The sequence below is a fragment of the Rhodobacter sp. NSM genome (genome assembly GCF_052244495.1).
Classification (GTDB): Bacteria; Pseudomonadota; Alphaproteobacteria; order Rhodobacterales; family Rhodobacteraceae; genus Cereibacter_A.
The window spans coordinates 110,266-198,807 of sequence record NZ_JBQPXH010000007.1; the positions used below are offsets into that span (position 1 = coordinate 110,266).

General features: G+C 68.1%; 82 protein-coding genes (1 of these 82 only partly in view). 45 read left to right on the forward strand and 37 right to left on the reverse strand.

Annotated features, from left to right (window positions below):
* The 3 genes from ACTVZP_RS14755 to ACTVZP_RS14765 form a co-directional block, all read right to left on the reverse strand.
* A protein-coding gene (locus tag ACTVZP_RS14755; protein ID WP_443212918.1) for a PAS domain-containing protein crosses the window boundary here: on the reverse strand, positions 1-450 show its start. 1,953 nt of this gene lie to the left of the window's left edge; the window shows 450 of its 2,403 coding nt (coding positions 1-450); its start codon is at positions 448-450; its stop codon lies off the left edge, out of view.
* Between the two features lie 378 nt (positions 451-828).
* Positions 829-2,139: an ABC transporter permease gene (locus ACTVZP_RS14760; RefSeq protein ID WP_443212919.1), complete on the reverse strand. Its 1,311-nt coding sequence runs from the start codon at positions 2,137-2,139 to the stop codon at positions 829-831.
* Positions 2,136-2,864: an ABC transporter ATP-binding protein gene (locus tag ACTVZP_RS14765; protein WP_443212920.1), complete on the reverse strand. Its 729-nt coding sequence runs from the start codon at positions 2,862-2,864 to the stop codon at positions 2,136-2,138. Before ACTVZP_RS14765 ends, ACTVZP_RS14760 begins: the two co-directional genes overlap by 4 nt.
* 261 nt (positions 2,865-3,125) lie before the next feature.
* Between ACTVZP_RS14765 and ACTVZP_RS14770 the strand changes: the two genes are divergently transcribed.
* From ACTVZP_RS14770 to ACTVZP_RS14835, 14 genes are all read left to right on the forward strand, one after another.
* Positions 3,126-4,619 (forward strand): alkaline phosphatase, encoded by a 1,494-nt coding sequence (locus ACTVZP_RS14770; RefSeq protein WP_443212921.1) that lies wholly within the window; start codon positions 3,126-3,128, stop codon positions 4,617-4,619.
* A gap of 69 nt (positions 4,620-4,688) precedes the next feature.
* Positions 4,689-5,117: a hypothetical protein gene (locus ACTVZP_RS14775; RefSeq protein WP_443212922.1), complete on the forward strand. Its 429-nt coding sequence runs from the start codon at positions 4,689-4,691 to the stop codon at positions 5,115-5,117.
* A 155-nt stretch (positions 5,118-5,272) separates the two neighbouring features.
* Positions 5,273-5,854 carry an ANTAR domain-containing response regulator gene (locus ACTVZP_RS14780; protein WP_443212923.1) on the forward strand — a complete coding sequence of 194 codons (582 nt, stop codon included), beginning with the start codon at positions 5,273-5,275 and terminating at the stop codon, positions 5,852-5,854.
* Positions 5,851-7,023, forward strand: coding sequence for an ABC transporter substrate-binding protein (locus ACTVZP_RS14785; RefSeq protein ID WP_443212924.1), 1,173 nt, complete (start codon positions 5,851-5,853; stop codon positions 7,021-7,023). The genes ACTVZP_RS14780 and ACTVZP_RS14785 overlap by 4 nt, the downstream gene beginning before the upstream one ends.
* Positions 7,024-7,277: 254 nt before the next feature.
* Positions 7,278-8,636 carry a CmpA/NrtA family ABC transporter substrate-binding protein gene (locus ACTVZP_RS14790; protein ID WP_443212925.1) on the forward strand — a complete coding sequence of 453 codons (1,359 nt, stop codon included), beginning with the start codon at positions 7,278-7,280 and terminating at the stop codon, positions 8,634-8,636.
* A 158-nt stretch (positions 8,637-8,794) separates the two neighbouring features.
* On the forward strand, positions 8,795-9,877 hold the full coding sequence (locus ACTVZP_RS14795) for an ABC transporter permease (RefSeq protein ID WP_443212926.1): 1,083 nt from the start codon (positions 8,795-8,797) through the stop codon (positions 9,875-9,877).
* A gap of 5 nt (positions 9,878-9,882) precedes the next feature.
* Positions 9,883-11,526 carry an ABC transporter ATP-binding protein gene (locus ACTVZP_RS14800; protein ID WP_443212927.1) on the forward strand — a complete coding sequence of 548 codons (1,644 nt, stop codon included), beginning with the start codon at positions 9,883-9,885 and terminating at the stop codon, positions 11,524-11,526.
* A complete protein-coding gene (gene nirB, locus ACTVZP_RS14805; RefSeq protein WP_443212928.1) occupies positions 11,523-13,955 on the forward strand; it encodes a nitrite reductase large subunit NirB in 2,433 nt (810 codons plus the stop codon). Before ACTVZP_RS14800 ends, nirB begins: the two co-directional genes overlap by 4 nt.
* Positions 13,952-14,284: a nitrite reductase small subunit NirD gene (gene nirD, locus ACTVZP_RS14810; RefSeq protein WP_443212930.1), complete on the forward strand. Its 333-nt coding sequence runs from the start codon at positions 13,952-13,954 to the stop codon at positions 14,282-14,284. The genes nirB and nirD overlap by 4 nt, the downstream gene beginning before the upstream one ends.
* Positions 14,281-16,902, forward strand: coding sequence for a molybdopterin-dependent oxidoreductase (locus ACTVZP_RS14815; RefSeq protein ID WP_443212931.1), 2,622 nt, complete (start codon positions 14,281-14,283; stop codon positions 16,900-16,902). Before nirD ends, ACTVZP_RS14815 begins: the two co-directional genes overlap by 4 nt.
* 9 nt (positions 16,903-16,911) lie before the next feature.
* Positions 16,912-17,778 (forward strand): uroporphyrinogen-III C-methyltransferase, encoded by an 867-nt coding sequence (gene cobA, locus ACTVZP_RS14820; protein WP_443212932.1) that lies wholly within the window; start codon positions 16,912-16,914, stop codon positions 17,776-17,778.
* A 221-nt stretch (positions 17,779-17,999) separates the two neighbouring features.
* Positions 18,000-18,236: a type II toxin-antitoxin system CcdA family antitoxin gene (locus ACTVZP_RS14825; protein WP_443212933.1), complete on the forward strand. Its 237-nt coding sequence runs from the start codon at positions 18,000-18,002 to the stop codon at positions 18,234-18,236.
* A complete protein-coding gene (locus ACTVZP_RS14830; protein WP_443212934.1) occupies positions 18,236-18,535 on the forward strand; it encodes a CcdB family protein in 300 nt (99 codons plus the stop codon). The genes ACTVZP_RS14825 and ACTVZP_RS14830 overlap by 1 nt, the downstream gene beginning before the upstream one ends.
* A 177-nt stretch (positions 18,536-18,712) precedes the next feature.
* Complete coding sequence (locus ACTVZP_RS14835; RefSeq protein ID WP_443212935.1) at positions 18,713-21,058, forward strand: putative bifunctional diguanylate cyclase/phosphodiesterase; 2,346 nt, start codon at positions 18,713-18,715, stop codon at positions 21,056-21,058.
* Positions 21,059-21,164: 106 nt separating this feature from the next.
* Here the strand turns inward: ACTVZP_RS14835 and ACTVZP_RS14840 are convergent, their stop codons facing one another.
* Positions 21,165-22,106: a cation diffusion facilitator family transporter gene (locus ACTVZP_RS14840; protein WP_443212936.1), complete on the reverse strand. Its 942-nt coding sequence runs from the start codon at positions 22,104-22,106 to the stop codon at positions 21,165-21,167.
* 629 nt (positions 22,107-22,735) lie between these two features.
* On the opposite strand from ACTVZP_RS14840, the gene ACTVZP_RS14845 reads away from it, so the two are divergent.
* Together ACTVZP_RS14845 and ACTVZP_RS14850 are read left to right on the forward strand one after the other, a co-directional pair.
* Positions 22,736-23,134, forward strand: coding sequence for a hypothetical protein (locus ACTVZP_RS14845; protein WP_443212937.1), 399 nt, complete (start codon positions 22,736-22,738; stop codon positions 23,132-23,134).
* A 136-nt stretch (positions 23,135-23,270) separates the two neighbouring features.
* Complete coding sequence (locus ACTVZP_RS14850) at positions 23,271-23,465, forward strand: hypothetical protein (protein ID WP_443212938.1); 195 nt, start codon at positions 23,271-23,273, stop codon at positions 23,463-23,465.
* A gap of 442 nt (positions 23,466-23,907) precedes the next feature.
* On the opposite strand, the gene ACTVZP_RS14855 is transcribed toward ACTVZP_RS14850, so the two are convergent.
* From ACTVZP_RS14855 to ACTVZP_RS14910, 12 genes are all read right to left on the reverse strand, one after another.
* Entirely contained in the window at positions 23,908-24,495 is a 588-nt protein-coding gene (locus tag ACTVZP_RS14855) for a YdeI/OmpD-associated family protein (RefSeq protein WP_443212939.1), read from the reverse strand.
* A gap of 231 nt (positions 24,496-24,726) precedes the next feature.
* Entirely contained in the window at positions 24,727-26,523 is a 1,797-nt protein-coding gene (locus ACTVZP_RS14860) for an IlvD/Edd family dehydratase (RefSeq protein ID WP_443212940.1), read from the reverse strand.
* A gap of 103 nt (positions 26,524-26,626) precedes the next feature.
* On the reverse strand, positions 26,627-27,898 hold the full coding sequence (locus tag ACTVZP_RS14865; RefSeq protein WP_443212941.1) for a TRAP transporter large permease: 1,272 nt from the start codon (positions 27,896-27,898) through the stop codon (positions 26,627-26,629).
* Positions 27,895-28,395, reverse strand: a complete 501-nt coding sequence (locus ACTVZP_RS14870; RefSeq protein ID WP_443212942.1) for a TRAP transporter small permease — start codon at positions 28,393-28,395, stop codon at positions 27,895-27,897. Before ACTVZP_RS14870 ends, ACTVZP_RS14865 begins: the two co-directional genes overlap by 4 nt.
* 49 nt (positions 28,396-28,444) lie before the next feature.
* Entirely contained in the window at positions 28,445-29,464 is a 1,020-nt protein-coding gene (locus tag ACTVZP_RS14875) for a DctP family TRAP transporter solute-binding subunit (RefSeq protein ID WP_443212943.1), read from the reverse strand.
* Positions 29,461-30,399: an NAD(P)-dependent oxidoreductase gene (locus ACTVZP_RS14880; protein WP_443212944.1), complete on the reverse strand. Its 939-nt coding sequence runs from the start codon at positions 30,397-30,399 to the stop codon at positions 29,461-29,463. The genes ACTVZP_RS14875 and ACTVZP_RS14880 overlap by 4 nt, the downstream gene beginning before the upstream one ends.
* Positions 30,396-30,689, reverse strand: coding sequence for a putative quinol monooxygenase (locus tag ACTVZP_RS14885; protein ID WP_443212945.1), 294 nt, complete (start codon positions 30,687-30,689; stop codon positions 30,396-30,398). The genes ACTVZP_RS14880 and ACTVZP_RS14885 overlap by 4 nt, the downstream gene beginning before the upstream one ends.
* Positions 30,686-32,050, reverse strand: coding sequence for an NAD(P)H-dependent oxidoreductase (locus ACTVZP_RS14890; RefSeq protein ID WP_443212946.1), 1,365 nt, complete (start codon positions 32,048-32,050; stop codon positions 30,686-30,688). Before ACTVZP_RS14890 ends, ACTVZP_RS14885 begins: the two co-directional genes overlap by 4 nt.
* 204 nt (positions 32,051-32,254) lie before the next feature.
* On the reverse strand, positions 32,255-33,157 hold the full coding sequence (locus ACTVZP_RS14895; RefSeq protein WP_443212947.1) for a LysR substrate-binding domain-containing protein: 903 nt from the start codon (positions 33,155-33,157) through the stop codon (positions 32,255-32,257).
* 106 nt (positions 33,158-33,263) lie between these two features.
* Positions 33,264-33,665: a hypothetical protein gene (locus tag ACTVZP_RS14900; protein WP_443212948.1), complete on the reverse strand. Its 402-nt coding sequence runs from the start codon at positions 33,663-33,665 to the stop codon at positions 33,264-33,266.
* 94 nt (positions 33,666-33,759) lie between these two features.
* Positions 33,760-37,113, reverse strand: a complete 3,354-nt coding sequence (locus ACTVZP_RS14905) for a M10 family metallopeptidase C-terminal domain-containing protein (protein WP_443212949.1) — start codon at positions 37,111-37,113, stop codon at positions 33,760-33,762.
* Positions 37,114-37,139: 26 nt separating this feature from the next.
* On the reverse strand, positions 37,140-37,382 hold the full coding sequence (locus ACTVZP_RS14910) for a hypothetical protein (protein WP_443212950.1): 243 nt from the start codon (positions 37,380-37,382) through the stop codon (positions 37,140-37,142).
* 490 nt (positions 37,383-37,872) lie between these two features.
* Between ACTVZP_RS14910 and ACTVZP_RS14915 the strand changes: the two genes are divergently transcribed.
* On the forward strand, positions 37,873-39,516 hold the full coding sequence (locus ACTVZP_RS14915) for a methyl-accepting chemotaxis protein (RefSeq protein WP_443212951.1): 1,644 nt from the start codon (positions 37,873-37,875) through the stop codon (positions 39,514-39,516).
* A 53-nt stretch (positions 39,517-39,569) separates the two neighbouring features.
* Here ACTVZP_RS14915 and ACTVZP_RS14920 read toward each other — a convergent pair whose 3' ends face one another.
* On the reverse strand, positions 39,570-40,097 hold the full coding sequence (locus tag ACTVZP_RS14920) for a BLUF domain-containing protein (protein ID WP_443212952.1): 528 nt from the start codon (positions 40,095-40,097) through the stop codon (positions 39,570-39,572).
* A gap of 285 nt (positions 40,098-40,382) precedes the next feature.
* On the opposite strand from ACTVZP_RS14920, the gene ACTVZP_RS14925 reads away from it, so the two are divergent.
* The 4 genes from ACTVZP_RS14925 to ACTVZP_RS14940 all read left to right on the forward strand — a co-directional run bounded on the left by ACTVZP_RS14925 (position 40,383) and on the right by ACTVZP_RS14940 (position 44,138).
* On the forward strand, positions 40,383-41,570 hold the full coding sequence (locus tag ACTVZP_RS14925; protein WP_443213002.1) for an AI-2E family transporter: 1,188 nt from the start codon (positions 40,383-40,385) through the stop codon (positions 41,568-41,570).
* A gap of 57 nt (positions 41,571-41,627) precedes the next feature.
* Entirely contained in the window at positions 41,628-41,882 is a 255-nt protein-coding gene (locus ACTVZP_RS14930; protein ID WP_443212953.1) for a GlsB/YeaQ/YmgE family stress response membrane protein, read from the forward strand.
* A 58-nt stretch (positions 41,883-41,940) separates the two neighbouring features.
* Entirely contained in the window at positions 41,941-42,888 is a 948-nt protein-coding gene (locus tag ACTVZP_RS14935) for a hydroxyacid dehydrogenase (RefSeq protein ID WP_443212954.1), read from the forward strand.
* Positions 42,889-43,136: 248 nt separating this feature from the next.
* The gene (locus ACTVZP_RS14940) at positions 43,137-44,138 is read left to right on the forward strand and encodes a zinc-binding metallopeptidase family protein (protein WP_443212955.1); all 1,002 of its coding nucleotides are present in this window, start codon (positions 43,137-43,139) and stop codon (positions 44,136-44,138) included.
* Here ACTVZP_RS14940 and ACTVZP_RS14945 read toward each other — a convergent pair.
* On the reverse strand, positions 44,126-44,644 hold the full coding sequence (locus ACTVZP_RS14945) for a MarR family winged helix-turn-helix transcriptional regulator (protein ID WP_443212956.1): 519 nt from the start codon (positions 44,642-44,644) through the stop codon (positions 44,126-44,128). The two genes, ACTVZP_RS14940 and ACTVZP_RS14945, sit on opposite strands and share 13 nt — an antisense overlap.
* 108 nt (positions 44,645-44,752) lie before the next feature.
* Here ACTVZP_RS14945 and ACTVZP_RS14950 point away from each other — a divergent pair, with 108 nt between their 5' ends.
* A complete protein-coding gene (locus ACTVZP_RS14950; RefSeq protein WP_443212957.1) occupies positions 44,753-45,409 on the forward strand; it encodes a glutathione S-transferase family protein in 657 nt (218 codons plus the stop codon).
* 17 nt (positions 45,410-45,426) lie between these two features.
* Positions 45,427-46,125, forward strand: a complete 699-nt coding sequence (locus ACTVZP_RS14955) for a glutathione S-transferase family protein (RefSeq protein ID WP_443212958.1) — start codon at positions 45,427-45,429, stop codon at positions 46,123-46,125.
* A 132-nt stretch (positions 46,126-46,257) separates the two neighbouring features.
* Here ACTVZP_RS14955 and ACTVZP_RS14960 read toward each other — a convergent pair whose 3' ends face one another.
* Positions 46,258-46,617, reverse strand: coding sequence for an ABC transporter related protein (locus ACTVZP_RS14960; protein ID WP_443212959.1), 360 nt, complete (start codon positions 46,615-46,617; stop codon positions 46,258-46,260).
* Between the two features lie 261 nt (positions 46,618-46,878).
* Here ACTVZP_RS14960 and ACTVZP_RS14965 point away from each other — a divergent pair, with 261 nt between their 5' ends.
* Positions 46,879-48,384, forward strand: coding sequence for an L-lactate permease (locus ACTVZP_RS14965; RefSeq protein WP_443212960.1), 1,506 nt, complete (start codon positions 46,879-46,881; stop codon positions 48,382-48,384).
* 82 nt (positions 48,385-48,466) lie between these two features.
* Here ACTVZP_RS14965 and ACTVZP_RS14970 read toward each other — a convergent pair whose 3' ends face one another.
* Positions 48,467-50,638 carry a PAS domain-containing protein gene (locus ACTVZP_RS14970; protein ID WP_443212961.1) on the reverse strand — a complete coding sequence of 724 codons (2,172 nt, stop codon included), beginning with the start codon at positions 50,636-50,638 and terminating at the stop codon, positions 48,467-48,469.
* Between the two features lie 545 nt (positions 50,639-51,183).
* Here ACTVZP_RS14970 and ACTVZP_RS14975 point away from each other — a divergent pair.
* Positions 51,184-53,385, forward strand: coding sequence for a putative bifunctional diguanylate cyclase/phosphodiesterase (locus ACTVZP_RS14975; protein ID WP_443212962.1), 2,202 nt, complete (start codon positions 51,184-51,186; stop codon positions 53,383-53,385).
* Positions 53,386-53,544: 159 nt separating this feature from the next.
* Positions 53,545-54,057 carry a CopD family protein gene (locus tag ACTVZP_RS14980; protein ID WP_443213003.1) on the forward strand — a complete coding sequence of 171 codons (513 nt, stop codon included), beginning with the start codon at positions 53,545-53,547 and terminating at the stop codon, positions 54,055-54,057.
* Here the strand turns inward: ACTVZP_RS14980 and ACTVZP_RS14985 are convergent.
* Positions 54,027-54,542: a DUF2231 domain-containing protein gene (locus ACTVZP_RS14985; RefSeq protein ID WP_443212963.1), complete on the reverse strand. Its 516-nt coding sequence runs from the start codon at positions 54,540-54,542 to the stop codon at positions 54,027-54,029. The two genes, ACTVZP_RS14980 and ACTVZP_RS14985, sit on opposite strands and share 31 nt — an antisense overlap.
* 123 nt (positions 54,543-54,665) lie before the next feature.
* Between ACTVZP_RS14985 and ACTVZP_RS14990 the strand changes: the two genes are divergently transcribed.
* From ACTVZP_RS14990 to ACTVZP_RS15020, 7 genes are all read left to right on the forward strand, one after another.
* Positions 54,666-55,211 (forward strand): cytochrome c oxidase subunit II, encoded by a 546-nt coding sequence (locus ACTVZP_RS14990; RefSeq protein ID WP_443212964.1) that lies wholly within the window; start codon positions 54,666-54,668, stop codon positions 55,209-55,211.
* Positions 55,208-57,685 (forward strand): cytochrome c oxidase subunit I, encoded by a 2,478-nt coding sequence (gene ctaD, locus ACTVZP_RS14995; RefSeq protein ID WP_443212965.1) that lies wholly within the window; start codon positions 55,208-55,210, stop codon positions 57,683-57,685. Before ACTVZP_RS14990 ends, ctaD begins: the two co-directional genes overlap by 4 nt.
* Complete coding sequence (locus tag ACTVZP_RS15000; RefSeq protein WP_443212966.1) at positions 57,682-57,990, forward strand: hypothetical protein; 309 nt, start codon at positions 57,682-57,684, stop codon at positions 57,988-57,990. The genes ctaD and ACTVZP_RS15000 overlap by 4 nt, the downstream gene beginning before the upstream one ends.
* Before the next feature lie 64 nt (positions 57,991-58,054).
* Positions 58,055-58,585 carry a sigma-70 family RNA polymerase sigma factor gene (locus ACTVZP_RS15005; RefSeq protein WP_443212967.1) on the forward strand — a complete coding sequence of 177 codons (531 nt, stop codon included), beginning with the start codon at positions 58,055-58,057 and terminating at the stop codon, positions 58,583-58,585.
* A complete protein-coding gene (locus tag ACTVZP_RS15010) occupies positions 58,569-59,345 on the forward strand; it encodes an anti-sigma factor family protein (protein ID WP_443212968.1) in 777 nt (258 codons plus the stop codon). Before ACTVZP_RS15005 ends, ACTVZP_RS15010 begins: the two co-directional genes overlap by 17 nt.
* Before the next feature lie 33 nt (positions 59,346-59,378).
* On the forward strand, positions 59,379-60,092 hold the full coding sequence (locus ACTVZP_RS15015) for a Bax inhibitor-1/YccA family protein (protein ID WP_443212969.1): 714 nt from the start codon (positions 59,379-59,381) through the stop codon (positions 60,090-60,092).
* A gap of 24 nt (positions 60,093-60,116) precedes the next feature.
* Positions 60,117-60,614, forward strand: a complete 498-nt coding sequence (locus tag ACTVZP_RS15020; RefSeq protein WP_443212970.1) for a DUF2076 domain-containing protein — start codon at positions 60,117-60,119, stop codon at positions 60,612-60,614.
* 67 nt (positions 60,615-60,681) lie between these two features.
* On the opposite strand, the gene ACTVZP_RS15025 is transcribed toward ACTVZP_RS15020, so the two are convergent.
* The gene (locus tag ACTVZP_RS15025; protein ID WP_443212971.1) at positions 60,682-62,346 is read right to left on the reverse strand and encodes a cation acetate symporter; all 1,665 of its coding nucleotides are present in this window, start codon (positions 62,344-62,346) and stop codon (positions 60,682-60,684) included.
* The gene (locus tag ACTVZP_RS15030) at positions 62,343-62,651 is read right to left on the reverse strand and encodes a DUF485 domain-containing protein (protein ID WP_443212972.1); all 309 of its coding nucleotides are present in this window, start codon (positions 62,649-62,651) and stop codon (positions 62,343-62,345) included. The genes ACTVZP_RS15025 and ACTVZP_RS15030 overlap by 4 nt, the downstream gene beginning before the upstream one ends.
* A gap of 22 nt (positions 62,652-62,673) precedes the next feature.
* Between ACTVZP_RS15030 and ACTVZP_RS15035 the strand changes: the two genes are divergently transcribed.
* Both ACTVZP_RS15035 and ACTVZP_RS15040 read left to right on the forward strand, forming a co-directional pair.
* A complete protein-coding gene (locus tag ACTVZP_RS15035; RefSeq protein ID WP_443212973.1) occupies positions 62,674-62,874 on the forward strand; it encodes a hypothetical protein in 201 nt (66 codons plus the stop codon).
* 68 nt (positions 62,875-62,942) lie between these two features.
* On the forward strand, positions 62,943-63,464 hold the full coding sequence (locus ACTVZP_RS15040) for an eCIS core domain-containing protein (protein ID WP_443212974.1): 522 nt from the start codon (positions 62,943-62,945) through the stop codon (positions 63,462-63,464).
* Positions 63,465-63,468: 4 nt separating this feature from the next.
* Here the strand turns inward: ACTVZP_RS15040 and ACTVZP_RS15045 are convergent, their stop codons facing one another.
* The gene (locus ACTVZP_RS15045; protein WP_443212975.1) at positions 63,469-63,738 is read right to left on the reverse strand and encodes a hypothetical protein; all 270 of its coding nucleotides are present in this window, start codon (positions 63,736-63,738) and stop codon (positions 63,469-63,471) included.
* Between the two features lie 3 nt (positions 63,739-63,741).
* Positions 63,742-64,320, reverse strand: coding sequence for a cytochrome c oxidase subunit 3 (locus ACTVZP_RS15050; protein WP_443212976.1), 579 nt, complete (start codon positions 64,318-64,320; stop codon positions 63,742-63,744).
* A gap of 324 nt (positions 64,321-64,644) precedes the next feature.
* Here ACTVZP_RS15050 and ACTVZP_RS15055 point away from each other — a divergent pair, with 324 nt between their 5' ends.
* From ACTVZP_RS15055 to ACTVZP_RS15065, 3 genes are all read left to right on the forward strand, one after another.
* The gene (locus ACTVZP_RS15055) at positions 64,645-65,307 is read left to right on the forward strand and encodes a response regulator transcription factor (RefSeq protein ID WP_443212977.1); all 663 of its coding nucleotides are present in this window, start codon (positions 64,645-64,647) and stop codon (positions 65,305-65,307) included.
* Entirely contained in the window at positions 65,304-66,647 is a 1,344-nt protein-coding gene (locus ACTVZP_RS15060) for an ATP-binding protein (protein WP_443212978.1), read from the forward strand. The genes ACTVZP_RS15055 and ACTVZP_RS15060 overlap by 4 nt, the downstream gene beginning before the upstream one ends.
* Before the next feature lie 225 nt (positions 66,648-66,872).
* Positions 66,873-68,432, forward strand: coding sequence for a methyl-accepting chemotaxis protein (locus tag ACTVZP_RS15065; protein ID WP_443212979.1), 1,560 nt, complete (start codon positions 66,873-66,875; stop codon positions 68,430-68,432).
* A gap of 138 nt (positions 68,433-68,570) precedes the next feature.
* Here the strand turns inward: ACTVZP_RS15065 and ACTVZP_RS15070 are convergent, their stop codons facing one another.
* Positions 68,571-68,780, reverse strand: a complete 210-nt coding sequence (locus ACTVZP_RS15070; protein ID WP_443212980.1) for a hypothetical protein — start codon at positions 68,778-68,780, stop codon at positions 68,571-68,573.
* Positions 68,781-69,004: 224 nt separating this feature from the next.
* Between ACTVZP_RS15070 and ACTVZP_RS15075 the strand changes: the two genes are divergently transcribed.
* A complete protein-coding gene (locus tag ACTVZP_RS15075) occupies positions 69,005-69,337 on the forward strand; it encodes a DUF3140 domain-containing protein (protein ID WP_443212981.1) in 333 nt (110 codons plus the stop codon).
* Between the two features lie 172 nt (positions 69,338-69,509).
* Here the strand turns inward: ACTVZP_RS15075 and ACTVZP_RS15080 are convergent, their stop codons facing one another.
* The 5 genes from ACTVZP_RS15080 to ACTVZP_RS15100 all read right to left on the reverse strand — a co-directional run bounded on the left by ACTVZP_RS15080 (position 69,510) and on the right by ACTVZP_RS15100 (position 75,816).
* On the reverse strand, positions 69,510-70,292 hold the full coding sequence (locus ACTVZP_RS15080) for a 3-keto-5-aminohexanoate cleavage protein (protein WP_443212982.1): 783 nt from the start codon (positions 70,290-70,292) through the stop codon (positions 69,510-69,512).
* A gap of 55 nt (positions 70,293-70,347) precedes the next feature.
* Positions 70,348-71,676 carry an aspartate aminotransferase family protein gene (locus ACTVZP_RS15085; protein ID WP_443212983.1) on the reverse strand — a complete coding sequence of 443 codons (1,329 nt, stop codon included), beginning with the start codon at positions 71,674-71,676 and terminating at the stop codon, positions 70,348-70,350.
* Between the two features lie 5 nt (positions 71,677-71,681).
* Positions 71,682-72,107: a universal stress protein gene (locus ACTVZP_RS15090; protein WP_443212984.1), complete on the reverse strand. Its 426-nt coding sequence runs from the start codon at positions 72,105-72,107 to the stop codon at positions 71,682-71,684.
* Positions 72,108-72,127: 20 nt separating this feature from the next.
* Positions 72,128-74,764 (reverse strand): TRAP transporter permease, encoded by a 2,637-nt coding sequence (locus tag ACTVZP_RS15095; protein ID WP_443212985.1) that lies wholly within the window; start codon positions 74,762-74,764, stop codon positions 72,128-72,130.
* Positions 74,765-74,841: 77 nt separating this feature from the next.
* Complete coding sequence (locus ACTVZP_RS15100) at positions 74,842-75,816, reverse strand: TAXI family TRAP transporter solute-binding subunit (protein WP_443212986.1); 975 nt, start codon at positions 75,814-75,816, stop codon at positions 74,842-74,844.
* Between the two features lie 148 nt (positions 75,817-75,964).
* Here ACTVZP_RS15100 and ACTVZP_RS15105 point away from each other — a divergent pair, with 148 nt between their 5' ends.
* From ACTVZP_RS15105 to ACTVZP_RS15125, 5 genes are all read left to right on the forward strand, one after another.
* The gene (locus tag ACTVZP_RS15105) at positions 75,965-76,825 is read left to right on the forward strand and encodes a MurR/RpiR family transcriptional regulator (RefSeq protein ID WP_443212987.1); all 861 of its coding nucleotides are present in this window, start codon (positions 75,965-75,967) and stop codon (positions 76,823-76,825) included.
* 180 nt (positions 76,826-77,005) lie between these two features.
* A complete protein-coding gene (locus ACTVZP_RS15110) occupies positions 77,006-77,995 on the forward strand; it encodes an asparaginase (RefSeq protein ID WP_443212988.1) in 990 nt (329 codons plus the stop codon).
* Between the two features lie 59 nt (positions 77,996-78,054).
* Entirely contained in the window at positions 78,055-78,957 is a 903-nt protein-coding gene (locus tag ACTVZP_RS15115; protein WP_443212989.1) for a polysaccharide deacetylase family protein, read from the forward strand.
* A gap of 20 nt (positions 78,958-78,977) precedes the next feature.
* Positions 78,978-79,271, forward strand: coding sequence for a hypothetical protein (locus tag ACTVZP_RS15120; RefSeq protein ID WP_443212990.1), 294 nt, complete (start codon positions 78,978-78,980; stop codon positions 79,269-79,271).
* On the forward strand, positions 79,264-80,217 hold the full coding sequence (locus tag ACTVZP_RS15125) for a CobW family GTP-binding protein (protein WP_443212991.1): 954 nt from the start codon (positions 79,264-79,266) through the stop codon (positions 80,215-80,217). Before ACTVZP_RS15120 ends, ACTVZP_RS15125 begins: the two co-directional genes overlap by 8 nt.
* 44 nt (positions 80,218-80,261) lie before the next feature.
* Here ACTVZP_RS15125 and ACTVZP_RS15130 read toward each other — a convergent pair whose 3' ends face one another.
* The 6 genes from ACTVZP_RS15130 to ACTVZP_RS15155 form a co-directional block, all read right to left on the reverse strand.
* Complete coding sequence (locus tag ACTVZP_RS15130; protein ID WP_443212992.1) at positions 80,262-81,779, reverse strand: tripartite tricarboxylate transporter permease; 1,518 nt, start codon at positions 81,777-81,779, stop codon at positions 80,262-80,264.
* Positions 81,780-82,271, reverse strand: coding sequence for a tripartite tricarboxylate transporter TctB family protein (locus ACTVZP_RS15135; RefSeq protein ID WP_443212993.1), 492 nt, complete (start codon positions 82,269-82,271; stop codon positions 81,780-81,782).
* Positions 82,268-83,212 carry a Bug family tripartite tricarboxylate transporter substrate binding protein gene (locus ACTVZP_RS15140; protein ID WP_443212994.1) on the reverse strand — a complete coding sequence of 315 codons (945 nt, stop codon included), beginning with the start codon at positions 83,210-83,212 and terminating at the stop codon, positions 82,268-82,270. Before ACTVZP_RS15140 ends, ACTVZP_RS15135 begins: the two co-directional genes overlap by 4 nt.
* Before the next feature lie 288 nt (positions 83,213-83,500).
* A complete protein-coding gene (locus tag ACTVZP_RS15145) occupies positions 83,501-83,698 on the reverse strand; it encodes a YqaE/Pmp3 family membrane protein (RefSeq protein ID WP_443212995.1) in 198 nt (65 codons plus the stop codon).
* 388 nt (positions 83,699-84,086) lie between these two features.
* Positions 84,087-85,172 (reverse strand): ParB/RepB/Spo0J family partition protein, encoded by a 1,086-nt coding sequence (locus ACTVZP_RS15150; protein WP_443212996.1) that lies wholly within the window; start codon positions 85,170-85,172, stop codon positions 84,087-84,089.
* Positions 85,150-86,556, reverse strand: coding sequence for an AAA family ATPase (locus ACTVZP_RS15155; RefSeq protein ID WP_443212997.1), 1,407 nt, complete (start codon positions 86,554-86,556; stop codon positions 85,150-85,152). Before ACTVZP_RS15155 ends, ACTVZP_RS15150 begins: the two co-directional genes overlap by 23 nt.
* Positions 86,557-87,154: 598 nt before the next feature.
* On the opposite strand from ACTVZP_RS15155, the gene ACTVZP_RS15160 reads away from it, so the two are divergent.
* Positions 87,155-88,468: a replication initiation protein gene (locus tag ACTVZP_RS15160; protein ID WP_443212998.1), complete on the forward strand. Its 1,314-nt coding sequence runs from the start codon at positions 87,155-87,157 to the stop codon at positions 88,466-88,468.
* Positions 88,469-88,542: the final 74 nt, after the last annotated feature.

Sequence of the window (88,542 nt, forward strand, 5' to 3'; positions counted from 1 at the left end):
CTCCATCGTCGAGGCGAGGAAGCCGGCGACCACACCCGCCTCGTCGCGGACGGGCATCAGGGTAAAGGTGAACCAGCCGAACGGCTGCTCGATCCGCCAGGGCATCGGGAAGCGGACGTTCTCGAGCAGTTGCGGCCGGCCGGACATCACCTCGCTGCAAAGCGGCCCGAGATCGGGCCACAGCTCCGGGAAGGCCTCGCGCATGGGCTGGCCGAAGGCGGCGGGATGCCGGTCGGCGAGGAAGCGGCCGTAGGCATCGTTGTAGATGAAGATGAGGTCGTCGCAGAGCGCCAGATACATCGGATGGACGGCGTCAGCCACCAGCTCGATCTGCGCCTTGAGACGCGGCGACCAGCCGTCAGCCGCCCCAAGAGCGGTTCGGGACCAGTCATGGTCGCGGATTCGTGCGGCGGTCGCGTTTCCGGCCGCGGGCCAGCTGGCTGTGCTCATCCTCATCGCCGCTCATGTGACAGACAGGCGATGAAACGCGACAACTGCCTAACTGTTTCTGCCAAAGATCCAGCTCATGGACGCAAATCGCCGATGGACCCGCGGCGGCCGTCTCAAGGGACGGACGCGAAGGCGCAATGTGCCCGCATCCCGAGCCGCAAAAACAGCGAGAGCCCACTGGGCACGAGGACGACAGCCGTTCCCGCCGCCTCGATGGCGGTCGCCCCGAGCGCGGCCTGAAGCGTGACGTGAGCACCGCCGCCGCTCGTTGCAGAATGCGGCGATGCTTGTCCCCTTTCTGATGCGCGTGACCGGCGTGGCAGTGCCGCCGCGCCGCCGCGTGCGGCAAGCAGCAGGGCGACGGGGACTCCTTTCGGATCAGCCTCTCAGGTCGGCGATCACGGGACGGTTCATGGTCAGGTAGGCAGGGACCAGCGCCAGCAGCGCCGTGAGGCTGACGAAGCCCGCCACGAGATGCAGTTCGGGCCAGCCGAGGCTCGCCCGCACCAGGATGTCCGTCCTTGCGGTGATGGCCGCAGAGATCGCGGCCGTCGCACCGATCCCGAGGATGAGGCCCCCGGCCGCACCCGCCAGGATCAGCGTCACCGCGAAGCTCCAGGTCAGGGCGAAGACGAAGCGGCGCGGCGCTCCCAGCGCCCGCAGGAGCGCGAGCCTCCGCGCGATCAGCCGCGTCAGCATCATCAGGCCAGCGAGAACGCCCGCGGTGACAAGGACCTGCGTGATCACCGCAAGGACGGACATCGCCTGCCGGATGTCCCCCATCAGCGCGTGCAGCCGCGCGAGCACCGTGCCGGGAAAGAAGGCCATGGTGCGGTCGTCGGTAAACTCGGCCCGAAGCCCGTATGTGGCACCGAGCGATTGCGCACGCACCATCACCGCTGGCGTGCCGGGAAATCGCGAGGGGTCGAAGGGCGGGCCGACCGCGCCGGTCCAGTCGTCGCCGTGGCCGTTGGCGAGCCCATGGACCGACCAGACCGATTCAATCGGCACCAGAAGCGCTCGGTCCCAGGGCGTGCCTGTCAGCGGCATCCGCCCGACCACCTCGTAAGCCGCCTCCTCATGCGCGCCCTCCTCGGCTCCGTGGCCGGTTCCGTGGGCCGGCTCGAACCGGTCGCCGATCGCGATGGGCAGGCGCGCGCCCGCCACGGCCTCGCCTTCGGTCGAGAACATCCGCCCCTCGTCCAGCCCTCCCGACAGATGCCGGACAAAATCCGAGGTCGTGCCGACAACCGGCGCCCCGTTCCAGCTGTCGCCGAAGCCGATCGGGGCCACCAGACGCACGCCCGGGTGGCCCGCGATCCGGTCGTAGGTCTCTCCGTCCACCAGCGCCATGTCCGATGGCTGCAGATAGACCGCCGCCAGCATGGCCGTGATCTCGCTGCCCGGTGCCGCGATCACGAGGTCGAACCGATCCGCCGCCCGCGCCGTACCCTGACGCAGCCCGCGTTCCTGCGCGATGAGCCCGACACCCAGACCCACGGAGACCGCGATCAGCGCCGCGAAGACCGCGCTGATCGCGGTCTGGCGGCGCAGCAGGCCGCCGAGCAGCGGCGCAAGCGCGAACCCTCGCAGCACCACGAGGCCGATGAGCGCTGTCGGCGCGAGTAGCGCCAGCAGCAGGACCACATCCTGCGCCAGTGCCGGCACTTGACGCCAAAGCTCGCTCATGCCCGCCCCCCGGCGCCGAGGCGGCCGTCGGCGAGGTCGATCACGCGGTCGGCCGCGGCGTGGAACGCAGGATCGTGGCTCACCGCGATCAGCGTCCGGCCCTCCTCCCGCGAGAGCCGGATCAGGTCCGCGGCCAGCCGGTCGGCATTGCCGCGGTCAAGGCTGGCCGTCGGCTCGTCGGCGAGCAGCACCGCCGGATCGCCAGCCAGCGCCCGGGCCACCGCGATGCGTTGCCGCTCGCCGCCGGAATAGCTGCCCGAAGCGCGTATCGCATCCGGGTCGAGGCCGAGCGAGCGCAGCTTCTCCGCCCCACGTGCGCGGAGCGCCGCACGGGCGGCGCGCGGCGCATACATCGCGGCGAGCGAGGCATTCTGCGCCGCCGGCAGTTCCTCGAACAGCAGGTGCTCCTGGAAGACGAAGCCGATCCGCTCCCTCCGGAAGGCGGCGCGGCCCTCGTCGCTCAGCGCCGCGATATCGAGCCCGCCCCAGAGGATGCGGCCGCGCGTCACCGGCATGAGCCCCGAGAGCGCGTGGAGAAGGGTGGACTTGCCCGCCCCCGACGGCCCGCGAATCGCGACCGCGCTGCCCGCCGGCACTTCGAGATCGGGAACCGCGAGCAGGACGCGCCCGTCTGTCCCGGAGATGACGAGGTCTTTCACCCGCAGATCCGGAACGGATCCCGCATCGCCGGACGTGCGGGACGGCTGGGTCGGGGGTCGGCGCATGGCGTCTCCGCAGTGTCTCAGGGATCGACGAACGCCCGGAAGCCGCGACCCGCGCGCAGTCAAGCGGCGGAATGTAACAGGATCTTGTCGGGTGGAGTGGACGGAAGAGCAGCGCCACCGCTTGATGTTATGATATAACGACATACTCGGAAGGATGTCCGCCCGGTCCTGCGGACGGAAGCGTCCCGCTGTTGCAAATCTGTTTCGCGGAGGCGGTAGCGAAGGGGCGATGTCCCCAAGGACGCAGACAGGGAAATGCCGATGAAACACCTCCTCATGTCCACTGCCGCCTGCCTCGCCTTCGCCGCGGCCTCGGCCGCGCAGGATCTTCCGCAGGCCGGGTCCGACTGGTTCACGGCCGGACAGGCCACGATCGAGGCACGTCTTGCGGTGCAGCCGATCACCTCGCGCGCGAAGAACGTGATTCTCTTCACCGCCGACGGCAACGGCGTCGGCACCAATTACGCCATCCGTCTCTTCTCCGGCCAGCAGGCCGGCGGGCTCGGCGACGACTATGTCCAGCCGCAGGAGACCTTCCCCAACGTCGCGCTGGTCAAGACCTATTCCTCCAACGGCCAGACCCCTGACTCGGCCCCGACCGCCATGGCGATGAACTCGGGCGTGAAGGGCAAGAACGGGATGATCAACATCCTCGACAGCGTGGCCGTGGACGACTGCGCCGCCGGCGCCACCGCCGGCACCCGCACCTTCGCCGAGATTGTATCCGGGATGGGCAAGTCCGTCGGCGTGATCTCGACCGCGCGGATCACCCACGCCACGCCCGCCGCCGTCTACGCCCGCAGCGTCAACCGCGACTGGGAGGACAACTCGCTGATCCCCGAGGGATGCGAGCAGAAGGACATCGCAAGCCAGCTGCTCGACCAGATGAAGGCCGGCGTCATTGACGTGGCGCTCGGCGGGGGACGCGCCCACTTCCTTCCCGCGGAGGTGACCGATACCGAGGGCAAGCCGGGCAAGCGTACCGACGGGCGCAACCTCGTGGACGAGGCCACTGCCATGGGGGCGCAGGTCGTCTTTGGCGATCAGGACTTCGCGGCTCTCTCGATGGGCGGCAATGCGCCTGTGCTGGGCCTCTTTGAATCGAGCCACATGAAATACGAGGCCGACCGCACCGGAGAGCCCTCGCTGGCCGAGATGACCGAGGCCACGATCAATGCGCTCTCACAGAACGAGAACGGCTTCTACCTCAGCATCGAAGCCGGCCGCGTGGACCACGCCAACCACGAGACCAACGCCTATCGCATGCTGACCGACGGCAAGGCCTTCGCCGACGCGATCGCCAAGGCGATGGAACTGACGGATCCGAACGACACGCTCATCATCGTGACCGCCGACCACGAGCATGCCATCGCCTTCAACGGCTATTGCGGACGCGGATCGAACATTCTCGGGCTCTGCATGGAAGAGAACGAGAAGGGCGTGGAACACGCCGGAACGCCGAACCTCGCCGACGACGGCAAGCCCTACACGGTGATCGGCTATCTGAACGGCGCGTCCTCGGTGCTGACGGAACAGGCCGACGGCTCGTTCTTCGGAACCCGCCCGAAGGCCACGGAAGAGCAGGCCACCGACCCGGACTATGTCCAGCAGGCACTGATCCCCCTGTCGTCCGAGACCCACTCGGGGGAAGACGTGGCGGTCTTCGCGCGCGGGCCCTGGGCACATCTCTTCGGCGGCGTGATCGAGCAGAACGTGATCTTCCACGTCATGAACCACGCCGTGAACGCAGAGTGACACGCGCCTGACCCTGCCGGCCCCGGCCATCCGCCGGGGCCGCCTTGCCCTGACGACGGAAAGTTCCGGATGAATCGCCGCACCCTCCTCACCCTTCCGCCTGCGCTGGTCCTCGCGCGCGGCCTTCCCGCGGCTGCCGAAACCGAGGCGATCCGGCTGCGCGAGCTCTACAACAAGGACCTCAGCTTCTCGCCCAGGGCGCTGGCCGCCGAAGGTGCGGAAATCGCCGTGTGGGGATACATGGCGCCGCCGCTGAAGGCCGAGTCCACCTTCTTCGTCCTGACCAATCGCCCGATGGCCGTCTGCCCCTTCTGCGAGCCGGGCATGCCCTGGCCCGACGACATTCTCGCCGTGCGCGCCAAGCGGGTGGTGGACGTGGTTCCCTTCAACGTGCCCATCGTCGCCCGAGGCACTCTCGAACTCGGCGACGAGGTCGATCCGGAACTCGGCTTCTACTCGAAGGTCCGTCTGGTGGGGGCGACCTATCGCAGGGCCTGAGCGGCCACCGCTCTGCACATTGCCCGCCATTCGAGCATCGTGGCTTCCGTTGCCTGCGTAATGCGCATCCTTGTCCCGGATCCGCCCGCCCGTGTTCCCAACCGTCACGCCGCCGCTCCGGATCTGTCATTTCTGACCGGAAATCGGGCGGGAACATGCAGACGCTCTCCATCGTCATCGTCGAGCGCGACCGCGAGCGCGCGCTCCTTATCGTCGATGCCCTGCGGCAGGCGGGAGACTTCGACATCTTCGTGATCGGCGACGAAACGAGCCTTGCCCGGCGTATCGCCGAGCGCAAGCCGGACCTCGTGCTGATCGACCTCGCCGACCCGTCGCGCGACGTGATGGAGGAGCTGACGCTCGCCTCGGGGCCGCTTGACCGTCCGGTGGCGATGTTCGTGGACCGCTCCGATCCCGCGCTGACGCGGGCTGCCATCGAGGCAGGTGTCTCCACCTACGTCGTGGACGGCCTGCGCGCCGACCGCATCCGGCCGATCCTCGACGCAGCCATAGCGCGCTTCCAGATGTTTCACCGCATGCGCACCGAACTCGAAGCCACGCGCGCCGCGCTGGAGGAGCGCAAGGTGATCGACCGCGCCAAGGGTTTCCTCATGCGGATGCGCGGGATCGGCGAGGACGAAGCCTATGCCCTGCTGCGCCGCACCGCGATGGACCAGAAGAAGCGCATTGCCGAGGTGGCGCAGGCCCTCGTCATGACGGCGGACCTGCTGAAATGAAGCTCTCCACGATTACCGCGGGCTTCATCCCGCTCCTCGATGCGGCACCCTTGATCGTCGCCCGAGAGTTGGGTTTTGCCGAGGAGGAGGGGTTGGACCTCCGGCTCGAGGACGCGCCCTCGTGGTCGGCGCTGCGCGACCGGCTGGTCTTCGGCCAGATCGAGGCCGCGCACATGCTGGCGCCGGTGCCGGTAGCGATGGCACTGGGGCTGGGCGGCGTATCGCTGGGGGTCGACGCTCTGCAGGTGCTGTCGGTGGGAGGGTCGGTGATCGGCGTCTCGCCGGTGCTTGCCACCCGCATGCGCGAGACGGGCCATGACTTCGACTTCGCCGATGCCGTCGCTGCCGGCCAGGCTCTGGCACGCGCGACCGAGGGACGGCTGCGGATCGGCGTGCCCTTCCCCTTCTCGATGCACACGGAACTGCTCTGGTACTGGCTGGACTCGGTCGGCATGCCGAGGCTCTCCGCGCTCGACATCCGCACCGTTCCGCCGCCGCTCATGGCCGAGGCCATGGCCGCGGGCGAGATCGACGCCTTCTGCGTCGGCGAGCCATGGGGGTCCATCGCGGTAGAGACCGGTGCGGGCGAGCTTCTCCTGCCCACCTCGGCCATCTGGAGCTTCGCGCCCGAGAAGGTGCTGGCCGTGCGCCATGACTGGGCCGAGGCCGACGCTGACCTGACCGGGCGGCTCATGCGCGCCGTCTGGCGCGCCGGCCGGTGGCTGGGCGAACCTGCCAATATCGGCACCGCGTCCGAGATCGTTGCCCGGCCCGGCCGCGTCGACGTCGCGCCCGAGGTGCTCGAGCGGGCAATGCGCCGGCGGCTGGTGATCTCGCCGCGCGGAGATGAGCGCGACGCGCCGCAGTTTCAGGAGTTCTTCGCAGGTTCGGCCACCTTCCCCTGGCGCAGCCAGTCGGCCTGGATAGGCACCCGGCTCGCCCTGCGCCACGGGCTCGACCCGGCAGAGGCCGCGCGGCGCGCCCGTGCCGTCTTCCGCTCGGACCTCTACCGCCGCCACCTCGGCCCGGCACTGGCCGACATGCCGGGCTTCTCCGAGAAGGTCGAGGGCGGGCTCGCGGGCCACTTCTCGCCCGAGACGGGTCGGACGATTCTGCTGCCGAACCGTTTCTTCGACGGCGCGATCTTCGACCCGGACAGCGTGCTTTGATGAAAATCCGGGCGTTTTCGATCATGCCGCAAAAGATCGCTTTACGCTGAACCGTTTCCGCCACCAATCCGTTGACGCCACCGGGCGCGCTTCGGCATGGTGACCTTGCCGAGGGACAGCGTGGTCCCGAACCGGCGCCACCCCCGAAGCCGTGGGTAGATGAGCAAAGCCGCTCGACCCGTCGCGAGTCCCTCTCGCGATGCATGGTCAGCGGCTTTTCGACGTTTCCTTCCCTCTTGCCATCAGGTTCCGAAATGCGCCTTATCGCCCTCAGCCTCAGCACGGCCCTCGCCACGCTGCCCGCTTTCGCCGAAACCCCCGACATCGAGAAGGACGAGCTGACGCTCGGCTTCATCAAGCTCACCGACATGGCCCCGCTCGCCATCGCGAAGGAAAAGGGCTTCTTCGAGGAGGAGGGCCTCTACGTCACACTCGAGGCCCAGTCCAACTGGAAGGTCCTGCTTGACCGCGTGATCGCCGGAGAGTTGGACGGCGCGCACATGCTGGCCGGGCAGCCTCTCGCCGCGACCATCGGCTACGGCACGAAGGGCGCGGTCATCACGCCCTTCTCGATGGACCTGAATGGCAACGCGATCACCGTCTCGAACGCGGTCTGGGAGGCGATGAAGGAGAACGTTCCGACCGATGCCGAGGGCAAGCCCGTCCACCCGGTCAGCGCCGCTGCGCTCAAGCCCGTGGTCGAGGAATACGCCGCCGAGGGTCGCGCCTTCAACCTCGGCATGGTCTTCCCGGTCTCGACCCACAATTACGAGCTGCGCTACTGGCTTGCCGCGGGCGGGATCAACCCCGGCTTCTACGCCCCCGACGACGTGTCGGGCCAGATCGACGGCGACGTGCTGATCTCCGTCACGCCCCCGCCGCAGATGCCGGCCACGATGGAGGCGGGCACGATCCTCGGCTACAGCGTGGGCGAGCCGTGGAACCAGGCGGCCGTCGCCAAGGGCATCGGCGTGCCGGTGATCACGGACAACGACATCTGGAAGAACAACCCCGAGAAGGTCTTCGGCCTGACCGCCGCCTTCGCCGAGGAGAACCCCCAGACCGTGCTCGCGCTGACCAAGGCGCTGATCCGTGCCGCGATCTGGCTCGACGAGAACGACAATGCGAACCGCCCGGAGGCGGTCGAGATCCTCTCGCGGCCCGAATATGTCGGCGCCGACCGCGCGGTCATCGCGAACTCGATGACCGGCACCTTCGAATACGAGCCCGGCGACACGCGTCCGGCGCCCGACTTCAACGTGTTCTTCCGCTACAACGCGACCTACCCCTACTACTCCGACGCGGTCTGGTACCTGACCCAGATGCGCCGCTGGGGCCAGATCGCCGAGGCGAAGCCCGACAGCTGGTTCGACGAGACCGCGAGGGCAGTCTACCGGCCCGACCTCTACAAGGCAGCGGCCGAGGCGGTAATTGCCGAGGGCAACGCTACGGCCGGGATGTTCGACTTCGATGCCGACGGCTATCGCGAGCCGACCTCGGACTTCATCGACGGCGTGACCTACGACGGCCACCAGCCCAATGCCTACATCGACAGCCTGACCATCGGCCTCAAGGCCGGCCAGCAGGTCGAAGGCGGCGCGATCACCAACTGACCGCCATCCCCTCCGGCGCACCAAGGCCGGAGGAGCCCCCAGCCCTGCCCCAGGACCAGCCCGAACCGGCGTGCGGCGGCGCGATCCGCCCCCGCCTGCCCGACCGAACCGAAGCCCCGAGCCGCCTGCCACGCGGCCTCTGAAGCCCGGAGAGCCCGATGACCGTCCTCGATCCGATCCCCATGACATCCGCCGACCGCGCCGCCCGCCGGGCCCGCCGCCACGCCCGCATCACCCGCGCCGACGCCTGGTTCCGTGCCCTCGGACTTGCCTGGATGACGCCCATCCTGCGCATCGCCGCCGGGGACGCGCCCCGGTCGCAGGCAGGCGAGCTCTGGCGGCTGGCGGGCGTGCCGCTGCTGGCGATCCTCCTCTTCCTCGCCGCCTGGGGTGCGCTTGCACCCAGGGTGCAGACATCGCTTGGCGCCATTCCCGGCCCGGCAGCGGTCTGGGAGCAGGCGAAGGCCCTTCACGTCGACGCCGTAGCCGAGCGCCAGAAGGAGGCCGACTTCTACCTCAGGCAGGACGAGAAGAACGCGAAGCTCGAGGCCGAGGGCAAGTCCGACAAGGTGAAGCTGCGCGCCTATACCGGCCGGCCCACCTACTATCAGCAGATCCTGACCTCGGTCCAGACGGTCTTCGCGGGCTTCCTGCTCGCCACGCTGGTCGCGGTGCCGCTGGGAATCGTCTCGGGCCTCTCGCCCACCGCCAGCGCCGCCATCAACCCGCTGGTGCAGGTCTTCAAGCCGGTCTCGCCGCTGGCCTGGCTGCCCATCGTGACCATGGTCGTCTCGGCCGTCTACGTCGGCGGCGAAGGCGCGCTGCCCAAGAGCTTCGTGATCTCGGCCATTACCGTCACGCTCTGCTCGCTCTGGCCGACGCTGATCAACACCGCGCTCGGCGTGGCCTCGATCGACCGCGACCTCGTGAACGTCGGCCGGGTGCTGAAGCTCTCGCCCTGGACGAAGATCACCCGGCTCGTTCTGCCCTCGGCGCTGCCGCTGATCTTCACCGGCCTGCGGCTCAGCCTCGGCGTGGGCTGGATGGTGCTGATCGCGGCCGAGATGCTGGCGCAGAACCCCGGCCTCGGCAAGTTCGTCTGGGACGAGTTCCAGAACGGCTCGCAGCAGAGCCTCGCCCGGATCATGGTGGCGGTCTTCACCATCGGCCTGATCGGCTTCGCCCTCGACCGCGTGATGTTCGCGCTCCAGTCCCTCTTCACCTACTCGAACAACCGGTGAGCGGCATGGGCATCCTCGACCTCGATCATGTCTCGGTGAGCTTCGGCGGCAAGCCGGTGCTGCGCAACGTGAACCTTTCGGTGGCGGAAGGCGAGTTCGTCGCGATCCTCGGCTTCTCGGGAACCGGCAAGACGACGCTGATGAACCTGATGGCCGGACTGCAGCGGCCCGACCGCGGACAGGTGACCTTCCGCGGGCAGCCGGTGACGGGACCGGGCCCCGAGCGCGGGCTGGTGTTCCAGTCCTATTCGCTGATGCCCTGGCTGACCGTCGCGGGCAACGTGCGGCTTGCCGTCGATGCCGTTCACCGCGGCCTTCCCCGGTCCGAGCGCGCGGCACTGGTGGCCCGATACGTCGCGATGGTGGGCCTTGGTCACGCCGCCGAGCGTCGTCCGGCGGAACTGTCAGGGGGCATGCGCCAGCGCGTCTCGGTGGCGCGGGCGCTGGCGATGGAGCCCGAAGTCCTGCTGATGGACGAGCCGCTGTCCGCGCTCGACGCGCTGACGCGGGCGAACCTTGCCGCCGAGATCGAGGCAATCTGGGAGGCCCATCGCCGCACCGTCGTCCTTGTGACCAATGACGTGGACGAGGCACTTCTGCTGGCCGACCGCATCCTCGTGCTGAACCCCGACGGGACCATGGGGGCCGAGTTCGCGGTGACGCTCGCCCGGCCGCGCGACCGGGGCGCGATGAATGACGACGCGACCTTCAAGGCGCTGCGCCACGACGTGACGGCCTACCTGATGGACGTGGGCATCGCCGCGAAGTCCGCCGAGACGCGGCAGCTGCCGCAGGTCACGCCGCGCCACGCCATGCCGAAGGCCTATGCCGCGGCGTCGGTTTCGCGCACCGACGACCGCTACCTGCAGTATTCGCAGCTCCACAAGATTTACGGCACGCCGAAGGGGCCACTGACGGTGGTCGAGGACTTCAACCTGACGCTCCGCAAGGGTGAATTCGTCAGCCTGATCGGCCATTCCGGCTGTGGCAAGTCCACCGTGCTCACCATGACCGCCGGCCTGAACGGCATCTCGAAGGGCGCGATCAAGCTCGACGGGATGCATGTCGAGGGCGCCGATCCCGAGCGGGCGGTCGTGTTCCAGTCGCCCTCGCTGTTCCCGTGGCTCACCGCGCGCGAGAACGTGGCGATCGGCGTGGACCGCGTCTATCCCGCAGCCAGCCAGGCCGAGCGGCAGGAGGTGGTGGAATACTACCTCGAGCGCGTGGGCCTCGCCGATGCCATGCACAGGCCCGCGGCCGAGATGTCGAACGGAATGCGCCAGCGCGTCGGCATCGCCCGCGCCTTCGCGCTCTCGCCGAAGCTTCTCCTGCTCGACGAGCCCTTCGGGATGCTCGACAGCCTCACCCGCTGGGAGCTTCAGGAAGTGCTGATGGAGGTCTGGAGCCGGACGCAGGTCACCGCCGTCTGCGTGACGCATGACGTCGACGAGGCGATCCTGCTCGCCGACCGCGTGGTGATGATGACGAACGGCCCGCACGCCACCATCGGCAGGATCACCGAGGTGGACCTGCCCCGCCCCCGCAGCCGCAAGGCGCTGCTCGATCACCCCGACTACTACCGCTACCGCGCCGAGATCCTCTCGTTCCTCGAGGATTACGCGCACGGCCAGAAGAAGGATGCCGCATGATGAAGAGACTGGTCGTCATCGGGGCCGGGATGGCCTCGGGCCGCATGCTGGAACACCTGCTGGGGCAGGATCCGGACTGGCAGGTCACGCTGTTCAACGCAGAGCCGCGTGGCAACTACAACCGCATCATGCTCTCGCCGGTGCTGTCGGGCGAGAAGACCCATGCCGAGATCGTCACTCATGACGAGGACTGGTATGCCGACCGCGGGATCGACTGCCGCTTCGGCGAGCCGGTGGTGAAGATCGACCGCGCCGCCCGCATGGTGCTGACGAACAAGGGCTTCGCGCCCTACGACAAGCTGGTGATCGCCACGGGCTCCGCGCCCTTCATCATCCCGGTTCCGGGGAAGGACCTGCCGGGCGTGGTCAGCTACCGCGACCTCGACGACACGAACGCGATGATCGCTGCGGCGCAGCCGGGAGCGAAGGCCGTAGTGATCGGCGGCGGGCTGCTGGGCCTCGAGGCGGCGGCGGGGCTCGCCCTGCGTGGCATGGAGGTCACCGTCATCCACCTGATGGGCCACCTGATGGAGCGCCAGCTTGACCCCTCGGCGGGCTACCTGCTGCAGAAGGCGCTGGAGGCGCGCGGCATCCGCATCCACTGCAAGGGCGCGACGAAGGCGATCCTCGGCAATGGCCGGGTCGAGGCCGTGCTGCTGGAAGATGGCACGACCTATGGCGCCGACCTCGTCGTGATGGCGGTGGGCATCCGCCCCGAGACGCGGCTCGCGCAGGACGCGGGCCTCGAGATGGGTCGCGGCATCGCCGTGGACGACCGGATGGTGACCTCGGACCCCGACATCCTGGCCGTCGGCGAATGCGTCGAGCACGACGGACAGCTCTTCGGCCTCGTGGCGCCGCTCTACGATCAGGCGAAGGTGGTGGCCGCGACGCTGGCGGGGCGCGAGGCCGCCTTCCGTCCCGTGCAGACCGCCACAAAGCTGAAGGTGACGGGCTGCGACCTCTTCTCGGCCGGCGACTTCGCCGAAGGACCGGGGCGCGAGGACATCGTCTTTCGCGATCCCGGCCGCGGCGTCTACAAGCGGCTGGTGATCGAGGCCGACCAGCTGGTGGGCGCGGTGATGTATGGCGACACCGCCGACGGCGCCTGGTTCTTCGGGCTGATCAAGGACGCAACCGACATCTCGGAGATGCGCGAGACGCTGATCTTTGGCCCGGCCTTTCAAGGGGGCGCCCCCGCGGACCCTATGGCGGCCGTTGCAGCCTTGCCGCCTGAGGCGGAGATCTGCGGCTGCAACGGCGTCTGCAAGGGCCGGATCGTCGAGGCCGTCACGGGGGGCGCCCATACGCTCGATGCGGTGCGGGCCCGGACCAAGGCCAGCGGCTCCTGCGGGACCTGCACAGGCCTCGTCGAGCAGGTGATGGCGCTGACTCTGGGCGACAGCTTCGTGAAACCCGCGGCGCAGCCGATGTGCAGGTGCACCGACCTGACGCACGAGGACGTGCGCCGCCTGATCAGGGCCGATGGGCTGAAGTCGATCCCCGCCGTGATGCAGGAGCTCGGCTGGACCTCGGCCGGGGGCTGCGCCTCGTGCCGGCCGGCGCTGAACTACTACCTGCTGGCCGACTGGCCGCTGGAGTATCAGGACGACCGCCAGTCGCGCTTCGTGAATGAACGGAACCACGCCAACATCCAGAAGGACGGCACCTATTCCGTCGTGCCCCGGATGTGGGGCGGCGTCACCACGCCCGCCGAACTGCGCGCCATTGCCGATGCCGCCGACAGGTACAACGTGCCGATGGTCAAGGTGACCGGCGGGCAGCGCATCGACCTGCTGGGCGTGCGGAAAGAGGACCTGCCCGCCATGTGGGCCGACCTGAACGCGGCCGGCATGGTCTCGGGGCACGCCTATTCGAAGGGGCTCAGGACAGTGAAGACCTGTGTCGGCTCCGAGTTCTGCCGCTTCGGCACGCAGGATTCGACGGGCCTCGGGATCAGGCTGGAGAAGCTGCTCTGGGGATCGTGGACGCCGGCCAAGGTCAAGCTTGGCGTCTCGGGCTGCCCGAGGAACTGCGCCGAGGCCACCTGCAAGGACATCGGCGTGGTCTGCGTCGACTCGGGCTACGAGATCAGCGTCGCGGGCGCGGCCGGCATGGAGGTCAAGCAGACCGAGCTTCTCTGCAAGGTCGCGACCGAGGAGGAGGCGATGGAGGTCATCGCAGCCTTCACCCAGCTCTACCGCGAGAACGCCCGCTACCTGCACCGGATCTACAAATGGGTCGCGAAGGTCGGCCTCGACTGGTGCCGCGAGCAGATCGCCGACCCGCAGACGCGCGCCGCGCTCTGCGAGCGGTTCGCGATCAGCCAGTCGGTCTACCAGAAGGACCCCTGGGCCGAACACGCCGCCCCCGATGAGCGCGGGAAGTGGCACCCCCTCGCCGATCTGACGCTGGAGGCCGCGGAATGAGCATGATCGACATCGGCGCGCTGGACGAGATCCCGGCGCAGGGCGCCCGCGTGGTGAAGACGGCGCATGGCTGCCTCGCAGTCTTCCGCACCGCCGACGACCGCGTCTTCGCTCTGGACGACCGCTGCCCGCACAAAGGCGGCCCGCTCTCGGAGGGGATCGTGCACGGCACCTCCGTCACCTGCCCGCTGCACGGCTGGGTCTTCTCGCTGGAAACCGGCCTCGCACAGGGCGCGGACGAGGGCCATGTGCGCACCTTCGCCACCACCGTCGAGGGCGGACGCATCCTGATCGACGCGGGCCTGCTGGCGCGGAGGTCGGCGGCATGACCGGCCCCGTCCGCACCACCTGCCCCTATTGCGGGGTCGGCTGCGGCGTGATCGCCACGCCGGACGGCGCGGGCGGGATCGCCATCTCGGGCGACCCGGATCATCCGGCCAACCGGGGGCGGCTCTGCTCCAAGGGCTCGGCGCTGGCCGAGACCCTGGTGCCCGACGGGCGGCTTCTCGCTCCCCGCATCGCCGGGCGCGAAGTGGGCTGGGACGAGGCGCTGGACCTCGTCGCAGCCCGCTTCGGCGCAGCCATCGCCGAGCACGGGCCGGACTCGGTCGCCTTCTACGTCTCGGGCCAACTCCTGACCGAGGACTACTATGTCGCCAACAAGCTGATGAAGGGCTTCATCGGCTCGGCCAATATCGACACCAACTCGCGGCTCTGCATGGCCTCCTCGGTGGCGGGCCATCGCCGCGCCTTCGGGTCGGACACGGTGCCCGGACAGTACGAGGATCTGGAACTGGCCGACGTGGTGGTGCTGGTCGGCTCGAACCTCGCCTGGTGCCATCCGGTGCTCTACCAGCGGCTCGCCGCGGCCCGAGCATCGCGCCCCGCCATGCGCGTGGTCGTGGTCGACCCGCGCCGCACCGCGACCTGCGATCTGGCGGACCTGCATCTTCCCATCGCCTCCGGCGGCGACGGCGCGCTCTTCAATCTTCTGCTGGCGGCGCTCGCGGATCGCGGCGCGCTGGACCAAGGGTTCATAGCCCATGTCGCGGGCCTCGATGCGGCACTGGCCGCCGCCCGGGCCACCGATCCCGCCGCGACCGGGCTTTCCCCGGACGAGATCGCGCGCTTCCTCGACCTCTGGATCGGCGCCGAGCGGGTCGTCACCGTCTACAGCCAGGGGATCAACCAGTCTTCCTCAGGCACCGACAAGGTGAACGCGATCCTGAACTGCCATCTCGCCACCGGGCGGATCGGGCGGCCGGGGATGGGACCGTTCTCGGTGACCGGCCAGCCGAACGCCATGGGAGGGCGCGAGGTCGGCGGTCTCGCCAACATGCTCGCCTGCCATCTGGATCTGGAGAACCCCGCCCACCGCGAGGCCGTGCAGGGCTTCTGGCGAAGCCCCGCCCTGCCAGAGCGCCCCGGCCTGAAGGCCGTGGACATGTTCCGCGCCGTCGAGGAGGGGCGGATCAAGGCACTCTGGATCATCTGCACCAATCCGGCCGTCTCGATGCCCGAGGCCGACCGCGTCGCCCGCGCCATCTCCGGCTGCGACTTCGTCGTGGTGTCGGACATCATGGCGCAGACCGACACGACGCGCCTCGCACACGTCCTGCTGCCCGCCACCGGCTGGGGCGAGCGGAACGGCACCGTCACCAATTCCGAGCGGATGATTTCCAGGCAGCGCCCGTTCCTTCCTGCGCCGGGAGAAGCGCGGGACGACTGGCGCATCCTCGCCAGCGTCGCGCGCCGCATGGGCTGGGACGAGGCCTTCGACTGGCAAAGCGCGGCCGAGGTCTTTGCCGAATACGCCGCCTTGTCGGGGATCGCGGGCAGCCTTGGCAGCGACTTCGACATTTCGGGGCTGAGCGGACCCTATGACGCAATGGAGCCCGTCCTCTGGCCGCAGTCCGCAGCCCGGCGCGGAGGACGCTTCTTCGGCGACGGCCGCTTCCACACGCCCGACGGCCGGGCCCGCATGATCGCCGTGACACCGCGCGCGCCACAGCCGCTGTCAGAAGAGCACCCCCTCCGCCTCAACACCGGCCGCGTGCGCGACCACTGGCACACGATGACGCGCACCGGCCTCTCGCCGCGGCTGTCGCAGCACCGGGGCGAGCCCTACCTCGAGATCCATCCCGCCGATGCGGCCCGTCTGGGTCTTGCCCCGGCCAGCCTCGCCGAAATCACGAGCGTCACGGGCCGCGCCGTCCTCCGCGTGCTCGTGAGCGACCGCGTGCTGCCCGGCCATCCCTTCGCGCCGATGCACTGGACGGGCGAGACGGCGCCGACCGGCCGGATCGACGCGCTCGTGCCTGCCCTTGCCGATCCCGTGTCGGGCCAGCCCGAAAGCAAGGCGGCGGCCATTGCCGTGGCCCCCTTCCCGGCGGTCTGGCATGGGTTCGCCGCCTCGGCCGATGCCCTCGATCCCTCCGCCTGCGCCTACAGCGCCCTGTCGCGCAGCGCTACCGGCTGGCGAGCAGAGCTGGCGGGTGTCCATCTGCCATCCGACTGGGAAAGCTTCGCCCGCAGGCTCTTCGGCCTGCCAAGGGCCGCGCTGAGCCAGGTTGTGGATCCTGCTCGCGGCATTGCGCGGCTCGCCTTCTCGGAGAACGGCCGCCTGCGCGGCGCGCTCTTCGTCTCGCGCGAGCCGGTGGCGCTGTCGCGCGGGCATGTCGCCGCGGCGGTGGGTGCCGAGGCTGGCGGCGACCTGCTCGCCGGACGTCCCGGCGCGGGACGTCCGGATCCGGGTCCGATCCTCTGCGCCTGCTTCGACGTGGGCGCGAACCAGATCCTCGCGGCCGTCGCGGGTGGTGTGCCGATGACCGTCGAGGCCGTGGGCAAGGCTCTCCGCGCCGGCACCAATTGCGGCTCCTGCCGCCCCGAAATCCGCAGCCTGCTGGCGCGAACGGCCCGCACCCTCCAGCCCATCGCCGCCGAATAGGAGAGACCGATGTCCCAAGCCCTCGCCGCCCGCTGGCCGATCCTCGCGGCTTTCCTCGCCCTCTCGGATCGCCTGCGGCCCGAGACCGTGCTGCCTCGCCGTCGGGCAAGAGGGGCCGCCCGTGCCCGGCACGGCTCGATCGCCCTCGTCGGAGCCGGTCCGGGGGCCGCCGACCTGCTGACGCTGCGCGCCATAGAGCGCATCCGGGCGGCCGATGCCATTTTCTACGACAGGCTGATCGACCCCGCCGTGCTGCGCTTCGCGCGGCCGGGTGCCCGCCTCGTCCACGTGGGCAAGGCGGTTGGTGGAAACCTCTGGCCGCAGGAACGCATCAACGCCGAGATCGTGGCCTCGGCGCTCGCGGGCGAGCGCGTGGTTCGCCTGAAATCCGGTGATCCGGGCATCTTCGGGCGCGCGGGCGAGGAGATCGCCGCGGCCGATGCCCATGGCATCCCGGTCGAGATCGTCCCCGGCCTAACCGCAGCCTCGGCCGCCTGCGCCAGCCTCGGCCGCTCGCTGACCGAACGCGGCGCGATCGACCGGCTCACGCTCGCCACCGCAACCTGCCGACCCGGAGACCCTGCCCCGGATTTCTCGGCCATGCTGGCACCAGGCACCACTCTGGCGCTCTACATGGCAATGCATGTGCTGCCCGAGGTGCAGGCCGGACTGCTGGCGGCCGGCGCCACGCCGGAGACACCTGTGGACATCGTCAGCAACGCCAGCCGCGCGGATGAACGCCGCCTCTCGACCACTGTGGGAGGACTCGCAAGGGATGCGCGTGCCGCCGGCATCGGCAACCCCGCCATCCTCCTCGTGCGGCGCGCCAAGCCGGCCGAGACCGTATCGGTTTCCGCCGACTGCATGACTGCCTGATTGCACCGCCGTACCGGCCGCAATCTCCCCTTACGGGCTGCCCGCCGCGGTGCGGCCGGCGCACCATTCCTTCAGATGCGCGCGGCCTTGTCCCGGAGCCGCGAGGAACAGGGCCTGGAAGAAGGCGCCGAACCGGCGGAAAGAGGGTGACAGGGAATGCGCTCTGGACAGCGCATGATTCATGCGCATACTGGATACACCCGTTCTTGGAGGTTCCGCACATGAATGCTCGTCCGGCAGCCCGCAAGCCGACCAATGTCTCCCTCAGCTCCAGCCTGATCGAGGAGGCCAAGGCCTATGACGTGAACCTGAGCCGGGCCGCGGAAGAGGGGGTGCGCGCCGCTGTCCGCACTGCCAAGGCGGACGCATGGAGGCGCGAGAATGCCGAGGCGCTGAAAAGCTCGAACTCCTGGGTCGAGCAGAACGGCCTGCCGCTCGAGGCCTTCCGGACCTTCTGATGGCCCAGCACGATCTTTACCCGGCTCCCTCAGGTTCGGGATACCTGCTCGACGTGCAGTCGGACCTTCTGGACGGGCTGAACACGCGCATTGCCGTGCCCCTGCTGCCGGAGGCTGCCGCGCCGCGCCCGGCGCGCATCCTCAACCCGGTCTTCGAGATCGCGGGCGAACGCCACGTGTTGGCGACGCAATACCTGGCCGCGGTCCCGGCAGGGCTGTTGCGCCAGCCGGTCGGCAGCCTCGCGCCACACGGGCACGAGGTGACACGGGCGCTCGACATGCTTTTTCAGGGGTTCTGAAGAAGAGGAGGGGAAGAGGGCGAGAGGGCCCCTCAAGCGGACCTCGGCCTTGCAGGCGGGAAGCGATCCACGTCCCGAAAGGCGAAACACCGAGAGGTTAAGATTGCGCAACCGTATCGGTGCAATAGGATGGGCACTCAACCCAAAGTCGTCGCCACCCGCCCTCCGGTAGCCCTGATGAAGCTGATGCCAACCCTCTCGCGGAGAGCGCCCGAAGTGGTCGCGCTGTCATACGCGGTGGTCAGCGCCCTCTGGATCCTGTTCAGCGACCGGGCGGTATCGCTTCTCGCCGAGAACTCGGCGGTCTACCACTCAGTTCAGACTTACAAGGGCCTGGGCTTCATCACGGCATCGTCGCTCGTGCTCTATGTCTCGCTCCGCGGGGCATGGACGCAACTGCAAGCCTCCTATGCGCGCACCGCCGAGACCGAGCGCCGCCTTGCCGACGTGATCCGGGGAGGCGAAGTGGGCACCTGGCAGCTGGACCTCGACCGCGAGATCATCCTGATCAACGACCGTTGGGCCGAAATCCTCGGCTACCCCAGGTTCGAGATCGAGCCCGTGACCGTCGCCTTCTGGAACAGGATCGTCCACCCTGACGACCTGGCGATGATGCAGGCCAAGCACGCCGAGCATTTTGCTGCGGGCAACTACCAGTTCGCAAACGAGATCCGGCTGCGGCACAAGCAGGGACACTGGGTCTGGATCATGTCCCGCGGACGCGTCACCGGCTTCTCGGCAAGCGGCGAGCCGGTCCTGATGTCGGGCGTGCATCTCGACATCTCGCGCCGGAAGCAGCTGGAGAGCGAGTTGCAGGTCGAGCGGAACCTGCTGCGTCAGGTGATGGAGACGAGCGTTTCAGCCGTCACGGCCTTCGACGCGAAGGGCCGCATCATCTTCGCCAACCGCGAGGCCGAGGCGGTCCTCGGCGTGCCGGCCGACCAGCTCGTGGGGCGCATCTACAACGAGGCCGCCTGGGGCCTGCGCGGCGAGGATGGTCGCGAGATGCCGGACAGGGAGACACCGTACCAGCGCGCCATTGCGGCCCGCGAGGTGCTGCGCGACCTGCGCGTGACCTTCCGCCATCCCGAGAAGGGGCTGCGCGCGCTCTCGGTCAATGTCGCGCCCGTCGAGCGTGCCGACAGCCCGGTGCGGCTGGTCTCGACCTTCACCGACGTGACCGAGCAGATCGAGGCGCAGCGGGCCCTGGCGACGGTGGCCGAAGAGGCGCAGTACCGCGCGCTGCACGACCCGATGACGGGCCTGCCGAACCGGGTGCTGTTCCACGAGAGCCTGAACGCCGCCGTTGCAAGGGGCAAGCGGCTGGCGCTCGTGTTCATCGACCTCGACAATTTCAAGCAGATCAACGACCGGTTCGGCCACTTCGTCGGAGACAGCGTGATCCTCGACGTCGGGCGCAAGCTCGTGGCCGCCGCTCCGGACGACAACACCATCGCGCGGATCGGGGGTGACGAGTTCACCGTGCTGATCCCGCTCGGAGGGGACGAGCGACTGGGCGAGGTGCTGGACGCGCTCGTGCACGAGATCGAGCGACCGGTGACGGTGGACGGCAACACCTTCTACCTGACCGCCAGCTTTGGCGTCAGCCTGTTCCCGGACGACGCCCCGGATGCCGACGAGATGGTGCGCAATGCCGATCTCGCCATGTATGCCGCCAAGACCAAGGGGCGGAACCAATGCGTGCGCTTCGACTCCTCGCTGCGCGAGCAGACCCTGCAGCACGGCATCGTGAGCCAGGGGCTGCAGCATGCGATCCGCGAGGGGCGGATGGAGCTGTTCCTGCAGCCGAAGGTGACGCTGGAGGGCGGTTGCCGGATCGTCGCGGCCGAGGCGCTGCTCCGCTGGACGGATCCCCAACTCGGCGCCGTGAGCCCTGCGCGCTTCATCCCCATCGCTGAAAGCTGCGGGCTGATCCGGACGCTCGATCAGCACGTGATCGACCTGCTCTGCGGCGTGCTCGTGCGCTGGCGGACGGGAGGTCCGACGGTGCCGGTCTTCGTCAACGTCTCGGCCGAAAGCCTCGCGTCCGAGGGCTTCGCCGCGGGCTTCCTCGGCAAGCTCGGCCGATTGCCGGTTCAGCCCGGGCTCGTGGGCATCGAGATCACCGAGGGTTCGCTGCTCGAGACGAGCCAGGTGACGCGCGCCAATCTCGATGCGCTGGCGCAGGCGGGCGTGACGCTGTCGGTGGACGACTTCGGCACCGGCTATTCCTCGCTCGGCTACCTCCACGGGCTGCCGCTGAGCGAGCTGAAGATCGACCGCGGCTTCGTGGCCGAGATCGGCACCGGGCGCGACGGGTCGGAAGCAATCGTGAAGGCGGTGCTGGCCATGGCCCGCGCACTGGGGCTGAAGACGGTGGCCGAGGGCGTCGAAACCGAATTCCAGCGCGACTGGCTGATCCGCGAAGGCTGCAACCAGGCACAGGGCTACCTGTTCGGAAAGCCCGTCCCGGTGCCCGAGTTCGAGCGCATGCTGTCCCACGACCGCCGCGCGACCTCGTGAAGGTCCGCGCAGGCTGCCACCCGTCCTCCCACGGGGGCTCCGGATCTGAGGCCCACACGACGAGCCGGCCCTTCGCCTCGTTTCGAAGCACCGGGAAGTGCGCTTGTCAGCGGGATGACGCGTCTGCGTCGGTCGGCTGGTGGCCGTAGAGCGTGCCGGCGCAGCCGCTCTGGCCCGGATGCTCGAACTCCAGTGTCGAATGCGAGATGCCGAAGCCCTGCTCGAGGCGCTCCTTGATGGCAGCCTTGATCTCCTCCAGCCGCGACCAGCCCTCGGCCTCGAGCACGATGTGGCAGTCGAGCGCGGCCTCGTGCTCCTGCATCTGCCACAGATGGACATGATGGAGATCCCTCACGCCCTCGACCTCGCGCACGGCCTCGAGCACGGCGGCGTGATCCATTTCCGGCGGGCTGCCGAGCATCAGGGCTCGGATCGGTCCGCCGATCTCGGAAACGGCCAGCCAGAGGATGTATCCGGCGATGCCGAGAGTGATCGCGGGATCCACCCAGCGGATGTCGAAGAGAATGATGAGCGTGCCGCCGATGATCACCGCAACCGAAGACAGCGCGTCCGAAAGGTTGTGCAGAAAGAGCGCGCGAATGTTCACGCTGTCCTTCTGCATCGACCAGGTCAGCGCGGCCGTCAACGTGTCGACCGCCAGCGCCACCGCCCCGAGGATCACCACCGTCCAGCCCTTCACCTCGGGCGGATCGACGAGACGGAGTGTGCCCTCGTAGATCAGGTAGACCCCCACGAGGATCAGTGTCGTGTAGTTGACGAGCGCAGCCACGATCTCGATCCGGCCATAGCCGAAGGTCATGCGGGCGTCCGCCGGCCGGCGGGCGATGCGGCGGGCCGCGAAGGCGATCACCAGCGAGGCCATGTCCGAGAAGTTGTGCAGGGCGTCGGCGATGAGGGCGAGGCTGCCGGCGAAGATCCCGCCCACGACCTGCGCCACGGTCAGGAGCGCATTGGCGGCGATGGCGGCAGAAACGCGGCGATCGCCGGATTTCGGATCCATCGCGGCATGGCCGTGATCGTGCGGCATTGGCGGCCCCCTTTCAATCGGTTGCTGTGACGAGGCGCAGGGCGGTTCGGGCCGGCTGCGACTACGGGAAGCCACCCGGTCGCCGGAAGTTCCTTGACGCCCGGCATCGCGACGGATCGATGGCGGACAGGGCGGCCGCTGGATGTCACGCCCCGGGCAACGGAGTGCCGCCGATCGGCAAGACGGTCGGCACGACCCGGTTCTGCCGCCGCCCGATCCGCACCACGCTTCTGCGGCGATGGAACGTCCAGAGCCCCGGCGAGGCGCGGGGGAAACGACCCGCGCAGCCTGCGTCTCGCCGTGGATCCCACGGCCATCCCGGATGGTCGCAGGTCGCGTGCGGCCGCCAAGTCTCGACGGAATGCCTGCAATGCAGCCGCAGGAGTGTCGGAGCCGCCGATGACGCACGGAGCCCGTGGCGGGCTTTTTCTTTCTTCGCGTCCAATGGCTTGCACGGCGGCAGGTTCCTCTGGCGCGAGCAAAGGATACCTTGATGTGGATCATATGCTCGGCGGGCCGGATCTGTAAGATGAGGGCCTGTTCGTCGGCTCCTGCCTGCCCGTCGCTGCAAGACCATTGCGGGATGATCCGGAGCCATCGCCGACCACCCTCCACCCGGAGGCACCGCCATGCCCATCCATTTGCTGTCCGTACCCTCCGCCTGCCTCGTCGCTGTCGCGCTGCTCGTCGTCGGACTGCGGCGGAGGGGCTTCATCTCGACCCTGCCGGACGGGCATCCACTCCGCGCCTATCACGACGCGATGCGCAACGAGGATCGCCGCAATGGCCGGCGGCTGATCCTGATCCTTCTGGCCTATCTGGCCTTCGTTCTCGGCCTCGCGGCCGCCGGCCTGAGCAGGACGCCCACCGGGGCCGAGCATGTCACGCTGCTTCTCGCGCTGGTCTTCAGCGGTGGGCTTGCGCTGCTCGCCATCCGCTGCGGCGCGAACCAGAGCAGCCGCGGCATGATGCTGCTGCCGCCGGTGATGCTGGTGGCCTTCGGCTTGGCCTATCCCTTGCTGGCTTGACCGAAGCGCCCGCGGCCCCCTGCAGGCGGGTTGGCGCTGACAACATGCCGCACTGGCACTTTCAGGAATGAGCATAAATCCAAGGTAGTCGGCTCTCGCAGGGCCGGCGCGTCACGCATTGAAAGCGGGGATCATCATGGCCTGGACCTTCCACCAGTTCGACGACGACGTGACCGAGGTCGTCACGCTCGGTCCCACCCGGATGGCCGATGGCTGCCGCCTGCGCGAGGTCACGATCAAGGGCGGCAACACCTTCCTGATCGACGCCGACCTGATCTTCGGATCCCGCGAAGAGGCCGAGGCCTCGCGCGTTGATCTTGGCGCCTGCTGACGGAGCGGCGCTACAAGGGTACGACCGGATATCGGGTGTCAGGTTCGCGGGATGCGGCGGGCGTACGGAAAAAAGCGGGGCCCCATGAGGGGCCCCGGCTCGATCCACTGGGAGGAGGCGCGGCTCGAGCGGACTGCCGGATGCCGTGGAGGGTGCGGCCTGCCGGTCAGGGCGGGCACCGGCCACGGGAGCGCGCGGCCATTGCCCTGTCTCTTGCCCGTGCGGCCTGCCGGGTTCCCCGTTCCGGCGGCCCTGCAACGGCCATGACCCCTTTTGCCACAGGATTCGGCCGGATTATTTGATTCATATCAACTGAACCTTTTTTCGTCGCGCCTCACCGCGGCAGGCGGCGCAAGGGAGTGACCCCGGGAGTCGCATCCAGGGGCCGTCACCCACAGTTGACGCTTGGCCTTCTGCCGCCAGAGCGCGGCCCGTTGCCCGCCTAGCGGTCGTTCATCCCCTTGCCCTCGAGGATGCGCGGCACGGCTTTCTCAATACGTGCGGCGCGGGTGGTCGATCGTTTGGCCTGCCCGAAGTGGAGGATCCAGCCACGGCGGCGACCGGGTGTCAGGCCGTCGAAGGCCGCGCGAAACGCGGCGTCGGCGGAGAGGCGTTCCTCCAGTTCGCGCGGCATGTCGAGATCGTCCTTTGGAAAGTCGACCTTCAGGCCCGCGCGCTCTACCCTGATCGCCTCATTGATGAGTGCGCGTAGGGTCGGCCGCAGCCTCTCGATCTGCGCGACCTCCGTGAAGTTCACCACGCGCGACGAGCGCGAATTGTCGCCCGGCGGTTCGAGGACACCATCCGGATCGCGCAGCAGAACGCCTTTGAAGAAACCCAGCGTCGCCCGATCCTTGAACCCCCAGACGATGGCGACGTTACAGCCCTCGAAGGTGTAGACGGGAGAGGACCACTTGAAGTCCTCCACGAGCGGGCTGGCGAGAAGCAGGCCTCGCAGCGCCAGCAGTTCGCCCCGCCATGAGACGAGCCCGTCGAAGAAGGCCTGGACCTTGGCATGACTGTCCGGCACGTGGAATCCCTCGCGCAGATCCGCGGATCCTGCCCACAGCAGCTTTCGATGTCCAGCCGGCTCATGGGCGGAGCAGGTTTCCGCGCAGGCGCCGTCGCCCGGTTCGGGCCGTTCCGCACCGCACCCCTTCGGGCATGGCCCGATCCCGGTCGGCGCAGCCGACTTCCGGACGCAGCGCCTTGCCGGATGATGCCGGGCGCGCGGGCTTGTCCATATTCGCGCACGCGCAGGCTAATGGGAGTGACGCGGAGTCCGCGTGTTTCCTATGTCGCGATAGCTGTCGGCGTTCTCGAGGATCATGCCCTCGGCGAAGGAGCGGACACGCGCGCGGAAGATCTCCTGCCACGGCGTCTGGCTCTCGGGGATCCGATAGCCGCCCGCTTCCTCGAGCGCGGCCTGCCGGGCGGCGATCTCGTCCTCGGGCAGGAGCAGGTCGACCCGTCGCTTCCGCAGGTCCACCCGCAGCCGGTCGCCATCCCGCAGGATCGCCAGATTGCCGCCGTCCGCCGCCTCCGGGGCGGCATTGAGGATCGAGGCCGAGGCCGATGTTCCGGATTGCCGCCCGTCGCCGATGCAGGGCAGCGCATGGATGCCCGTCTTGATCAGATAGGCGGGAGGGCGCATGTTCACGACCTCGGCGCCGCCGGGGTATCCCCTGGGCCCGGCGCCGCGCATCACGAGGATGCAGTCGGGCGTCACCTCCAGCGCCGGATCGTCGATCCGGGCGTGGAAGTCCTCGGGTCCGTCAAAGACGCGGACCGGCCCTTCGAAGGCTTCCGGATCGTCGGGATCCGAGAGATACCGGGCGCGGAATTCGGGACCGATGACCGAGGTCTTCATCAGCGCCGTGTCGAAGAGGTTGCCCTTCATGTTCAGGAACCCCGCTTCGGGCGTCAGCGCGGCCTCGACCGTCCGGATGACGTCCGGATTGTCGATCTCGGCTGCCTCGTAGAGTTCGGCCATTGTCAAACCAGTGACAGTCACCGCTTCCGGATGTGGCAGAATCCCTGCACGGAGCATCTCGCCGATCACGGCGGGCAAGCCGCCGGCAAGGTGGAAGTCCTCGCTGAGATAGGCGCCGGCGGGCTGGACATTTGCCAGTAGCGGCACGCCGTAGCCGAAGCTCTCCCAGTCGGCATTGCCGAGCTCGATCCCCAGATGCCGCGCGATGGCGTTGAGGTGGATGGGCGCGTTCGTCGAACCGCCGATCGCGGAATTGACCGCGATGGCGTTCTCGAAGGCCGCCCGGGTCATGATAGTGGAGGGGCGAAGATCCTCGTGCACCAGGTCCACGATGCGCAAGCCGGTGCGATAGGCCATCTGTGCCCGCTCGCGGTAGGGCGCGGGGATGGAGGCCGAGCCGGGAAGCTGCATCCCCAGCGCCTCGGCCAGGCTGTTCATGGTCGAGGCAGTCCCCATCGTGTTGCAATAGCCCACCGAGGGCGCCGAGGCCGCCGCCATTTCGAGGAACCCTTCGCCGTCGATCTTGCCCGCAGCATGCAGCTGGCGGGCCTCCCAGATCACCGCGCCCGAACCCGCGCGCTTGCCCTTGTGCCAGCCGTTCAGCATCGGGCCCACCGAGAAGGCGATGGCCGGAATGTTCACCGTCGATGCCGCCATCAGCAGTGCGGGCGTGGTCTTGTCGCAGCCGATGGTCAGCACGACGCCGTCGATCGGATAGCCGTGCAGCGCCTCGACCAGACCCAGGTAGGCCAGGTTGCGATCGAGCATGGCAGTCGGACGCTTGCCGGTCTCCTGGATCGGGTGAACGGGAATTTCCATCGCGATGCCGCCGGCCTCGCGGATGCCCTCGCGGATGCGCTTCGCCAGTTCGATGTGGTGGCGGTTGCAGGGCGAGAGGTCCGAGCCGGTCTGGGCGATGCCGATGATCGGCTTGCCCGAGCGCAGCTCGCCCATCGTCAGCCCGTAGTTCAGGTAGCGCTCGAGGTAGAGCGCGGTCATCTCGGGATCGCCCAGGTCGTTGAACCAGCTTTCGGAGCGGAGCCTGCGGCGGGGCGTATCGGTCACGATTCTCGTCCTGTCGAGGGGGCGCCGGAGCGCCGTTGTGGGAACGCAAGCCCGCGACTTCGCGCGGAAGTCGCGGGCCGCAGCGGCCTGAACCGGCCGCGGATCAGGTCAGAAGCGCCACGGGCCACAGCACGATCTGCGGCAGCGCCGCGATCAGGATCAGCACGGCCAGATTGATGACGTAGAACGGCAGGGCCGCCACGACCAGCCGCTCGGTCGGAACCTTCGCGACATAGGCCGTCGCGAAGAGACAGGTTCCCACCGGTGGCGTCGCGAGTCCGACCGCGAGGCAGGCGACCATGAAGACGAGGAAGTGAAGCGGTTCCACCCCCGCCGCGACCGCTGCCGGCATCAGCACCGGGATCAGCATCAGCGCGCCCGCCACGATGTCCATGAGCATTCCCACGATCAGGAAGATCACCATCATCAGCATCAGCACCATGAAGGGAGAGCCCCCGAGCGTCGTGAGGATCCCCGACGCCTTCTGCGGCAGCATGTCCACCGTGAAGACGAAGGTGGCGGCAGAGGCGACCATCAGGATCAGCAGCACCGACCCCGCGAGCCTGCCGGAGAGAACGGCGAGTTCAAGAAAGTCGCGCAGCCCCACCTCGCGATGAACGAGGCTCGCCACGAGGAAGGTGTAGAGCACGGCAAGGCCCGCGGCCTCGGTCGGCGTCACGATGCCCGAGAACATCCCGGTGAGGATGATCACCGGCGCGCCGACAGAGGGCAGTGCGCGCAGGAGTGCGCGGCTCGAGCGACGCATGTCGAAGGCGGTAACCGTGCCGTAGCCCTTCCGCTTCGAGATGACGTAATTGTAGAGCGCAAGCGACAGGGCCAGCAGCAGCCCCGGCCCAAGCCCTCCGGCCAGCGCGCCGCCCACCGACTGGCCTGCGGCGGCGGCGGCCACGATCACCAGGATCGAGGGCGGGACCAGCGTGGCGAGCGTTGCCGTGATCAGCGTCAGCGCCGCCGAATAGGGCAAGGGATAGCCGCGCGAGGTCATCGAGCGGATGGTGATCGGCCCGAGGCTCGCGATGTCGGCCACGGACGAACCCGAGATGCCGCCGAAAACGAAGGAGGAGGCGATGTTCACGTGGCCAAGCCCGCCCCTCATCCGCCCGACGGCCGCCTCGGCCGCGTCGAAGATGCGCTCGGACAGGCCGCCGCGCTCCATGATCTGGCCGGCGAGGATGAACAGCGGCACGGCGATCAGAAGGAAGGAGTTGATCGAGGTCGCCATCGATTGGGTGATCATCGAAAGCGGCAACTGGTACCACCAGAGCGTGCCCGCCGTGGCGAGGCCCAGGGCGACAGAGAGGGGCACGCCGAGAACGGCCAGCACCGCGAAGAGGGCAAGAAGGAACAGGCTCATTCGCGCGCTCCCTCCGGCAGGGCTTCGGTGACGTCGTCGATGTCGTCGGTCGCCGTGTGCACGATCGCGCCGAGCACGGCAAGGCCGCTGCCGAGCACGAGCGGCAGGGTCGTGAGCCACATTCCCACCTGCAGGATCGGGGACAGCTCGCCGAAGCGGACCTGCTGCGACAGAAGGGCCCAGCCGTGCCATGTGACGATGGAGAAGAGCATCACCGCGGCCACGGCCGGGATCACGCGCAGCACCGGCTTCAGCCCGCGCGGCGCGAGGAAATAGAGGAAGGAGAGAGCGGGATGCTGGCCGTAGCGGAAGCCCGTGGCAATCCCGAGCCAGACCGTCCAGATGAACAGAAAGCGCGACAGCTCCTCCGTCCAGGGCACGGAGGCGCCCATCAGCCGCGAGCCCACCTGCAGGGCGATCAGGCACACCATGCCCACGACCGCGACCAGGATCACGGCATCCACCAGCCGCCAGAGCAGCCCGTCGAGCTTACGCATGTCCTCTCCTCCTCCTCGATGGGCGGTCAGCCGCCCCTGACCGGCCGCCTCAGCTCACGAACTCGAGGCTCCGCGCCATGAACTCGGCACCGATCTGCCCCTCGAACTGCGGGTAGATCCCGCGCGCGATTTCCTGCGCCTTCGCCAGTTCGCCCTGCTCGAAGTCGTGCACCTCCATGCCGGCCTCCTGCAACTTGCCCACGATCACCTTCTCCTGAGCGATCTCCTCCTCGTCGTGCTCGGCGATCATCTGCGCTGCCGCTTCCCGGACCGCGGCGTGATGTTCCTCGGGGATCCGGCCCCAGGCCGCGCCGGACAGCGCGACGAGGAAGCTGTCGGCAAGATGGCGCGTCATGTTCAGATGCGACTGGACCTCGTAGAGGCGGTTGTTCCAAGGCACCTCGACCGGATTCTCCTGCCCGTCGATGGCCTTGAGCTGAAGCGCCGAATAGACCTCGGAAAATGCCATCGGCGTGGGGTTCGCGCCCAGCGCCTGGAAGAGGCTGACGAAGAGCGGATTGTTCGGCGTGCGCAGAGTGACGCCCTTGAAATCCGCCACCTTGGTGATCGGCGTCTCGCGCGTGGTCACGTTGCGGAAGGTCCGCAGGAAGAAGCCGAGGCCCTGGATGTTCAGCCGCTCCAGCGAGGCCAGAAGCTCGGCCCCCGGCTCGCCGCCGAGATAGGCACGCAGCCGCTCGTAGTCCGGGAAGAGGTAGGGCAGCGAGATCGCGTTCATCTTCGGCTCGAACGAGGCATAGACCGAGCTTGCGAGGATCAGCCCGTCGAGCGCACCCGAGCCGAGCTGGTTGATCGCCGCGTTCTGGTCCTTGCCGAAGAGGATGCCGTCCGGGAACACCTGGAAGGCAACGGCGCCCCCGGTGGCTTCCGACGCGAGCGCGGCAAAGCGCGTGGCGGCGCGGCCGACGGAGCTGTCGGCCGGATCCGGCACGGCCATGCGCAGCGTCGTCTGGGCGAACGCGGCAAAGGGCCGCCCGAGGAATGGCGCCGCGAGGCCCGCGGCTCCGAGGCCGACGAGCAGCCGGCGGCGGTCTATCGTGCGAATGGTCATGATTGTCCTCCCTTTTCTGGTTCCTTTTGCAGAAACGCTTCCAGCGCCTCCGCCCTGCCATTCCGGCGTTCGAGTTCGAGGATCAGCGCGGAATGGTCGAGGTCGCCCCCTCCATGGGCGACGAGACCGCGGAAGAGGTCGTCGGCCAGGTCGAGCAGCGGCAGCCGCAGCCCGAGCATTTCGGCCACCTCTCGTGCAGCCCGCGTATCCTTGAGCTGGTATTTCGCGGGGCCCCGCGGTGTGAAGTCCCGGGCGATCATGCGCGCGCCGTGCAACTCGAGGATGCGGGAAGATGCGAAGCCTCCCATCAGAGCCTCGCGCACCTGGGCAAGATCGGCGCCGCCTGCGCCCGCCAGAAGCAGCGCCTCGGACACCGCGGCAAGGGTCGAGGCCACGAGGAGCTGGTTCACGAGCTTGGTCAGCGCTCCGGTGCCTGCCGGACCGATGTGGATCGGCTTGCCCATCGCGGACAGGATCGGACGTCCGGCCTCGAAATCCTCGGCCCGGCCGCCTGCCATGATCGAGAGCGCGCCCGCCTCGGCCGCGACCGTGCCCCCCGAAACGGGGGCATCCAGCCAGCGAAGGCCACGCGCCGTTGTCTCGGCGGCCAGCGCCTGCGCCTCGTCGTGGCCGATCGAGGACATGACGATCAGAAGGGCGCCGGGGGCGGCCGCCGCGGCCGCGCCGTCGTCGAAGAGCACCTGCCGGCAGGCCGGCCCGTCGGAGACCATGAGAACGAGCACATCCGCGCCTTCGGCCGCCACGCGGGCCGTGGGCGCGACGCGGGCGCCGGGCTCGAGCGCTTTCGCCTTCGCGAGGCTCCGGTTCCAGACGGTGAGGTCAAAGCCCGCCTCGATGAGCTGCCGCGCCATCGGTGCGCCCATCAGCCCGGTGCCGAAGAAGGCGATGCGTCCGGCGTCGGCTGCTTCGTTCATGGCACGACCCTCTCGAACATGGTCACGGGCCCCTCGCGGCAGAGCGTCAGCGCCTCGCGGAAGGCCGCAAGATGCGGCGTGCGCAGATGCGCCTCGAAGGCGGCGCGGTCGTCGTAGACCTCGTAGAACAGCACCCGGGCCGGAGTTGTCGAGCGGTCTACGGCCACGTCGAACTGTCGGCAGCCGGGCTCGGTCGCAAGCGAGGCCTCGGCATCGGCACGGGCCGCGGCGAGGAACGGCCCGAGCCGCTCCTCCTCCACCTCGAAGCTCGGCACGACCACGTAGCTCATTCCGCGGCCTCTGCGAGCGCCTTCGGCCCCATCGTGCGCACCTGTTCGCGCCGCAGATCGACCACGTCGAGATCGTCCACAAGCTCGACATCCGACATGCGGATGATCTGGTCGCGCCGGATGTCGCTCTTCAGCCTGACGTGATGGGCCAGCCCCATCGGCAACGCGTCGATCTCCGTCGAGATCGTGGCCGGGATGGCCTTCGCCCAGGAGGCGAAGCCGCCCTCTCCGTCCAGGTAGCTGCCGGCCTTCAGGTCGCTCTTGGCGGTCGCCACGGCATCGGCCCGGAACTCCTTCGAGCTGCCGGTCGGCTCTTTCCGCAGCACCGCCGAGAGCACCGAGACCGAGGTCTCCAGCCCGATCAGGTGGAAGGGCCGCCACATCGAGCCATACCAGCCCGACTTGTCGGTCAGTAGCCCGTATTGCTCGAAGCAGGCCCTGGTATAGTCGTCGGGTGCGCGGAAGGTCACGAACATGCCGTACCGGATGTTGTTGACGACCTCGCGCCCGTCCGGCTCCTGGCTGGCCGCGATGTCGATGAGCCCCGCGCGCGGCAGGCGCCCACCCTCGGCGGCGGGCTTGAAGACCTGCGCGAGGTCGTGCAGGCCCGACGGGTGGAAGGCCAGCCCGTCGTCCGGGCAGTCGAGACCGGTTCCGTTCGCCACCGCCGCCATTTCGATCGCGGCCTTGGTGCCGTCGGTGAAGGAGTTGTACATCTTGGGGTTGAAGTCGCCCTTCGCCACGAATTCCTCGGACCAGCCGAAGTAGCCCCAGACCGTGTCGGGCGTCGAATAGCGGTATTCCGGCTGGAAGTTCATGCCCTTGCCGGCCGAGACCAGCTCGAACCCGCAGGAGCGCACCCAGTCCACCAGTTCGCAGATGAAGGCGGGCTGATCGCCATAGGCCATCGAGTAGATCAGACCCTTCTCGCGCGCCATGCGCCCGAGGATCGGGCCGCACATCACGTCCGCCTCGACGTTGACCATGACGATGTGCTTCATGCCGTCGATGGCCATGAGCGCGTGCCGCGTGCCGGCCAGCGGGTGGCCGGTGGCCTCGATGATGCACTCGATCCCCTCGAAGGCGCAGAGGGCGGCAGCATCGTCCGTGACGAAGGTGCGCCCGGTGTCCATGGCCTCGCCCAGCGAGCGGGCGGCGAACTCCTCGTCCTGCCAGCCCGTCCGGCGCAGCGAGGTGCGCGCCTTGCCCGCGTCGAGGTCGGCCACGCCGACGATGTGGTAGCCGGGGATCTTGCGCGCCTGCGCCAGCACCATCGAGCCGAACTTGCCCGCTCCGATCAGGCCGACCCGGACGGGGCGGCCGGCGGCGTGACGCTCGGCGAGCATGGAGGAAAGGTTCATCTTCTGCGACTCCGTTCTGGGCCTGCGGCCAGAGGTTCCGGAAGGGTCCGCACATGCCCGCACCGCCCTCGAAGGACGAGGCTGCGCACCGGAATGTCGGAAGGCCCTCCCAAGCCTCGGGGGCCTCTGCCTCCCGATGGCTTCAACCTCGCGCAAACCAGGCCCCACGACAATTTAACTTTTCTGCCCGATCTTGTAGCACAGCTACATGGACGGGTCGGCCGAGGAACTCTGCCAGTCGCGCGCTTCCTTGCGGATCCAGGTCAGGAAGCTGCGCACGCGCCCTCGGCGCAGGCTGGCGTTCGGGCAGACCAGCCACTGGGTCACGATGGTCATGCGGGGTGGCCGTCTTACCGGGATGACGAGGCGGCCCTCGCGCAGCTCGCGTTCCATCATCAGGTTGCTTTCCAGCGCCACGCCCAGACCCAGGACCGCGGCATCGACGGCCATGTGCGACCGGTCGAAGAACAGCCGCTTCGCCTGCTTTTCCCCCGCCAGCCCGTGGTGGTCGAACCAGCCGCCCCACTGCACCTGCGCCTTGACCGACTGGATCAGCCGGAAACCGAGCAGATCCTCCGGCGCGAGAGCATGGGGATCGGCGAGCGCCGGCGAGCAGACCGGCAGGAACATCTCCTCGGCCAGCGGCTCCACATGCAGGCCGGGCCAGCGTCCGGTGCCGTGGCGGATCTCGATGTCGACCTGATCGCGGTTGAAGTCCGTAGGTTCGTTCGTCCCGTCAAGCCGCACATCGATGGAGGGGTTGTCCTCCAGGAACCGCGGCAGGCGCGGCAGGAGCCACTTCGTCGAGACGGTGGGTGTCGCGCGGATGGTGAGAAGTGTCGTGACGCGCGCGCCGCGCATCAGATCCGTCGAGCGGATGATGGCCTCGACCTGTTCCGAGATCAGCTCGAAGTAGCGCTCGCCGGCCTCCGTCAGCCGGATCCTGCGCCCGACGCGGGTCACGAGCGCCGCACCGATCTGTTCCTCGAGAGCGCGGATCTGCTGGCTGACGGCCGAGGGCGTGACACCGAGGTGCTCGGCCGCGGCCGAAACGGAGTCGAGGGTCGCCACATGGTAGAAGACTGCGATCGAGCGGAAGGGTGTCATGGCGGACCTGAGAGGGAAGCGCCAGTCTTCCGCCAGCCGGGGGAAGCGTCAAGCGGCCAGAAGCGACGTTCCTGACCAGCTGGCGAACCCGCGAGGCGGACTCGTCTCAGTACATGACCTTGTAAAGCGTGATCTTGACGGGGCCGTCGGCGGCAAGCGGTGCGCTGCCTCGGGCGAGCAGCCAGCCGTCCTTTCGCTCCAGTCGCGCCACGAGTTGAGCATTGCCGGTCGCACCCTTCGCGGCCGGCGCCGAAACGCTGAAGTCCATGCTTTTCACCTTGCCGTCACTCGTGACGCGGGTTCCCGCCGCGCCCTGCCGGGAATGGCCGGAGGAGGCGGGACCGTCGAGAGTAATGTCGATCTCACCCTCGGGAATGGCGGCTCCGCCCTCGAATTCGACGACGCCGACGATGTCGGAGGGCTGGGCGGTGACCTTGGTGGCGGAGGCCGCCAGCGCGATGGTGCTGACGGCGAGCAGTAGGGCGGGGTAGCGCGGCGGGCGCCTCATCTTCTCTTCCTGTCTTGATCGAGCGACGGAAGCGGCATCGCCCCCGACGCGTGTGAGGAGAGGGGCGGCCCGGAGGCCGCCCCCGTCGGCTTTGTCAGACGATGTAGAAGTCGTTGGCCGCAATGTCCGTGTAGGGGATGACCCGCGCGAAGCGGACCGCCCCCAGGTCGCCGGAGCCATCGGCATCATAGGACAGATATCCGCTGTTGAAGTCGTAGATGATGCGGTCGTCCGCATCCTGGGCCTCGCCCGAGCGGTTCTGCCGGAAGGCGCCGAAGGACAAGGCCCCCACGTCGCCGGCGGCCGCGAAGATGGCCATGTCGAGCAGCATCAGATCGTCGCCGGAGTCGAAGTCGAGCAGCCGGTCGACGTTGCCATTGCCCAGCGCTGTCGAGAAGCGGAATGAATCCTCTCCTGCGCCACCGATCAGCGTATCCGTTGCAAGCCCTCCGTCCAGCAGGTCGTTGCCCTGCCCGCCAACCAGCCAGTCCTCTCCCGGCTCGCCCGGCTGCACCGGCTCGGGCGGGAACTCCACCGAGACGTTCAGCTCGTAGGTCGAGCCCTCCGGCACCTCCGGCGTCCAGCCTTCGGGCGAGTCGGGTGTCCAGCTTCCTTCGACGATGTAGTAGGTCCCCGACTCCTCGACCGTGAAGACGGTGCTCGAGTCGCGGCTGCTGGTCGAGCCGGGGTCGCCCCCCCCATCGTCGTTCTCCGCGACGACCTCGCCGTCACTGTTCAGCAGCCTCACCCAGCTGTCGTGGACATCGGGATCGGCGATGCCGTCGATGTCGATGGAGATCACGGTGCCGGCCGCAAGGTCGATCTGGTAGTAGCCGGCCTCGCCGTTGCCTGTCGCGTTGACCGTGGTGTGGAGGACGGTCGTGGAGTCGAAGATGTCGGGATCCTCGGTGAGCGAGAAGTTGTCCGAGATGTCGAATGCGGTGTCGATGGAGTTGTTGTTCGCATCCGGCCCCAGGGTGGCATAGCCCGTCCCCATGCCCGGCCGCGGCGGAGCATCTCCCTGATCGGGGAAATCGCCGAGCAGCGTGTCGTTGCCCCGGGCCCCGATCAGGATGTCGTCACCCCCCTGCCCCGTCAGCACATTGGCGCCACCGTCTCCCACCATCCGGTCGTCATGTCCCGAGCCGGAGAGGTTCTCGATCGAGATGTAGGTGTCGCCCGCGGAACCGCCCCGCGCCAGAAGCAGCGAGACGCCGCTGGTTGCAGTGCTGTAGTCGGCCGTGTCGCGCCCCGAACCGCCGGCCAGCGTGTCCGGCCCGCGGCCACCCGTCAGCGTGTCGTTCCCCGACCCGCCGGCCAGCCGGTTCGCCCCATCGTCGCCCAGCAGGTGATCGTCATGGTCCGAGCCTACGGCGTTCTCGAAGCCGGCAAGGATATCGTGCCGGATCGTCGTGCCTCGTCCGACGATCTGCACAGGCCCGTCCGCATCGCCGCCCCTCGCCGTGCCGTTGGCGAGGTCGATCGTCACTGCGGACGAACTTCCGGCATAGACGACGGTATCCGTGCCCGTGCCGCCATCCAGGTAGTCCTGGCCCGAACCCCCGATAATGGTGTCATCGCCGGCTTCGCCATAGAGGATATCCCCGTCGGCGCCCCCGTCGAGGATGTCGTCACCGCCACGACCGTTGAAGTAGTCGCCCCCGCCCTGGCCCCAGAAGTGATTGGCCGCAGCGGTTCCGATGAACCGGTCGATGCGGTCATCCGAGCCGATCAGGTTCTCGATGCTGTAGAAGGTGTCGCCCGAACCGGTCCCGCCGCTGGCGACGTTTGTCTGCAGGTTCACGAGCAGCTGGAACGGGCTCTCCATGCTGTAGTCCACGGTGTCCGTGCCCGAACCGCCGCGGAACACGTCGACCCCGTCCTGGCCTCTCAGCAGGTCGTCGCCGCTGCCGCCCTCGAGCGTGTCGTCGCCGGCGCCGCCGTTGATCGTGTCATTGCCCGCGCCGCCGTAGAGGGCGTCGTCTCCGTCGTCGCTCTCGGTCTGGTCCTCCAGATCCTCGACGTCGATGGTGTTGTTGATATCGCGGCTGGCCAGAGAGTCACGGCCGCCGATGATGAGATCGTCGCCGCCGAGCCCGAAGATCGCATCTGCGCCCGAGCCCCCGTCAAGCGTCTCGCCATCCTCGGTGCCGATCATGATCGCCTGCTGGCTGGCGGCGCGGCCCTGCCGTCCGCCACCGCCCTCCTCCGCGGGACTGCCGGTGGTGCCGGTCGCGCCCGAGGAGCCGAAGGCGTAGATGATGGTCTCGACATTCGCGACGGATCCGAGATCGAGGCCCTCGGCCAGGACGATGATCGTGTCCTTGCCGCCATTGGCCGTCTCGCGGACCACGTCATCGGCAGAGTCGACGAAGTAGACGTCGTCGCCGCCATAGCCGGCCATCCGGTCGCCGCCGCCGCGTCCGTCCAGCACGTTGTCCCCGTCGTTGCCGATCAGGATGTCGGCGTAATCGCTCCCGATGCCGGTCTCGATGTAATACTCGGTCTGATCGGCGTTGTGGCCGGCGAAGATCGAGACGTTGTTGTGATGGCCATTGACGCTGGAGAACTGCCCCGCGCGGAGGTCGAGGATCGTGCCCGAGGTGGAGCCCGAGAAGTCGATCGTATCGTCACCGCCGGTATCGTGGATCACGAAGCCGATGTCGTGCTGCATTCCGCTCGAGGTGAGTTCGTAGCCATAGACCGTGCTGCCGAAGCCATAGACGTCGTCGCCCGTGTTCAGGTCGATGGTCTCATAGGTCCGGACACCGTCCTCGTCGACGGTCGAGAAGAAGCGCCGGATCACGGCTTCGATGTCGGCCATCAGCGGCGTCGAGGCGGACCAGCGGCTGGTTTCGCCCACGTCGATCCCGTCGAAGTAGGACATGACGCTGTATTGCTGCCGGTCATAGATCCAGGTCGCGTTGTTCAGATAGTTGATCTGCACGCCGCCCGGTCCGCTGTAATTGTAGAGACCGGGGTGGTTCAGGCCGAATTCGTGGCCGAATTCATGGACGAAGGAATCGAACACGTAGCCGCCGATGTCTGTCTTGTTCGGCTCGGTATCGTGGAAGCGCTGGCCGATGCTCACATAGCGGTTGCTGGAGAAGGCACTGCCGTCGCTCGGCTCGCCCAGTTCGGGGCTTACGACCTCCATCCAGTCCGTGGCGGGGTCGAAGGGGGTATCCTCCACGATCTCGAACTGGAGGGGCGTGACGGTGGCCCATGTCTGCAGGGCCCCGACCGCCGCCGCCTTGTAATCCGGATGGTCGTTCAACTCGCTGACATTGATCCGGAGCGGTTCAGCCGCGATCTCGGGTGTGAGGCTGCGGTTCAGGGCGCCAAGATAGTCGAGATAGGCCTCGTAGTCGGTGCTCTTGCCGTAGGGATTGTCAGGCGTCTGGTCGTTGACCCACCACCGATCGATTGCTTGCGTCGAGGACGGCATAGGGGGCTCTCCTTGGCTATGGGTGGTCAGGGTTGCATTTCTGCGTGATGATGAACTTCCTGCGTGTAACGGGTGTTCCCGGTTTGGTGATGGAACCGGCGGGTCATCGCCGGCTTGCGCAGGATGCCGCCGATCAGCGCATCCGGGGATCGACCCCCGCCATCCGATCCTTCGTCGCATGATGGCAGCCGCGCGTTCGGCACATGGCGCCGCACGGGCCTTCGGAAACGCGCTGCGGCATCGCCATGCGGCGGGCCGACGGTCGGCATGGCCCCCTGCCCATCCCGCGCGAATGCCGCACCCTATTCCGATGAGTCTTCCTGATCCCGAAAGATGACAACTGTCTCGAATGCGATGCCTCTGACCAGCGCCGACTGCGGTAGAAGGGCCACCATCGAGAAAGGCATGTCCCGGATGCGCGGATGGCCGTGGCGGGCCACCCATCCTCCAGCCGGTTTCTCCGGCTGACATGACGGAGACATCATGCGGCCCGTGACCGACACCCAGAACTTCCGGACAAGTAGCGCCTTCCCCTCGTCCGGCCGACCATCTGCCCGTCGCGCCATCGGCGTGAGCAAATGCGGCTCGCTCCGCGACTTCTGTCCTGCGGATACTGAAATGGCCGTAAAGACATCCGTTACAGATATGGAAGACCTTCAGGGTGTTCGTGACCCTTGTCGCCTCTTCAGCGGCGGGGAGGGCCGAGCCGGGGCCCTTGTCGCGGCATCCTGCTCTCAGTCAGTCCAAGGAGTGTGAACTTTGACCGTTAAACTGAAACTGATCGCGGCCTTCCTCCTGGTCTTCCTGTTGATGGGCGGCAGCACCGTGATCGGCATCCTGGACCTGCGCCACGCCAACCAGACGCTGGACACCATCGTCTTCAGCGAGGCGGCGCGGGTAAATGCGGCGAACCGGCTGGATGTTGCGCATTCCGATCTCGGCATCGTCGTGCGCGACTATATCAATTCCCGCACGGCGGCCGAGCGGTCCGCCCTGAAAGCCGAGATCGACGCCATCCGGGCCGAGATGACGGCGAGCATCGAGAACCTCTCTGCGATTTCCGACGACGAAGGCCGGACCATGATCGCGGCCTATGCGGACCAGCTGAAGGCGGCCGGCGAGATCGACGATCGCGTACTCACCTTCGCCGACCGGTTCCTCACGACCGAGGCGATCCGCCTGCTGTCGACCGAAGCAAAGGAAAATGCGGATGCGCTTGCGGGCCGGTTGCAGGAGTTCCGGGACCGCTATGGCAGCCAGATGGACCGCGCCGCGAATGAAGCTGACAAGGAACTCAAGAGCACCGTTCTCAATCTCTCGATGCTCGCCATCGTGGCGTTTCTGACCGGCACCGTGACCGTGCTGTTTCTCGTGCGCTCGATCGGACGCGGGTTCGCGATGGCGCTGGCGCTGTCGCGGCGGGTTTCGGAGGGGGATCTGACGACCCTGGCCGAGGTGCGTGGGTCGGACGAATTTGCTCAGCTGCTGAAGGTCAACAACGAGATGATCCTGCGCCTGCGCGATGTGGCGGGCCGTGTTGCGCGGGCTACCGAAAGCGTGGCGGCCAACAGCCAGACCACGGCTTCGACCTCGGAGCAGTTGTCGCAAGGCAGCAACGAGCAGGCGTCGGCCACCGAGGAAGCCTCGGCTTCCGTCGAGGAAATGGCCGCCAACATCAAGCAGACGGCGGAAAACGCGGAACAGACCGAACAGATCGCGGCCCAGTCGGCCGAGCATGCCCGCGCCTCGGGCAGTGCCGTCCGCGAGGCGGTCGAAGCCATGGCCCTGATCGCGGACCGCGTTCTGGTGGTGCAGGAGATCGCACGCCAGACCGACCTGCTGGCGCTGAACGCCGCGGTCGAGGCCGCCCGAGCCGGCGAGCATGGGCGTGGCTTTGCGGTTGTCGCGTCTGAAGTCCGCAAGCTGGCCGAGCGCAGCCAGGTTGCGGCCGCGGAAATCTCGACCCTGTCGGCGCGAACCTCAACCACCGCCCGCACGGCCGGAGCCATGCTCGACCGGTTGGTGCCGGACATCGAGCGCACGTCGGGCCTCGTGTCGTCCATCACGGCCGCATCGCGCGAACTGTCGGTCGGTGCGCAGCAGGTGGCGCTCGCCATCCAGCAGCTTGACAAGGTGACGCAGCAGAACACCGCTTCGTCGGAAGCGCTGGCCAGCGGAGCAGGCCGGCTTTCGGCGGAGGCCGATCAACTGAAGGAGGCGGCCGCCTTCTTCCGCGCCGAACCGGCCGGGCAACCGGCTACCGCACAGACCGCCATGCCGGAGGCCCGCCCGGCCCCGAAAGCGGCGCTGCGCGTGGTGCCGCCTTCCGGAGGCTTCGGCTTCGACCTGTCGAAGCCGGACGACGACCTGGACGCCGCCTTCCAGCGGTCCGCGACGGCCTGAGCGGATTGTCGGGAAGGGCCGGGTGCCCGCGCCCTTCCCGCCGGCAGAACCTGCTAGGCGCCGTCATCCGGCGCGCTCGGACGGGCGGAAAGGCTGGCTATGATCCGGCGATGGAGCCGCTCGATGTCCTCGGGCTCCTTCAGGTCGAGCAGCTTCAGTTCAGGCATGATCGCGCGCAGTTCCGCGCGCGAGATCAGTTGCATGGACCAGTCCGGAAAGCTTCTTTGCTCGATCGGTCTCAGCCCGAAGGCGACGATTTCCAGATGCCGGGGATCCTTGGAGATCCGCTCTAACAGGTGGTTGCACGCGGTCCGCGGCCCCTCGAGGGTCTGGACGAAGTGAAATCCGTTGTAGAGCAGGATTCCCGTGATCCCGAGACGCGGATTCCGCACGCGGCTTGCCTGCACGATAGCGACGATGTCCGCTACCGGATCGGCAAGGCAGACGCGACTCCTGTAGGTCAGTGAAACCAGGTCGTCGATCATGGGGACATGTTCGACGACCATACGCGCTTTGGCAAGCATCGTTCCTTCAGGTGACGGCATGGGCGAATCCGCCGCACCGGCGCCAAGGCCACCCATGTCCGAAAAGGAATTGCATTGGCCTGCCCCTGCAACGTGGTCCTCCCCGGACCCGGCCCGAAGCGCAAGCGAAGCTGAAGGAATGCTGCGGAGCGGAGCGGCAGCAGGTGTTGTCCCGCGGATCGATCCCCCGGGGCGCAGGACATCGCGCGGCACACTTCGCCGCGCCGGTATCGGGACCCAAGGCGACTGCGCCGCCCTGCGCTGGAACAGGAGGCGGGGACTCGCTGTTGTGTCCGGGCCGCGGCCTGCGCGGGGCGAGCGGCAGAGGAAGCTGGAAGAATGATGCAGAACGAGGGGATCGGCCCAACCGCCGCCGGCAGGTCGGCCGAGGAACCCGACGAAGCCATCGAGCGACAGCGGAACTCCGAGGCAGAGCTGGCGCGGCTCAATCATCTGGTCGCCATCCGGAGGCTGCTCGGGTTCATCCTGCTTGTCCTCGTGATCATGGGCTTCTATTTCGCGCGGGACGTGATCCTGCCCCTGATGATCGGTCTTCTGCTCGCACTGACGTTCAGCCCCGTGATCCGGGCGCTGCAGCGGATCGGGATCACGCCGCCGATCAGCGCGACCGCCCTCATCGTCGCGCTGGCGGCGGTGATCGCCGTCGGCGCATTCCTGCTCAGCGGCCCCGTCTCGGACTGGGTCAGCCAGGCGCCGCGGCTGGGCGACCAGCTGCGCGAGAGGGCCGAAACGATCCTCGACTCGTTCGAGGCGGTGCAGAACGCCTCCGAGCAGGTGTCCGAGCTGGCCAATGACACCGAGGATCCGACGGTGCAGCGCGTCGCGGTCCAGACGCCGGGGATCCTGTCGTCGGCCGTCGGAAGTGCCGCGGCCGTCCTGACGACGGTGATCGTGACGCTGGTTCTGGCGCTCTTCCTGCTCGCGTCCGGCGACCTCTTCTACATCAAGCTCATCGAGGCTTTCCCGCGTTTCGGCGACAAGAAGCGGGCGCTGCGGATCGTCTACGGAATCGAGCGCAGGGTTTCGCGCTATCTGCTGTCGGTCACGATCATCAACGCCGGCCTCGGCGTCGTCATCGGCCTCGCCATGTGGGGTGCCGGCATGCCGAGCCCCCTCGTCTGGGCGATGGCGGCCTTCCTGCTGAACTTCCTGCCCTACATCGGTGCAATCGCCGGCGTCGCATTGTCGGGGGCGGTGGCCATCGTCCACTTCGACCACCTTTCGCAGGCGTTTCTCGTGCCGGCGCTTTATCTGACGGCGACGGCCATCGAGGGCCAGCTGGTCACGCCGATCGTCCTCGGCCGCCGTCTCGAGCTCAACACCGTTTCGGTCTTCGTCACGGTGATCTTCTGGGGATGGCTCTGGGGCGTGCCGGGTGCGCTGGTCGCCGTGCCGTTCCTCGTCTGCCTCAAGGTCGTCTGCGACAACGTCGACGCGCTGCACACGCTGGGCAATTTCCTTGGCGCCAGGGAGCCTTTGCCCGAGCTGGAACATGAAGCCGCCGAGTGACGGAACCTCCTGCGCATCCGCCCGTTCGCATGGCAGACATTCAGCGGAGAACGCGCCTTGAGCATTATCTGGACCATCATCATCGGCTTCGTCGCGGGCATCATCGCGAAGTTCCTCCATCCGGGCGACAATGAGCCATCGGGCTTCATCCTCACCACGATCCTCGGCATCGTCGGCGCCTTCGTCGCGACCTGGCTGGGGCAGGCGGTGGGCTGGTATGGCCCGGGCGAAGGCGCGGGATTCATCGGAGCCATCGTCGGCGCCATCCTGGTCCTCGTCATCTGGGGGGCGCTCAGCCGGAAGCGCGGCTGACGGCTTGCATCCGCCGGCTGCTGCCGCCATCCATCGGGGGCAACAGCCGGAGCCCGCCATGCCCCACGTTCTCGTCGCCGGAGTGCTTCATCCGGCAGGTCTGGATCTTCTTGCCCACACGAGCGGCGTGACCTTCGACCATGTGGCGGACAACGCACCCGCGGCCTTTCACGGCCAACTCGCACAGGCCGAGGCCCTGATCGTCCGGACGCAGCCTGTCACGGCGGCTGTCCTCGACATGGCGCCGCACCTGCGCATCGTGTCGCGTCACGGCGTGGGAACCGACTCGGTCGAACTTCCGGCGCTGCGGGCGCGGAACATCACGCTCTCCGTGGTGGGTGACGTGAACTCGCTGTCGGTGGCAGAGCAGGCGATGACGCTGATCCTTGCCTGCGCCAAGAGGATGCGTCTGGCAGATCAGGCCGTGCGCGATCCGGGTCGGTGGAACTGGCGCAACAGGATGGAGGCCGGCGAAATCTCGGGGAAGCGGCTGCTGATCCTCGGCTACGGTCGGATCGGGCGGCACCTTGCGCGGATGGCGCAGGGCTTCGGGATGGACATCCGGGCGTTCAGCCCGTCGGTTGAGGCCTCGGGCTGGCCGGAGGGGCCGGTTCTGCCCGTGTCCCTCGCCGAGGGGCTGGCATGGGCCGATGTGGTGGCGGTGAGCGCGCCGCGCCGGCCGCGACCCCTGCTCGGCGCCGACGAGCTTGCGCTGATGAAGCCCTCGGCCATCCTCGTCAACACTTCCCGCGGCGGGGTGGTGGACGAGACAGCCCTTGCACAGGCTCTCAGAGAGGGGCGTATCGCTGCCGCCGGCCTCGATGTCTTCGAGGAAGAGCCGCCCGCCCCCGGCAATCCGCTTCTGGCGCTCGATCAGGTGATCCTGTCGCCGCATATCGGCGGAGTCACACTCGAGGCAGCCGAGCGGATGTCGCTGCAGTCGGTCCGGAACGTGCTGGACTTCTTTGCCGGCAGACTGGACCCGGCGATGACCGTCCCGCTCTGAGGCAGCGACGCCGACACCCGTTGCGACACGAACATTCGGCCGGCACGACTGCTCGGAACCGTTGGAGTTCCTCGTGCGGCCGCCTCGCGCGCCAGGACGCCGTCGTGTCCGAGGGATGTGGGAAAGGCAGCGCAGGCTGCCTGCATCGGATCCGATTTCGACGAATGCCGCCGGAAGCCCGATATTGCCGGAACCGAAGCACATCACGCGCCGTTGGACGCCGTCTGTTCACAACCCCGGTCCCTCCCGTGCAACGTTACACCTGCCCGTCCTGCCAGCAGGAAATCTTCTTTCGCAACACGGCCTGTCTTGCTTGCGGCACCCAACTCCTCTTCGACCCCGAGGCAGGCTTTTCGGATCTTGAGCAGGGGGGCGAGCCCTGCGCGAACCGCTTGACGATCAACTGCAACTGGGCAGCCCATGCCGGAGGTACGCTCTGCCTTTCCTGCCTGCACACGACAATGGTGCCGGACCTGTCCATCCCGGAGAACACCGACCGCTGGGAACGGATCGAGACGGCGAAGCGTCCGCTGATCCTGATGCTGCACCGGCTGCGCCTGCCGCTTTTCGACGCCGAGGGCACGCCCGTTCCCCGGTTCGAACTGAAGGGCGACATGCTCGACGGCACGGCGCCGCGCGTGCTGACGGGCCATGCCAATGGCACCATCACGCTCAATGTCGCCGAGGCGGACGACGCCGAGCGCGAGCGGATCCGGTCGGAGATGAACGAGCCCTATCGCACCCTCACCGGCCATCTGCGCCACGAGGTCGCCCACCATTACTGGGACGTGCTGACCGAGGCGCGGCCTGAGAGGCTGGAGACACTCCGCTCGGTCTTCGGCGACGATCGTCAGGATTATGCGGCGGCGCTTCAGACCCACTATGCGGAAGGGGCGCCGCCGGATTGGCCCGAGGGGTTCATCTCGGCCTATGCCACCGCGCATCCATGGGAGGACTTCGCCGAAAGCTGGGCGCATGTGTTCCACCTGCTGGACGGCATGGAGACGGCCTTGGCCTTTGGCCTGCTCTCGCGGCAGGACCTGCCCGTGCAGCTCGAGGACCTCGTGCTTCAGCCGATGACGCGGCTCTCGCATGCCTGGGTCGACCTCGTGATCGCGCTCAACGCGGTCAACCAGGCGCTGGGTCACGAGACCTTCTATCCCTTCGTGCTGGCCCCCAAGGTCGTGGAGAAGCAGGAAGCGATCCGCCAGCTCATCGCCGAAGCGGCCGACGGGCGTCAGGACGCCTGAGGATCCTCCACTTTCGGAAGGGGCTGTCCGGGGGCGGCCGGATCTCGCTCCGCTGCCCGGCGGAGCGCCTCCAGATCCGCGCCGAGGCATGCGCCTTCGCGTGCCACGGCGGCCTCGATGGCACGCTGCGTCTCCTCCCAGATCGGGATCGCGCGCCCGAGCAGCAGGCGGCCCTCGCCGGTCAGGATCAGGCGCCTCAGGCGGCGGTCCCCCTCGTCCGCCCGCACCAGAACGAGACCGCGGCGCTCCAGCGGCTTCAGCATTGCGGTAAGGGTCGTCCGATCCATCGCCAGCAGGGAGGCGACTGCCCCGAGCGGCGGCGGCTCGGGCCGGTTCAGGGCCGCCAGCAGCGAAAATTGGCCGCTTCGCAGACCCAGCGGCCTGAAGGCCTCGTCGAACCTCCGCGCAAGCGCCCGAGCCGCGCGCTGCGTGGCAAGACACAGGCAGCGGTCCCGGATGAGCGGACTCATGCCGAACGGAGCAGGCGCAGCAGGTTCCTTTGACATGTGCGCCATTATGTTGATATCAACGTGATTGGGCAAGCGACTCTGCGGGCCTCTTCGTGACCAGTGTGCCCGTCCGGCCAGACGCTTCCTCCGGATCAAAGGCTGCCCATGCTCGAACTCTATGCACATCCCTTCTCGTCCTATTGCCAGAAGGTCTGGATCGCCCTTCACGAATACGGGCTCGACGTGCAGCACCACATGCTCTCGCCGGAAGAGCCGCAGAATATGGAAGCGCTCGGCCGGCTCTGGCCTTTCCGCAAGATGCCGCTCCTGCTGGACGATGGGCGGCCCGTGCGCGAGGCGTCGATCATCGTCGAGCACCTGACGCTGCACCATGCCCGAGGCGCCCGGCTGATCCCCGAGGATCCCGTTGAAGCGCTCGACGTGCGCTTCTGGGATCGGTTCTTCGACAACTACATTGCCACGCCGCAGCAGAAGATCGTCTTCGACGCCCTGCGGCCCGAAGAAGCGCGCGATCCCGCGGGTGTGGCCGATGCGAAAGCCATGCTCGAGACCGCCTATGGCTTTCTCGAGCAGCACCTGCCCGGCAGGACCTGGATCGCAGGCGAGGCTTTCAGCCTCGGCGACTGCTCGGCCGCCCCGCAGCTCTTCTACGCCGACTGGACACATCCAATCGGCGATGGCTTTCCCGAGGTCGCCGCCTATCGCGCCCGGCTGAATGCCCGCTCCTCCTATGCCCGGTGCATCGAGGCCGCACGGCCATGGCGGCCGTTCTTTCCACTCGGCGCCCCCGATCGGGATTGAAACACAGGGAGAGGACCATGAACCGACCCGCAATGACCGTGACGGCCTTCGACTGGGTGCCGAGCTTCGCGCAGGGACAGGTGCGCGACCTGCGTCTCCGCTGGGCGCTCGAGGAAGCGGGCCTGCCCTACGAAGTGAACCTCCTGCCGCAGGGAACGCAGGGAGAGCCCGACCACCTCGCGCACCAGCCGTTCGGGCAGGTGCCGGTCCTCGGCCTCGAGGGCAGAACGATGTTCGAGAGCGGCGCCTGCGTCTGGCGCATCGCCGAAGAGAGCGACGCCCTCCTGCCGACCGATCCCGCACTTCGGGATGCCTGCCTGAGCTGGGTCTTCGCCGCGTTGAACACGCTCGAACCGCCGATCATGATGCTGGCGATGCTGTGGTTCTTCGAGCGCTGGCCCGAGAGGTTCGGGCTGGAGGATCGCGAGGCGCCCGCCAAGCTTCGCCTCCCGGCGCGCGGCGAGGTGGACAAGCGCCTCTCGCAGTTCGCCGGGGCCCTCGGAGACCGCGAGACGATCGTGGGCGACGGCTTCACGGTTGCCGACCTCATGCTGACCGCGGTGCTGGTGACGGCCGCGCGGATGGACCTGCTGGACGACCATCCGGCGGTAAAGGCGTATTATGACCGCCACACCGCACGGCCGGGCTTCCGCAAGGCGCTGGCCGACCAGCTTGCCGCTTTCGAGGACAACGCCGCGAGGTATCAGGCCGCCTGACCGGGCGGCTTCGGTGCAAGAATGGCATGGATGCGGCCGCACCCATGACCACGAGCTGCCCGACTTTCCTTGCCGACGCCCTAGCCCGTCCATACGGGCGGATGCCCGATTGCCACCCGGACCGAAGACCGGCTAGGGAGCCGCTCCCGCAAGCAGCGCGTCGGCGCGGCGTGCGTCTTCCGCCGCATCCTGCCGGTCCACCGTCGCCTCGCCATCATGCAGGAAGAGCAGTTGCAGGACGTCAAAGGGCTGGAGCGGCCGTCGTCGCAGTTCCTCCTCGAGGCGCAGGCAGAGACCGGGCGCCGTCGCGACCAACTGGGCGAAGTGGCTCCGGAGTTCGCCATCCGCCGCCAGTTCCGCGGCCGTTGCGGTCACGAAGAACTGACCTTCTTCCGGTTCGATGCGGTCGCCGAGCCACCGGTCGGCGTAGCGCAACGCGGCCCAGGCGGTGCGTGACGGAAGGGCAATGGATACGGTGATCAAGCTGCTCATGGCCCGAGTATCGGCCGGGACATCCGGCGTGACAAAGGACCTTTGGCCGCAGATGCCGGGCGCTTGCCGGCGCGCTCCTGCCTGACCTGCGGGCACATTTGGCGCAGGCCGCCTCGGTCGGAGCATCCCTGGGCGTTCGGACGGACGCGAGACCCGAACTGCGGAGGATCGACGGGCCATCAGAGGCTTGCCGTCGGTCGGCCGCGCCGTAGCGCTCGACAAGGGGCGCCGGCCGCCCCACCATGGGGCGGAAGACGAAGGATGAAGAGGCTTCTCATTTCCGCACTGCTGGCCACGCTCCCGATCGCCGTCGTCCTGTTCGCCATGGGCGCCCTTCGCCGGTCCGCAGCCGTCGCCGGCACGGCGGGCCTTTCGGTGGCGCTTCTTCTTTCCGCCGCAGCCTTCGACCTGACGGCAGGCTCGGACGGTGCGGTCGCCCCGACCGGCGCGGGTCTCGGCATCGCGGCCGAGGCGCTGCACTCGGCCGCCACGATCCTCTGGATCATCCTGCCCGCCCTCGCCATCTACGAATTGCAGGGCCGCTCGGGCGCCATCGGGCGGATCCGGGATCTCCTGACCGGGCTCTCCGACGACCGGCGCATCCTCGTGCTTCTCATCGCCTGGTTCTTCGGACTCTTCATGGAGGGCGCTGCGGGCTTCGGGACGCCCGTGGCGCTCGGCGCACCGCTTCTGGTGGGGATCGGCGTGCCGCCGGTGCGGGCGGTGGTTCTGGCGCTGGTCGGGCATGCCTCGGGCGTATCCTTCGGCGCGGCCGGGACGCCCCTTCTCACCCAGGCCTCCATCACAGGCATCCCTGCGCCCGAAGTTGCACTGCCCGCGGCGCTGCTGCATGCAGCCAATGGGGTGGTACTGCTTCTCGCGCTGCTCTGGCTGGCCGATGACCGGCGGCCTTCCGCGCGTGACCTGCGCTGGGGCGCACTTGCCGGTCTCTGCTTCTTCGTGCCCTCCGTTGCGCTTGCCGCCTTCGCAGGGCCAGAGCTTCCGACGCTCGCGGGGGCACTGATCGGAGGGGCCGCCTTCGTGTTCCTCCTGCGCCGGATGCGGCCGGCAGACGTCGCCGTGCGGCCGGGCCGCGAGCATCTGGCCGACCTCGCGCCCTATGCGATCATCCTCGTCCTGGTTCTGGTCACCCGCATGATCCCTGCGGTGCACGGGCCCCTGGCGGGCCTCACCCTGAGCTGGAGCCTTCCCGGTGGCTTCTCGGGCAGTTTCCAGCCGATCTATCACCCCGGCACGCTGCTCGCCCTCGGCCTCGTCGGGGGCGCACTGGCGACCGGCCGTGGCCGATGGCTCGGGCCCGCGGTGGCGGCGGCCCTCCGCCAGCTCCTGCCGGTCGCGCTGGCGCTGCTCGTGATGCTGGCGCTGGCGCGCGTCATGGTCCACTCGGGCATGGTGCTGACGCTGGCCGAGGCGGCCGCGCGCGCGGGTGGCCTCTGGCCGCTCTTCGCGCCCGCGATCGGCGTGCTCGGCACCTTCGTGACCGGGTCGGCCACGACCTCGAACATCCTGTTCTCCGAGTTTCAGGAGACCACCGCTGCAGTCCTCGCGCTGCCGCTGCCGCTGATGCTCGCCGTCCAGACCTTCGGCGCGGCCATCGGCAACATCGTGGCGCCACACAACATCATCGCCGGCTGCGCGACCGTGGGCCAGAAGGGACAGGAGGGGCGCATCCTCTCTCGTACGCTGGGCCCCTGCGCTCTGAGCATCCTCGTCGCAGGGCTCATTCTCCTTGCCGTGACGGGCTGATCCGCGCGGAGGCTCGAGCTTTCAGGATGGCATGTGTCTGCGGTCCGCATGAAGGATCGGCGGCGTGCCCGTGGATGCCCCTTCAGCCGGAACGATCCTCCGGCTGAGAGATCGACATGTCCATCTCGCAGCGCACGCCTTCGGCGAGGAAGTCGAGCCGCACCGTCCCCTCCACTTCCGCGGCGAGAACCTTCTCGATCATCCGCATGCCGAAGCCCGAACGCGAGGGCGGGGCGACGGGCGGCCCATCCTCCTCGGACCAGACGAGATGCAGCCGCTCGTCCGGGGTCACGTCCCAACGGATCACCACCCGCCCGTCAGGCGTGGAAAGCGCACCATATTTGGTCGCGTTGGTGCAAAGTTCGTGGAGCGCCATCGACAGCGGCACCGCGGACTTCGGCGGCAGCATCACGTCCGGCCCTTCCAGAACCGCCGCCCCTTCCCTTGCGCCGCCCCCGGCCACGGAGGTCTCGATGATGTGGCGCAGCGACGCCCGCGACCAGTTCTCGTGGTTCAGGCGTCCATAGGCCCCCGCGAGTGCGTGCAGCCGGCCATTGAAGGCGGCCCTCGCCGCATCGGCTTCGGGGATACCCCCGAACGTCTGGCGCGCCACGGCCTGAACGAGTGCCAGGATGTTCTTGACGCGATGCTCCATCTCTTCGCGGAGCAGCTGCTGGCGCTGCTGGGCAAGCTTCAGGTCGTGGATGTCGGTGCATGTGCCCATCCAGCGCAGGATGCGTCCGGCGCCGTCGCGCACGGGCACCCCGCGGCCGAGAACCCACCGGTACTGCCCGTCCCTGTGGCGGAGCCGGTATTCGATCTCGTAGGGCTCGCCGGTGCGGATCGCGTGCGTCCAGAGGCGGTCGATGGCCGGCTGGTCATCGGGATGGAAGAACGAGCGCCAGTCCTCGCCCCGCGCCGCGTCGGCTGTCGCGCCCGTCAGATCCGTCCACTGCTGGTTCAGGAAGTCGAGGTAGCCGTCGGCTCGCGTGGACCAGACGACCTGCGGCATCGCCTCCGTGACGCCGCGGAACATGGCTTCGCTCTCGCGCAGCGCCTCCTGGCCCTGGCGGCTTTCCGTGACGTCCTTGAACACCAGCGCGAACCGGCCCGGAACGGAGAGCGGCGTGGCGAAGACGTTGAACCAGCGCCCCATTGCGTCGGACGGAAGCTCGAAGCGCAGCGTCTCGCGGCCAAGACCGACCCTTGCATAGGTGTCGATCCAGTGGCGCTCGAGCCCGGGCACGAGTTCGCGCGCCGTGCGCCCGACCGGATTGGAGAGCCCGGTCATCTGCTGGAACAGCGGATTGGCCTCGAGAAAGCGATAGTCGATCGGGCCTCCTGCCGGGTCCGTGATGATCTCGCAGGTGCAGAAGCCTTCGTCGATCGCCGCGAAGACGTCGCGATAGTGCTGCTCGCTCTGACGCAGCAGCGCCTCGGTCGCCTTTCGCGCCGAGACGTCATAGGCCACGCCGACGATGCGCTGCGGCTGCCCCGCGCCGTCCAGACGCGTGTCGCCCATCAGGCGCAACCACCGGCGGCCTCCGTCGACAAGCACGATCCGCACCTCGACCTGCATCGGCTCGCCGCGGAGGGCGGCGGCCTCGGCGGCCTTCAGGTGCGGCAGGTCCTCGGCATCAACGTAGCTCTCGAAGAGCGCGGCAGGAATCTCGCGCGGCAGGTCCGCGACGCCGAAGAGCCGCGCCACGTCGCCTCCCACCAGAACGACCCTCCGCTTGAGATCGAGCTGCCAGACGGTCATCCTGCCCGCCTCGAGTGCGACCCTGAGGAGCGCATCCTGCTCGTCGCGGGCTGCCAGCTCGGACGGAAGCGGGACATGCGCGCCGCGCGGCCGCTCGGCGCCCGCGTCGCTGAAGCTGTCGGTGAGGTCGATGTCGATGCCGTCCAGGCTGAGGGGCTCGCCATCCTTGCCGCGAACGAGCCGCCCCCGGCTGAGGATGTGGCGGACGGCGCCGCCGGGATGCACGATCCGGTAGGTCTGGCTATAGGTCTCGGCGCAGCGCGCGACGGTCTCGCTCACCGAGGCCATGACCCGGTGACGGTCATCGGGGTGGATCATCTGGAAGAAGGCCAGCATTTCCGGAACGGGCTCGGACGGCGCGAGAGCATGGATCGTGCGCTGGACGGGGCACCACATCATCGTCTGGCTGCGCAGTTCCCACCGCCAGCGGCCGATCCCGAGCCGGGCGTCGCAGATGTCCGGATGACAGTCTTCAGCGGTGCCTTCGGCCATCGTCTCCATCCTCGCCCGGCCCCTTCTGCGCCGGGCGGCAATGCGCTGGCAATCAGTCCCCCAATATGATCCGGCTCGACAAATTCGCAACCGGAAGGCCTCATCTTTCGCATGCCGGACCCGCCGGCGGAGCACGGCGCGGACGTTCGGGCGGCAGCGAGCCGCCTATGCCCGCCGGCATCACGACGTCGTGATGCCGGCACGCCGCAGGCGATCCCCGCAATCCGCGCGCGGCGCCGCGGCAAACTGCAGACCGTTCGGTCAGGTGCGGAGCCCAAGTCACGCGGCCTCCGACAGTGGTGCGAGGTCCGCCAATGACATCAGCAGCACCTTGAAGCCGACTGAACAGTTGTAAAATCTTTTGGATGTGTGACGCGCACGTTCTTGAGATATTCGGCCGAATCGCGGAAGAGGATTGACGTCTTCCGTTTGGATGGGCCTGTTTTGCCTTTCGCCGACCGTGCCATTCGCCAGGGGCGAAGTGCAACGGCATCAGGCTGAGGACGTCAGGCGCGGGTCTGACCGGTAGCCGCGAAAGGGTGAGGATGGACAAGTCCCGCGGATCCGTTTCGTTTTCGGCAAAGCTCGTCGCGGCGATCCTTCTGTGCTGCCTGATCGCAACGGCCTCGGTGGTCTTCCTCGGCTTCACGGCCATCCGCGCCGTGGATGAGGATTCCGAGGCGCGACAACTCCGCTATGCCGCCCGTGCGCTCGAGGAAGAGGCGAGCGACATCGTCGAGCAGCAGCAGATCTCGACCATCTGGGACGACTCGGTTCTGAACGTGCGCGCCGGCAATCAGAACTGGATGGCAAGCAATCTTGGCGCGTGGATGCACGAGCAGTATGGCCATGACGAGACCTACGTCGTGGATCCGGACAACCAGCCGACGCATGTCGTGCGCGAGGGGGTGACCGGGAGACCCGAGCCGAGGATGCCCCTGCCCCGTCCGGTCGAAGAACTCGTGGCCGAGATGCGGGCGGAGATGCGGACCGCGACCACTGATCCTGCCAACTCCACGCCGGATATCGAAGAGCTCTCCATCGCCCGTTTCGTCCTGCTGCACGGCAGGCCCGCCCTCGTGAGCGCCGTTCCCATCGTTCCCGATACGGACGCGATCACCCAGGCTGCCGGAACGGAGTATCTGCATGTCGCGATACAGTTCGCGGATGTCGACATGGCCGCGCGCCTCGCCGAGACCTATGAGTTCGACAGCGCCGCCTTCGCGCTCGAACCGGGCCCGGACGATCGCCTGTCGGTTCCCGTGCGCGACGAGGCCGGGAAGCCGATCGCGTGGTTCGTCTGGCGGGCCGACTGGCCCGGTCACCGGATCGTGGAACAGATGTTGCCCGTGGTCAGCCTCTTCGCGCTCTTCGGCGCGACGCTTCTTACCTGGTTGCTGCGCAGCCTCTGGTCATCCTCGCGGCGGCTTCACGAGAGCGAGGAAGAAGCCCGCCACCTCGCGCTGCACGACCAGCTTACCGGAATTCCCAACCGCACGCTGTTCGAGGACCGGCTGCGCCAGGCGCTCATGACCGAGAAGCGGGGAGGTCCGCCGGTAGCCTTGCTCTGCCTCGACCTGGACCGCTTCAAGACGGTCAACGACACGATGGGCCATTCCGCCGGCGACGAACTGATCCGGCAGATCGCGGCGCGACTTCGTTCGCACGTGCGCGAGACGGATACCATCGCGCGGCTCGGCGGCGACGAGTTCGCGGTGATCCTTATCGGGATGGGCGGCGACGAGGCGCTGGCGCGCTATTGCAGCGGACTTGTGCACCTGCTGTCCGCGCCCTGCGACCTGACGACCGGTCAGGTGCAGGTCAGCGCAAGCATCGGTGCGGCAAGGGCCGCCGCGCACGAGGGCGGGATGGAGGCGCTCATGCGCAGCGCCGACGCCGCGCTCTACCGGGCGAAGGCCGATGGGCGCAACCGCTTCTGCATCGCGACGCCCGAGCTTGACGACATGTTCCGCCGCCGCCACGATCTCGAGCGCGACCTTCGCACCGCCATCGCCGACGGCGGCCAGTTCCACGTGCTCTACCAGCCGATCTTCGATGCCGATAACCGGCTGGTCGCTGCCGAGGCCCTTGTACGGTGGAATCATCCGACGAATGGCTTGATGATGCCGGACAGCTTCATCGGCATCGCCGAAGAGACCGGACTGATCGATCCCATCGGCCGATACGTGCTCGAACAGGCCTGCATCCTCGCAACCACCTCGGGCCTCGCGAAGATCTCGGTGAACGTCTCTCCGATCCAGCTCCGGCGCGAGGGTTTCGCGAGCGACGTGCTGTCCATCCTCGCCGCGCACGGCCTGCCGGGTCATCGCCTCGAACTGGAGATCACTGAGAAGTTCACGCTCGACGCCGAACCAACGACCCGCCAGAATCTCGAGCAGATCCGCTCCGCCGGCATTTCCATCGCGCTCGACGACTTCGCCACGGGACAGTCGCTCCTCCGCTACGTCCGGGATTACCAGATCGACACGATCAAGATCGACCGGTCCTTCGTCTGCCGCCTTGGCAGCGGCGACGGAACCGACCAGATCGTGCGCGCGATCGTCGATCTCGGCCGTGCGATGGGGATCAAGGTGACCGCCGAGGGCGTGGAGCGTCAGGCCGAACGCGATGTGCTGCTCGGGATGGGATGCAAGGCCTTTCAGGGCTTTCTCCTTGGCAAGCCGATGGATCCGCTGCGGCTCGCGGCGCTCAGCGCCCGGACATCCTCCGGCCAGAAGACCGCCTGATCCTCCAGGCAGGAACCGCCACCCTCCGTCATCGTTGCTCCTGCGGCGCGTCATCAACGGCGCGGCAGGAGGCTGGATGACGCAATACATGAACCGGGCTGACCGCTCGCGGCCGCTCCCCGGGCGCGAAGAACGGCCGAAGCTCCGGACCATTTCGTGATGATGGACCTGCTCGACCCGGTCGTCCCGCACGTCAAGGCCCTTCACATCGCGATGCTCGTCATCTGGTGCAGCGGGCTCTTCGCCCTGCCGCTCATGCTGAGCCGACACGACGAGGCTGTCGGCCAGGCGGACTACGCCCGCATTCGCCGCGCCACCCACTACGGCTATACGCTGGTTGTGACCCCCGCGGCGGTTCTGGCCATCGTCTCCGGCACGCTGCTGATCTTCCTGCGCGAGGTCTTCGCCCCCTGGATGTTCGCCAAGCTCGTCTTCGTGGCGCTTCTCGTCGCCTTCCACGCCTGGGTCGGCCACACGCTCGTCACCGTCGCCGAGACGGAGGGGACGCATCACCCCCCGCCCGCGCGGGGGCCGCTGCTCCTGCTGCTGGTGCCGATGCTCGGGATCCTCGTGCTCGTGCTCTCGAAGCCCGACCTCGGGTCGCTGCCGTTGCCCGGCTGGCTCGAGGAGCCGCTGGACATTCAGCTCCCCTTCGACGTCCCCAGCCGATAATCGAACACGAGCTTGCCGCCATGCCAGCCCGCCGCCGAGACCATGATCACGCCGAAGCCCGAGAGCAGGATGCCGTAGGGCAGCACCACCTCCTCGTAGCCGAGGAGCCGGTAGCCCCAGTTGGCGCCCAGCACGGACAACAGGGCCACGGCGATCACGAAGTGGGTCCAGGCCGCCGCGCGAGCGCGGATGCCCGGCACCATCAGAAGCTCGGTCGTCCCCGTCACCCCCGCCGCGAGCCCGAAGAGGAAGGCGGTGCCGGCCGCCCAGAGCGCCGCACGCGCCCAGAATCCGTCGCCCGACAGCCAGTAGAGCAGGTCCGCCCCGAAGGTGCAGAAGGTGAGTGCCACCGGGAAGGCCACCGTCATCGCATGGGCCGGATGGCCCCAGATCGCGATCCGGCTCTCGGTCTGCTCGAAGGTCGGGCTCGAGCTGATCGGGTCGATCAGCGTCTCGTCCTGCGTCTGCACCTGCTTCTCCGGCATCCGTCCCTCCTGCGCTGGCTGCTTCCCTCAACGCCAATCCTGCTCTCGGGTTGCGCGGAAGATCTCTCGGCGATCCATCCGGCCGGCCCCGCGGCCGAGGCGATCGCGGCGCTCTGGTGGGTCATGCTCGCGGGCGCCACCCTCATCTTCCTTCTCGTGGCCGTCCTTCTGGCGCTTGCCATGCGAAAGCGGCCCGGAGGCGGAGGCGAGCGCCTCTGGCTGCAGGGCATGGGGCTCGGCTTCCCGCTTGTGGTGCTGGCGGCGCTGCTGGCCTATGGCCTTGCAGTGGGCGAGAGCCTCCTGCCGCGTGACCACCCCGGACGGGTGACGGTCAGCGCCGAGGCCCGGCAATGGGAATGGCGGTTCGGCCATGCCGACCTCCCCGGCCTCGTCACGCGCGACATCCTCCATATTCCGGCCGGGCGGCCGGTCGATGTCGAGATCACCAGCGCCGACGTGATCCACAGCTTCTGGGTGCCGCGACTGGCCGGCAAGATGGACGCCATCCCCGGACATGTGAACGTCCTGCGCATCGAGGCGCACCGCCCCGGAGACTATGCCGGCGTCAGCGCCGAATACAGCGGTCCCGGCTACCGCTCCCACGGATTCACCGTCCGAGCGCTCGATGCCGCCGGATGGAAAGCCTTTGTCGAGGAAGGAGCTCCATGACCGCGCTGCGCCGACACCGCATCCTCTCGCGGATCTGGGCCTCCGAGCCCGGCTGGCGCGGCTGGTTCACCACCGTGAACCACACCGATCTCGGCCGGATGTTCCTTGGCGCCTCGGTCGTCTTCTTCCTGATCGGCGGCCTTCTTGCCATGCTGATCCGCGCGCAGCTCGCCAGCCCGCGCTCGGCCTTCGTCGGCGCCGAGACCTATGCGCAGCTCTTCACGATGCACGGGACCATCATGATGTTCCTGTTCGCCATCCCGATGTTCGAGGGGCTGACGCTCTACCTCCTGCCGAAGATGCTGGGCTCGCGTGACCTCGCCTACCCGCGGCTCTCGGCCTACGGCTTCTGGTGCTACGCCCTCGGCGGGTCGATGCTGATCTTCGCGCTGCTGGCGGGCATTGCGCCGGACAGCGGCTGGTTCATGTATCCGCCACTCGCCTCCACCCTCGGCTCGCCGGGGATCAACGCGGATTTCTGGCTGCTCGGCATCACCTTCGTCGAGATCTCGGCCATCGCGGCCGCGGTCGAGATCGTGGTGACGGTGCTGCGCTTCCGCGCGCCCGGCATGTCGCTCGACCGGATGCCGATCTACGCCTGGTATGCGCTGGTCACGGCCACGATGATCCTCACGGGCTTTCCGCCGCTGATCCTCGGTTCGATCCTTCTGGAACTCGAGCGCGCCTTCGGCCTGCCCTTCTTCCAGGTGGCCGAGGGCGGTGACAGCCTGCTCTGGCAGCATCTCTTCTGGCTCTTCGGCCACCCCGAGGTCTACATCATCTTCCTGCCCGCGGCCGGGGCCATCTCGACCATCCTGCCGGTGATGGCCCGCACGGAGCTTCTGGGCTACCGCTGGGTGGTGGCGGCGGCGATCTCGCTTGCGGTGCTGAGCTTCGGGCTCTGGGTCCACCACATGTTCACCACCGGCATCCCGCACATGGGGCTCGCGCTCTTCTCGGCGGCCTCGACGCTGGTCGCGGTGCCGACGGCGGTGCAGATCTTCGCCTGGATCGGCACGCTCTGGCGCGGCACGCCCGAGCTGCGGCTGCCGATGATGTGGATCCTCGCCTTCTTCGCGACCTTCGTGATCGGCGGGTTGACCGGGGTCATGGTCGCGGTGGTGCCCTTCGACTGGCAGGTGCACGACACGCATTTCATCGTGGCCCACCTGCATTACGTCCTCGTCGGCGGCTTCGTCTTTCCGATGCTGGCCGCGCTCTACTACTGGCTGCCGCATGTCACCGGGCGGAAGCGCTTCTTCCAGGTGGGTGACGCGGCCTTCTGGCTCATCACGCTGGGTTTCCACGCGACGTTCCTCGCGGTCCACTGGCTGGGCCTGCTCGGCCAGCGGCGGCGGACCGAGACCTACGATCCCGGCCAGGGATGGGAGGCCATCAACCTCGTCTCGTCGATCGGCGGCTTCGTCATGGCGTTCGGCTTCGGGCTGGTCATCCTCGACGTCGCGATGAACACCTTCGTGGCGGTGCGGGGCGGCCGCAATCCGTGGCGCGCGGGGACCCTCGAATGGGCCATGCCCACGCCGGCGCCGGCCTACAACTTCGCGAGCCTGCCCGAGGTGACGGGCCGCAACCCGCTGCACGACGACCCGCACATCGGCGTCCGGATCGCGCGGGGCGAGTTCTACCTCGGCGAGCCGCGTGCCCAGCGGCGCGAGACGCTGATGGTCGAGCCGGCGAGCGGCCGGCCCGCGGCTCTCGTGGTCTATCCGGGCAACAGCGCCCTGCCCTTCCAGCTCGCGCTCGTCACCGGGCTCTTCTTCCTCGGCATGCTCCTCAAGACCTACTGGCTGGTGCCGCTTGCGCTGGCGGGCGTCGCGGCGCTGGCCTGCCGCTGGGTCTGGAGCCTCGGGACAGACCGGGACGAGGGGCTTCTGCCGGTGGGTCGGGGCGAGAGCCTGCCGCGGGAGGTGCCCGATACGCCGGGATGGTGGGGATCGCTCTTCCTGCTTCTCGCCGACGCGACGCTCTTCGGCTCGCTCATGTTCGGCTATGCCTTCCTCTGGACCGTAGCGCCGAACTGGCCGCCGCCGGAGTGGCTGCAACCCTCGGCGCTGCAGGGCGGGCTTCTGCTGGCCGGCGCGGCCCTGGCGCCGATCCTCGTCCGTCTTGCCGCCCGTTCGCTCGGGCGCGGGGGATCTCCGCTGGTGGCATTGGCGGGAACCGCGCTCGCCCTCGCGTCGCTTGCGGGGGCGGCGGCGCTCCTCCTCTCCGCCCTGCCCGAGCCGCAGCGCCACGCCTATGACGCGACGGTCTGGGTGATCGGCGGCTATGTCCTCTTCCACGCCCTCCTCGGCTGCGGCATGGCCCTGTTCACCATGGCGCAGCAGGCCCGCGGGCAGCTTTCGGCCCGCCGGATCGCGCCGCTGCGCATCCTGCGGCTCTGGACGGACTGGGCCGCCCTGTCGGGTCTCGTCGGCGTGGCCGCGGCCCTGCTGCCGGGTCTTCTGGCATGAGCGCCATCCTCCGCATCGCCCTGCCGCTCACCCTCTGGCTCGCGGGCTTCAGCGCGGTCTACGGGCTGCACGGCCTGATCTGTGCGGGCGGCTGGCCAGGCGGCCGCCCCGCCCTGATCGCGGCGGCCCTTGCAGCGTTCGCACTTCAGGTCGCCCTCTTCCTCGGCCTCCGGTCGCGTCGCTTCGGTGCGCCCTCCGGCTTCGTGCGCCGGACGAGCCTCCTCCTCGGCATCGTCGCGATCTTGGCCACGATCTGGACGCTTCTGCCGGTGGCCGTCACCTCGACCTGCCTGCCGCCCGGCTAGACGCCTCAAGTTTTTTTCGCGCGGACGGGATGAAGGAGCGGCACGGCTCCGTATATGGGTCAAGATGCGCGAGACCGACGAGATCCTGGCCGAATTGACCCCGCTCCGGCGTTACGCCCGGTCGCTGACGCGCGACGAGGCGGAGGCGGAGGATCTCGTGCAGGAGGCGCTCCTGCGCGCCCACGAACGGCGGGCGAGCTTCCGGCGCGGCAAGGGACTCAGGGTCTGGCTGATGTCGATCCTGCACAACCTCTTCATCGACGCGCTGCGCAGCAGGCGTGCGCGCGAGCGGCGCGAGGCGGCTGCGATGGAGGCTGCGCCTGCGGCGCACCCGGCCCCGCAGGAGAGCGCCGTGCGGCTCGCGCAGATCCGCGAGGCCTTCGCGCGTCTGCCCGAGGAGCAGCGGGCGGCGCTGCACCTCGTGGCGATCGAGGGCCTTTCCTACGCCGAAGCCGCCGGGGTGCTCGGCGTGCCGCCGGGAACGCTCATGTCGCGGATCGGCCGGGCGCGTGCCGCGCTGCGCGCCTTCGAGAACGGAGAAGCGGCGCGCCAGCCGCTTCGGGTGGTGGGAGGACGCGATGCGGACGATGCATGACCCGGTGAGCGAGCTCGACCTCGTGGCCTATGTCGATGACCAGCTCGACCCCTGGCGCCGCGTGGCGGTGGAGCGGCATCTCGCGGCCGATCCCGAGGCCGCGGCGCGGATCATGGCGGACCTTCAGACGCGCGACGAGCTGCGGCTGGCCTTCGCGGACCCGCTGCCGCACGAGGCGCCCGAGACGCGGGCCGCCGCACGGCGCCTCGCGCGCGGGCTGGGGTTGGATCGGATTCTCGTGCGGCTGGCGCCGATGGCGGCCGTCCTCGTGCTTGGCGGCATGATAGGCGCAGGCGTCGCGGGCCTCGGGCCGCTGCGCGTGCCGCATGTGGTGGCCTCCGAGCCGCCACCGGAATTCATCCAGACGGCGCTCGAGGCGCACGAGGCCGGCAGGCTCCGGCTCTCGATGCTGTCGCAGCCCGCAGTGCCCAGGCCCGACGAGGCCGAGATCCGTGCCAGAACCGGCATCCTGCTGCCCGGCCTGCCGGAAGACTGGCGGGTGCGGGACGTGCAGATCTTTCCCTCGCCCCAGGGTCCCAGCGTCGAGATGGCGCTGGAGACGCCCCACCTCGGGCAGCTTTCGCTCTTCGCGGTGCGCCCCGGCAGCTTCCGGGTGGCACTTCCAGACGAGATGCGGGCGCGCGGGCTCGAGGTCGCCTGGTTCCAGATCGGCGAGGTGGCCCATGTCCTCGTGGCCGAGGCCGCCCCGCCCGACGCGCTGCGCGAGGCCGCCGAGGGCCTCTCGCGCACGCTCTACTGACCGCAACTTCCACCAGTGACGGAGATCCCATCCATGAATCCCGCCCCCCAAGGCCGCAGCGCCGGCTTCGCGCGCTCAGGCGCCGTCTACGACGATGGCCTGCGCGCGCACATGCTGCGCATCTACAACTACATGGGCCTCGGCCTCGCGCTGACGGGCCTTGTGGCCGTCCTCGTCGCGGCAACGCCCGCCATCTACGTCCCGATCTTCTCGACCCCGCTGAAATGGGTCGTGATGCTGGCGCCGCTGGCCTTCGTCCTCTTCCTGTCCTTCCGGATCGAGGCGATCTCGGCGGGCACAGCCCAGACGCTCTTCTGGGCCTTCTGCGGCGTGATGGGCCTGTCGCTCGCGTCGATCTTCCTCGTCTTCACCGGAACCTCGATCGCGCGCGCCTTCTTCGGGGCGGCGGCGATGTTCGCCGGGATGAGCCTCTACGGCTACACGACCAAGCGCGACCTGAGCCGCTTCGGCAGCTTCCTGATGATGGGCCTGATCGGCGTCATCATCGCGAGCGTCATCAACCTCTTCCTCGGCTCGTCCGCGCTGCAGTTCGCGATCTCGATCATCGGCATCCTGGTCTTCGTCGGGCTCACCGCCTGGGACACGCAGGCGATCAAGCTGCAATATGCCGAGCACCACGATGCCGAAACGTCGCAGAAACTGGCAGTGATGGGGGCACTGTCTCTCTACCTCAACTTCATCAACATCTTCCAGCTCCTGCTCTCGCTCACGGGTGAGCGCGAGTAAGGCCTTACCAGTTCAGAGGATCCCATGGACAACAACGACCGCCAGGCCATCGAAGGGCTGTTCCAGAAGCTTGCGACCGTCGAGCAGACGGCACCGGAGCGCGACGCGGAGGCGGATGCCTTCATCGCGAAGCGGATCACCGGGCAGCCGGGCGCACCCTATTACATGGCGCAGACCATCGTCGTGCAGGAACAGGCACTTGAGCAGGCCCAGGCCCGGATCGAACAGCTCGAGGCGCAGGTCCGGGACGGAAGCGCCCAGCAGGGCGGCTTCTTCGGCAAGCTCTTCGGCGGTCCCTCGGCGCCTCCCGCGCCGCGGCGGCCGATGGCCCCGCCCCCTCAGGCAGGTGGTGGTGGCGGATTCCTCGCGGGGGCCGCACAGACCGCAATGGGCGTGGCGGGCGGCATGATGCTGGCCAACGCGATCGGCGGCATGTTCGCCGGCGAAGCCGAGGCGGGCGAGCCTGACGCCGCCGAGGATCCGGGCTTCGACGAAGGCGGCTTCGACGACTTCGAGCTCTGACGCCGGTGAAACGACCAGGGGCGCGGCCGGTGTCCCGGCCGCGCCCCTTTCTGCATCGTGGCGGATCTCAGTGGGCGAGCGCACCCGCCGCGCCGAGGCCGGTCTCGGACCGCACGAACTGCGCGGGATAGCCCGCCCGGTCGATGCGCGCCCGGGCGGACCGGTCGGTGACCGAGAAGAACCAGATCCCCCCAAAGGCGGCCGTCATCGAGAAGAGCGCATATTGCTCGTAGGGAAAGATCGCCGTCTCGAAGCCCAGCACCTTCACCCAGACGGTCGGGCCGAGCACCACGCAGGCCACTGCCGACACCAGGCCCATGAGCCCGCCGATGAACGCACCGCGCGTGGTCATGTCCTTCCAGAAGATCGAGAGGAACAGGACCGGGAAGTTCACCGAGGCCGCGAGGCCGAAGGCGAGGCTCACCATGAAGGCGATGTTCTGGTTCTCGAACACGAGGCCGAGCGCGATGGCGAGCACGCCCAGCACGAGAGTTGCCGCGCGAGAGACCATCATCTCGGTCTTGTCCGAGGCCGCCCCCTTCTTGATGACGCGGGCATAGAGGTCATGGCTCACCGCCGATGCCCCCGAGAGCGCGAGACCGGAGACCACGGCGAGGATCGTCGCGAAGGCAACCGCCGAGATGAAGCCGAGGAAGACATCGCCTCCGACCTCGCCCGAGAGGTGGATCGCCGCCATGTTGCCGCCGCCGATGAGGGCGCCGGTCGCGTCGAGATAGTCCGGGTTCGTCCCCACCAGCGTGATCGCGAGGAAGCCGATGGTGACCGCCAGCACGAAGAAGTAGCCGATGAAGCCTGTGGCGAAGAAGACCGACTTGCGCGCCTCCTTCGCATCCGGAACCGTGAAGAACCGCATCAGGATGTGCGGAAGGCCCGCCGGCCCGCACATCAGCGCCAGTGCAAGCGAGATGGCGGTGATCGGGTCCGAGATCGAGCTCGACGGGGCGAGGATCGCGTCGTGGGCGGCGTGGTTGTCGACCGCCGCCTGCATCATCGCCTCGGGCGAGAAGCCGAAGTGGCTGAGCCCCAGCAGGACGAGGACCGTGCAGCCCGAAAGCAGCAGGACGGCCTTCACGATCTGCACCCAGGTCGTGGCAAGCATGCCCCCGAAGGTCACGTAGAGCATCATCAGCACGCCCACGAGGATCACGGCATAGGCATAGTCGAGCCCGAAGAGCAGCTGGATGAGCTTGCCTGCCCCCACCATCTGCGCGATCAGGTAGAAGATCACGACGGTCAGGGCGCCGAAGGCCGAGAGCGTGCGGATGCGGGTCTGCTCGAGCCGGAACGAGGCAACGTCGGCGAAGGTGAAGCGGCCGAGGTTTCGGAGCCGCTCGGCGATCATGAAGAGGATCAGCGGCCACCCGACCGTCCAGCCGACGGTGTAGAAGACGCCATCGACGCCCTTGCCGAAGACCATGCCGGAAACGCCGAGGAAGGCCGCCGCCGACATGTAGTCGCCCGCGATGGCCAGCCCGTTCTGGAAGCCCGTGATGCCGCCGCCGGCAGTGTAGAAGTCGGATGCGGATTTCGTGCGCCGCGCCGCCCAGGCCGTCAGCACGAGCGTTGCCGCCACGAAAAACAGGAACATGGCGATGGCGATGACGTTGATCGAGCTCTTGGTCACCTCGCCCTCGATGGCGCCGCCCGCGGCAAGGCCGGTTCCGGCGATGGCCACCAGCGCGGCGGCCGACAGGAAGAAGACGCGAATCATGCGGCGCTCCCCCGGATGGCCTCGCGCGCGAGCCGGTCGAACTGGCCATTGGCGCGGGCAGTGTAGATCCCCGTCATCACGAAGGCGAAGGCCTGGATGCAGAAGCCCCCGACAAGGCCCACGCACCATGCGGACGTGCCGAAGACAGGCATGGAGAACAGCCCGGGGCGCAGGACCGCCACGGCGACGAAGCTGACATAGACGGCCAGCACGATGATCGAGAGCGTGATGGCGAAGCGATTGCGGCGGGCGACCAGCTGCGTGAAGCGCGGGTCGGCCAGGATCTTCTCGTGTACTGGAACCATGAACTCCTCCTCGGTTTACCCGATGCGCAATATTCGTGTGTTTGCCGCTTTCAAAGCGAAACTTTTGCTCTCGCAGCATTTGACTGTGCATCTGCGGCACAATGCAGCGGCAGGCGGCGGCGGCAGCTTCCGGCCGTCGTTCTGGTGCTGCATTGACAGGCAGGTGATGCCGCCGGACAGTCGGCCGGTGGAACCGCCGAAGAACGAGCCGGAGAAGACATGATGCGTGCCGCCGTTCCGCTGGTCCTCCTGCTTTTTCTGGCCCCCTCCACTTCTCCGGCAGAAGGTCCCATGGCGGATCCGCTGGCCGATGCCGGCGCCTTCGCCCATGCGCTGGCGCTCGTCGGCGAGCAGCAGGCGGTCGCCATGCTCGCCACCGCCATCGAGGAGTCGCGGCGGCAGGCGTTGTCCGAGGGAACGGCCGCCATCCCCGAAGCGGTCCGGCTGCGGCTCGAGGGGCAGGTTCCGGCCATCGATCTCGAGATGGTGCGCTGGAGGGTGGGCGGCGGCGGAGAGTTCTCCCTCCAGCGCAACGCGATCCTGCACGGCAATGCCTCGGCCATCACGCTTGGCGAGGTGGTGGTCTTTGCCGACGAGGGAGAGGCCCTAGCCAACGTGCCGCTCTGGGCGCATGAATTGCGCCACGTCGGCCAGTACCGGGACTGGGGCGTGGTGGAGTTCGCCCGCCGCTACCTGCGCGACTACCGTGCGGTCGAGGCGGATGCGGTGGCCTTCGCCGCCGAGGTTGCCAGTGCGCAGGCGCAACGCCTGCCGGACGGCGCGCGTGTCGCACCGCCCCGTGCGCCGTGGTGACGCTTCAAGCCAGCGGTGCGAGGAAGAGCGCGCCCAGCAGCAGAAGATAGAGGGCCAGCACCATGGCAAAGATCCGCCGCGCCTCGGGCGTCTCGTCCAGCCGCAGGTAGGAGGCGAGGATGGTGCGGGCCTTGAACCAGCTCAGTCCGAGGACGGCAATACCGCCTGCGGCGAAGCCGGCCGGACCCGCCACTCCGCGCGCCGCGAGCTCCGCGAAGGTCGCCGAGGCCGCGGTAAGGACGAGGAGCCGGAGCCATGCCGTGCGCAGGGTCATGTTTCACCTCAACAGGTAGACGACCGGCAGGATCAGCACCCAGACCAGATCGACCATGTGCCAGAAAGCGGCGGCCATCTCGACGCCCGCAGGCCAGCAGCGCCAGCCGACACCGCCGAGCAACAGGACCCCCGCTGCGACATGCGCCGCGTGGAAGCCGGTAAGCAGGTAGTAGAACATGAAGAACGCATGGGTTTCGGTCGAGATGCCCGAGGCGGCGAGACCGCGGAACTCGTGCCCCTTTACGGCAAGGAACAGCAGGCCCAGCGCGCTCGCTCCGGCAAGAAGAAGGCGCGTGGCGCCGGTGCTGCGCGCCTCGGCAGCCCGGACCGCCAGCGCCGCAAAGAGACCGGAGGTCACGAGAACGACGGTGTTGAGCGCCGCCCCGCCCTTGTCCAGCAGGTCCTGAGCCGCGGCAAAGCCCGCGGGATCGCCCAGCCGCACAGCGAGCATGGCGGCGAGGCCCGCGCCGAAGACGATGAGTTCGGACACGATCAGGATCCACATCATCAGGTCGCCGGGCAGGAGCGGCGGTTTCCGCTCTTCCTCCAGCCGCGGGCCCGGCATCGTCGGGTCTTGCATCTTGCTCCTCTCGCCTCGGACGCCCCCTCCCTGCCCCTGCGCGACGCCCCGGTCTTTGCGGAGCAGCAAGGAAAGAGGCGCGCCTTCGCCGGACTCTCGGCCAACCGGCTGGCAAAGCCGGCCATCGGCTGCCTCCGGGGCCAAGCCCGCGCCCGAGCCCCTCCGCAGGGAGACAAGTCGCGAGCGGAGGCATCGGCTCGGTCACCGCCCGCCGGGGCTTAAGCTTGCCTTAAGCGGCGCCTGCTTCGGCTTCGCACGGCGCGGCTGTCGCCGGGGGTCGCCCTCATGCTACCTCACGCAGGACCGAAGGAGGGCGCAGAGGACATGCGGATACTCGTCATCGAGGATGATGCGGTGCTTTCGGACGGGCTGCAGGTGGGCCTGCGGCTCGGCGGATTCAGCCCGGAAGCCGTGGGCTCGCTGGAGGATGCCCGGACGGCGCTTGCCGTCGGCCGCTTCGACGCCATCGTTCTGGACCTCATGCTGCCGGACGGGTCGGGACTCGATCTGCTGTCTGACCTTCGCGCGGCAGGGGAAGCGGTGCCCGTGCTGGTGCTGACGGCCCGGGACCGCCTGGACGACCGGGTGCGCGGGCTTGACCTCGGCGCGGACGACTACCTCGGCAAACCCGTCGACCTGCGAGAACTCGGCGCGCGCCTCCGCGCTCTCGGGCGGCGCCCGGCGACCCTGGCTGCTACGAATCCCGCGTGGAACGGCATCTCCCTGGACCTCGCCACCTTCGAGGCCTTGCGCGACGGCGAGCGGGTGCCGCTGTCGCCCCGCGAATTCGCCATTCTCAGGATGCTCATGGCGCGGCCCCGCACCATCCTCAGCAAGGGCCAGCTCGAAGAGCATCTTTACGGCTGGCAGGAAGAGATCGAGAGCAACGCGATCGAGGTCCATGTGCACAAGCTGCGCGGCAAGCTCGGCCACGCTTTCATCGAAACCGTGCGCGGCGCCGGCTACCGTCTCGCGGAGGCGAAATGAGCTCGATCCAGCGCCGACTGTTCCTCGTTCTTCTCGCTGCCACCGGCATTGTCTGGATCTCGGCCGCCCTCTGGATCCAGTCCTCGACGCGGACCGAGCTGAACCGCGTGCTCGACAACCGTCTGGCGGAGGCCGCGCGCATGGTGGCAAGCCTCGTCGATGCAAGGGGACTGCCGCTGGATACGGCCATGCGGATGGCGGCCCCTGCCCTGCCCGGAGGGTCGGGGCACGATTATGCAAGCCAGCTGTCCTGCCAGGTCTGGGCACTGGACGGAACCCGCCTCGCCGCATCGTCCCAGGCACCGCAGAAGGCACTCTCGGTGGTCCCCGAAGGCTTCAGCGACCGCGAAGTGGACGGCGTCACCTGGCGCGTCCATACCCTTCTGGACGAAGCGCGCGGGATCCGCGTGATGGTGGGCGACAGCCTGAGCATGCGCGAGCGGCTGCTTCAGGACATGGTGATGGGGCTCATGTGGCCCGCGCTCGCCGTCCTGCCGCTTCTGGCCGCCGGCATCTGGCTCAGCCTGAGGGGCGGGCTTGCCCCGCTCCGCCGCGTCGCGGAGGAACTCTCGCGCCGGGGTGCGGAGGATCTGGAGCCCCTGCAAGCCTCCGCTCCGCGCGAGGTGGCACCGATGGTCGAGGCGCTCAACGGCCTCTTCGGCCGCGTCCGCGCTGCGCGCCGGCGCGAGCAGGATTTCACCGCCTATGCCGCGCACGAGCTGAAGACCCCTCTCGCCGGCTTGAAGATGCAGGCCGATGTCGCGCGTCTGGCGCCGGATCCGGCCACCCGGGATCACGCGCTCGCGCAGATCCACCGGGCCGTCGACCGGACCGATCGGTTGGTTCACCAATTGCTTGACCTCGCGGCGGTGGACTCTGGCGCAGCCGACAGCGAGCCGCGCGAGATCGCCCGGATCGGGGCGGACGTGATGGACCTGACGGCCGCTGCGGCGCGCCGGCACGGCGTCGTGCTGGAGCTCGACTGCGAAGAGGCTCTCGCTCCGCGCCTGCAGGCGCAGCCGGGGCTTCTCGTGACCGCCTTGCGCAACCTTGTCGAGAACGCCGTCCACGCCAGCGTCACGGGCGGACGCGTCGATCTCGTGCTCCGGACCGATGGCGGCGGATGGAGGGCGGAAGTCCGCGACGAAGGGCGCGGTATCCCCGCCGTGGACCGCGATCGGATCACCGAGCGCTTCTATCGCGGTGCCGTGGCAACAGGCCAGGGCAGCGGCCTCGGCCTCGCCATCGTCGAGTCGGCAGCGCGGCGCATGGGGGCGAGCTTTGTCCTCAGGCCGCGCAGCCCCCGCGGCGAGATCGCATCCCTCGTTTTCGCCCGGTAGCGGACCCGCATCGGGCAAGCCGACATGCCGGGCCGCTCCTCTCCCGATGCGGATCCGATTGCAGCACCGCTTCGTCCGGCGCGTTTTCCGAGCGAGTACCTGTCCATCCGAAAGACTTCCTAAACCCCTCCTATGGATGATCCCCTCGGGCGAATTGAGGGGCTATCCGGAAGGTGGGCGGACTCGAGACCGCCCGTGTGATCGGTCCGCAGGAGGTGCAGAAGCATGAAGTTCACGATCAGAATCAAGCTGGCAATGGCCTTCGCCGTCGTCTTCCTCATGTCCGGTCTCGCCGTCGCCATAGCCCTGCTCCACCTCCAGCGTGTCGATGCACGCATGACGCAGGTGATCGACGAGCATGTCAGCCAGGTGGTGCTCGCGCAGCGCCTGAGCATCGGCCAGTATCGCGTGATGGCCAGCATCCGGGCGCATCTGCTGGACCGCGACGCGAAATCCGCGTTCCAGATCGAGACCAGCGTTCAGGAAGGTCGGATGATCCAGCGGCGCGCCCTGCGCGCGCTGCGCGACAGCGCCGGGGACGAACAGACCTCGGACATCCTGCTGCGCTACAACGACCTCCGCAAGCAGATCCAGCGGGTGAACAACCGCGCCTTGATCCTCTCGCTTGGCGGCGATCCGGCGGGAGCAGCGGCCTACCTGCGCGAGAAGGGCGCGAGCGCGATGGAGCATTCGCTCGAGGCTCTGTCCGAAGAACTCCTGGCGCACAAGCTGGCGATACTGGAACGCGTCAAGGCCGACTCGGACGCGGATGTCCGCGACATGATCACGCTGGTGCTCCTGATCGCCGCCCTCGCCGGCGTCCTCGGATCGGGTGCAGCACTCTGGATCACGCTTTCCATCGGCCGCGGCCTCCGGCGGGCGCTGGCGCTGACGCAGCGCGTGGCGGGTGGCGACCTTACTCAGAGCGAGGAGGTCCGCGGACGGGACGAGCTGGCCGACCTTCTCGGGGCGAGCAACACGATGCTGCTGAAGCTGCGCGCCGTGGTCGATGAAGTCGCCGTCACTGCCCGGGATGTCGCAGCGGCGAGCGGGCGGATGGCCTCGGCCTCCGGCCAGCTCAAGGCGGGGACCGAGGAACAGGCCTCGGCCACGGTTGAGGCATCTGCCGCGGTCGAGCAGATGGTGGGGAACATCACGCAGTCCGAAGAGAACGCGGGCACGACCGCCCGGATCGCGGGCTCCTCGGCGGACGACGCACGCCGTTGCGGCGAGGCGGTCGCCGAGGCCGTGCGCTCGATGAGCGAGATCGCCGACCGAATCGGCGTGGTAAGCGAGATCGCGCGCCAGACCGACCTGCTCGCGCTGAATGCGGCGGTCGAGGCCGCCCGGGCGGGCGAGCAGGGCCGGGGCTTTGCGGTGGTCGCGGCCGAGGTGCGCCGCCTTGCCGAGCGCAGCGCCGAGGCTGCCGCCGAGATCTCCACCCTCTCCGCACAGACCGCCCGCGCCGCCGCCGGCGCGGGCGAGATGATCGGACAACTGGTGCCACAGATCGAGCGCACCTCGAACCTCGTCACCGATATCTCGGTTGCCTCCCGGGAACTCTCGGAAGGCGCACGTCAGGTTTCGCTCTCGATCGACGCGCTGGATCGCGTGACGCAGCAGACCGAGGCCGCATCGCGACTGCTGGACGAGGATGCGGACGAGCTCGCAGGCCGGGCGAGGCAGCTTCTGACCAGCGTCAATTACTTCCGCACCGGCTCGGAAGAGCCTCAACCTGCCGGTGAGGCCGAGCCTGCACATCCCGACCTCCGCGCGGTCGCCTGATCTTCAGCCCAGGCGCGCCCGCTCCCGGACCGGCCTTTTCCCGCTGCACCGGGAAGAGGCCGGGCTCGCACCGTGTGAGAGCCTGCAACCTCCGGCCGCTCGACCACCAATGCGGGCAGCCGACACCCTCGTCGGGGCTTACGAAGCGGCGCGGGACCGAACCGGTCTCTTCGCGCCGGCCGAGCGGGCGATGGCCCGCGCATCGGCCCTGCGCGACATGTAGATCGCAAGTCCGAGCCCCGCGATGAGGGCGAGGATGACCGGCGGCGCGGCTGTCGCGGCCATCAGTCCGATGAAGACCGCTATCGCGGCCAGCAGCGCCACCATGGTTTCCAGCAGGATCAGCATGCGTCCCATCCTTTGATTTCCGCCCTCCACCCGGAGGGGGATCCACGTCGGCGTCCGGCCCCGCGCCAACCTGTCGATACCGCTCGCCGCGCCGGACGCCCTACACCTTTCTCGGCCTACGAGACCTCGGGAGCAACCGGCTCCGCCTGCGACGGACGGTCGCCATGCAGACGGCGCGGAACCTGGTCTCCGCCTTCCCGTTCTTCGGACCGGAGGATTACGGGATGACGAAGTCGAGGGACCAGATCTGGACGGAATGGCAGGAACTCGTGAACATGCCCCCGGCAGACCTCGAGCGATGGCTGGACACCGAAGAAAGCCACGGCGTGGGCGACACCAGCAGCGACGGCGAGAGCACCGGTCACCGCTCGGGCCGCCGGATCGTGCAGATCAAGCACAAGAGGAAGGCCGATCTGGCGGAGGACGACTGGAACCACATGGGCCATGTCGTGGGCTACATCCGCCGTCACACGGCACAGGGTGGACCGGTCGATGACAAGGAACACTCACGCTGGCGGTATTCACTGATGAACTGGGGGCACGACCCGTTGAAATAGGCCAAAGGTGACGGCGCCCGACAGTCTCAGGCCGCAAGCCTGTCACCCGGCGCAGGTTCTCGACAGGAAGGGGCGTTGGGCCCAGCGGGAAGAGGTCTGACGGCCCCATCTGCCCGCCCTCAAGCGTGCGGAAGCCTGCCCGGGCACGGTCCCCTCCGGCCAATGTCCGAGGTCAAATGGATGCGGTTACGGTGCGAAGAGCCGCCACCAGTTCCGTCACACGGGCGGCGTTGTCGGCAGCCACCTTGCCGTCGGACTGGAGAAGGTTGTTCTCGAAGCCGATCCGCATCTTGCCGCCCAGCCGGTGCGCGGCGACTAGGCAGTCCGTTTCCCGCGATCCGAAGGCGCAGGCGGCCCAGTCGGTGTCCGGCAGCATTCCGAGCAGCGCCGATACCGGCGCGTCGAGATCCTGCGGTGCCGAGACCTGTCCCGGCGTGTAGCGCCCGAGGACGATCAGCGCCGCCAGTCCCGCTCGTGGGATCGTGCCGTCCGCAACGGCGGCGGCAAGGCGCGCGATATCCTCGCGGTCGTAGAGGATGTGCTGCACATGGCAGCCCGCCTCTGCGCAGAAGGCGAAGAAGCGGCGGGTGAGGCGGGCATCGGGCTCCGCCGCGATCTCGCGCAGCGCGATCGAGACGAAGGCGGGGCGCAGCCGCTCGACCAGCGCGCGCTGATCGGCCGGGGAGTAGCGGCCGACAGCCTCGGTCGTCACCTGAACCGGGAGGCCCGGCGCCCTCCGGTCGAGCTCGGCCAAGAGCTCGGCGTAGAGGCCGGCATCAAGCACATGGCGCCCCTCGGCGTCGCGGACATGGGCATGGAGCCCGTCCGCGCCCGCCGCCTGCCCCGCCAGCGCGGCAGCGACGATCTCTGGGATCGTGACCGGCAGCGCCGGATGATCGGCTCGCGTGAGCCGCGCGCCGTTCGGCGCGAGCATGACGCGCGGCAGGACGGTCATGGCGCCGCGTCTCGCAGGCGGTTACCGGCAGGGTCGCATGCCATGGGTGCCCGGGTCATGCCGCGAGTGCGCGATCAAGCGCGTCCGACAGTTTCCCGACCAGCTCCTCCACCTGCGCATCCGAGATGATGAACGGCGGCGCGAGAAGGATGTGGTCGCCAAGGTGCCCATCGATCGTCCCGCCCATCGGATAGCAGATGAGGCCGCCTGCGAGGGCCTCGGCCTTGATCCGCGCGTGAAGCTTCCGCTCGGCGTCGAAAGGCGCCTTCGTGTCGCGGTCGGCCACCAGCTCGATGCCGCGGAACAGGCCCCGGCCGCGGATGTCGCCCACATGCGGGTGCTGGCCCAGCCGCTCGTGCAGCAGCGCCTCGAGCCGCGCCCCCTGCTGCCGCACCGCAGACAGCAGGTCGCAGTCCTCGATCTCGTCCAGAACCGCATTCGCCGCGGCGGCGGCCATCGCATGACCCATGTAGGTGTGCCCGTGCTGGAAGAAGCCCGAGCCCGCGGCGATCGCGTCGTAGATGCGGCCCTGCACCAGCAGCGCCCCGATTGGCTGGTAGCCGGCGCCGAGGCCTTTCGCGATGGCGATCATGTCGGGCGCCACGCCATCCTCGGCGCAGGCGAAGAGGTGGCCCGTCCGGCCCATCCCGCACATCACCTCGTCGAGGATCATCAACACCCCGTGCCGGTCGCAGATCTCGCGGATCCGCCTGAGATAGCCCGGAACCGCCGGCACCGCACCGGCGGTCGCCCCGACCACCGGCTCGGCCACGAAGGCCATGACCGTCTCGGGCCCGAGGCGCAGGATCTCGGCCTCAAGCTCATCCGCCACCCTCAGGCCGTAGGCCTCGACGCTTTCCCCCTCCGCCCGGCCGCGGTATTCGTAGCAGGGCGCGATATGCGAGGTCTCGACCAGCAGCGGCGCGAATTGCGCGCGGCGCCACTCGTTGCCGCCCGCCGCAAGGGCCCCGAGCGTGTTGCCGTGATAGCTCTGACGGCGCGCGATCACGCGATGCCGCTCCGGCTGCCCCAGCTCCATGAAATACTGCCGTGCCAGCTTCAGGGCCGCCTCGACCGCCTCGGAGCCGCCCGAGACGAGATAGACCCGCTCGATCCCTTCGGGAGCCGCGGCCGCCAGACGATCGGCCAGACGCTCGGCGGGTTCGGAGGTGAAGAAACCGGTATGCGCGAAGGCCAGCCGGTCGAGCTGGTCGTGAAGCGCGGCCCGCACCGACGCATTGGAATGGCCGAGGCAGGAGACCGCCGCCCCGCCCGATCCGTCGAGATAGCGCCGGCCCTCAGCATCAAGGATGTAGCAGCCGTCGCCGGCGGCGGCGACCGGAAGGCTGCCCCGGGTGGAGCGGCCGAAGACATGTCCGGGCATAGGTGTCAGGTCCTCACGACATAGACGGACTGGCGCGCATGCCGCACCACGCGGGCGGCATTGGGGCCGAGAAGGTAATCGCTGAACTCGGGCCGGTGGGCGCCGATGACGATGAGGTCCACGCCAAGCTTGCCGGCCGCGCGCAGGATCTCGTCATAGACAGTGCCATGCATCACATGCGGATGCACGGTCACGCCATCGGGCACCGCCTCGGAAACCCAGGCCGAGAGGCGCTGTCCGAGTTCCTTCAGCGCCTCCTGTTCGAAGCCCTGCCGGAAGAAGCCCGAAACCTGCGCATAGCCGTAGTCGGGCAGGACCGAGACGACATGCAGCGTCCCCTCCGGCTCGAGAAGCTTCAGCGCCTCGGTCAGCGTCGCGGCATGGGCGGCAGGGTTGCCCAGATCGACGGGCAGCAGGATGGTGCGTGCCATGATCTCCTCCTCGATGGCTCTCAGAAGGCGGGCTTGGTCTGCCGCCGCCGCTGGAGGGCGATCACCAGCCCCAGAAGCAACAGTGCGGGAATGTAGAACAGCTGTTTCGGCGGCCTGTCGGCCGGGCTCTGCAGCGCGGTGACCTCGACCCGCTCGGTGCCGTAGAAGTCGAAGCCCTGCAGCCGCTGCTGGTAGTCGGTGCCGAACATCGGCTCGTCCATGTAGAGCCGCCCCTCCTCGGGCAGGAGGAGGAGGCCCGCCGCCTCGGCCCGGCCCGTCTCTGGCGCCTCCTCGTCCACGGTATGGACCACCGTCAGCGTGGTGGACCGGCCGGAGGTGAAGTCCGGCCCCTGGACGACGAAGCGCACCGTGTCTCCGGGTGCGGCGGCGTCGAAGGCCTGTGCCAGTTCGCCCGGCGGACGCTCCTCGAAGCGCGGCATCACCCGGTCGAGCCAGAAGCCCGGCACGAAGAGCGTGAAGGCCACGAGGAGGAGCGCCGCACTTTCCCAGAGCCGTGACGGGGCGAGGAAATAGCCCTGCGTCGCCGCGGCGAAGAGCAGCATGGCGATGGTCGCCACGACGAAGACGCCCGCGGCCTGCAGCATTCCGGCCCAGGTTCCGAGATCCACGCCGTAGAGGATCAGCGTCGGGTTGTAGATGAAGAGGAAGGGCAGCGCGGCGGTCCGGAGCGAGTAGAAGAAGGCGGTGAAGCCGGTCTTGATCGGATCGCCCCCCGAGACGGCGGCCGCGGCGAAACTTGCGAGGCCCACGGGTGGGGTCACGTCGGCCATGATGCCGAAGTAGAAGACGAAGAGATGCGCCGCGATCAGGGGCACGATCAGCCCCTCCTGCGCGCCGAGCGAGACCACGACCGAAGCCATCAGCGAGGAGACGACGATGTAGTTCGCGGTCGTGGGCAGGCCCATGCCGAGGATCAGCGAGAAGAGCCCGACGAGCAGGAGCATGACGAAGAGATGCCCGCCCGAGAGCATCTCGACGAGACCCGCGAGCTCGGTCCCGATCGGGGTCTTGGTCACGGTCGCCACGATGATGCCGGCCGCGGCGGTAGCGACGCCGATGCCGATCATGTTGCGCGCACCGGCGATCATTCCCTCGATCAGGTCGCCGAAGCCCGCGCCGAGCGCCCGTCCCGCATCCTCGCCGCGGAAGAGAGCCTTCAGCGGGCGCTGGGTCACGATGATGAAGAGCATCACGACCACGGCATAGAAGGCCGACTTGCCGGGCGACTGCATCTCGATCATCAGGAACCAGACGAGGATGAGGATCGGCAGCAGGTAGTGCAGGCCGGTCGGGAAGACCTCGGCCACCGTGGGCAGCCGGATCTGCCGCGCGTTCGGATCGTCGAGCGCGAGGTCGGGCCGGCGGGCGGAGGTGCGGACCATGAGGACGTAGACCACCGCCAGCACCGCCAGCACCACCCAGTCCGAGATCCCCGGAGCAGCGCCGCGCAAGGCCTGGATCGCCCAGACGAGGGCGGTGAAGGCCGCGCCCGTCACCACGAAGCCGACCGCGATCTTCGCGAACATCCGCCCCAGGTTGACCGCAGGCCCCAGCGCCGGCATGTCCCGCTTCAACGCCTCGAGATGCACGATGTAGACGAGCGCGATGTAAGAGATCACCGCCGGGATGAAGGCGTGCTTGATCACCTCGACATAGGAGATGCCGACGAACTCAACCATCAGGAAGGCGGCCGCACCCATCACCGGCGGCATGATCTGCCCGTTGACCGAGGAGGCCACCTCGACAGCGCCGGCCTTCTCGGCGGAGAAGCCCACGCGCTTCATCAGCGGGATCGTGAAGGTGCCGGTCGTCACCACGTTCGCGATGGACGAGCCCGAGATCAGGCCCGTCATGGCCGAGCCCACGACGGCCGCCTTGGCGGGGCCGCCCCTCAGCGCACCGAGCCCCGCGAAGGCGAGCTGGATGAAGTAGTTGCCGGCCCCTGCCTTGTCGAGAAGTGCCCCGAAGAGCACGAAGAGGAAGACGAAGGCCGTCGAGACCCCGAGCGGGATGCCGAAGACCCCGTTCGTGTCGAGCCATTGGGCATTGACGATGGCTGTGAAGGACAGGCCCGAGTGGGCGATGATGTCGGGGATGAGCCAGCCCTGCCCCATCCAGGCGTAGAGCAGGAAGATCACCCCCACCACGGTCAGCGCCGGGCCGAGCGCGCGGCGCGATGCCTCGAGCAGAAGCACGATCCCCACCGCGCCGACCACGATCTGCGCCGGGGTGGGCAGGCCCGCCCGCGCGGTCACAGCGAGCTCTCGCGAGAAGAGGAAGACGTAGAAGGCGCAGCCCGCCCCCGCGAGAGCCAGGACCCAGTCGAGGATCGGCACACGGTCGCGGGGCGAACTCTTGAGCGCGGGATAGGCGAGGAAGGCCAGCAGGATCGCGAAGGTGAGATGCACCGGCCGCGTCTGCGACGAGTTCAGCACCGGCAGGTACTGGCCGAACCAGAGTTGAGGCTGCGCGATCCAGAGCTGGAACAGCGACCAAAGGAAGGCCGTGGCCGCGATGAAGATCGCGACGCCACGGCTGGAGGGATTTCGTCCGCCGCTGTCCGTGCTCGCGACGAGATCCTGAAGTTCCTCGTCGGTGAAGCTGCGGCTGCCCTTGTGCTCGCTCTCGTCGGTCATGCGTCCCTCCTGCGCGAAGGGCCGCCGCGGCCGGAGCGCGCGGCGGCCCGTAGATCGGGGCCCTCAGGGGCGCGGGATCACTGGAGCAGCCCCGCCTCGCGGAAGTACTTCTCCGCACCCGGATGGAGCGGCGCCGAGAGGCCATCGCTGATCATTTCGGCCGGCTCGAGCTTCTCGAAGGCCGGATGCAGGCTGCGGAACTGGTCGATGTCCGAGAAGACCGCCTTCACCAGTGCATAGACCACGTCGTCCGGTGTCTCGGCCGAGGTGACGAGCGTGGCGCCCACCCCGAAGGTCTGCGTGTCCTCGGGATTGCCGCGATACATTCCGCCCGGGATGGTGGCCTTGCGGTAGTAGGGGTTGTCGTTCACCAGCTTGTCCACGGCTTCGCCCGAGACGTTCACCAGCGTCGCGTCGCAGGCCGTCGTCGCCTCCTGGATCGAGCCCGAGGGGTGACCGACCGTGTAGACCATCGCGTCGATGTTGTTGTCGCAAAGCGCCTGGCTCTGCTCGCCGGCCTGCAGTTCGGAGGTCAGGGTGAAGTCGCCCATCGTCCAGCCGAGCGCGTTCATCAGCACTTCCATCGTGTCGCGCTGGCCAGAGCCCGGGTTGCCCACATTCACGCGCTTGCCCTTCAGATCCTCGAAGTTGGCGATCCCGGCATCGGCGCGGGCGACCACGGTGAAGGGCTCGGGATGCAGCGAGAAGACGGAGCGCAGTTCCGGATAGGCGCCCTGCTCTGCGAAGGTGCCCTCACCCTCGTAGGCCTTGTACTGCACGTCGGACTGGGCCACGCCGAAGTCCAGTTCGCCCGAGCGGACCGCGTTGACGTTGTAGACCGAGCCGCCGGTGCTTTCGACCGCGCAGCGGATACCGTGTTCGGAGCGGGTGCGCGACATCATCCGGCAGATGGCGCCGCCCGTGGGATAGTAGACGCCGGTGACCGCGCCGGTGCCGATCGAGACGAAATTCTCTTGTGCGAGGGCCGGCGACGCCAGCACGGCGAGCGCGCCCGCAAGGGCGCCGGCCAGAGCAGGTTTTCCCGTTCTCATCTTGTTGTTCCTCCTGTTGGACTTGGTCTCGATAGGATAATTCATTTGTGATATTTGTGACCGTAACACAATGCAATTGAATTGTCTCGCCGCGGTCGCGCCAATGCGTGCATCCGTCGGGGCGGGACGGACGCGGGGCCTTGGACGCATGCATCAGGAGACGGAGATCCGGCAGGCGCTGATCCGCGTGGCAGCGGGCGACGGGCCGATCCTGCGTGGCTTCGCGGTCTGGCTGCTCGACAACCTCGCCGTGGTCGCCTTCAGCTCGATCCGCAGCCTGGCTGCTCAGGCGGGCACCAATCCGAACACCGTGACCCGGCTGGCGCGCGAGCTGGGCTACGACGGCTACGACAGCTTCCGGTCGGCGGTGCAGCAGGTCGTGCAACGCCGCAATACGCGCTACGGCGAGCGGGCACAGGCCCTTCGCCACCGCTCGGGAGCCGACATCTGGGAAGAGGCGCTGGCCGCGAACCTCGGGAATGTCGAGGCGCTCTTTTCGGCCGAGGGGATGGAGCTTCTGGAAAGCTGCATCGAGCCGCTGCTCTCGGCGCGCCGCGTCCATACTGTCGGGGTGCGGAGCTGCTTCGGCATCGCGCATTACTTCTCGTATGTCGGGGCGCATGCCTTTCCGAACTTCATCGAGGTTCCGGTGACGCCGGGCGGCATCCTGGATCAGGTTTCGGACGCGAGCGCCGAGGACATCGTGGTCGCGATCACCTACGAGCATTATTCGGTCGAGGTCGTGCGGGCCTGCCACATCGCGCGCAACTGCGGCGCGCGCGTGCTGGCGCTGACCGACAGCCATTCCTCGCCCATCGCCGAAGGGGCGTGGAAGGTGGTTCGCCTGCCCATGGCGGGGCCGCAGATCATGCCCTCGCTCACGGCCGCCTTCATCACGGTCGAACTGCTGCTGTCGGCCATGGCCGCGCGCTCGCCCGATGCCGCGGAGCGGCTGCTGGCCTTCGAGGCGAGGATGGAGCGCTTCGGCGGATATGTGCCCGACCGCTGACTGCCGGCATCCTGCCGGATTCTCGCCAGCGGCCGGTCGGCCGGTGCGTATCGGCCGGACGGCTTCCTCGTGCATTGCATCCCGAAGTCGTTTTGCTAGCCTGCACCTTGCCGCACGGGCGCTGCGGGAACGTTCCGGACAGGCAGGGAGACCGAGCATGAGCCACGCAGGACGCTGGGCGTGACGCCGCGGGTCGAGATCATCGCGCTCGGCGGAACCATCGCCAGCGTTCAGGGGGCCGGTCCGGGCGTGGTGCCCAGCCTGACGGCGGCCGATCTGCTCGACGCGGTTCCGGCGGCGGGCGGGATCGCCCATATCGGCGCCCGGAACCTCGCCAATGTTCCCTCGACCGAGATCGACCTGCCGCTCGTCCTGAGGCTCGCCACCGAGATCCATGCTCATGAAACCGAAGGCGTGGATGGCGTCGTCGTGACCCAGGGCACGGACACGATCGAGGAGACGGCCTTCGCGCTCGACCTGCTTCATGGCGGCGCGATGCCGGTCGTGGTGACGGGTGCCATGCGCAACCCCTCGCTTCCGGGACCGGACGGTCCGGCGAATCTGGCCGCTGCGGTGGCCTGCGCAGCGGATCCCGCGTGCCGTGGGCAGGGCGTGCTCGTGGTCTTCGACGACGTGATCCATGCCGCGTCCTGGGTGCAGAAGGGCGACACCTCCTCGACCGGCGCCTTCCGCTCGCCCGCTCCGCTCGGCTGGATGTCCGAAGGCCGCCCCGTGCTGCGCGGGCCCGCACCCCGCCGTCCGGCGCTCTCGGTCGCTGACGGAACGGAGGTGCCCTTCGTGCCTATCCTCAAACCCGGCATCGGCGACCCGCCGCATCTGGTGCCTGCGGCCCTCGAGGCCGGCGCAGCGGGTATCGTGGCCGATCTTGCGGGCGGCGGTCATGCCCACCCCGCCTGGGCAGACGCCCTGGGCGAGGCCAGGCGGCGTGTGCCGGTCGTCTTTGCCAGCCGCACCCGCGGCGGCCGGGTCCTGAGCCACACCTACGGCCAGACCGGGGCGGAGATCGACCTGATCTCGCGCGGACTCGTCGGGGCGGGTGATCTCGATGCGCTGAAGGCCCGGATCGCGCTGATCCTTGCCCTGATGTCCGGCGGGCCCGAGCGCTTTGCCGATCTCGCCGATCTCGCCTGGCGCCCGAAAACGTCCTGACCCGGGCGCCCTGCGGCCGGACCCACCGCGGCACCGCCGCCCTTCACCCGGAGACTCCCATGGCCAAGAAGATCTACTGCGCCTTCGGCACCGATATCGACTCGGTGGCAGGCTGGATCGGTTCCTACGGCGGTGGCGACAGCCCCTCGGACATCCAGCGCGGCATCTTCGCCACCGAGGTCGGCATCCCGCGCCTCCTGCGGCTGTTCAGGAAATACGATCTGCGCACCAGCTTCTTCATTCCGGGGCACTCGCTCGAGACCTTTCCCGACCAGATGAGGATGATCGTCGATCACGGCCACGAGATCGGCGCCCACGGCTACCTGCACGAGAACCCCGTCGCCATGACCGCCCGGCAGGAGGAGGACGTGCTGGTCAAGTCGATCGAGCTGATTGAAAAGCTTTCCGGTCGCGCACCGCGTGGCTATGTGGCTCCCTGGTGGGAGATGTCGGCCTCGACTGCGGCCCTGCTGAAGAAATACGATTTCAGCTACGACCACAGCCAGGGCTACCGCGACTTCCAGCCCTTCTACGCCCGCGTCGGAGACGAGTGGAACGTCATCGACTACACCAAGCAGGCGAAGGACTGGATGCATCCGCTGAAGCATGGCCACGAGATCGACCTCGTGGACATCGCGGCCAACTGGTACGTCGACGACCTGCCGCCGATGATGTTCATGAAGAAGGCGCCGAACAGCCACGGCTTCGTCAATCCGCGCGACATCGAGGAGATGTGGCGCGACCAGTTCGACTGGGTTTACCGCGAGATGGACTATGCCGTCTTCGCCTTCACCATCCATCCCGACGTGTCGGGCCGTCCGCAGGTGCTGCTGATGCTCGAGCGGCTGATCGAATACATCAACGGCCATGAGGGCGTGGAATGGGCGACCTTCGAGGAGATCGCAGACGATTTCCGCAGGAAGTATCCGTTCGAAGGCGGCACGCGCCCCGACGTCATCTGACCCAAGGCGGAGGACCAGCCATGTGCAGCGCCTGCGGCTTTCCCGCCGCTCCCGGGCACTGGACCGATGCCGGCGCCCAGACTCCGGGCGAAAGGTTGCGCCTCCGCTTCAGCCGGCTGGCCGCGGTGAACCGGCTGCTCGCGCCCTACGGACTCAAGGCCCACGACGACGGCGTGACGCCGGGGCTGCAGATCTTCGCCCCCGGCGGCCAACGCGAGCTGGTTCCTGACCTTCAAACCCTCTGGATCGCGGCAGCCCGCATGGCCGGACGGCCCATCGACCCGCTGTCTGCCCGCGCGCTTGGCGATGAGTGACGCGAGACGCGGCGGACGGCTGCCGCTGGTCATCCTCGGCGGCTTCCTCGGCGCGGGCAAGAGCACCTGGCTGCGCCATCAGTTGCACGAGGGGCGCTTCGCGCGGCACCTTCTGCTGGTGAACGAGGCGGCCGAAACGCCGGTGGACAACCTGCTGCTCGGGGGCGCCGCAGAGGTCACCGTGCTGGCCGGCGGCTGCGCCTGCTGCGAAGGCCGCGCGCAGCTTGCGGCCGCCCTTCGGACGATCTGCGAGCGGACGAGCGGAGCGGAGGCGGGCGCGATCGAGGGGATCCTGCTCGAGACATCGGGGCTTGCCGATCCCGGCGCAATCGCCGCGCTCGTGGCCGCCGATCCGGTGCTGGCGCGGCGGCTGGTCGTGGCGGAAACGCTGGTGCTGGTCGATGCGCTTCACGGGCCGTCCCAACTGGCGACCGAACCGCTTGCGCGCGCGCAGATCGAGGCGGCCGGCCGGCTCGTGGTAACGAAGCCGGCCGCAGCGGAGCCCGAGGCGACGGCACGGCTGGCCGCGACCCTCAGGCTACTTGCGCCCGGTGCCGAGATCTCGGCGGCCGAGATGGGCGAGCAGGTGCCGCTGCCCGCGATGGAGGCCGATCCGCTCCCCCTGCCCTCCTTGACCCGGACTGCGCCCATCCGCCCGCATCGCCTTCAGGTCGGGGCGGAGGGCGGCTGGATCGCTCTCTCGACCTGGCTTTCGGCGCTGCTGCAGGCACGCGGAGAGGACGTGGTGCGAGTGAAGGGTGTCGTTCGCACGCCGGCGGGGCGGCTCCTGCTTCAGTCGGTGCGCCGGGTGGTGCAGCCGCCCGAGATCCTTCCCGAGGGCGCGGACCTTCCCGGCCCCGCGCCCGAGGAGGGAACGCTCGTCCTCATCGGACGGAACATCGACGAGGACAGGCTGGCCCGGTCCTGGGCGATCTACGGGGCCTGAAGTGACGACAGGCTGCCGGGCAGGTCCCCGCGCTTCATCCGGCGTCAATCCTCGTCGGCGGCGATCTTCACGAGGACATCTCCGCGACCGAAGCGGCGCATCAGGATTGGCACCACCAGCGCCGCCGCCGCGAGTGACAGGAGCACCGCGGCAACGGGCGAGGCCACCAGCGTTGTCACGTCCCCCTGCGCGATGGCCAGCGCTCGGCGAAGCTGCTGCTCGGCCATCGGCCCGAGGATCAGCCCCACCACCACCGGCGCGATCGGATAGCCGAAGAGGCGCATCAGGTAGCCAAGCACGCCGAAACCCAGAAGCATCCCGAGCTCGACCGGCGAGGGATTGACCCCGATCGTGCCCAGGGTCGCGAAGAGAAGGATGCCGGCGTAGAGCCAGGGTCGCGGGATGGTCAGAAGCCGCACCCATAGCCCGATCAGCGGCAGGTTCAGCACGAGAAGCATGACGTTCGCAATCAGGAGACTCGCGATCAGCCCCCAGACGAGTTGCGGATTCGTGGCGAACAGCAGCGGTCCCGGCTGCAGGCCGAACTGCTGGAACCCCGCGAGCATGATCGCCGCCGTCGCAGTCGTGGGCAGCCCCAGCGTCAGCAGCGGAACGAGCGTCCCTGCCGCCGAGGCGTTGTTGGCGGCTTCCGGTCCCGCCACGCCCTCGATGGCGCCATGGCCGAACTCCTCGGGGTGCTTCGACATGCGCTTCTCGGCGGCATAGGAGAGAAAGCTCGCGATGTCTGCCCCGCCCGCCGGCATCGCGCCGATCGGGAAACCGATCACCGTCCCCCTGAGCCAGCTTTTCCAGGATCGTGCCCAATCCCGCGCCGTCATCCAGAGAGACCCCTTCACGGCGATCACCCGGTCATCGTGATGCATGCCGCGGCCGGCCACGAACAGCGCCTCGCCTACCGCGAAGAGGGCGACGGCCAGTGTCGTGACCTCGATCCCGTCGAGAAGCTGCGGCACCCCGAAGGAGAGCCTCGCCTGCCCGGTCAACTGGTCGATCCCGACGACCGCCAGCGCCAGCCCGACGAAGAGCGAGGTGAGGCCGCGCAGCGTGCTGTCGCCGAAGGCGGCCGAGACGGTGACGAAGGCCAGCACCATCAGCGCGAAATATTCCCGTGGCCCGAATACCAGCGCGAGCTTCACCACGGTCGGTGCGACGAGTGCCAGAGCCAGCGTGGCCAGAAGGCCCGCCACGAAGGATCCGATCGCCGCTGTCGCCAGCGCGGGCCCTCCCCTGCCCGCGCGCGCCATCTTGTTGCCCTCCAGCGCCGTCACGATCGAGGCGCTTTCGCCCGGCGTGTTCAGCAGGATCGAGGTGGTCGACCCGCCATACATGCCGCCATAGTAGATCCCGGCGAACATGATCAGAGAGCCCGCCGGGTCGAGCCCGTAGGTCACCGGCAGCAGAAGCGCCACCGTGAGCGCGGGCCCGATGCCGGGCAGGACACCCACGGCAGTGCCGAGCGTGACGCCAACCAGCGCGTAGAACAGGATCATCGGCTCCAGCGCCACCGAAAGCCCCTGAAGCAGGAAGTCGAACGTGCCCATTCACCCTCCGTAGAGAAGCCTCTCGGGCAGCCCCGAGGGCAGGTTCAGGGACAGGATCCCGTCGAACAGGCCATAGACGAGGAGTGCGAAGAGGATGCCCGCCGGCAGCGAGATCCAGAGCTTCTTCTGGCCGAAGCCGCGCGCTGTGCAGGCAAAGAGAATGCCGCTCGCAATCGAAAATCCGGCCACGGGAAGAAGCACGAGTTGCACCGCCAGCCCGCCGACGATCCAGAGCACGGCAGGCACCTGCTGGCGCGGCCGCGGGTCGAACCCGCCGCGCGCCGCGGCCAGGACGGTCCAGGCTGCGAGCAGCAGGAGGCCCCAGCCGATCATCCGCGGAACGTCGGCAGGCCCTACCCCGCCATATCCGCCCTGCTGCGGCAGCCGGTGGGCCTCCCACAGGAGAAGCCCGCCGAGCCCCGAAAGCAGAAGTCCGATCACGACGCCGCCCGCGTCGAACCGCAGCGTCCTGTCCGGGAAGCGCAGCCTCATTTGACGAGCCCGATCTCCCGCAGGATGGCGTCCGTCGCAGCAGTATCCTTGGCCAGCTGCTCCTCGAACTCGGCCCCTGCGAGATAGGTATTGGCCCAGCCCTTGGTCGCGAGGGCCTCCTGCCATCCTTGCGATGCGTTCAGCTTCTCGATGTCCGCAAGGACGGCGGCCTTCTGTTCGTCACTGAGGCCGGGCGCCGCGGCGACCATCCGCCAGTTCTGAAGCACCACGTCGTAGCCGGACTCCACCAGCGTCGGCGCGTCCACACCCTCGATCCGGTCCTGCGAGGTGACCGCCAGGAGTCGCATGGTGCCCGCCTGCACCTGGGGCAGGAACTCTCCGAGGCCCGAAACACCCGCCGTCACCTGACTTCCGAGGATCGCGGCCATCGCTTCGCCACCGCCCGAGAAGGCGATGTAGTTGATCTTGGTCGGATCGACGCCGGCAGCCTTCGCGAGAAGCCCGACGGCGATATGGTCTGTCCCGCCAGCCGATCCGCCCGCCCAGGAAACCGCGCCCGGATCGGCCTTCAGTTGCTCGACGAGCTCGTCGATGGTCTGGATGGGAGAAGACGTCGGAACGACGATCGCCTCGTATTCGCCGGTCAGCCGGGCGATCGGGGTGACGTCATCGAGGCTGACGGGCGAGCCGTTCGTCAGGATCGCGCCCACCATCACATAGCCGCCCACGATGAGCTGGCTCGGGTCGCCCGCCGCCGAAGCGACGAACTGCGCCAGCCCCACCGTTCCACCCGCGCCCGGCACGTTCTGGACCTGCACGCTGTCCGAGATCCCCTCGGCGCGCATCACTTCCTGCATGGTGCGGGCCGTCTGGTCCCAGCCCCCACCAGGGGCGGCGGGCGCGAGAATGGTGTAGTCGGCCGCGACCGCGGGAACCGAAAGGACGCCGGCCACAAGGCTGGCGAGGATGAAGCGCATCATGATTGTCCTCCCTCGATGGAACGTCGGCGCCAGGTGCAGCGCGCCGGTCCTCCACCGGGCCCTGCGGCCGATCGTCACCGCGACACTCTCATCAAGAGGACGTTCTGCAAAGCGGGAAAAGCCCGGACGGAGCTACGGTGATCCGCAGCGGTGGCTCGAGATCCCGCGGGAGAAGCAACCATGCAGGTACGCGTCGATCTGGTTGCCGACAGGTCAACGGCGGAGCTACCCGCTATTGACCACCGCTCGATTTCCGCGTCGGCCGGTTTCGACGCGAAACCTTCGGGATCAAAGGCGACGATTGCGGGAGGCCTGCTCGATCTTGCGATCAGTGCTGTACTGGCTGAGCGCATAGACGGACCAGATGGCTGCCGGCAACCAGCCGATCAGCGTCAGTTGCAGGACAAGGCAGATGATGCCGGCGAAGGGACGCCCGATCGTGAAGAACTGCAGCCACGGCAGCAGGATGGCGAGGATGAGGCGCATGTCGGTCGCTCCTTCTGTCTTTGGTTCCGTGATCTAGGAACTCGGATCCAGAATTTCCAGACCGGCGCCTTCAACCGCGTTGAGAGATAGAGAGGATGCACGCGCTCCTTGCTGTCGCCCATGTCGACAGTGGCGGCGACCTGAGTGAGGCGCGGGCCGCGGTGCTGCAGAAGCGCTCATTCCTGCGTTATTCTGCACATTGCAGCGGCAAGTGGATGTTCTGCAAGGAGATATTCGGGCTCACTGGATAGCCGTTCCGACCATGGATACGTGGGCGCAAGGCTCTTTCCAGTTCGTTCTGCTGCAGTCTGACAGCCCCTACCCGCCCTTGTCCAGCGGCATCTGCGCGAAGCCCCACAGCCAGGTGGCGCTTCGCGCAGGATGATCGTCAACCCGGTTTCGCGGGCCAAACCCGCCCCGACGTAATGATCTTCCGAAGTTCCTGTGCGATGCGGTGCACCAACTCCTCATTGACGTCAGCGCCTTCGAGCCGAAGCACGTAGCCACGCCCGTCAGAGGCCTCCTCGACGGAGATGTCAGCAACGACAGGTACCTGTTTCCGGGTCGGGCGGCCACCACGTGACGGATCCGGCGCCGCGCCCTCCGCCGCCTTCACCAACGGCTCCATGAGGGCCCATTCCGTCTCCGCGTCGCCGCTCAGCCCGGCGCCAAGAGCTTCGCGCAGCGGTCCGGCATATCCGTGCCGCAGGGCGTGGGCCAGGCGTAACCCGGGTCGCTCCCCAAGCGCAGGCGCAAAGTTCAGAAGGTCGCCCAGTTCCTCATGGATCAGGGCAAAGCTGCGGATCTTCGACCGCTTTGCTTTAGAAGCAGATCCGAACAGCACGTCCACCGCTTCTTCGACCGTGGCAAAGGCCCCCTGCCCCGCTGCGAGCGCGGCGATCCGTCCCCGCTCATAGGGCGAGAGGTCCGCTCGGATCTCGTTCTCCTCGACCATGGCGACGTAGGCGGCGGAGACATCCGTCGGGTGCCGAAGCAAAGCCTGAACCTGCGCGTAACGGGCATCGCCGGTTTCCGCGTGGAGCGACCGGAGCGCCCAGAGACGGCGCCAACCGGAGATCAGGCCGTAGCGCTCGCCCTGCCCCTCCGGCCGCGCGAACACTTCCACCGGCAGGCGCAGGCCGTGCGCGCGGATCGAGGCGCGCAGTTCGTCCATCTCCTCGCCGTCGATCTTGAGGCGGTCGCGCGTCAGATCGTCCGCCCGGATCTCTGCCAGCGGGATCTCGAGCAGCAGCAGTCCCTCCGCCTCCGCCCGCCGAAGGCGACCCGCATCGGCGCTGTCACGCGCGGCCGCGGCCCGCTCCGCCGTCGGCATCGGCATCGTGAGGGAGGCCGCATCGGCGGCGACCTGCGCGATGGGCGGTCTTGTCGAGGATGAGGTTTCGCGGGCGAAACCCGTCTCCAGCTCCTCCAGCTCCTCGACAGAGGGCGCCTCAAGCCGTCTGCGCTTCGCCATCCTGCGCCTCCTTCTGTTCCATCGCCTGGTCGCGCCACCACGAACCGATCAGGATTTCCTTGAACTCGGCATAGGTCCTGTCGAACGTCTCGCGTCCGCGGACATAGGTTTCGCGATTGAAGTCCCGGTAGTCCGCCTCGTAGATCCCGTTCACCTGCTCACCGGCCTGACCCACCAGTGCCGTGAAGTCCTGACGGTAGGCGTTCATGAAATCCCCGAAGTAGGCCTGAACCACATTCGCGAGGTCCGTCTGCTGGTTCGCATCGAAGCGCGTGATGAGCGCGCGGACGACATCCCATTCGAACTTCATCTCGGGCAGGCCTGCAGAACGACGCGCCGCGTTCTCTCCATCCTCAATGGACGCAAACGTGGAATAGAGCATGTCGAAGAAGCGCCCGGTCGAGTCGAACTCGAGGAATGATGCCCCCAGCGGCACGAGGAGGATGTCCGCCGCCGCCAGCGCGTTTATCGTAAGGTACCCAAGAGCAGGAGGGGTATCGAGCAGGATGATGTCGTAATCCGTCAGCAGACCCTCGCGGTCGAGGAAGCCTGTCAGAGCGTCCCAAAGCGGCCAGCGCCGAAGCATCATCCGCCAGACGGGGACCTGGAATTCGGCCCAGTAGAGGTTCAGCTGCGCACCGATCAGGTCGATGTTCGGCCAGTGGGTCTTCTGCACGACATCCGCGGCCGTGATCTTGAGCGCCTCGGTCAGTGTCTCGTCAAGGGGCAGGGGGCTCTCTCCCTTGGCCTGACGAACCTCGTTCTCTTCCTGCACATGCAGAGCGTAATCCTTCGCCAGCAGGGGGAAGACCGTCTGCCACTCGTCGGCAACCTTCCCCCCCATGATCGAGGTCATCGAGCCCTGGCTATCGAGGTCGATCACCAGGACGCGATAGCCGTCCAGTGCCGCGGACATGGCAAGATGGGCCGCCGTCGAGGTCTTGCCGACACCCCCCTTGAAGTTCGCCACCGCCACGACCTTCGCCGGAAGACCCTTCGGACGGTAGGGCCGATACTCCTTCTTCGCCGCGCCTTCCTCGGCGAAGAAGTTTCGCAGCGCGAGCACTTCCTCGAGGGTGAACCACTTCGACCCGCCTTCTCCTTCGCCTTGGGGCAGTTCGGGGTTGTTGCGCAGAACCCGACGCAGATGCGACGATGCCACGGGAATCAGGTACCGGCAGATCTCCCAAGTGGAGAACTTCCTCAGGCGCTTCTTTCCGTCGGGCGCATAGCCCTTGCGGGCCAGATCGTCCCGGCCGCGGGCGCAGAAGGCCGCTGCTTTTGCGAATCGCGTCGTATCCACCGGCCTGCCAAGCTTGGACGCGGCCGATGCCGGATCCAGACTGAAGTAGGGCGGCAGAGGTATATCCGTCTTGCGGTTCATGTTACGCTCTCTGCTCGATGTCACATGTTTCGTTGCCTGTGCCTGCAACTATGGCACATCGGGCGCAGGCCGGGAACTGGATATGACAGCGGCGCATGTGTCCGCGTCTACAGGAGGTTTCGCAGGCGAAACCGGATGCCGAGCTTCAATAACAAGCATCCAATTACACGGCAAAGATTGTCTGTTCTTTCAGAACTTGAGAGTCTTTGCCACCATTATCTGTCTGTTTCATAACGACTTATTTCCGCATTGGTACCTGAATGCGGGCTGAAAAGCACCCGCCTACAGGAAGACGGGCACCTGCTTCCGGGGTAGAGAGCATCCGATTCCGGGTTGAAGAGCACCCGTTTCCGGACCCGATTCGACGGTTTCGTGTCCCGATTCGCCACATCAAGGGCTTAGGGGTCGTTGTTCATCTACGGATCAGCGGCCGCGACGGTGGCGGCTCCCGTAAACAGGTCCCTTAACGCCGAGCGCCGTCCTTCCAGGTACCCGTCTACGGGAGCTCCGGCCTGAAGAAGTTCGGTACCCGAAGGCGGCTTGAGCCGAGGTTCCTTTTCCGGCATCATTACCCACGAGCAGAACAAAAGGGCAGGGCATGGCGCAGAAGATCGCTGGCCGGGGCAGGGCGGGGCAGGGCACGCTCTCGGAGATACCTCGCACGGCACTGACGGGCGCGTTGCGGCGCGAGTCGGTCAAGAAGAACGTCGCAGCTATCCACGTGTCGGGAAAACTGACGCTGCTGCAGCGCAAGCTGTCGAACGTGCTGCTTCTGAATGCGTACGACCACCTGATTACCCGGCCGAAGCATGCAATAGACGCGCGCACGCTCTGCCTGATGATCGGCTACAACTCCAACGACATGGAGACGCTGAAGGCGTCGCTCCGCAGTCTGGCCGAGACGGTGGCCGAGTGGGACATGCTGGACCAGAAGGGGCGGCAGGAATGGGGCGTCTCTTCCCTGCTGTCCTATGCGAAGCTGTCCGGCGGGATCTGCGAATACGCCTATTCGCCCGCCTTGGCCGAGAAGCTGCACGACCCGAAGGTCTTCGCGCTCATCAACCTGAACATCCAGCGCCGGTTCACCTCGGGCCATGCGTTGGCGCTTTACGAGAACTGCTTCCGCTTCGTGCGCACGGGTTCCACCGGATGGTGGCCCATCGACATCTTCCGCCGACTGATGGGCGTGGACGACAGCGCCTATTACGAGAACTTCAAGCAGCTCAACGCGAAGATCATCAAGCCGGCGGTGGCAGAGGTGAACAAGAGCTCGAACATCATCGTCACCCCCGAGTTCCGGAAGATGGCGCGGGCGGTCACCGACATCCGGTTCCTCATCAAGGAGAACCCGCAGCTCGCCATGTTCGAGATCGACGACGGCGAAGCAGTCCGCAGCTCGCGCACGTACCACCGCCTGATCGAGATCGGCGTCGGCGACCGCCTCGCGCGGCAGTGGATCGCGGAACACGGCGAGAGCCATGTGGCCGGGAAACTCGATTACGTCGCGGGGCAGGGCAGGGTGGCCAGCCCGGTCCGCTACCTCTCCGCCGCCCTGCGCGATGATTATGGCGCAACGCCCGTGTCCCAGCCCTCGCCGGAAGCGATCGAAGCGCTCGCCCGCAGGAAGGAGGCTGAGGATGAGCGGGCGCGGATGGAAGCCGCACGGGAAGCGGCCGTCGCGGCGGAACGCAGGGAGCGTGCCGATCGCATGGCGCGCGTCCGTGCCGTGGCCGAGTCGCGCAATCCGACTCAGCGGGACGCCGACCGCCGACTCTTCCTCAGGAGGCTCGAGGGGGACCTGGAAAGGGAGGATTTTGCCAGGCACGGTTGGTCTTCTGCCCTGAATGCACGGGCGATCTTCGTCTTCTGGGAAGAGCTTCAGCCGGGAATCTTCGACGATCACGCCGCCTGAGACACGGCGGCGAAGATGGCTGATCCGGTCACGCCGCGGTCCGAAAAGAATAACAGTTGCAGTAGGTTGCACGA

Bases quoted from the DNA above. Each gene is read 5' to 3' on its own strand.
- ACTVZP_RS14760 (WP_443212919.1), bottom strand. From the start codon at position 2,139: ATGAGCGAGCTTTGGCGTCAAGTGCCGGCACTGGCGCAGGATGTGGTC.
- ACTVZP_RS14765 (WP_443212920.1), bottom strand. From the start codon at position 2,864: ATGCGCCGACCCCCGACCCAGCCGTCCCGCACGTCCGGCGATGCGGGA.
- ACTVZP_RS14770 (WP_443212921.1), top strand. From the start codon at position 3,126: ATGAAACACCTCCTCATGTCCACTGCCGCCTGCCTCGCCTTCGCCGCG.
- ACTVZP_RS14775 (WP_443212922.1), top strand. From the start codon at position 4,689: ATGAATCGCCGCACCCTCCTCACCCTTCCGCCTGCGCTGGTCCTCGCG.
- ACTVZP_RS14780 (WP_443212923.1), top strand. From the start codon at position 5,273: ATGCAGACGCTCTCCATCGTCATCGTCGAGCGCGACCGCGAGCGCGCG.
- ACTVZP_RS14785 (WP_443212924.1), top strand. From the start codon at position 5,851: ATGAAGCTCTCCACGATTACCGCGGGCTTCATCCCGCTCCTCGATGCG.
- ACTVZP_RS14790 (WP_443212925.1), top strand. From the start codon at position 7,278: ATGCGCCTTATCGCCCTCAGCCTCAGCACGGCCCTCGCCACGCTGCCC.
- ACTVZP_RS14795 (WP_443212926.1), top strand. From the start codon at position 8,795: ATGACCGTCCTCGATCCGATCCCCATGACATCCGCCGACCGCGCCGCC.
- ACTVZP_RS14800 (WP_443212927.1), top strand. From the start codon at position 9,883: ATGGGCATCCTCGACCTCGATCATGTCTCGGTGAGCTTCGGCGGCAAG.
- nirB (WP_443212928.1), top strand. From the start codon at position 11,523: ATGATGAAGAGACTGGTCGTCATCGGGGCCGGGATGGCCTCGGGCCGC.
- nirD (WP_443212930.1), top strand. From the start codon at position 13,952: ATGAGCATGATCGACATCGGCGCGCTGGACGAGATCCCGGCGCAGGGC.
- ACTVZP_RS14815 (WP_443212931.1), top strand. From the start codon at position 14,281: ATGACCGGCCCCGTCCGCACCACCTGCCCCTATTGCGGGGTCGGCTGC.
- cobA (WP_443212932.1), top strand. From the start codon at position 16,912: ATGTCCCAAGCCCTCGCCGCCCGCTGGCCGATCCTCGCGGCTTTCCTC.
- ACTVZP_RS14825 (WP_443212933.1), top strand. From the start codon at position 18,000: ATGAATGCTCGTCCGGCAGCCCGCAAGCCGACCAATGTCTCCCTCAGC.
- ACTVZP_RS14830 (WP_443212934.1), top strand. From the start codon at position 18,236: ATGGCCCAGCACGATCTTTACCCGGCTCCCTCAGGTTCGGGATACCTG.
- ACTVZP_RS14835 (WP_443212935.1), top strand. From the start codon at position 18,713: ATGAAGCTGATGCCAACCCTCTCGCGGAGAGCGCCCGAAGTGGTCGCG.
- ACTVZP_RS14840 (WP_443212936.1), bottom strand. From the start codon at position 22,106: ATGCCGCACGATCACGGCCATGCCGCGATGGATCCGAAATCCGGCGAT.
- ACTVZP_RS14845 (WP_443212937.1), top strand. From the start codon at position 22,736: ATGCCCATCCATTTGCTGTCCGTACCCTCCGCCTGCCTCGTCGCTGTC.
- ACTVZP_RS14850 (WP_443212938.1), top strand. From the start codon at position 23,271: ATGGCCTGGACCTTCCACCAGTTCGACGACGACGTGACCGAGGTCGTC.
- ACTVZP_RS14865 (WP_443212941.1), bottom strand. From the start codon at position 27,898: ATGAGCCTGTTCCTTCTTGCCCTCTTCGCGGTGCTGGCCGTTCTCGGC.
- ACTVZP_RS14870 (WP_443212942.1), bottom strand. From the start codon at position 28,395: ATGCGTAAGCTCGACGGGCTGCTCTGGCGGCTGGTGGATGCCGTGATC.
- ACTVZP_RS14875 (WP_443212943.1), bottom strand. From the start codon at position 29,464: ATGACCATTCGCACGATAGACCGCCGCCGGCTGCTCGTCGGCCTCGGA.
- ACTVZP_RS14880 (WP_443212944.1), bottom strand. From the start codon at position 30,399: ATGAACGAAGCAGCCGACGCCGGACGCATCGCCTTCTTCGGCACCGGG.
- ACTVZP_RS14885 (WP_443212945.1), bottom strand. From the start codon at position 30,689: ATGAGCTACGTGGTCGTGCCGAGCTTCGAGGTGGAGGAGGAGCGGCTC.
- ACTVZP_RS14890 (WP_443212946.1), bottom strand. From the start codon at position 32,050: ATGAACCTTTCCTCCATGCTCGCCGAGCGTCACGCCGCCGGCCGCCCC.
- ACTVZP_RS14895 (WP_443212947.1), bottom strand. From the start codon at position 33,157: ATGACACCCTTCCGCTCGATCGCAGTCTTCTACCATGTGGCGACCCTC.
- ACTVZP_RS14900 (WP_443212948.1), bottom strand. From the start codon at position 33,665: ATGAGGCGCCCGCCGCGCTACCCCGCCCTACTGCTCGCCGTCAGCACC.
- ACTVZP_RS14905 (WP_443212949.1), bottom strand. From the start codon at position 37,113: ATGCCGTCCTCGACGCAAGCAATCGATCGGTGGTGGGTCAACGACCAG.
- ACTVZP_RS14910 (WP_443212950.1), bottom strand. From the start codon at position 37,382: ATGCCGACCGTCGGCCCGCCGCATGGCGATGCCGCAGCGCGTTTCCGA.
- ACTVZP_RS14920 (WP_443212952.1), bottom strand. From the start codon at position 40,097: ATGGGTGGCCTTGGCGCCGGTGCGGCGGATTCGCCCATGCCGTCACCT.
- ACTVZP_RS14925 (WP_443213002.1), top strand. From the start codon at position 40,383: ATGCAGAACGAGGGGATCGGCCCAACCGCCGCCGGCAGGTCGGCCGAG.
- ACTVZP_RS14935 (WP_443212954.1), top strand. From the start codon at position 41,941: ATGCCCCACGTTCTCGTCGCCGGAGTGCTTCATCCGGCAGGTCTGGAT.
- ACTVZP_RS14945 (WP_443212956.1), bottom strand. From the start codon at position 44,644: ATGTCAAAGGAACCTGCTGCGCCTGCTCCGTTCGGCATGAGTCCGCTC.
- ACTVZP_RS14950 (WP_443212957.1), top strand. From the start codon at position 44,753: ATGCTCGAACTCTATGCACATCCCTTCTCGTCCTATTGCCAGAAGGTC.
- ACTVZP_RS14955 (WP_443212958.1), top strand. From the start codon at position 45,427: ATGAACCGACCCGCAATGACCGTGACGGCCTTCGACTGGGTGCCGAGC.
- ACTVZP_RS14960 (WP_443212959.1), bottom strand. From the start codon at position 46,617: ATGAGCAGCTTGATCACCGTATCCATTGCCCTTCCGTCACGCACCGCC.
- ACTVZP_RS14965 (WP_443212960.1), top strand. From the start codon at position 46,879: ATGAAGAGGCTTCTCATTTCCGCACTGCTGGCCACGCTCCCGATCGCC.
- ACTVZP_RS14970 (WP_443212961.1), bottom strand. From the start codon at position 50,638: ATGGCCGAAGGCACCGCTGAAGACTGTCATCCGGACATCTGCGACGCC.
- ACTVZP_RS14975 (WP_443212962.1), top strand. From the start codon at position 51,184: ATGGACAAGTCCCGCGGATCCGTTTCGTTTTCGGCAAAGCTCGTCGCG.
- ACTVZP_RS14980 (WP_443213003.1), top strand. From the start codon at position 53,545: ATGATGGACCTGCTCGACCCGGTCGTCCCGCACGTCAAGGCCCTTCAC.
- ACTVZP_RS14985 (WP_443212963.1), bottom strand. From the start codon at position 54,542: ATGCCGGAGAAGCAGGTGCAGACGCAGGACGAGACGCTGATCGACCCG.
- ACTVZP_RS14990 (WP_443212964.1), top strand. From the start codon at position 54,666: ATGCTCGCGGGCGCCACCCTCATCTTCCTTCTCGTGGCCGTCCTTCTG.
- ctaD (WP_443212965.1), top strand. From the start codon at position 55,208: ATGACCGCGCTGCGCCGACACCGCATCCTCTCGCGGATCTGGGCCTCC.
- ACTVZP_RS15000 (WP_443212966.1), top strand. From the start codon at position 57,682: ATGAGCGCCATCCTCCGCATCGCCCTGCCGCTCACCCTCTGGCTCGCG.
- ACTVZP_RS15005 (WP_443212967.1), top strand. From the start codon at position 58,055: ATGCGCGAGACCGACGAGATCCTGGCCGAATTGACCCCGCTCCGGCGT.
- ACTVZP_RS15010 (WP_443212968.1), top strand. From the start codon at position 58,569: ATGCGGACGATGCATGACCCGGTGAGCGAGCTCGACCTCGTGGCCTAT.
- ACTVZP_RS15015 (WP_443212969.1), top strand. From the start codon at position 59,379: ATGAATCCCGCCCCCCAAGGCCGCAGCGCCGGCTTCGCGCGCTCAGGC.
- ACTVZP_RS15020 (WP_443212970.1), top strand. From the start codon at position 60,117: ATGGACAACAACGACCGCCAGGCCATCGAAGGGCTGTTCCAGAAGCTT.
- ACTVZP_RS15025 (WP_443212971.1), bottom strand. From the start codon at position 62,346: ATGATTCGCGTCTTCTTCCTGTCGGCCGCCGCGCTGGTGGCCATCGCC.
- ACTVZP_RS15030 (WP_443212972.1), bottom strand. From the start codon at position 62,651: ATGGTTCCAGTACACGAGAAGATCCTGGCCGACCCGCGCTTCACGCAG.
- ACTVZP_RS15035 (WP_443212973.1), top strand. From the start codon at position 62,674: ATGCGCAATATTCGTGTGTTTGCCGCTTTCAAAGCGAAACTTTTGCTC.
- ACTVZP_RS15040 (WP_443212974.1), top strand. From the start codon at position 62,943: ATGGCGGATCCGCTGGCCGATGCCGGCGCCTTCGCCCATGCGCTGGCG.
- ACTVZP_RS15045 (WP_443212975.1), bottom strand. From the start codon at position 63,738: ATGACCCTGCGCACGGCATGGCTCCGGCTCCTCGTCCTTACCGCGGCC.
- ACTVZP_RS15050 (WP_443212976.1), bottom strand. From the start codon at position 64,320: ATGCAAGACCCGACGATGCCGGGCCCGCGGCTGGAGGAAGAGCGGAAA.
- ACTVZP_RS15055 (WP_443212977.1), top strand. From the start codon at position 64,645: ATGCGGATACTCGTCATCGAGGATGATGCGGTGCTTTCGGACGGGCTG.
- ACTVZP_RS15060 (WP_443212978.1), top strand. From the start codon at position 65,304: ATGAGCTCGATCCAGCGCCGACTGTTCCTCGTTCTTCTCGCTGCCACC.
- ACTVZP_RS15065 (WP_443212979.1), top strand. From the start codon at position 66,873: ATGAAGTTCACGATCAGAATCAAGCTGGCAATGGCCTTCGCCGTCGTC.
- ACTVZP_RS15070 (WP_443212980.1), bottom strand. From the start codon at position 68,780: ATGCTGATCCTGCTGGAAACCATGGTGGCGCTGCTGGCCGCGATAGCG.
- ACTVZP_RS15075 (WP_443212981.1), top strand. From the start codon at position 69,005: ATGACGAAGTCGAGGGACCAGATCTGGACGGAATGGCAGGAACTCGTG.
- ACTVZP_RS15080 (WP_443212982.1), bottom strand. From the start codon at position 70,292: ATGACCGTCCTGCCGCGCGTCATGCTCGCGCCGAACGGCGCGCGGCTC.
- ACTVZP_RS15085 (WP_443212983.1), bottom strand. From the start codon at position 71,676: ATGCCCGGACATGTCTTCGGCCGCTCCACCCGGGGCAGCCTTCCGGTC.
- ACTVZP_RS15090 (WP_443212984.1), bottom strand. From the start codon at position 72,107: ATGGCACGCACCATCCTGCTGCCCGTCGATCTGGGCAACCCTGCCGCC.
- ACTVZP_RS15095 (WP_443212985.1), bottom strand. From the start codon at position 74,764: ATGACCGACGAGAGCGAGCACAAGGGCAGCCGCAGCTTCACCGACGAG.
- ACTVZP_RS15100 (WP_443212986.1), bottom strand. From the start codon at position 75,816: ATGAGAACGGGAAAACCTGCTCTGGCCGGCGCCCTTGCGGGCGCGCTC.
- ACTVZP_RS15105 (WP_443212987.1), top strand. From the start codon at position 75,965: ATGCATCAGGAGACGGAGATCCGGCAGGCGCTGATCCGCGTGGCAGCG.
- ACTVZP_RS15115 (WP_443212989.1), top strand. From the start codon at position 78,055: ATGGCCAAGAAGATCTACTGCGCCTTCGGCACCGATATCGACTCGGTG.
- ACTVZP_RS15120 (WP_443212990.1), top strand. From the start codon at position 78,978: ATGTGCAGCGCCTGCGGCTTTCCCGCCGCTCCCGGGCACTGGACCGAT.
- ACTVZP_RS15125 (WP_443212991.1), top strand. From the start codon at position 79,264: ATGAGTGACGCGAGACGCGGCGGACGGCTGCCGCTGGTCATCCTCGGC.
- ACTVZP_RS15130 (WP_443212992.1), bottom strand. From the start codon at position 81,779: ATGGGCACGTTCGACTTCCTGCTTCAGGGGCTTTCGGTGGCGCTGGAG.
- ACTVZP_RS15135 (WP_443212993.1), bottom strand. From the start codon at position 82,271: ATGAGGCTGCGCTTCCCGGACAGGACGCTGCGGTTCGACGCGGGCGGC.
- ACTVZP_RS15140 (WP_443212994.1), bottom strand. From the start codon at position 83,212: ATGATGCGCTTCATCCTCGCCAGCCTTGTGGCCGGCGTCCTTTCGGTT.
- ACTVZP_RS15145 (WP_443212995.1), bottom strand. From the start codon at position 83,698: ATGCGCCTCATCCTCGCCATCCTGCTGCCGTGGCTGCAGTTCTTCACG.
- ACTVZP_RS15150 (WP_443212996.1), bottom strand. From the start codon at position 85,172: ATGGCGAAGCGCAGACGGCTTGAGGCGCCCTCTGTCGAGGAGCTGGAG.
- ACTVZP_RS15155 (WP_443212997.1), bottom strand. From the start codon at position 86,556: ATGAACCGCAAGACGGATATACCTCTGCCGCCCTACTTCAGTCTGGAT.
- ACTVZP_RS15160 (WP_443212998.1), top strand. From the start codon at position 87,155: ATGGCGCAGAAGATCGCTGGCCGGGGCAGGGCGGGGCAGGGCACGCTC.